Here is a 110,914-nt window from a genome sequence, read left to right as displayed (position 1 = left end):
CGGGCATCATCCCGGCGGGGCTGGAGATGATGGACAAGCCGATGACGGCAGCGGTCGAAGACTTCGTGCACGCGGGTTACGACCTCACCGCCGAAGCCATCTTGCTGTGCGAGAGCGACGGCACCGAGGAAGAAGTCGAGGAAGAGATCGGCCGGATGACGGCGGTGCTGCGCCATGCCGGCGCGACCGCCATTGCCGTGAGCCGCGACGAGGCCGAGCGGCTGCGATTCTGGAGCGGCCGCAAAAATGCGTTTCCGGCGTCGGGCCGCATCAGCCCCGATTACATGTGCATGGATTCGACGATTCCGCGCAAGCGGCTCGCCGACATCCTGCTTGCGATCCAGGAGATGGAAAAGAAGTACGGGCTGCGCTGCGCCAATGTGTTCCACGCGGGCGACGGCAACCTGCATCCCTTGATTCTGTTTGACGCCAACGACGCGGACCAGCTGCATCGCTGCGAGCTGTTTGGCGCGGACATCCTGGAGACCAGCGTCGCGATGGGCGGCACCGTGACGGGTGAGCACGGCGTGGGCGTGGAGAAACTGAACTCGATGTGCGTGCAGTTCAGCGGCGAGGAGCGCGAGCAGATGCTGGCGCTCAAGCGCGCGTTCGACCCCAAGGGCCTGCTCAATCCGGGCAAGGTAATCCCGACGCTCAACCGCTGCGCCGAGTACGGAAAGATGCTGGTGCGCGGCGGCCAGGTGTCGCACCCGGACCTGCCGCGGTTCTAGCGCGCAAGCGCTTGCGCGTTCGCTAGCTGGCTAGCGCGTGCACTGGACGTTGTTGACGAACGGGTCGCTGGCCTTTTCGTTCGTCTGCTTGTCTTCTTCCTTCTTCAAGAGGTTCACGAACAGCGGGACCTGATTTTCCGAATCCTTTTTTGCCTTCTGTGCGTTGTCCCGATTCTCTGCACCCACCAGGCTCACGATGTATTGGACGACGGGGTCCGGTACCGGATCGAGCGAAGGCGGATTGGGGTCTACCGGCGGTGAGGTTGGCTCTGGCGCAGGCGGAGGCGGAGCTGGCGGCAGCGTTGGTGCTGGCGTTGGTGCTGGCGTCGGCGCAGGCGTCGGAGCAGGCGTCGGTGCTGGCGTCGGTGCTGGCGTCGGAGCCGGTGTCGGAGACGGTGTCGGTGCCGGTGTCGGAGCCGGTGTCGGAGCCGGTGTCGGGGCCGGTGTCGGCGCAGGCGTCGGAGCCGGTGTCGGTGCTGGCGTCGGCGCAGGCGTCGGAGCCGGTGTCGGTGCTGGCGTCGGTGCAGGCGTCGGTGCTGGCGTCGGTGCAGGCGTTGGAGCCGGTGTCGGTGCAGGTGTCGGCGCAGGCGTCGGAGCCGGTGTCGGTGCTGGCGTCGGTGCTGGCGTCGGTGCTGGCGTCGGTGCTGGCGTCGGCGCAGGCGTCGGAGCCGGTGTCGGAGCCGGCGTCGGAGCCGGTGTCGGAGCCGGTGTCGGAGCCGGTGTCGGAGCCGGTGTCGGTGCTGGCGTCGGCGCAGGTGTCGGCGCAGGTGTCGGCGCAGGTGTCGGCGCAGGTGTTGGAGCCGGCGTCGGCGCTGGAACCGCCAGCACCAGCGCCGCATTCGGCGCACTCGAGAACGAAACATCGAACCCCGTCACCGTCGGTGCAGAGCCGCCGACGCTGGTGTCGCTGCGGATCACATCGAACTGGTCAGCCGGCGCCGGGGTGGCGAGTGAATTCACCACCACGTTGACGCCGCTTGCCAGCGTCACTGGCCCGGTGAACGCAACCACGTCATGGTTGTCGGGCGAGGCCAGGTCGATCAGCACCTGCGAGCCGGAGTTGATCACCGACGACGCAGCCGAAATCGAGAGCGTGCCGACCGAGCCGTCCGTGCCAGGCACCAGCTTGCCGCTGTTGTTGAACGCGCCAGAGCCGACGGCGAGCAGACCGGTGCCGGTAATGACACCTGCCGATGCATTGGTGAAGTTGCTGCCACCCGTATTGAGCGATGTGCCGTCAGCCAGGCTGATCGTGCCGTTGTTGGTGCCGAACACGCCGGATCCGAACGTCAGCGTTGCGCTGTCGACTTGCACGACACCGGTGTTCGTGAACGAGCCGACATTGACGGCGCTGCCTGGAGGCGCATCTGCGGCAATCTTCTTGACCAGGCCCGCATTGCTGATGGTGCCGAATCCGCCGGCAAAGCCCGCGCCGTCGCTGAGGTTGAGCTTGCCGCCGGAGGTGTTGTTCAGCGAGAAGCCGCTGGCCGTGGTGGTCAGGCCCAGGATGTTGACCGTGCCCTCGTTGACCATGGCGCGCGATGTCGTCACAGACTTCACGTCGGCAATAGCGCCGGTGGCGATGGTGGTGTTGCCCGGCCCGCTGGCCGAGCCGCTGTCCCATGCCAGGGTATTGCCGATGGTGAGATTGCCGGAGCCGGTCAGCACGCTGCCAGGCCCGAGATTCAGATGCGGAATCCCCAGGTTGCTCGCAACCGACAGCGTGCCGTTGGAGACATGGAACGTATCGTCCGACAGGACGCTGTTGTTGAGCGTCAGCGTGCCGCCCGAGGCAAAGATGCCGCTGGTGCCGCTGTTGAAGGTGGTCGATCCGGCACCCGAGATGCTCAGGGTGCCGTTCAGGTTGATGGCGCCGGTGGCCGTGATGCTGCGCGTACCGGTCAGCGAATTGATGCTGTTGCCGATAGCGACTGTGTCGCCAAAAAGCGAGATGCCCGTGCCTGTCAGCGGCTGGTTGGTTCTCAGCTCGCCGCCCGCGCTCAAGGTGAGTGTCTGGGTCCCGGTGCTCACCGGCGTGCCCAGGTTCAGGTCCTCGCTGGCCGTCATCAGGAAGCGCGAATTGGTCGCGAGGATGGCCGAGGCGAGAAGCGCGTTGCCGTCGTGGTTGATGAACACTTCGGTCGGGCCCGACAAGCCCGTGCCGGGAATGGTGAAGTCCGTGGTGCCGCTGGCCGTAGCGGAGGTCGTCAGCAGCGGATTGGTTGAGGTCCCGATGCGGCCCGTCGAGCCGTTTTGCAACATGATCTTGTCGGCACGCAGGAGGCCCGCATCCTGCAGGATCGTGAAGTTGTTGCCGGTCTTCAGTTCAATGGCGCCGCCGGGGCCAGGAGCGACCGTGCCGTTGATGCTGATGTTGGACGTTTCATTAATACGGATGAAGGACCCGCTGGCTGCCTGCGAAACGTCGCCGACCGTCAGCGCAATGAAGGGCGAGAGGTTGGACAAGGTGATGTGCCCGTCAGCCGCGCCCGACTTGGTCTGCTGCGCGCTGAAGCCCGCCAGCGCATTGCCGGTGTTGGACAGTTCGATGAATCCGCCGGCAAAGGCGCGCAGGTCCGGCCCGGCAATCCGGGCCGTCTGGGTGATGTTGCCATTGGTCGCCTGCAGCACCAAAATGCCGCCGCCATTGCTGGAGATGGGCGCATTGACTTCGACGTTGGTGTTGGCAATGAGGGAGAGCGTGCTGAAGCTGTCCCAGCTGAGCGGGCTCACGACCCGCAGGAAACCCGTGCCGGTTCCCGACAGGTTGTTGGTGAGCACCGTGACGTCGGAAGTCGCCAGCGCCGTCTGGAGGTTGGACACCCGCACCAGCGAATCCTGCACCGCTCCGGTGGGGGTGAAGCCGCTGGCTGTCTCGTTGTTACCCGACATGCCGGCTGCAGTAGCCGCCGCCTGATCGGCCGCGATGAAGATGTTGGTCGGGTCGAGCAGCCACAGGCCGCGGCTGCCGTTGTCGGCGCGCGTATCGACCGTGAGCCCCTCCACATCCAGCACATGGCCCGATGTTTCGATCTTGCCGCCGTTACCCGACGCCGAGCCGCCGCGGGCCGAGATATGACCCTGCGCGCTCGTCTTGCCGTCGGACCATGCGACCACCGTGCCGCCGTTGCCGCTGGTGCCCGCATCGGCGCGCAGAACGCTGCCCGCTTCCAGCGTCGTGGACTTCGAATTCGTGATGCTTGCATCGCCGCCTTGCCAGCCGCCACCGACCAGCACCGTGCCGCCGCCTTGCGCGCCACTGGCATCGACCACCGCGCCGGAACGCAGCGTGACGTCGTCGGCGGTGATGCGAACCGAACCGCCCGCATCGCCGCTGGTCGCGCGCACTTCGCCGCTCACGTCTGCGGACTTTGCAGCTTTCAGGACGACAGCGCCGCCTTCCACCGAAACGCCGGTGGCCTGCACCATGCCGCTGTGCTTGAGCTGCCCGGCGAAGATGCCGACGGCGTCGCCCTGCAGCGTGCCGAGGTTCACGGCCTCGTTGCCCGCCTGCACTTCAAAAACGATGCCTTCCAGGCCACGTCCGGTGAGCTCGACCTTCTGGCCCGCCGCCAGGATCGTCGCGCCGTTGGGTGCCTGTACCAGCGCCTGCGGGCCGACCGCGACTTGCGGCGCGATCAGCACGACGTCGCCGCTTCTGGCGATGATTTTGCCGTTGACGCTCAAGGCGCCACCGCCCAGGCCATCCGCGCCAAACAGCATGCGACCGGCCAGCGCATCGGCGTCTGTCATGCGCAGGGTGGAAGCGGTGAATCCGTTGGTGTCCACGACAGCGCCCGCCCCGACCGCGATGCCGGCCGGGTTGACCAGCACCAGCTTGCCGTTGGACGACAGCGTGCCGAATATCTGCGAAGGATTGTTGCCAAGGACGCGATTGATCGAGGTGCTGGTGGTCGACGGCTGGTCGAACCGCATGTAGGTGCCGGGTGCGACGCCCAGAGTCGCCCAGTTGATGACCGACTGGTTGGTGCCCGGGCCGTTTTGCGTTCGGATGATTTGCGAGGCGCCGCGCTGGATCAGGGTCGCCTGGCCCTGCACGACCTCCATGCCGGTGCCGCCTGCGTAAACGCCAAGGGGCAGTGCCGCCAGCGCCGTTGCAACCGCCACCACGATACCGGCGGGCCGGAACCCTGCGGCGGCGGGGGAAGCTGCCGGACGGCGGGCGCCGGACCGGTCACGGCCACTGGCCGAGGTACTGACAATGTGCGGAGTCGATGGCTTCACGGAAATATCTTTCCCGGGATGAGCGCCGGCAGTGGCAGCTTGGTCCCGTAGGTCGCAGGCGAAACGTTCGTATAGTCGCGTTCGACGGTAGCACAGCGTTACATGCGACGCAACGCCGAACACCTGTATTCGACCCCCCTGTGCACGGGTGTCTGTGCACAGGAAGACGCCCTATCCGGCAGATGTCACAGAGAAAGTGAGAAATCCCCACATGTCCGTCTTCATCAGCATTGCCTCTTACCGCGATCCGGTCCTGCCGTTCACCGTCTCGCGCGCCCTGGCCACGGCACGCCGGCCGGACGACCTGCACTTTGGCATCGTGGACCAGACGCCACCTGCGGCTCGCGCAGCACCGCTGGCCATGCGCGGCGAGGCGCGCCTGAGTTACGTGGCGATCGACTCGCAGTTCGCCAGGGGGCCCTGCTGGGCGCGCGCCATCGGCCAGTCGCTCTACGACAACGAAGACTGGTACTTCCAGATCGACTCGCACATGGACTTCGACGAGGGCTGGGACGAAAAGCTGATCACGCAGGCCCAGGCCCTCATGGCGCAAAAGCCCGGCCGCCCGGGCGTCGTGATCTCGTCGTATCCGAATCCTTTTGTTTTCGAAAACGGCCAACCGGTCAAGCGTCCCACCACGCAGAAGGTGCTGGCCCACGTCGTCAAGCCGGATTCGCAATTCGCGCCTGACCACCCGGTGCTCGGTTTCGAGGCGCATCCGCTCGACCAGGACATCGCCGTGCCCGGCATCCACCTGGGCGCGGGCTGCATGTTTGCCTCGGGTGCTTATGCACAGGCGTTTCCGTACGACCCCTGGTATTACTTCCACGGCGAGGAGCAGGCCCTGGCCGCAAGGCTCTACACCCACGGCTGGGATATTTTCCATATGCCGGGCCTGCCGGTTTACCACCTGTACAACACGCCGGGCTCCGGCGCGCCCGAGCGGCCCCTGCACTGGGACCCCAAGGAAGACGAGGCCCGCCAGCAGGCGTGGTGGAAGCTGGAAGAAAAGTCACGCGCGCGGCTGAAGGCCTTGCTCGCAGGCGAAGCACTGGGCGTGTATGGCCTGGGGCGTGAACGCACGATGGCCCAGTACGCGGCGTTCAGCGGAATCGACTATGCGGCCAGGACGATCGGCGTCGAGGCAAAGGCTCCGCAGCCGACACGTGGCTAGGAGAACAAGAAGAGACAGGAAGACAAGCGCGAAACCCGGGCGCTAGGCAGCGGGCGGCTTCATCAACTCCCGCGCAAGGCACAGGTCCGCCCACGCCTTGGCCTTGTCAGCCAGGTTGCCCAGCAGGTAGGTCGGGTGATAGGTCGCAACCACAGGCACACCCCCATACGCATGCACCCGCCCGCGAAGACGCCCGAGCGGCTCGTCGGTTTGCAGCACCGTTTCGACGGCGAAGCGGCCCATCACCAGGATCACCCTGGGCTTGAGCAGCAGCACCTGCCTGCGCAGCAAGGGTTCGCATTGGGCGAATTCCTCGGCCATGGGCCGTCGGCCACCCGGTGGGCGGCACTTGAGCACGTTCGCGATGAAGGCCTTGTTGTCGCGCGACACGCCGATCGAGCGCAGCATGTTGTCCAGCAACTGACCGGCAGGGCCACCAAACGATTCGCCCGAGCGGTCTTCGTTGTCATCGGGCGGCTCACCGATGACCATCACGTCCGGCTGCAGGTCACCGACGCCGAACACGGCGTTGCGCCGGCTCGCACCGAGGCCACAGGCGCGGCAGACAGCAACCGCTTCGGCCAGCGCATCCCATTCCAGCGATTCGACGCCGCGATCTTGCGCTGGCACAGGCGATGGCGCGCGGCGGCTGACTGGCTGCACCACAACTTCGGCCCTCACCAAAGCCGGTGGCGCGCGTTCGATCTCGATCGGTTCAACGGCTGCGGCTTGCGTGACCACCGCCGGCGCAGATTCGTCTTGGTGCCGATCGGGAAAGAAGTCAGGCAGCCCCATCTCGACCAGCATCGCACGCTGGCGGGCATCGAGTTGCAGCGTCATAGCTTCAGGCTCATCACCACGGCGTCTTCGCGCTTGCCCGCCTGCGCAGGGTAATAACTGCGACGCTCGCCGACCCGCCGATAACCGTGACGTTCGTAAATGCGCTGGGCGCGCACATTGCCCACGCGCACTTCCAGCCAAAGCCATTGCGCGCCCTGCCCGCGCGACCAGATGGCGAGTGCGTCGAGCATGACCTGGCCCCAGCCTTCACCCTGCCGCTCGGGTCGCACCGTGATGTTGAGCAGGTGCACTTCATCGACGCCCTTCATGGCGACGAAATAGCCGATCACCTGGTCCTTGGCGGTGAGCACTTGCGCCTCGTAGCCCGAACGCAAGGTGTCGGCGAAGTTGCCGGGCGACCAGGGGTGCTCGTAGGCCTCGCGCTCGATGGCCACGATCTCGCCCAGTCGCGCCTGGGTCATCGGCTCGAACTGCGCTTCGACGGATTTGAAGACGGCACTCATGGCGGGTTGTCCCGTAGTGCGCGCGCTGCCGCACGCTCATCTGTAGTTTGTGCCACTTTATCGCGGATGTAGAGCGGCATGGCGTGGGCGGCGTCCGTGGCCTGACCGGCGGCGATCAGGGCGGGGGCGACGCGCAACAACGCGGCAGCCGTGGGCAATGCGGCTATGCGCGCGGCCGCAGCAGGAAGCCGCTCGCCGTAGGCCGTGAAGGCATTGCCCGCCAGCGCCCATCCTTCAGGGACGACCACATCTTCCGGTCGCCGCAAGCGCACGGGTTCGTGTTCGCGCCACACCCCGTTTTCAAACGCATAAGCTGCGCAATAAACCTCATCCATGCGGGCATCGAGAAGCGCAACCACCCGCTCTACGCCAGCCAGGCTGCGCGCCTCTTCGGCCACCGCCAGCAAGGTATCGACGCCCAGCACCGGCACGCCCGAGCCGAACGAAAGACCCTGCGCGACGGAACACGCTGTGCGAAGGCCGGTGAACGAGCCCGGCCCGCGGCCGAAGACGATGGCGTCCAGCTCAGCCAGCGTCAGGCCCGCGTCACTCAACAGTTGCAGCACGGTGGGAATCAGCGTCGTGGACGACCTCGCGCCCCCTTGCCCATCCACACGAAGGATCTCACCGGCCGTGCGCTGGATGGCGACGGACAAGGTCTCGGTGCTGGTGTCGAAGGCGAGCAGGTTCAAAACGTTTTTTGGCGGGGTGGCGGGGCAGCCTTGCATTATCGAGGGCCGGGATAATGCCACTATGCTTTCTCGCCCTTTGGCCTTTTGCGTCGCCGTCGTCCTGTCCACCGCCCCGCTTCTGGCATGGGCGCAGGCCCTGCCCGCCGAAGTCGAGGCCGCGCTCGTGCGCGCAAAACTCCCGCGTGACGCCGTGACTTTTCTCGTGACCGAAGTCGATCCTCGCGCCCCGCCACGGCTGGCGCATCGCATCAGCTCACCGGTCAATCCGGCTTCAGTGGCGAAGCTCGCGACCACCTACGCGGCGCTCGAATTGCTGGGCCCCGCCTACACCTGGTCAACCCCGGTCTATGTCGATGGCACGGTGCGGGACGGCACGCTGCAGGGCAACCTGTACATCAAGGGCACGGGCGACCCCAAGCTGGTCGCCGAGCGCATCTGGCTGATGCTGCGGCGCGTCCAGGGGCTGGGCATCCGCGCGATCAGTGGCGACATCGTGCTCGACCAGAGCGCCTTCAGCCTGCTCGAACACAACCCGACCGCCTTCGACGGCGAGCCGCTGCGCGCGCACAACGTGGGTCCGGGCGCCCTGCTGCTGAATTACCGGGCCATGACCATCACCTTCACACCGCGCGATGGCAACGCGATGGTTCATGTGGAGCCTCCGCTTGCGGGGGTGCAAGCACCCGCTTCGGTGCCGCTCACGCGCGTGGAATGCGGCGACTGGCGCGGCGGCCTGCAGGCTGACTTCAACGATCCGTCGCGACTGCGTTTTGCTGGCGGCTTCCCGGCCAGTTGCGGCGAGCGGACCTGGCCGCTGGCGTATGCCGATCCGCGCTCGTATTCCGCGCGCACCCTCGCCGGCATCTGGCAGCAGACGGGCGGCACCTTGAGCGGGCAAGTGCGGGACGGCAAGGTGCCTGCCGGCCTCGCGCCTGCGTTCGAGGTGCAATCGCCGCCGCTGGCGGAAGTCATCCGCGACATCAACAAGTTCAGCAACAACGTGATGGCCCAGCAGGTGTTTCTCACGCTCAGCCTGCAGCGCCGCGGCCTGGGCACGATGTCGGGTTCGCGCGACGTGATGCGCCAGTGGTGGATCGAGCGATTCGGCGCAGAGCCGCCGGTGTTCGACAACGGCTCGGGCCTGTCGCGCGACGACCGCATCACCGCGCAGCAACTCGCGCAACTTCTGCAGGCAGCATGGGCATCACCCCTGATGCCCGACCTGATGTCGTCTTTGCCGCTGTCGGGCATCGACGGCACCATGCGTCGCGTTCGCGGGCGCGCGCTGGGACTTGCGCATTTGAAAACCGGGAGCCTGCGCGATGTGACCGGCGTGGCTGGCTATGTGCACGCCGCCAACGGCAAGCGCTATGTGCTGGTGGCCATCGCCAACCATGCGAATGCCGCAGCGGTTCGCCCGGCCATAGAAGCCCTCATCGAGTGGACCGCAGCGGGTCAGTGAGGAATCAGCTGAAATTCAGGCGAACCAGCTGATGCGGCCGGTGGCGATGTCGTGCATGGCGGCAACGATCTTCAGTTGCCCGCGTTCGACGCGTTGACGCAGAACATCGCTTCGCGCCAGCAGCATCGCCGCTGCGTCCTTCGCGTTCTGGTCTGCGACCGCTTGAACGAGTCGCTTGTTGGCCGAACTCTGCGGGCCATCGACGCGCACCTTGCCCACTGCCGGCCGGATGTTTGCCAGCATCGCCGTGAGGTGCCCAAGTCTCGCGTCATCGACGGCTCCCTTGACGGCGCCGCATTCGGTATGGCCCAGCACCACGATGAGTTTTGCGCCGGCGAGTTCGGTCGCGAACTCAAGACTGCCAATGATGTCGGTGTTGACGAAGTTGCCGGCAATCCGTGCGGCAAAGATGTCTCCGATCTGCTGGTCAAAGACGAGTTCGGGCGGGACGCGACTGTCGATGCAGCCGACGATTGCGGCAAAGGGAGATTGCGAGGTCGCTGTCGCGCGAACCTGCGCCATCAGATCGCAATTGATGGTCTTGCCATCGACAAAGCGCTCATTTCCTTCTCGCAGCATCGCAAGAGCCCGATCCGGCGTCACAGCAGATTGCCGCGCCTTGTCAAACGGGGCGCAGGCCTGCGTGTTCAGGGTATCGCCAGTGACGGGGGTTGCGCAGCCACCCAGGCAAGCCATCGCCCATGAGCCCCCCGCGACGAGGAACGAGCGCCTGTGACCGGGTTTGATGGTGTGGGCGTGGGTGTGGGCGGCATTTGCATCGGGCATGGTGCTGACATCCTGGTGAGCTTGTTGAACTGGTTGAGTCACCTTTGTCCGGTTTTGGTTCACGAAGTTGGTGAATACCCCGTGGGCCGTGTTGCCGGGCACGTCTAACATCATCCAGCCCAAAAGCGAACGACCGTTCTTTTTTTACCGGACTACCCATGAAATCCATCAAATCCATCAAACTGAAACTCGCAACGCTCACAGCAGCACTCGTCCTGGCCGGTTGCGGCGGAGGTGGCGGGGGCGGCATTGACTTCGCCTCCATGGTGTCCTTCGGCGACAGCCTGAGCGATGTGGGCACCTATCGCGTCGGCACCATCGCAGCGCTTGGCGGCGGCAAGTTCACCATCAACGGACCGCAAGCTCGCAACTGGACCGAACTGGTTGCTGCCCGCGCCGGCACGGCCGCTCCTTGCGCCGCGCAGACCGGCCTGTTGCCCAATATCCCGGGCTTCACCGGTGCGGCCGTCACCAACGTCCCCGCCTGCACCAACTACGCGCAAGGAAGCGCGCGGGTGAGCGGCGTCTTTTCGGTGAACTCGGCCACGCTACAGGCCGCTCCATTCAACCAGGTGAACCTCGGATTGATGGCAGTGCCGATCACGACGCAGTTGAGCACCCATCTCGCCAAGAACGGCGGCACCTACAACCCCAATGACCTGGTGACCGTGATGGGTGGCGGCAACGACGTCTTCATGAACCTCAATGGCGTCAGCGCTGCAGCGCTCGGCGGCGCAGGCGCCGTGGGCGGTGCCATCACAGCCGGCTGGGATGCTTCCGTGCAAGCAGCCGTCGCGGCTGGCGGTGCCGCCGCAGTCAATGCCGCCGCAACGGCAGCCGTGACCAGCATGGGCGCTGCGGGCGCGCAGCTCGCCGCACTGGTGAAGTCGCAGATCCTGGCCAAGGGGGCACGGTATGTCGTGGTGGTCAACCTGCCGGACGTCAGCCAGTCGCCCTTCGGCCTGTCGCAAAGCGCGACCACACGCGCACTCATCAGCCAGATGGTGACGACGTTCAATGCGCAACTCGCCTCAGGGCTGGCCGGCAGCGGCGTGCTGCAGGTGGACGCCTACACCCAGGGCCGCACGCAGACGGCGAACCCCGCCGCCTACGGCATCACCAACGTGACGACGCCCGCGTGCAGCGCCACCTCGCCGGCCAACCCGCTGGAAGGCTCGTCGCTCGCCTGCACGGCCGCAAGCCTGATCCCCGGCGACACCAGTGGCTACTCATATGCCGATACCGTGCACCCCACGCCGCTGGTCCACCAGCTGATCGCCAACCAGGTGACCGCGCAGATGCAGGCGGCCGGCTGGTTCTGACGCCCTGCGTCGCCCACAAAAAAGGCGCCCCACTCGGGGCGCCTTTTTCATGCCGGGTCGACTGCCTGACTGCCTACCAGCGCGCACGAATCCGCGAGAAAGCGTACTCGCCAAACTTGCGATGGCCCTGGGGCGTTGGATAAACCTTGTCTGCGAACAGGTAGGCTTCGTAGGAGACATTGGCCAGCGTGGTGGACGGCGTGCAAAGACCCGAGTTGATCTCGCCGGCGCCAATGCCGATGCCCGGTCCCGGGTCGATCGAGGTGCAGACGGCTGCGATCGAATTGGTCATGCCGTATGCCGTGGGCACGGCGGTCATCAGGTTGAAAAGAAACGCCGTGTCGACGTACAGAACGCTGTTACCCAGGTCCACGATGTTGATCAGCAGCTCTTCGTTGAAACGCGCGCTGGCATCAGCCAGCAGCGTGGCGTTCGACCCGGTCTGGCCCCAGGGGGTGCGGGCCAGGTCGTAAACACCCGACACCACGACGTGCGTTGAACCGGCCTGCACCAGCCTGCGCACCTGCGCGGCCAGGTCGCGCCCGGCCTGGCGGACATTGACCAGCATCTGGTCGCCGGTCTGCGCGCCGGAAGTCACCAGCGCCATCTCGGCAATGATGTCCGAGGTGCCGCCGTTGATGATGACCAGGTCGCGCTCGCCAAACCGGTTGGCCGTGATGTAGGCGTCGATCTGCTGCTTGATGGTGGGCGTTGCGGTGCTGCCGGCCGCATCAGGCGTTGCGACGACGCGTGCGTTCTTCTGCGCATAAAAGGTGCCGCCGGCGTTGGCTGCGACTGCCGGTGCGCCGTAAGCGGCGGCGATGCCCTGCGTCCAGATATTGGTGTTGCCGTCATTGACGGTGTACTTGGTGCCGGTCTGGCCGATATCGGACAGGCCGTCGCCGAATGCAAACACGCGGGACGCTTCGAGCTGCGACACGATAGAGCCGGACCCGCAGGCGGCCAGGGTCAGCAGCGAAACGGACGCCAGCGCCAAAGCGGCACGGCGCATCCAGGAAAAAGACATGAAGTTCTCCAATACGGGGTTGCGGGGTAGTTTAACTTTCGCCGCTTCGCCCGGGGGCCTGGTGTCGAGAGGCCCTAGGCCGAAGCCCTTTGCAGGCGGTCGCGCACGCCCTCCCACTCGGGCTCGTCGGGCGGTGTCTCCACCCAGATCAGCCGCACGCCGTGCGAATCGAAGTCGCGCAGCACCGCGAAGAGCTGGCGTGCGGTTTCCACAGCGTCGTCGGGCATGCGCCTGCGGATGACCTTGTCCGAGCGCGTCTGCAGGATGGCGCGTGAGTAGGTCGCGATGCCCGCCGCCTCGGCGCCCAGCAGATCGAGCGCGGTCTGCAACGACTTCGCGTCCATGAGCCGCACACGCGCAGTCGGGGCGTAATGCGATTCCAGCGTGCCCGAAGCGCGCGGGGTCGCATCGAGCTCATCGGCATTGCGCATGCGCTCACCGCAGGCCGCTTCGAGTTCGGCGCGGCCCAGCACGCCGGGCCGCAGCAACACCGGCACACCGCGTGTGCAATCAACGATGGTGGATTCGATGCCGACCTGGCAGGGGCCGCCGTCGAGCACGAGCAGGTCATCGCCGAACTCGGCTCGCACATGCCCAGCCGTAGTCGGGCTGACGCGTCCGAACTTGTTGGCGCTGGGGGCTGCGAGGCCGATGACCGCGGGGGTCGCCTGCGCGCACGCCACCAGAAGTGCATGCGCTACCGGATGAGCAGGGCAGCGCAGGCCGATGGAGTCATGTCCGCCGGCTGCGGCTGCGGCCACACCGATGCGTCGGTGCAGGATGAGGGTGAGTGGCCCGGGCCAGAATTTTTCGATGAGGCGCGAAGCAAACGCCGGGACTTGCGATGCAAAGTGCGCCACGCCGGATGCATCGGCCACATGCACGATCAAAGGGTGGTCGCTCGGACGCCCCTTGGCCGCGAAGATTTTGGCGACCGCATCCTCGCGGCCCGCATCGGCCCCCAGGCCGTAGACCGTCTCCGTCGGAAACGCCACGAGCTCGCCGGTGGCGAGCACTTGCGCGGCCTGCGCTATCGATTCGGCACTGTTGCCGGCCAGGATCATTGGCTTGCCGGCTTCAGAACGTTTCGATGCCGAGCAACGCGGCCGCATGCAGGGCGCTGGTGCGCACGTCGGCAGCGGTGGGGCCCGTGATGGTGAGGTGGCCCATCTTGCGACCCTTGCGCGCGCTCGTCTTGCCGTACAGATGCAGGTGCATGCCCGCAAGTGCCAGCACCTTGTCCCACGGCGGCGTCACTTCAGTTTCTCCGTGCAAAAACCACAGGTCGCCCAGCAGGTTGAGCATGATGGTGGGGCTGTGCTGGCGCGGCTGCACCAGTGGCAATCCGGTCATGGCCCTGACCTGCAGGTCGAACTGCGACACGTCGCATGCGTCGATGCTGTAGTGGCCGCTGTTGTGCGGGCGCGGCGCCATTTCATTGACGACCAGCGAACCATCACCCAGCAGGAAGAATTCGACACAAAGCACGCCGACGTAGTCGATGCCCTGCGCAATCGCACGCGCTGATGCAACAGCATCGCGCGCCTGTTGCTCCTGCAGGCTGCCATCGATGACCTGCGTCACAGCCAGGATGCCGCCTCGATGCAAATTGAGCTGCGGCGGGAAATTCACCATGGCGCCGTCGCGTCCGCGCGCAACGATGACCGAGCACTCTGCCACCAGCGGCATCAGCTTTTCCAGCACGCAGGCAACGCCGCCCAGGTCGTCCCAGCCCTGCTGCAACTGTGCACGGTCGGCCACCCGGACCTGCCCCTTGCCGTCGTAGCCCATGCGCGAGGTCTTGAGAACGCCGGGGAGCAGGTCGTCAGTGACGCTCGCCAGGTCTTCGGGCGATTCGATCGCTGCATAGGGGGCGCATGCCACGCCGCACTTGACGAAATGAGCTTTCTCCTTCGCGCGATCCTGCGCGATGGCGACAGCTTCGGCGCCGGGGGCAACGGGTCGCATCGACGCGAGCGTGGCGAGAGCATCGGCCGGCACGTTCTCGAATTCAGTGGTGATGGCTGCGCTGACATTGGCCAGCCGCTGCAGGCCGTCCATGTCCAGGTAGTCGGTGTGGATGTGGTGATGGCTCACCAGTCCCGCAGGGCTGGCCGCATCCGGGTCGAGCACGGCGGTGAAATACCCCATCTGCTGCGCAGCATGGACGAACATGCGGCCGAGCTGCCCGCCACCCATGACGCCGAGTGTCTCGCCGGGCAGGATCACTCCCGGGTTCGCTGCAGGTGCTGTCATGGCTGGGGCGGCAGCGTCATTGCGCGTGCCATCTCGGTTTGCCGTGCACGGTATGCGTCGAGCTTTGCACGCAGCGCAGGGTCTTCGTTGGCCAGCATGGCCACTGCGAAGAGCGCTGCATTGGCTGCGCCCGCATTGCCAATTGCAAATGTCGCAACGGGAATCCCCTTGGGCATCTGGACGATGCTGTGCAGGGAATCGACGCCTTGCAAGTGCTTGGTCGCGACCGGCACACCGAGCACCGGCACGGTTGTCTTGGCCGCAATCATGCCGGGCAGGTGGGCCGCGCCACCCGCACCTGCGATGATCGCCTTCAGGCCCGCGCCCGCTGCGGCTTGCGCATAGGCGAACATGTCATCGGGCATGCGATGCGCCGAGACCACCCGGGCTTCGTGGGTGATACCGAATTCCTGGAGAATCGCTACTGCGTGTTGCAGCGTATCCCAGTCACTGCTGGAACCCATCACCACGCCAACCTGTATAGAACCCATGAGCACCTCTAAAGGTTGAATTTTAAGGTTTGAGCCGGACATATCCATCCATGATCGACGTCACCATAGAAAACTTTGAAGCCGAGGTCATTGCCGCCTCGATGGCCCAGCCCGTGCTGGTGGACTTCTGGGCGCCCTGGTGCGGCCCGTGCAAGGTGATCGGCCCGATCCTTGAAAAGCTGGAGACCGACTACAAGGGCCGCTTCAAGCTCGTCAAGATCGACTCCGACCAGGAGCAGCAACTCGCGGGCGCGTTCGGCATCCGAAGCATTCCGACCTGCATCCTGCTCATCAACGGCCAGCCGGTCGATGGTTTTCAGGGCGCGATGCCCGAAGGCAAGGTCAAGGAGTTCCTGGACAAGCACCTGCCGCCGGCGGTCGAAGAGCCCGAAGAAGAGCCTGCGGTCGAGGACGAGAGCGCGCTCGATCCGCAGACCCAATTGCTCAAATTGCAGGAAGCCGTCGCCGCAGAGCCCGAAAACGACGATGCGCGCTTTGGCTACATCAAGGCGCTGCTGCTGGCCGGTCGCACCGATGACGCCAAGGTCGCGTTCGCGCCTGTCATTGCCAAGACGTCGCTGGTGCGCCGGTTTGATTCGCTGCAAAAGTGGATGGATGCGCTGGACGCAACGCATGGCTCAGCGACAGCGCAATTCGATTCCCGCATCGCTGCGAACAAGCGCGATTTCGAGGCCCGATACTCTCGTGCGCAGGTGCTGATCGCCAACCAGGAATGGACCAGCGCGATGGACGAGCTGCTCGAAATCCTGATGCGCGACAAGACCTGGAATGAAGACCTTGCCCGCAAGACCTACATCGCGGTGCTCGACATCATCGAGCCGCCCAAGCCCAAGGTCGCCGACGGCCAGATCCCGCCGGATGATCCGGTGGTTGCGACCTATCGCAGGCGACTTTCGAGCGTGGTGCTGTCCTGATGGCTGTCATGCCGGACTTGATCCGGCATCCACCGCGAAGCGGAAACTGCGCCTGATCAAAGATGGATTGCGGGTCAAGCCCGCAATGACAGCCGAGGGGAACTACGTCCGATATGAAGGCTGTCATGCCGGACTCGATCCGGCATCCACCGCGAAGCGGCTACAGCCTCAGCGAGTGAGCATGGTCACGCGCTCCGCAGGCGCATTGACCTTCAGCTCCACCAGCTCACCACCACGACGCATCTTCGGGTAGCTCACGGATTCGACGGCCAAGGTCGTGCCAGCGCTCAACGCGGGGACTGGCCCCTTCGCGCCCGGCGCATCCGGCCCCTGCGCCAGTTGCGCATCCCCATCGCATTTCGCAAGCAAGGCAGGCGCGGTTACGCGAACCTGCTTCACATTGGCCAGCGACTGCTTGTCCGATCCGGTGATGGCCTTGCCGTCCTGTGACAGCAATTGAACGCCTGCCATGCGAGGCGCCCACTTGCCCGTGTCCGACAGTCGGCCCGCGACGAGGCACGAGCTGTCCGATTGGGCAAAAGAAGAAGCGCCAGTGAGTGCGAGGCCCAGGGCCAGTGCGATGCGCAGCGTGGTCATGCTGTTCTCCGGTGTGATGAACCGGACCAGCATACCCCCCGCCGTTCAGGCCTTCAAGCGCTGCAGTGCCTCGCGGTACTTGGCAGCCGTCTTCTCGATCACCTCACGCGGCAGGCGCGGCGCGGGCGGCGTCTTGTCCCAGGGCTTGCCGTTGATGCGCACCTCTTCCAGCCAGTCACGCACGAACTGCTTGTCGTAACTCGGCGGATTGGCCCCGGCCGCATAGGCAGCTTCGTAACCCTCGACGGGCCAGTAGCGCGATGAATCGGGCGTGAGCACCTCATCCATCAGCACCAGCGTGCCGTTCTCATCCAGCCCGAACTCGAACTTGGTGTCGGCAATGATCATGCCCTTGGCCAGGGCGATGGCGGCGGCTTCTTTGTAGATCGCAATGCTCAGGTCGCGAATCTGCGCGGCCAGCTCGGGCCCGACGATGCCCACGACCTGCTCGAAGCTGATGTTCTCATCGTGCTCGCCCATCGCGGCCTTGGCGGCCGGCGTGAAGATCGCCTCGGGCAACTTGCCCGCGTTTTTCAGCCCCGGTGGAAGCTTCACGCCGCAGACGGCCTGCGATTCCTGGTATTCCTTCCAGCCGCTGCCGGCCAGGTAGCCGCGCACCACGGCTTCGACCGGAATCGGCTTGAGCCGCTTGACCAGCATCGAGCGCTGCGTGACCTGGGGAATTTCAGCCTCAGTGACCACGCTCTCGGGCGCCTCGCCGGTGAGATGGTTGGGGCAGATATGGCCGAGCTTGTCGAACCAGAAGAGCGCCATCTGCGTGAGCAGCTCGCCCTTGCCGGGAATCGGCTCGCCCATGATCACGTCGAAGGCTGAGAGCCGGTCACTGGCAACCATCAGGATGCGGTCGGTGCCGACGGCGTAGTTGTCGCGCACCTTGCCCCGGGCCAGGAGGGGCAGCGAGGTGAGCGCGGAGGTGTGGAGGGCTGAGGTCATGGATTGGAGAGGGTTTGCGGGATTGGCAAAGGCGCTGGGCCACACGAATTGTCCATCACTGCGCCTTCAACACGAACTGCAGGCGCGGGTCGATCCCTGCAAGGTGCTCAAAGTCACGATCCGCATGCAGCAATGGCTCGCCGGCCTCGATCGCGCTTGCCGCAATCAGGCAGTCATGGGGGCTGCGAATCGTGAGCCCCTGCCAGCGGCATCGGGCGTAGAGCATGGCAGCCTGACGCGCGAGTTCACGTGCATCGTCTGGCGACCACACAGGGACGACGTCGAGTTGCTGCTGCAATTGGATGAAATGGCGCGGGCTGCGCGCACCTTGCAGGAGCTCCTGATAAACAGCGTCGAGCATGCGCAACGGCTCCTGCCTTTGCAGAGCTCGTCGAAGCCGCAGGTGAGCGGGCGAGCCCGTGCCACGAAACAGTTCCACCCACGCCGAGGTATCTGCGATCACTTGCGGGCCGGTTTTTTGACACGCGCAGGCGCTGCAGGCTTGGCATAGACCGGCACAGGTTCGGCAACGTGCATTGCCCCCTGCGAGCCTGCCTGTGGGGCTCCATATCGCGGATGGGTGAATAGCGCCTTCGGATCGTAGTCAGCGGCCAGCACGTCGCTGCCTTCGAGCGCCAGCAACCCCGAGTAGTCGGGCTTGCGCACATAGGCCTTCAGCGCCGCCTCTACGGCAGCCTTCTTGGTGGTCACGCCTGCAAGGACCATCGCCTGCTCAACGAGGTCATCATCCAGGACGATGTTGGTTCGAGTGCTCATTCATACACCTTCGATGTGTATGAAAATTATGCCACTGCCGGGCCAAAAGAAAAGCCGCCCGAGGGCGGCTTGAATCGGTCGCGATCAGACGGCCGTGGAAGACATGGATTGCGGGTCGAGCCCGCAATGACAGGCTCCAGGATTGACAGCTCAGTTCACGACCTGTGCCAGCTCGCCTTTTTCATACTTCTGTGCCACGACCTGCATCGAATCGGTCTTGATCTTGGCGGCCTGGCCTTCGCAGCCGAATTCGATGTAGCGCTGCTTGCAGATCTGCTTGGCAGCTTCGCGCGCGGGCTTGAGCCACTCGCGGGCATCAAACTTCTCGGGGTTCTCGGCCAGGAACTTGCGCACCGCCGCCGTCATGGCCAGGCGGATGTCGGTGTCGATGTTGATCTTGCGCACGCCGTACTTGATGGCTTCCTGGATCTCTTCGACAGGCACGCCGTAGGTTTCTTTCATGCTCCCGCCGTACTGGCGGATCACGGCCAGCAGGTCTTGCGGCACTGAGGACGAGCCGTGCATCACCAGGTGCGTGTTGGGAATGCGGCGGTTGATTTCCTTGATGCGGTCGATCGCCAGGATGTCGCCGGTGGGCTTGCGCGTGAACTTGTACGCGCCGTGGCTGGTGCCGATCGCAATGGCCAGCGCGTCGAGCTGCGTGCGCTTGACGAAGTCTGCCGCCTGCTCGGGGTCGGTCAGCAGCTGCTCGCGCGTCATCGTCGCGTCGGTGCCGTGGCCGTCTTCCTTGTCGCCCTTCATGGTTTCCAGCGAGCCCAGGCAGCCGAGCTCGCCTTCTACCGTGACGCCGACCTTGTGCGCCATGTCCACGACCTTGCGCGTGACATCGACGTTGTAGTCGTAGCTCGCAATCGTCTTGCCGTCGCCTTCGAGCGAACCGTCCATCATGACCGAGGAGAAGCCCAGGTCGATCGCGCCGCGGCAGACATCGGGGTTCTGGCCGTGATCCTGGTGCATCACCAGCGGGATCGTGGGATAGGCCTCGATGGCGGCCAGGATCAGGTGCTTGATGAAGGGCTCGCCTGCGTACTTGCGTGCACCGGCCGAGGCTTGCAGGATCACCGGCGCGCCGGTTTCTTTTGCCGCTTCCATCACGGCCTGCACCTGCTCGAGGTTGTTGACATTGAAGGCAGGAATGCCATAGCCGTTTTCAGCGGCATGGTCCAGCAGTTGGCGCATGGAGACGAGAGGCATGGTTCGGGTCCAGGTGAGGTGATGCGGGAAAGAAGGCGGGGGAAGGCCTGAATTTTACAGGCGGCGCAGGTGCTTGAGCGGGGGCTTTCATTCGGCCGTTCAGGCACCATCTGGGGCTGCATGGCTCTTTTCACGCTTTACGGTCTGTCGGCCGCGCTTCACTATTACGTGTGGGCGCGCATCGCGGCCGACCTGCCTGGCGTCTGGGCCGCCCCGCTGTTCACCGCCCTGATCGTGGTGTCCGCGCTGCTGATGCCGATGGGCATGGCGGCCAAACGCCTGTTCAGCCAGCCGCTAGCTGACACGCTCGCGTGGGCGGGCCTGCTCGCAATGGGCCTGTTCTCATCGCTCTTCGTCTTCACTGCTGTTCGCGATGTGGTGCTGCTCGCGGGCTTTGCCGGCAGTTTCGCGGTCGCGTCGCTTGTCCCGACACAAGGTTTCCAGCAGCTCACCGCCTTGATGGTCGCGCTGCTGGGCATCGGCGTCACGATTGCGGGGTTCGTCAATGCGCGGCGGACCGCAGGCGTCGTCACGGTCGAGGTCAAGGTGGCCGGACTGCCGGCCGCTCTGGATGGCTTCACCATCGTGCAGATCAGCGATATCCACATCGGCCCGACGATTCGCGGCAAGCAGCTCGACCGCATCGTCGATGCCGTCAATTCACAAAACGCCGACGTGGTGGCAATCACTGGCGACCTGGTCGATGGATCGGTGCCCGAACTGCAGGACCACGTCGCGCCGCTGGGCCGCCTGCAATCGCGCACGGGCAGCTTCTTTGTCACTGGCAACCACGAGTACTACTCGGGCGTGCTGCCGTGGATGGCCGAGCTGCGCAGGCTGGGCATCCACGTTCTGCATAACGAGCATGTGACCATCGATCGGGACGGCGCGGCGCTGGTGCTCGCCGGCGTGACCGATTTCAACGCGGGGCATTTCGACGAGTCCCATCGCAGCGATCCTGCGGCTGCGCTTGCCGGCGCGCCCGGCCATGCCGCCGTGAAGATCCTGCTGGCCCACCAGCCCCGCAGTGCGCCCGCTGCGGCTGAGGCAGGATTCGACCTGCAGTTGTCCGGCCACACGCACGGCGGCCAGTTCTGGCCCTGGAATCACTTCGTGCGCTTTCAGCAGCCGTTCACTGCCGGGCTGCATCGCCTGGATGAGCTGCAGATCTATGTCAGTCGCGGAACGGGTTATTGGGGACCGCCCAAACGATTCGGCGCACCGTCAGAAATCACCACCTTGCGCCTGGTGCCTGCGTAGGACCCGGGCCTACACCGGCGCGGCGCGCTGTCCCACAAGGCGCCCTTGGTGGCCGGCTCAAAACTGGCCTGATGTTTCGCGCAGCATCCGTCTCATCCACGCTTTCCGGCGCTCGAGCCAACAACGTCAACTACCTGGGCGCAGCGCGCAGCCGACGCAAGTTCGAGCTGTACTACCCCGGTGGATTTCTTGACGAGACCTATCAGATTACCGAGCGATCCTTCAAGGAACGCGCGCATCTGCAATGGAATGAACAGCTGGGTCCGGTGGCGTTTCGCAAGCTGCTCGCGCGAGGTGAATTTCGCGAGATCGCCGACACAGCCGTGCGGATTGAATCGCACAGCAACCTGCTGTTTTCTTTCGAGCGCATGGCGCTCAGAGATGCGGTCAAGACAGCAGCAGGCGCGCGGCTGTTCGCAACCGAGCTTTACGCGTTTCTCTGGGGGCGAGGCTCGCCCCACCGGCGCTTTGACGACTGGGTGCAGGCCCTGTCGGATTTGCCGCGTCGCGAGGCACGGGTGGTCACCTGGCCGCTGGTCACGGTGTTCGGTTTTCTGGCGCGTCCCGACCGGCATCTTTTTCTGAAGCCCCGCGCGACGCGCAAGGCCGCGCACGACTACGGATTCGATTTCGACTACGCGGCGCAGCCGTCGTGGGAGGTTTACCGGTCGCTGTTGACGTTCGCTGCCATCTTGCGCCGCGACCTGGACAAGCGGCCCGGGTTCAAGGCGCGCGACATGATCGACGTGCAGTCGTTCATCTGGGTGCTGGGTTCGCCCGAATACGAGGCTTGAGATCGACTTATCGGGCGAACTGTTCGGAGCCCACGAGACCGATCTTCGTGAGGCCCGCTCTCTGGGCGCTCGACAACACGGCCGCCACCTGCTCGTACTTGGCGGCGCTGTTCGGACGCAAGTGAATCTCGGGCTGGTCTGGCCGTGCTGCTGCGCCCTGCAATCTCGTTTCCAGCTCGCCACGCCCGGCCAGGGCCTCACCGTTCCAGAGCAACGCGCCCTGCGGCGTGACGTCGATTTGCACGATCTCCGGATCGACCGTGGGCGGAGGCGCATTCAGCCCCGGCATTTCCAGCCGCACCGAATGCAACTGGATCGGAATCGTGATGATGAGCATGACCAGCAGCACCAGCAGCACATCGACCAGCGGCGTGGTGTTGATATCGACCATCATTTCGTGGTCGCCTTCGCCGGTGTCCAGCGGGATCATCGCGGCGGCTCCGACAAAAAGCCCACGCGCGAAATACCCGCCTGCTGCGCGGCATAAACCACCCGCCCGATCGCCTGGTAATCGGCACGGGCGTCGGCCCGGATGTGCAACTCGGGCTGCGGCTTTTCCTGCGCGACGCGGGCGAGTTCGCCGGCCAGCACCAGCGGATCGCGCACCGGTGTGTCGAACCAGTACACCACGCCCTGCGCATCGACGGTGATGATCACGTCCTGCGGCGCGGCCTCGCGCGCCTCGTTGGCTTCGCGCGGCAGGGTCACGCCGATGGAGCTGTTCACCACCGGAATCGTGATCAGGAAAATGATGAGCAGCACCAGCATCACATCCACCAGCGGCGTGGTGTTGATGGTCGCGAGCAGCGGCTCGTCGGCCTCTGGCATCTGGTGCGGGAAGCGGATGGCCATGTTGAACCGGTATCGGGCGCCTGGCGCCTAGCGCCGCGCGTTAGCCGCCATCAGCACGGTGTGCAGGTCCGAGCCGAAGGCGCGCACCGTGTCCATGCCGACCTTGTTGCGACGCACCAGCCAGTTGTAGCCCAGCACCGCAGGCACGGCGACGGCCAGGCCAATCGCCGTCATGATGAGCGCCTCGCCCACCGGGCCGGCCACCTTGTCAATCGACGCCTGGCCAGACGCGCCGATCTTCACCAGCGCGTTGTAGATACCCCAGACCGTGCCGAACAGGCCGACAAAGGGCGCAGTGGAACCGACGGTCGCCAGCACGGCGAGCCCTTCCTGCGTGCGGCTGTGGACAGTGGCGATGGCGCGCTCGATGCTTTGCGCGGTCCAGGTGTTGTGATCGACCTGCCCGATGAGTCCGTCGTGCTTGCGCGCGGCTTCGAGCGCCGATTCGGCGATGAAGCGAAACGGGCTTCCCACCTGCAACTGTTCCGCGCCCTGCCGCACCGTGTCTGCCTTCCAGAATTTCTGGTTGGCGACCTTGCCCTGCGTGCCCATCTTCGATTGCGCAATCAGCTTGCTGATCAGCACGTACCAGCTGCCCAGCGACATGATCGCCAGGATCAGCAGCGTGATGCGCGCCACCCAGTCGCCCTGCGACCAGACAGCCTGCAATCCATACGGATTGGCCACGTCGGCGGGCTTGATCGGCGGCAGCGCTGGCGTGAGGCCCGGCGCGGGTGAGAGGGTGGGTGAAACGGGGGGTGGAGCGATGACCGGCATCGAGGCCGTCGCCGATGCTGTTGGCGGGGTGCCAGGCGCGGTCTGCGCCTGCGCCGTCGCCAGCGATGCGGCCAATGCACAAGCCGCCGCGAGCATGCGGGTGTAGGTGAGTGGATAGGCGTGCATAGGAATCTGGACGGTGCGTAGGCGTGTGGATGCGTGGATGGGCAAAGCCACACGCATTGTGTCGTATCCGTCTGCACAGCCAGCGCCATTTGCACCGCGCCCATGTCCATAATCTCGCCCATGCACAAGCCATGGAAGCCCAGCGTCACTGTCGCCGCCATCATCGAAAGGGACGGCCGCTTCCTGATGATCGAAGAGGAGACCGCGCTCGGCCTGCGCCTGAACACGCCCGCCGGCCACCTCGACCCCGGCGAGACGCCCGAGCAGGGCTGCGCGCGCGAAGCGCTGGAAGAGTCGGCTTACGAGTTCAGGCCGACGGCCTTGCTGGGCATGTACCTCGCGCGCTCGCGCAAGAACTCCACCGGCGAGGACCAGACCTATTTGCGGCTGGCCTTTTGCGGCGAACTGGGTGCGCACCATCCGGAGCAGCCGCTGGACACCGGCATCGTGCGGACCTTGTGGATGACGCCGCAGGAAGTTCGCGCATCAGCGGACCGGCATCGCAGCCCGCTGGTGCTGCAGTGCATCGAGGACTATCTGGCGGGCGTGCGTCACCCGCTGTCGGTGATCTACACCCACCCCGATGTGCTGATCACGCCCGCTTAGGCTGGACGTTCATTTCGCGCACTTGCCGGCAAGCGCGCGGGCGATGAGGCCCGGCGCGGCGAGCAGGCCGCCGACCTGCTGCGGATCTCTTGGTGCGTGAAGGCAATCGTCCACCGATCCCGACTCCATGCCATCGGCCAGCGGATCTTTCGGCTTGCCCCGGCGCAACTGCTCGTTGGCCATGTCGCTGATGCTGCGCTGTCGCTGGATGCGGTACGGGCCGGGATGCAGCGGCAATGCGGGCGCGAGGTTCGGTGCGGGCGGCAATGCCGCTGCTGGCGCAGCCGCAGGCGGTGAAGCCGCCGGGCGACCCCAACCATCGGCAGCGGGCGCAGGGACCAGGATCGGCGTCGCCCGACCCGAACCCGGCGAACCGGGCGCAACAGGCACATCGACGACCGGACCTTGCAGGCGTTGCGTGGGCGCTGCGGGTGCCGGTGGGGCGGGCGGAGCAGGTGAGGCCGGTGGCGCAGGAACAGCGGCCGCCGGTGCGGGCGCTGCAGGAGCCGGTGCGGGCGGCGCGGGTGTGGCAGGCGCTGGCGCAGGTGGTGCGGGTACAGGCGGCGCCGGAGCGGGGGGTGCAGGCGTTGGCGGAACCGGAATCGGTGCTGGCGCTGGCGGCGCTGGAACCGGCAGGGGCACAGGTGCAGGCGCTGGCACTGGCACTGGCACTGGCACTGGCACTGGCACTGGCACTGGCACTGGAACGGGCGCGGGAGGGACAGGCACCGGCGGCGGCACTTCGACCGGTACTGGAACCGGCTCCGCCACCGGAGGCAACGGAGCCGGCGCAGGCGCAGGCGGAACCGGAATCACCGCAGGCGCACTCTCCACCACAGGCACGGGCAAAGGTTCAGGCACGACGGCAGCAGGCACCGGCGCGGGCACCGGCTTGGGCGCTTTCAGCGTCTCGGGCAATTGCGTCGTCGTTCTCAAAGGCACGCTCGACTCAAGATTGCGCGAAAAAATCAGGCTGTTGTCCGCCATGCTGGGACTCGTCTGCGACCGCATCGTGATCGCGCGGCTCGCGCTCGAGGGTGACGGGCTGATCGGCTGCACGTACTGGTACACCACATAGCGAATCTGCTGCTGCAGCGGCGTGTGCTGCAGCAGCAGCCACAGCAATCCGACATGCAGTGCAGTCGCTGTTGCCATGCCCGCAGGCGACAGGCGCTGCCGGGGGAATGGCGGGGATGTAGGCCGGTAGAGCATGTGGACAAAGTGGCGTGGGGATAATCGCACAAATGAACAGCAAGCCTCGCGTCGTCGTCGGGTTGAGCGGAGGCGTGGACTCCGCGGTCACCGCGCATCTGCTCAAGGCGCAGGGCTACGATGTCGTCGGCATCTTCATGAAGAACTGGGAAGACGACGATGACGACGAATACTGCTCGTCGAACCAGGACTTCATCGACGCGGCCAGCGTGGCCGATGTCATCGGCATAGAGATCGAGCACGTCAACTTCGCAGCCGAATACCGCGACCGCGTATTCGCCGAGTTCCTGCGCGAATACCAGGCGGGCCGCACGCCCAACCCCGACGTGCTGTGCAACGCCGAGATCAAGTTCAAGGCCTTCCTCGACCACGCGATGCGACTGGGCGCAGAAAAAATCGCGACGGGCCACTACGCGCGCGTGCGCGAACAGGGCGGCGCTTTCCAGTTGCTCAAGGGCCTGGACGAGACCAAGGACCAGAGCTACTTCCTGCATCGCCTTTCACAGGCGCAGCTTTCAAAGACGCTGTTCCCGGTGGGCGAATTGCGAAAGAGCGAAGTGCGGCGCATCGCGCAGGAAATCGGCCTGCCCAACGCCAAAAAGAAGGATTCGACAGGCATCTGCTTCATCGGCGAGCGGCCGTTTCGCGACTTCCTCAACCGCTACATCAGCAAGGAGCCCGGCCCCATCAAGGATGAGCGCGGCCGCACGATCGGCCGGCACCAGGGGCTGTCGTTCTACACGCTGGGGCAAAGGCAGGGGCTGGGCATCGGCGGCATCAAGGACAAGGGCGCTCAAAGGGGCGGCGGCGAACATGCGCCGTGGTTTGTTGCGCACAAGGACATGGCGCACAACATCCTGTGGGTGGTACAGGGGCACGATCACCCGTGGCTGCTGTCCAGCGCGCTGCAAGCAGACGATGCGAGCTGGGTTGCGGGCCACGCGCCTGCTGCAGGCACCTACGGCTCCAAGACGCGCTACCGGCAGGCCGATTCACCCTGCGTGCTGGCAGCGAACGCCAACGGTGCGTTCCACCTCGACTTTCCACAGCCGCAATGGGCGGTAACGCCAGGGCAATCAGCCGTGCTTTATGACGGCGAGGTGTGCCTGGGGGGCGGCGTGATTTCGTCGCGGAGCTGATCGGTACGGAGGACGATCAGAACGGAATATCGTCATCCATGTCGTCGAAACCACTCGGCGGCGCTTTTGCAGCCGGAGCACGCTGACCGCCACCTTGCGGTGCCGGCGGACGGCTTGCCGGCGCGCGGCGCTGCTCGTAGCCGCCGCCGTCATCGTCCCCCGAGGACGACGGTGAACCCATGCCCTGGCGTCCGCCCAGCATCTGCATGTTGTCGGCGCGAATCTCGGTGGTGAATTTTTCGATGCCGTCCTTGTCGGTCCACTTGCGCGTGCGCAGGCTGCCTTCGACGTAGACCTGCGAGCCCTTTTTCAGGTACTGGCCGACGATTTCGGCCAGGCGGCCGTTGAACACCACACGGTGCCACTCGGTCGCCTCCTTGGGTTCGCCGGTCTGCTTGTCCTTCCACTTGTCGGTGGTGGCGATGGTGACGTTGGCGACCTGGTCCCCGCTGGGGAAAGAACGCATTTCGGGGTCGCGGCCGAGGTTGCCGACGATGATGACCTTGTTGATGGATGCCATGAGCAAATCTCCTGATTCGTTGATTATGTGGCCTGCGCTTCGTCCGCCAATACCTGCTCTGCCGAGCGTCCCGGACGTGGCGCACGCATGGGCCAGGCCGTGACCAGCCAGACGAGCATCAGCACCGCGCTGACCGCAAAAAGGCCTTGCGTTCCAACGTGCTTGGCCAGCCAGCCGCCGACTGCGCCGCCGGCAAAAAATCCCAATGATTGAAGTGTGTTGTACACACCCAGGGCCGCGCCCCGCGCATGCGCCGGTGCTATGCGCGACGCCATGCTGGGCTGGCTCGCCTCCAGCACGTTGAAGGCGCAGAAGAAGACGAAGAGCAGCGCGCCGAGTGCGGGCAGTCCAGGACTGCTGGACAGCAGCGCCAGCCCGACCTGCACCAGCAGGATCACGCCCACCGACGCGAGAAACACCGCGCGAAGGTAGCCGCGCCGCTCCAGCGGAAACAGCACGGCGCCCATCACGAAGAATGAAGCCAGCACGGCGGGCAGATAAACGTGCCAGTGGTTGGCCTTGTCCAGCCCTGCCTGAACCAGCATGGCCGGAATCGCGACCCACATGGCGAGCTGCACGGCGTGCAGCACAAACACGCCCACATCCAGGCGCAGCAGCCCCGGATGGGTCAGCACTTCCTGCAGGCGCCCGCGCGGCGCGTTCTTGTGCAGCGATGGCTCTGCCGGCGTCCACCACAGCACGATGGCGATACAGCCCAGCGCGAGCGCACCGGTGATCGCAAACAGGCCATGCAGACCCACGACTGCCGCGAGCAGGGGCGCAGCGACCAGCGACACGGCAAACATCAGGCCGATGCTCGCGCCGACGATGGCCATGGCCTTGGTGCGGACCTCGTCACGCGTCTGGTCAGCCAGCAGGGCCGTCACGGCCGCCGAAACGGCCCCTGCGCCCTGCAAGGCCCTGCCGGCGATGAGCCAGCCCAGCGAGTCCGCCGCAGCCGCCAGGAAGCTGCCCGCAGCAAACACCACCAGCCCGATCACGATCACCCGCTTTCGCCCGAACCGGTCCGACGCCATGCCGAACGGAATCTGCAGCAGGCCCTGGGTCAAGCCGTAGATTCCCATCGCCAGACCCACCATCGCCGCATCGCCCCCGCCGGGATAGCGAGCGGCTTCCAGGGCGAACACGGGCAGCACGATGAACAGCCCCAGCATGCGCGCGGCAAACACTGCTGCCAGCGAACCGCTGGCGCGGCGCTCGACGGGGGTCATCCTGGAGGGGGTGGAGGCAGTGGACGGGGGCACAGGGACGGGAGATGGCGAAAAGCCTGCAATTGTCGTGGATGTCCGGAAATCGACCGCCGCCGCGGTTGCGGACCTCGCGGGCTCCCCCGCACAGGCTTGCCGTTCTATCATGTCAGGTTTCCCTAAGCGGACCCGGCATTGAACACTCCCACGGACGGCAAGTACCTCGGCCAGATCGCCGCCGCCCAGCGGATCAGCATCCGCGGCGCGCGCACGCACAACCTCAAGAACGTCGATCTCGACATCCCGCGCAACCAGCTGGTGGTGATCACGGGACTGTCGGGCTCGGGCAAATCGTCGCTGGCTTTCGACACGCTCTACGCCGAAGGGCAGCGGCGCTACGTCGAAAGCCTGTCGGCCTATGCTCGGCAGTTCCTGCAGCTCATGGACAAGCCCGACGTCGACATGATCGAAGGCCTGTCCCCCGCGATTTCCATCGAGCAGAAGGCGACCTCGCACAACCCGCGCTCCACCGTGGGCACGGTCACTGAAATCCACGACTACCTGCGCCTGCTGTATGCCCGCGCTGGAACACCCTACTGCCCTCAGCACGATGTCCCGCTGACGTCCCAGACCGTCTCGCAAATGGTCGATGCGGTGCTCGCACTGCCCGCCGATACGAAGCTGATGATCCTCGCGCCGGTTGCGCGTGAGCGCAAAGGCGAATTCCTCGATCTGTTTGCCGAGATGCAGGCCAGCGGCTACGTGCGATTTCGCGTCGGGGGCCAGCCGTACGAATTCGACCAGCTGCCCAAGCTCAAGAAGACCGAGAAGCACGACATCGACGTGGTGATCGACCGGCTCAAGGTGCGCCCCGAGATGCAGCAGCGCCTGGCCGAGAGTTTCGAGGCTGCGCTGCGTCTGGCCGATGGCCGCGCGATCGCCATGGAGATGGACACGGGCCATGAGCACTGGTTCAACGCCAAATTCGCCTGCCCCATCTGCAACTACTCGATCACCGAACTGGAGCCGCGCCTCTTCTCGTTCAATTCGCCGGTCGGTGCCTGCCCCTCTTGCGACGGCCTGGGCCACCGCGAGTTCTTCGATCCGGCGCGCGTGGTCGCGTTTCCCTCGCTGTCTCTGGCCAGCGGTGCCATCAAGGGATGGGACAGGCGCAACGGCTATTACTTCAGCCTGATCGAGAGCCTGGGCAAGCACTACAAGTTCAACGTCGATGCGCCGTTTGAAGAGCTTGATTTACCGGTGCAGAACGTGGTGCTCAACGGCTCGGGCGAAGAAGAGATCCGGTTCAGCTATGTGATGGATTCTGGAAATTTTGCGGGCAAGAAAGTTGCCAAGAAGCACCCGTTCGAAGGCATCGTGCCCAACATGGCGCGGCGTTATCGCGAGACCGATTCGGTCGCCGTGAGAGAAGAACTGGCGCGCTACAGGAGCATGCAGCCGTGCCCCGATTGCAACGGCACGCGCCTGCGCAGCGAAGCGCGTCACGTCAAGATCGGCGAAGGCGAACAGGCGCGCGCCATCTATCAGGTCAGCCACGCGACGCTGCGTGACAGCCTTGCGTATTTCACTGGCCTGAAGCTGCACGGCGCGAAGGCCGACATTGCCGAGAAGGTGGTGCGAGAAATCGGCCTGCGCCTGAAATTCCTGAACGACGTCGGGCTCAACTACCTCAGCCTGGACCGCAGCGCCGAAACCTTGTCCGGTGGCGAGGCGCAGCGCATCCGGCTCGCATCGCAGATCGGCTCGGGCCTGACAGGCGTCATGTACGTGCTCGACGAACCCAGTATCGGTCTGCACCAGCGCGACAACGATCGCCTCATCAGCACGCTGCGCCACCTGCGCGACATCGGCAATAGCGTCATCGTGGTCGAGCACGACGAAGACATGATCCACGCGGCCGACTACGTGATCGACATGGGGCCGGGTGCGGGCATCCACGGTGGCCGCGTGATGGCGCAGGGCACGTTTGAAGAAGTCAAGGCGACACCCGGATCGCTCACGGGGCAGTACCTCTCGGGCGCGAAGTCGATTGCTGTCCCTACGCGGCGCACGCCGTGGCTACCAGTGGTCACCGCCGAGCCGGTCGAGCGCAAGGCCTCTCGCTTTGCGCCCAGCGATGCGGCCTTGCGCAGGCGCGAACGCGAGGCGCACCACCTGGCCACACTCGGCGCGGTGCAGGAGATTCGCGTGATCGGCGCGAAGGGCAACAACCTGAAGGACGTGAACGTGTCGTTCCCGGTGGGGCTTTTCACTTGCGTGACCGGCGTGTCGGGCTCGGGCAAGTCGACCATCGTCAACGACACGCTCTACGCAGCCGTGGCGCGCACGCTCTATCGCGCGCACGAAGAACCTGCGCCGCACGACGCCGTCGAAGGCATCGAGCATTTCGACAAGGTCATCAACGTCGATCAGTCACCGATTGGCCGCACGCCGCGCAGCAACCCCGCAACGTACACGGGGCTGTTCACGCCCATCCGCGAATTGATGGCGGAGACGGCGACCGCAAAGGAGCGCGGATACGGACCGGGCCGCTTCTCGTTCAATGTGGCAGGCGGCCGATGCGAAGCCTGCCAGGGCGACGGCGTGGTCAAGGTCGAGATGCACTTCCTGCCCGACGTGTATGTGCCCTGTGATGTCTGCAAGGGCCAGCGCTACAACCGCGAGACGCTGGAAGTGCAATGGAAGGGCCGCAACATCGCGCAGGTGCTGGACATGACGGTCGAGGACGCCCATGCATTCCTCAAGGCGGTGCCCACGATCTCGCGCAAGCTGCAGACGCTGCTGGATGTGGGCCTGTCGTACATCAAGCTCGGCCAGGCGGCGACCACGCTGTCGGGCGGTGAGGCGCAGCGCGTGAAGCTCGCGCTGGAGCTTTCCAAACGCGACACCGGACGCACGCTCTACATCCTGGACGAGCCCACCACCGGATTGCATTTCGCGGACATCGACCTGCTGCTGAAGGTGCTGCACCAGCTGCGCGACGCGGGCAACACGATCGTGGTGATCGAGCACAACCTGGACGTCATCAAGACCGCCGACTGGATCATCGACATGGGACCTGAAGGCGGTGCGGGTGGCGGCGAAGTCGTGGGCGTCGGCACACCTGAAGACATTGCCGCCAACGAGGCGAGCCACACCGGGCGTTACCTGAAGCGACTGCTTCCCGATTGATCCTGACGCATTCGTGCACTAGCATCCGGCATTCTCGTTGCAGCCGCGACGGTCGCGGTTACACAACCCACCGGAGAGCACCATGGCCAATCCCTTCGTCCACGTCGAACTGAGCAGCAACGACCTGCCTGCAGCCAAGAGTTTTTACGCCAGCCTTTTTGACTGGAAGCTCGAAGAGATGCCCATGGGGCCAGGGATGACCTACACAACGATCGACGTTGGCCAGGGCACTGGCGGCGGCATGATGACGAACCCGGTTCCTGGAACTCCGTCGTTCTGGCTGGCGTATGTCGAGGTGGCGGACATCCATGCCGCGACAAAGAAAGCAGAGACGCTGGGCGGAAAGGTCATGCAGCCGGTGACGCCGGTGGCCGAGATGGGCTGGTTCAGCGTGATCGTCGACCCGTCGGGCGCGGCGCTGGGCCTGTGGCAGACAAAGACCGCCTGATCGCTACGCAACGACTGCGCGGCGCGTCAGTCGCGGCTATGCTGTCTGCCTCATGAAAAGACAATTCCTGAAATTGATTCTCGCCGGCGCGGTCACCGCGCTTGCGCAGGCGGCGTTTGCCTTCGACCTTCCCGCCAAGTTCGATCCGAAGCGCGACGCTGCTGCCGATGTGGCCGCGGCAACCGCCCTGGCAAAGAAGCAGGGCAAGCGCGTGATCGTCGATGTGGGCGGCGAGTGGTGCCCCTGGTGCCACATCCTGGACCGCTTCATCACGCGCAACGCCGATGTGAAGAAGCTGGTCGATGACCACTACGTCTGGCTCAAGGTGAACTTCTCGAAAGAAAACAAGAACGAGGCCGTGCTGTCACGCTGGCCCAAGGTGGACGGCTATCCGCACCTGTTCGTCCTCGACGGCGACGGCAAGCTGGTCCGCTCGCAGGAGACGGCGTCGCTCGAAGCGGAGAAGGATTACGACAAGGCGAAGGTGATTGCGTTTTTGACGCAGTATCGGGGCAAGTAGTTGCCGCCAACGAAGCCGGCAATTGGACGCCGCCATCGAAACCGGTGGGCAGTGAGGCTGTCATGCCGGACTTGATCCGGCATCCACCGCGAAGCGGCGACCGCGCTCGATCAGGCATGGATTGCGGATCAAGTCCGCAATGACAGCCGTATTGGCTGTCACGCCGTACGCGAACCGCCGAACAAAGTGCCGTTGCGCGCAGCGCTCTATCAGTGAATCTCCGGCTCGCCCCCATCCGCTTCAACCTTCTTTTCCGTCTCCAGAAAATCAAAGTCGCAGCCGGTATCGGCCTGCTGGATGTGCTTGAGGTACAGCACGCCGAAGCCGCGCGTGAACTTGGGAGCGGGCTGCTTCCACTGCGCCTTGCGCTGCGCCAGTTCTTCGTCGCTCACCTGCATGTCGATGCGGCGCGCATCCACATCCAGCGAAATCAGGTCGCCATCGCGCAGCAGCCCCAGCGGACCACCCACATGCGACTCGGGCGTGACGTGCAACACGCAGGCGCCATAGCTCGTGCCGCTCATGCGCGCATCGCTGATACGCAGCATGTCGCGCACGCCCTCTTTCAACAGCTTCTGCGGGATGGGCAACTGTCCCCATTCGGGCATGCCGGGCGCGCCTTGCGGGCCCGCGCTTTGCAGCACGATCACGCTGTCTTTGGTGACCTGCAGATCCGGTGAATCGATGCGCGCGGCCATGTCGTTGTAATCCTTGAACACGACAGCCGGGCCGGTGTGCTTGCGCAGGTGCGGTTCCATCGCAGCCGGCTTGATGACAGCGCCGCCGGGCGCGAGGTTGCCGGTGAGCACCGCCAGGCCATCGCTTTCCACCAGCGCCTTGCTGCGCGGGCGGATCACATCGTCGTTGAAGACCCTGGCGCCTTCGATGTTCGCGCCCAGGGTCGTACCGGTGCAGGTCAACTGGCCGAAGTCCATCAGATCGCCCAGCTGCGTGAGGAACGCGCGCAGGCCGCCGGCGTAATAGAAATCTTCCATCAGGTACTTGCCGCTCGGTCGCAAGTTGGCCAGCACCGGCGTGCGACGTGCCAGCGCATCGAAGCGCTGCAGGTCGAGCGCGACACCCGCGCGTCGTGCCAACGCAATCAGGTGCACCACCGAGTTGGTCGAGCCACCGAGCGCCAGCACCGCCGTCACTGCGTTGTCAAACGATTGCGCGGTGAGGATGTCCGAGGGCTTCAGGTCTTCCCACACCATGTCGACGATGCGCTTGCCCGTGAGCGTCGCCATCTGCGAGTGGCGCGAATCCGGCGCGGGGATGGACGACGCGCCGGGCAAGGTCAGCCCCAGCACCTCCATCGCCGAGCACATCGTGCTGGCCGTGCCCATCGTCATGCAATGACCGGCTGATCGCGCGATCCCGTCTTCAACCTCTTGCCAGTCGCCTTCGGTGATGTTGCCCGCGCGCAGTTCGGCCCAGTATTTCCAGGTGTCGGAGCCCGACCCCAGGTACTCGCCCTTGTAGTCGCCACGCAGCATCGGGCCTGCGGGCATGAAGATCGCCGGCAGGTCCATCGAGATCGCGCCCATCACCAGCGCAGGCGTGGTCTTGTCGCAGCCGCCCATCAGCACGCAGCCATCGGCCGGGTAGGAGCGCAGCAGCTCCTCGCATTCCATCGCCAGCAGGTTGCGGTACAGCATGGTGGTCGGCTTCTGGAAAGGCTCGGACAGCGAGATCGCCGGCATCTCCACCGGAAACCCGCCCGCTTGCCAGATGCCGCGCTTGACCTCTTCGACCCGCTGCTTGAAGTGCGAATGGCAGGGGTTGATGTCGCTCCAGGTGTTGATGATCGCGATCACCGGCTTGCCCGCGTAGTCGCTGCGGTGATAGCCCATCTGCGAGGTGCGCGAACGATGGCCGAACGAGCGCAGGTCTTTGACGCCGTACCAGCGGTGGCTTCGGAGTTCTTCGGGCTTCTTGCGTTCGGTCAAAACTTTTCTCCTGCGAATTTCTGCAAATCAGTTGCGGCCGCTGGCCAGCAGATCACGTGTCCTGATGGCTTCACGGCGCGCGGCATCGGCAAAGTCCTGTCCGCTCGATGCGTACAGCACCGCGCGCGATGAATTGACGACGATGGGCGCATCGGGGCGCCAGCCGGCCTTCACCGTGGCGATCGCATCGCCGCCCTGCGCGCCCACACCGGGGATGAGCAGCGGCAGCGTCGGCGCAATGGCGCGCACACGTTCGATCTCGGCCGGATAGGTCGCACCCACGACGAGCCCGAGCTGGCCGTTGGTGTTCCACGGCCCTTGCGCCAGGCGCGCGATGTGCTCGTACATCAGCGGCTCGCCCTCGACCGATGACAGGCGCTGGCTCTGGAAGTCATCGCCACCCGGATTGGATGTGCGGCACAGCAGGAAGGCGCCCTTGCCGGGGTATTCGAGATAAGGCTCGACCGAGTCGCGGCCCATGAAGGGCGAGAGCGTCACGCAGTCGGCGCCATAGCGCTCGAACACCTCACGCGCATATTGCTGCGCGGTGGAGCCGATGTCGCCGCGCTTGGCATCGAGGATGACTGGCACATGAGGCGCGACGGCACGCATGTGCGCCATCAGCCGCTCGAGCTGGTCTTCGGCGCGGTTGGCTGCGAAGTAGGCGATCTGGGGTTTGAAGGCGATGACGAGATCGGCGGTGGCATCGACGATGCGCGCGCAGAAGTCGAAGATCTTCGAGGCATCGCCCTTCATGTGGGCGGGAAAACGGGAAGGCTCGGGGTCCAGGCCCACACAGAGCATGGAGCCGCTTTGCTGCTCGGCCTGGCGCAGCATCTCGATGAAGGTCATGGCGTGGATTGTAAGAGCCATGTCTTCAACGGCCGCAGCCGCTTTGCGGTGGATACCGGGTCAAGCCCGGTATGACATCCAGACAGAGGCTGTCATTGCGGACTCGATCCGCAATCCAGGTATTGAGCGGCTCTCGCCGCTTCGCGGTGGATGCCGCACAATCACCCGCGCAATGCAAAGATTGACCTCACGCCAGATCGCAACCCTCGTTCTCCTCACGGTGGTGTGGGGCTTGAACTGGCCGGTGATGAAGCTGGGCGTGACGGGCTACCCGGCGCTGACCTTCCGCGCGCTATCCATCCTGCTGGGCATCCCGGTGCTGGGCCTGGCGCTCGTCGTGCTCAAGGTGCCGTTTCGCCTGCCGCGCAAATACTGGCTCGAGTTCTCGTGGCTCACCGTCACCAACATGATGATCTGGCACATCTGCATCATTTTGGCGGTGCGCAGTCTCTCCAGCGGACGCGCCGCCATCCTCGGCTACACGATGCCGATCTTTTCGGCGGTGATCGGCGCGCTGGTCTTTCACGCAATGCTCAGCCGCCGCGCATGGACCGGCGTTGCTGCGGCCGCGCTCGGCGTGTCGCTGCTCCTGTGGCATGAATTCACCGGGCTTGCAGGCAAACCAGGTGCCGTCGCGCTCGCCCTCTTTGCGGCCTGCGTGTGGGCGCTGGGCACGCAGCTTCTGCGCCGCTCGAAGATCGAGCTGCCCACGCTCACGCTGTCGTTCTGGATGACCGTGGCCGCAGGCCTCACGATGGGACTGCTGTCGCTCATCTTCGAGAGCGACCAGTGGCGCGTGCCAACAGGCCCTGTGGCCTGGGCGATCGGCTACAACGCGATCCTCATCTTCGGCTACGCCCACGCGGCATGGTTCTATCTCGCACGCGGCCTGCCACCGGTGGCATCGACATTGAGCGTGATGTTCATACCGGTGCTCGGCGTATTCAGCGGCGCCTTGTGGCTCGGTGAAATCCTGCACTGGCAAGACTGGGCTGCGGTCGTGTTGATGGTGGTAGCGATCGCATCGGTGCTGTGGCCCGCAAAACCCGCAGCATCAGCAAACGCCCTAAGCCGATAGCGCGAGTCACGCAATCCAATGGTTTCAAAAGGCCCCTCGCGGGGCCTTTTTTGCGTCTGGCGTACATGTTTTCGCCCATACCCCGATAGGCACTAGTCAGCGTGTCGACTAGGCATCCGCCCTAGCCCCCCGGTCGCATCAGCTTAGGTCGAACGCTGCTTTCACCTAAGGCTCGAAGTCCCCCGAACGGTCTCATGAACACATGCCTTCAAGGCGTGTTTTCAAGACCGATCAAGGGACCCTCATGTTGTTCGAAACCAGTGCCGCCACAGGACTTTTCTCCAGCCTCCTGAACAGCGAGCCCGCGCAACTCGCACTGCCCGCCTACACCTGCGGCTGCCCGGCTTGCGGCGACGCGATGCTCCCCGGCGAAGGCGGCTCCATCGGTGCCTTCGCTACCTCGCCCTACGACAACGCCTATCAGTTCGTGGGCAGCGCAGCGACCTACGGCATCGGCGGCAACGTCGATGCACTGATGTCCGGAAGCATGTGGTCCAGCCAGGACTCCAGCACCACGACGATCATCACGTATTCATTTGCCAACCCGTGGCAGTCGTCGTTCACCTATTCGCAGATGAGCAGTTCGCTTTCGAGCTTCTCGGAAGCCGACAAGGCCCTCACACGCCAGCTGCTGTCCACCATCGAGGCCGTCTGCAACGTCGACTTCGTCGAAGTGGCAGACAACGCTGCCGAGTGCGGCGTGCTGCGTTACGGCTACTCGGCCGAACCCAACCAGATGAGCTTTGCGGGCTACGCCTACTTTCCGTCTGCATCCGCCATCGGCGGCGATGTCTGGATCGGTGCCGACCAGGCCTCATCGACCTGGGACTTCTATCGCCCCAACCTGATCCTGCACGAAACACTCCACGCCCTGGGCCTGAAGCACCCGTTCGAGAGCGGCTCCGTGCTCAGCGCCGAGCAGAACATCATCCCCAACACCGTGATGAGCTATTCGACGGTGGCAGGCGGCTCTTCGGGCTACATGTCCAAGTACCCCAATGAGCCCATGCCGCTGGACATCGCCGCCTTGCAATATCTCTACGGCGCGTCTTCGAGCAACGCAGGCAACACGACATACGACCTGGCCGACGGCAGGTTCCAGCAGGGCTTTCATGCACTGTGGGACGCCGGCGGCACCGACACCCTCGACGGCAGCCACCTGGCCCGGTCCATCACCCTGGACATGGCCGACGGGTCTGTCAGCAACATCGGCACGGCGGTCACCGCATCGGCCCGGCCGGCCGCTGGCGGCAGCGTCACTGCCACCTACACCAACACGCTGTCGATTGCCAAGGGCGCCGTGATCGAGCACGCCGTGGGCACCAGCTACGCGGACACGATTTCCGGCAATGCAGCGGACAACACCATCTCCGGCGGCATGGGCAACGACCGGATCGAAGGCCGCGGCGGCAACGACTGGATCGAAGGCGGGGCGGGCCTGGACACCGCTGTCATCAATGCCTTGCGTGCGGGCTACACCATTGCCGCTTACGGCACAGGCAAGATGGTGTCCGGCGGCGCGACCGGCTCCGACATCCTGTCTGGCGTCGAGCGCCTGCAGTTCAACGATGCCAAGGTGGCTTTAGACGTCGATGGCAACGCAGGCCTGGCCGTCAAGTTGCTGGGCGCGGTGAACGGCGTGGCCGCATCCCACCATGCGGGCCTGATCGGCTCGGCGATGGCCTCGCTGGACGCGGGCACCAGCTTCGAGGGACTGGTCATGTCATCGATCAATGCAGCGCTGGGCGGCGGCGCATCCAACCACGCCGTCGCAACCCTGCTGGTCAACAACATCGCAGGCACGGTGATGCCTGCCGATTACATCCAGACCTGGGCGCAGTACATGGACAACGGCAGCTACACGCAAGCTGCGTTCGGCGTGGCTGCGGCCGAGTTCTGGCTCAACGTCGAGAACGTCAACATCGTCGGCCTGGCCTCGACCGGCATCGACTACATCTGAACGACGGTTGACGAATCGCGCAAACGCTCAGCGCTTGCCGACCGCCTGCTGGTAGAGGCCCTTGACGCGAGGCACGTTCTCGCGAAGCCGCTCGATGCGATCCGGGCCTGTGGGATGGGTCGATAGAAACGCGGGCGAGCCCTTGCCGCCCTTGGCCTTGCCCATCTTTTCCCACAGCGCGATGGATGCGTTGGGGTCGAACCCCGCGCGCGCCGCGAGTTCCAGGCCGACCAGGTCGGCGTCGATCTCGTCATTGCGGCTGAACTTGAGCGTGATGAGTTTGGTGCCGACATTGGCCGCGAGATCGCCGACCTGACCCAGGCCCAGCAACTGCGCACCGATCGACAGAATGGTGCCCGTGCCCTGGCTCTTGGCGATGCGGGCGCGCGCATGTTCACGCAGCGCATGCGCGATCTCGTGGCCCATCACCATGGCCACTTCGTCGTCGGTGAGCTTGAGCTGGCTCAGGATGCCAGTGAAGAAGGCGATCTTGCCGCCGGGCATGCAGAACGCGTTGATCTGCTGGCTGCCAATCAGGTTGACCTCCCAGCGCCAGTCCTTGGCGCGATCGTTCCACTTGCCGCTTTGCGCAACCAGTTTCGACGCAATCGCGCGCAGGCGTTGCAGTTGCGGATGGCCTTCCGGCGCGAGCGCATTCTGGGCACGGGCCTTTTCCATGAGCTGCGAATACTGCATGACGCCCGCCTGCTCGATCTTGTCTGCAGGCACCAGGCCCCGCAACCGCGACGCCTGCCCCACATCGACCTGCGCCATGGCCGGCGACGCGATCGCAGCGCCCATGGCGAGAAGAAACCCGCGGCGGGGCCACGGGCTGTGTGTTGATTGGTAGCATTGCTGGCACATGGAGGGCCATGATAAACAGCGAAAGCCACCCGCATGTCGGACAACACCAATACCCTGCCTCAGCCTCAACCTCAGACCCCGCCTCCGACCTGGGGCCAGACGCTCAAGGTCTATCTCGAACCCGCCACGCTGCGCATGCTGTTCCTGGGCTTCTCGGCGGGCTTGCCCTTGCTGCTGGTGCTGGGTACCCTGAGCTTCTGGCTGCGCGAGGCCGGCATCGACCGCACCACCATCGGATACCTGTCGTGGGTCGGGCTGGCCTACGCCTTCAAGTGGTGCTGGGCGCCGCTGGTGGACCGGATGCCGATTCCCATCCTGTCGCGCCTGCTGGGGCGGCGGCGCGCATGGCTGCTGTTCGCACAGTGCATCGTTGTCGCGGGCATCGTGGGCATGGCATTCACTGACCCCAAGGCATCGCTCGAAACGATCGTCTGGTGCGCATTGCTGGTGGCATTCGGCTCGGCCACGCAAGACATTGCGCTGGACGCATTTCGCATCGAGTCTGCCGATACGGACAAGCAGGCGGCCCTCGCCGCTGCCTACCAGACGGGCTATCGGCTGGCGATGATCTGGGCCGGTGCCGGCGTGCTGTGGATTGCCGCCCGCGCCGAAGTGGCCAACGTCGCCAACTACCAGCATGCCGCGTGGCAGACCGCTTATCTCGTGATGGCGGCGTCGATGCTTGTGGGCATGGCGACGGTTTTGCTCTCGCCCGAACCCTCGCACAAGGTGCTACCGCCCGCCCGCAACGCAGCTGCATGGCTGCGCGAGGTGCTGGTCGAGCCTTTCGCCGAATTCATTCGCCGCTACGGCTGGCACGCGGCGCTCATCCTGGGGCTGATCGCGGTGTACCGCATCAGCGACATCGTGATGGGCATCATGGCCAACCCGTTCTACGTGGACATGGGCTACACCAAGGACGAGGTCGCCGCCGTCACCAAGGTGTACGGCGTGATCATGACCCTGGTGGGCGCGTTCATCGGCGGAGCGTTGTCGATGCGCTTTGGCGTGATGCGGGTGCTGATGCTGGGCGCGATCCTGAGCGCCGCCAGCAACCTGCTGTTCGCCTGGCTGGGCACGCGCGGCCACGACCTGCATGGCCTGATCTTCGTGATCGCAGCCGACAACCTTTCCAGCGGCATTGCATCGGCGGCATTCATCGCCTACCTGTCGAGCCTGACCAACATCAAATACTCGGCAACGCAATACGCGCTTTTCAGCTCGATGATGCTGTTGCTGCCCAAGTGGCTCGCCGGTTTTTCAGGCAAGTTCGTCGATGCGTACGGCTACGTCAACTTCTTCACCGCAACAGCATTCCTGGGCGTGCCGGTGTTGCTGCTGGTATGGCTGGCGTCGCGCACGACGGTGACGGCACCGGCCAGGGACGCTTAGCTACTTGCCAGGCAAGCGAGTTCGGCGCGCTGCACCTTGCCCAGCGCGGTCTTGGGAAGCGCCGCTACAAAGAACCAACGCCGGGGCAATTTGAAGCGGGCCAGCTTTCCCTGCGTCCAGTCACGCAGCTCCTGCTCTGCAATCGTCTGGCCCGGCTTCGCCACCACGGCGACTGCGACGATTTCTCCCCAGGTCTCGTCGGGCAACGCAAAGGCCGCGCACTCGGCCACGCACGGATGCGAAGCGAGCAAGGCCTCGATCTGCGCAGGGTGGATGTTCTCACCGCCGGAGATGATGAGGTCCTTCAGGCGGCCGGCGATGGTGTAGCTGCCGTCGTCGGCGCGGTTTGCCAAGTCACCCGTGTGGAACCATCCATCACTGTCGCAGGCGCTCTGGTCGGGCCAATAGCGCTGGACCACATTCGGGCCGCGCACCCACAACTCGCCGACCCCTTTGCTCGCCTCGTGCAGCATCACGTCCACCCCCGGTGCAGGCCAGCCGCACGACCCCGCATGGCTCCTGGCGAACCGCGCAGGGAGAGCGATGGAAAACGGTCCGGTTTCCGTCGAGCCGTACACGTTGCACACCGCAACGCCCCGTGCGTGGAATGCATCGACCAGATCGCGCGGCAGCACGCTGGACCCGGCCCAGAGCGCCCGCAAGCCGGACAGGTCGGCGTCGTGCCAGTGCGGATGCTCGATCATCGCGCGCATGGTCGCAGGCACCTGCAAGGTCAGCGTCGGACGGTCACGCTCAAAGCAGGCGAGCGCGGCATCGGGCGTGAACCGGGAATGCAGGATGACTTTGGCCCCGGCGAACAGCGCAGGCAATGTCTGTATGCACAGGCCGCCGACGTGAAACAGCGGCAACATCGTCGCCACGACATCGCGCCGCGTGATCTCCTGCACCTGCGATGCGATCTGCATGTTCGCCAGCAGGTTGGCCTGGGTGTGAACGGCCGCCTTTGCGCGGCTGGTCGTGCCCGAGGTGTACACGAGCAGGACCGGCGAGGACGGCAGTCCCATCACCGGCGCTGCATGCCGCGTGTCGAACCGATGGAGTTCGTCCAAGCTCCGCGCCGCGATGCCGCAGTGCCCATCAAGCGCATGAGCCGCATCTGCAAATGCCGCGTCGTGCACCAGGAATCGTGGGGAGCAATCGTCGATGAGCGCTCGCCATTCAAGCGGCGCCAGGCGTGTGTTGAGCGGCAGCAAGATCGCGCCGATGCGCGCCAGTGCGAACAGCAGCGCGATCTGCGCTGGATGATTGGCGCCCAGCCACGCGATGCGGTCCCCGGCGCGAACGCCCCATTCGTGCCACAGACCCGCAGCCATCGCATCGCATTGACGCGCGAATTCGCGGCAGGTGATCGCGACGCCCTCATGAACGATCGCCACCGCATCGCCGTCAGCCTGTGCGCGTGCGAGCGGCACTTCGTGGAAAAACACATCGCTGGAGAGCTGGGCCATTTACCTAACTTTACCGCCGCTTCGTGTGGGTACGGGAGCAAGCGGACCAATATGCGATCACCAGCCCCGGCGCGAAAGACTCACGCCACCCAACCGAACTCATTACCATTCCTGCATGCAACAACTGCTGATGATCGAAGATGACACCCGCCTCGCACAGATGGTGGGCGAGTACCTCGAGCGTTCCGGGTTCGGGATCACACACGCTGCCGATGCCAAGGCGGGGCTGGCGCTGCTGCAGGACCCGCCCCCCGGTGCGACGCCCGACCTGGTGGTGCTGGACCTGATGCTGCCCGACCTCGATGGCCTTGAAGTGTGCCGCCGCGTGCGCGCACTTCCCGGGGCCATGGGCCAGATTCCCATCCTCATGCTGACTGCCAAGGGCGACCCGATGGACCGCATCGTCGGGCTGGAGCTGGGCGCAGACGACTACCTGCCCAAGCCGTTCGAGCCACGCGAGTTGCTCGCACGCATCCGCGCCATCCTGCGCCGTCGCGTGGAAGGGGTGCAACCCACCGCAAAGGTGATGCGCTTCGGCACGCTGGAGATCGACAAGGATGCGCGCACCGTGATCGTCGCAGGCAAGTCCGTCGAACTCACCTCTTACCAGTTCGACCTGCTCATCACGCTGGCCGAGCGCGCGGGCCGCGTGCTCACCCGCGACCAGATCATGGAAGCCGTGCGGGGCCGCGAGCTCGAAGCGTTTGATCGCTCCATCGACGTGCACATGGGCCGCATTCGCGCCGCCATCGAGGTCGACGCAAAGAACCCCAAGCGAATCCTCACCGTGCGCGGCGTGGGTTACGTCTTTGCCAAGCAGCAGGATTGAAGGACCGGGTCATTTCATGATTGCATGGCGCGCCCGTTTCCGGGTTCCCCTTTACCTGCGTCTGTGGCTGGCCGTGGTGGTTGCCGTCGGCGTGCTCACGATTGCCTTCGGCTACCTCTGGCGCATGAACGCCGAGCAGGCGCCCGAGCGCGAAGTGATCATCCGCAACGAGGCCGGCGATGTGATCGGCCAGGTCAGGGCGCGTGCGGCCTGGGTGCCGGGACAGGGCCTTGAATTCGACGTGAAGATGAACGACGGCACGACGCAGACCGTGCAGCTGCCCGCGCGCAAGCGCAATCCTGGCGAAGGCCCGCCCGGTCGTTCGTATTGGGCGCGCGGCCCCGGCGGCCTGCTGTGGATACTGGGCATCGTCGCACTCGCTGTGGCCATCAGCACCTACCCCATCATCCGCCGGCTGACGCAGCGGCTGGACGATCTGCGCCTGGGCGTGGAGCGCTGGGGCGCGGGCGACCTCACGACGCGCATCAAGGAAACCGGCACCGACGAACTCGCGTTTCTGGCCGAGCGTTTCAACCACGCGGCCGAGCGCGTCGAGCGGCTGCTGCAGGCCAACAAGTCCCTGCTCGCCAATGCATCGCATGAGCTGCGCTCGCCGCTCGCGCGCATCCGCATGGGGCTGGAACTGATGGACCCGCCCGCGTCGGCTGCGACACGCAGTGAGATTGAACGCAACATCGCCGAGCTCGACCAGCTCATCGACGAGATCCTGTTGGCCAGCCGGCTGGACGCGAGAGAAAGCGACATGGGCACGATCGAGTCGATCGACCTCACCGGACTGGTCGCCGAAGAATGCGCGCGCTCGGGTGCCGAGCTGGCCGCGACCGAAGACGGCAAGCCGCTGGTCGTGCAGGCGGTGTCCAAGCTGATGCGGCGAGCCGTGCGCAACCTGCTGGAGAACGCGCGGCGCTACAGCGACGGCCCGGTCACCGTTGAACTCAAGCGCCAGGGCCGCGACGCCGTCGTCCGTGTGAACGACCGCGGGCCCGGTGTGCCGCCCTCGGAACGCGAGCGCATCTTTGAACCCTTCTACAGGCTGCCTGGCGCCAGCGAGCGCTTTGGCGGCGTGGGCCTGGGGCTGGCACTGGTCAGCTCCATCGCACAGCGCCATCAGGGCTCGGTGCACTGCGAAGACCATGAAGGTGGCGGCGCATCGTTCGTTCTCCACATTCCTTGTGACCAGGTGTAAGGGGACCTGCACACTGGAGGTCTAAAGGCTTCAATTTTCAGGAACCTCCTTCATTTGAAGGATGCGGATACTGGCGCATCGATTTAAAGTTCGCGTCAACGCTGTCACGCAATTCATCCAGACCAGTTCCAAGTCTCCCAACGACGTCCTCTCGAGGACTTTGATACAGCCACCGCGAGGTGGCTGTTTTTTTGGTGCCGGGTGTTATTCAGCTGATGGCCCAAACCTCAGGCTGAGGCGCCAGAAAAGCCGTTCTTCGGGGTTGAAGGGCGGCTTTTTAGCTTGTGAGGTCCCTTCACTTCGATACCGTGACGACATGAGCTATCGAAGTGCCAGAACAAATCCCTCGGCGAGAGCGAACCCCGCCAGTCCTCAAGTACCTCCTCAACGAGCGCGCAGCCCTTCTGGGCGAGCTGGCGCGGATGGATACGGTCATCCCAGAGTTGGCCAGGCGAGCCGAAGCTGCGCAGCGCAAGGCCCGAATGCTCGGGAGGCAGCTCGCGACTGCGCAGGAGCGTCAAGCCGGCTACCGCCTATCAGTCCGCGCCCTGGACGTCACCCTCAAGCTCGCGAGCCCGACCGTGAACCCCGCAGCGGGAGGCGTCGTGGCGACCTGGGCCGGCAAGTATGGGGAGCGTGGCGCCTTTCGCCAATTTGTCCTCGGCATGCTCAAGTCCGCAGCGCCCCAGGAGCTTTCCTCGGCCGTTCTGTACGAGGCTGTCGTCGTCGAGTTTGGGTTGTACCTGCCGACGCGAAGCCAAAAGGAAACCATACGGAGAAACCTACGGCGGTTGCTCACCCAGGAGCATGCTCGCGTAGAGCGACTTCCCGGCCAATTGCCGTCGGGTGCGCTGCTGTGGCGTTGGCGCGGCGCTCCCACTCTATCTGCCTTGGCGGAGGAGGCCGCCCATGACCAGGCAGCGGACCCCGTCCGGCCTGAAGTGGGTGGCCAACGAGCTGGCAGCAACCGTGGGTGAGCTGGAGCGGATTGACGAGGAGCTCATCCGCCTGGCCGCGCGACGGTCGCACCTGGAGAAAGTCCGGAAGGCCCTGGTCGAGGTCGGCGCTCTGAGCCACGCCCCCGGCCTGGAAGGTCTCGTGTCCCCGGTGCGGGCCCAGGAGCAGTACGGAGGCCGCGGCGTCCTGCGCAACTGGCTCCGGCGTCTTCTCAAGGAAGCGGCGCCGGCGGCGGTCGACACTCCGACCATGGTCCGCCTGGCCGAGGAGACCTTCGACCTGCACTTTGCGTCCTACCGGGAGCGGGACCGGTTTCGCAAGAATGCGCTCACTCGGGCATTGCGCGCGATGCTGGACTTCGGGGAGGTCGAGCGCGTGCACGACACCAAGGCGGCCGCGGGCTCTGTCGGCGTGTGGCGGTGGAAGGCGGCTCCCAGCATGGATGTAGTTCGGCGCGCCGCGCGCCAGGCCGAGGCCCGCTGATGGCTCTCACCATGACCCGCACGCGCACCCAGACAGCGCTGACCTCCCTGTGCCGAATGATTGCAAACGTGCACGGCGAGCTGGAGTTCGTCGACTGGGCGCTGCGGTTCCGGAAGCAGGGGCGGAAAGTACTGGAAGCCAGGCGCCTGGCGCTGCTCGGACGGAGGGAGGCGCTGCACACGACGCTACGGGTGTTTGACCCGGAGCTTGACCCGGCCTCGATTGGCGCGATTCAGGAATGGCTGAAGCCGTATGGGCGGAAGTTCACGCTGCGCGCTGTAGGGAAGTACGTCAAGGTGCACCTATCACCGTGACGCAGCGGCGCTATTTCGACGCGCGGTAAACAGGCCCAAGGACCTGCTCGTCGAGGCTCATATGGGCGCCCAATCGTGGGCACGCCTTTCCAGTGGGATGGAACGGATTGGCAAGGTCTCCGCCAAAACGAACGTACGCGACCGACTCGCCTAGGAGTGCACCGTCAGTAGCTCGAATCACCCTCTCGTGCAACCGAGTGAAGCGGTATTGCCCCGTAATCGGAGTTCCCTCGCTCTCCTTCAGCACTTGCTCCTCAAGTTCAAGGTAGTAAGGGGCATTGGGACGGGACTTTCGCAGGGTCACTCTAAAGCTGGGGCTCGGCCGCTCGGCGCGCTCGTACACCCGTACACCACCGTCTTCTGCGCACCTGCGTAGTAGCTCGGCGTCCATTGACATCTGGGCGGGGGTGTGGGCGCAACCCGCCGTCAACAAGGTCGACGCGAGAGCTGCAATAAGAGAACGTGTTTTCAAGGCAGAATTCCAGGGAGTGAAGGCCGCCGCGGCGCGGGGCATGTGGCGTGTAGCGGACGCTGGCTACACAGGGCATGCAACCCCCCGCAGCACTCCTGGATAGTCGAGCCTTCTTCGCGCTTTTCGAAGCGCTTGCGGGCGTCGGCCTGGTCGTATGGCTGTTCGTCCTCGCCGTCGGCTACATCACGCCGACTACGGCACAACGAGTCCTGCGACTTCAACCCCTCGAAAGGTGGCTGCCAGCTGGAGCCCTGGGACTCAGTGCGGCTGGCTTGGCGTTTGCTCTCAATTGGGCCTGGACCACTGACAACCCCTTTCCGCCACTTGGCGGCCCGACCGATATGGTGCCCGGCCTCAGCCTACTGGTCGTGCTGGGAGCCCCAACCCTCATGCTGCCGCCGATGTTCGTTGTAGGCCGGCCCAAGGCCCACATCTGTTTCTTTCTCGCGGCCGGGGCATGCGCAGCAGTCGGGAGCTCGACAGCGTTAGCTGTGGCAGCCCTCACCATACCTACGGCGCTGGTCACAGGGATGCTGCGGCGCAAAGAGTGAAAGCTTCGCGACGCTCCCATGGTTCTCGGCAGCGAAAGAATGCAGGCTGCCAGGACGTGAGGTCCGCCGCGGCGCGGAGGCATGCAGCGGGTAGGGTAACTCTGCTCCGCTATACGAGCTATCAAGATTCTGGACCCTGACATGACCTCACGCTTTTATCGCCCCCTTGCCGCCATCTCCATGGCGATTGCATTGGCGGCCTGTTCGCAACCGACAGACATCGTATTTGGCAGTGACCCTCTGAAAACAATGAGTGAGAACGTTGAGCTCGTGCGCAAGCTCCCTGACCAAGACCGTGACTTGCTCGCACGCTACCTCATGGCTCGCGAGGCGTCGGCAGCTTTGGGCATGCCGAACATTGAGGGGGGCCCCGACAGGACGCCCCTGGTGGGAAAAACCGTCGGGGAAGCGATTGAGCTCGCCCGCTTGTGGGAAACCAAGCGCAAAGCGTTGGCGGAGGCTCGTGCCGTGCAGGAGGCGAAGGAGGCAGACCTGCGAAAGAGGGCCCAAGCGGAACGAAAGGCAATTCTCGACCAGCTGACCGAATCAGCGACGGTCACATTGCTGGAGAAGCGGGTAGTCGAACGGGACTTTCGAGAAGCTCGCCCCTTTGATTTGCTTGTGCTGAAGTTTGGCCTCGAGAACAAGTCGAAGCAGGCAATTGTCCAGCTTAAAGGTGTCGTGTATGTGACCGATGCGGTTGGCGATGAAGTCGGCAGCTTGCTGGTGGACTTTGACGACCGGCTCGAGCCTGGAAAGGTAGTGCAGACAGACCGCGGGTCAGCTTGGCACGTAACGAGAACGGGCCGAGACTACATTGAGCGCATTGCTGACGCGAATGGCAGCACCATTAAGAGTCGCTTCGAAATAGAGTCCATCGCCTTTGCCGATGGAACTGTTGTCCGTGCGCCCGAAGTGGACTAACTTAGGTGAGCGGGCCAACGTCGTCAGTGGCGTCGCGCTCTTCCAGCACTCCATGCCGGCGCTTCCACACGCCCCAGGCAGCAAACGCGGCTCCACTGAGCCCTGACCGCTCGCCCAACTGGTAGACCCGCCCGCTGCGGGTCTTCGCCCGCCGCGTAGCAGGGTCGAACACCTCCACCGGTGAGCTCACTTGCCCCTTACACCCCTCCAGCCGCCAGCCCACCAGGTGGCGCGTCCAAGGCCGCCCTGGACCGTCAAACGGCACCTCCATGACCATCCAGGCGTCCAGCGTCTTGGTGGGTTCCTGTTCGATGCGGTCGATGCGCCATGTCATGTGCGGTTCTCCTATCGCGGCGGCTTCGGCTTCCAGCCCTCTGGCCTGCCGCGACCCTTGGCCGGTGCATTGCCCTCGAGCAGCATCTCGTGGTCCCGGTGTACCCCCTGGTAGTAGCCACGCCACCACTTCGACAGGCCCACCGATAGCGCCACCCGCAGCAGATGCCTCAGCTTCTTGCCGGTTGAGAGCTTGCGGGTGTCCTGGCGCCAGGCCTGCTCGCACGAGTAGTCGTGCGTGTACTTGTTGCTCTGGTTCAGGTAGACGCCCTCGGCGCCACGTCGCATGCGAGCGTTCAAGCTCTCGGCCAGGTTGTTGCTGATGCCGCCCGGCCGGCTGTAGCTCTCGGAGTGATTGATGGTGTCGTGCTTGGCGAACAGCGTGCCAAATGATGCGTACGACGGGTCCTCGTCGGTCATGAAGGCCGATTCGGCGGAGGCGTGGCGCATGGCCATGGTCGTCACGGTGGCCCCGGACTCGGTCTTGGCGATTCCAATACGGGTCGACACCGCGCCCAAGCCAAGGCTCTGACCTCGCTGCACCATTGCGAGCACCAGGCGGCGGTCCACCGGCTGCTTGGAAGCCTTGCCCCACTTCGGCGGAGTGGGCGGGCCATGGGGCTCCTCGCCAGGCTTCGGCTTCAGCAGGAAGGACGGAATCTTTGGGGTCGGGCCACTTTTGCCACCGAGGGGCTTGCCGCGCTTTTCTCGGTACCGGCGGCCATTGATGTCCATGCCGTCCATCTCGTGCACGCCGGCCAGTAGGCCCACGTTGAATCCGCGCACGAGCCCTTCGCGCAGCTTCTGCACCAAGGTGAATGCCGTCCCATACGCGACGTTCCACTCGCGGCGCAGCTGCAGCGCCGGCAGCCCGGAAGCGCCATTGGCCCAGGTGAAGGCCATGCACAGAATCTTCTTCAGCGACAACTTGTGGTCAGCGAGCACCGTGCCGGACGTCACGGAGAACCGCTTGCCGCAGCACTTGCACTTCCAGCGCAGCTCCTTGACCGAGAAATAGTGGGTGTCCACGGTCCCGCAATGCGCACAGGGCATCTCGGTGGTCGAGCCCCAGGTCAGCTCCGCGAGCAGGAGCACCGCCTGCTTCTCGGACAGCTTGGCCAGGTCTTCCTGGCCGAAGTCGACCGCCTTCTTGCTCAGATGGAAGGCCGCCGTGCCCGTCCGCTTGCGAATTGGAAGCGGCTTAAAGGGGGAGGACGCGGGGGCGCTCATGGTCAACCTGCAGTGAGGAAGCGCACGTAGTCCGCGGCCAACGGCATTGCCTCCATCATCGCGGTGCCGGCCGGCGCGCGGAAGCGGTTGAAGCCCGTGCGCGCGGGCTCCGTCAGGTTTTCGATGTCGAAGCGCTCTACGCCGTCGACCCTGATGGCCGGCGGCAGGATGAGCGCGGGCCGGCGGCCCAGGGTGTCCTGGTTGAAGAGCGACCAGCAGATGGCGCGCAGCACCAGGTCCGAGGGGTTCAGGGTCTTCTCACCGTAGGCGAACGTGGCGCTGTGACGCCCAAGAATGTCTTCTTCAAGGTTGACGGTGTAGAAGCCGCGCTCCTTGCCGGTCTGCGTAATCGTGCCCGTCGCCAGTTCGAGGCCCTGGTTGTCCAGGGTGGCCTGCTGGATGGCCACGCACAGGCGAGTAGCGTATGCGCAGCGGCGGTCGACGCGCTTCACGGCTGGCGCCTGGTCGGCGCGGTACAGGGCTCGGGTCAGGGCGCGGGCTACCAAGTCCCACAGGCTGCCGGACCACCGCGGGTACTGCAGGACGAAGGTGTGGCTGTCCGGCTCGTCCTGCGGGGTTGCGTAGTTCAGCTCGCCGTGGCTTTTGGCGAGGAGCGCGCACTGGTAGTCGGCCATGTACGACTTCTTGGCGTAGGCGATGTCCAGCATGGCCAGTTGGTTGCCGGGGTTGCGTTCCTCGAGCACGCCGGTGTGGACGAAGACTTTGAGCATCAGCCAACCTCCACCGACCAGGTCTGGCCGTACTCGGCGCGGTCGAGGCGCTCGGTGCCGATGAGGGTCATCTTGCCGTCGGCAGCCCAGACCAGGCGGGCGTCCATCAGGCCAGGAAGAATGTCGTGCTCCGTGCCGCGAGTCATATCCAGGAGCCGCGCGCGCAGCACCTGCCGGCCCAGGGCGGGGTCGCGCTCCTCGAGCACGCGCAGCTCGCCAACCCGCGGAGGGAGCTTCTTCAAGTCGTCGCGGTTGAGGTTTCGCCCCTCGTGACGCATCGTTCTGACCTTGACTTTCATACTGTGTCCTTGACCTATTGCGTGTCTAAGAACGAGACGGGTTTAGATGCCCGCGTTTTAGACTGCTCCGGCTTCATGGGAGTGGCTCCGGCGCAGCGCTTGGGGCCTTGGCAGCCTGAATCGCCTCGAAGGTCTCCTGCGTCACGTTTCGCTGCTCGGTGACGGAGGCGATGCGCTTCCAGCGGCTCCAGACGTATTGCGCGTCCGCGGTCATACCTGGCCGGCCGTGGAGCCGGTACACCCGGCCGCTCTCCGTGAGGCAGCTGCCCGTCACAGGGTCGAACCGCTGCACCGCGGAGCAGACTTGCCCCTGACAGTCTTCGCGCGACCATCCGGCCAGGTGGCGCGTCCAGGGCTGGTCCGGGCCGTTCAGCGGAACTTCAAACGCCGCCCAGTCGCTGAGCGTGACGTCCGGTCTGTCCTCAATCGATTCAATGTTCCAAACAGGCATGGCTTCTCCTTGCGCCTGGTGCGGCCAGGCGGCTTTCAATGGTTTTGGGCAAAGCTGCGCCACCGGCCTCGGGGCGGAGACCGCGTTCAGCTGCTGGTGGGGGCCTTACGGCCTGGGGTAGGGGCTGCGGGTGGTCAGGCGGCGGACCTCCGGTAGGCGCGGCACTGGCCGACGACCACCCCAAGGATTTCGAGCTCGCCTTCAGGGACGATGTCCGCGAAGTCGGGATTGGCGGCCTGCAGGTAGAAGCGCCCGCCCGGCTGCTGGCGCAGATGCTTCACGGTCACCTGGCCATCGATGACGGCAACAACGATGTCGCCCACCCGTGTGGGGCAGTTCTTCTGCACAACCACAAGGTCGCCGTCGACTAGGGCCGCGTCCCGCATGGAGTCGCCCTTGACCCTGGCCAGGAATGTGCGGTTGGGGTCCGGGACGAGGTAGTCGTCCAACGTCAGGACCTCGAAGTCGTCATCGTCCTGGCGGGGCTGCGGCAGGCCTGCGCGCACGGCGCCAACAAACGGGCGGGCGAAGAAACGTTTGGTGGGTGCGATGCGGCCCTCGACGCGCTGGACGTATCCAGCTTCCTTGAGCCGGCCGACAAGGTCGAAGACGCTGGCGGTGGAGGACATGCCGACCACTTCGCAGAGCTTGGCCATGGACGGGAACGCGTGGTTGCGCTTCCAGTAGGTCCGGAGCTTCTCCAGGTGCTGCGTGTCGGTCTCGGCCATCTCGTTTTCTCCGGCGAATGTTTGTTCGTTGGAGATACTGTACGGGCATACAGCTACGGCGGCAACCGCTGGTCGGGACTGACCCCTTAACTAAATCAAGTACTTACACGCCGGAACCTAAATCGAGGAGACAGGCTTGACCCAGAATTCTTTAACACCGACACGCGGCGCCGCCCGCGCTACAGCTTGTGCCGTACTCGCGCTGAGCGCAGCTCTATCAGCCACTTCGGACCCGGCCTCCGCAGCTAGCCCCGCGGTGGAGTCGGCCCTGCGGGTATTCGGCATCGGTGACCCTGTGGACCTGTGGAGCTTCGTAATCGTGGCCACGCCTGGCCGGTGCGTCACGGAAATGCAGTACCTGTGGCCCGATATGGGACACATCTCTGGCAGGGGAGCAAACCCGCGCAAGAAATGCGGCGCAATCCCGGGCAGCGCTACCGTGAATTTTCCGATAACCGATGCGCCGTTGAGGGTTCTCTGGGTGGATGAACAAGGCGCCCGACATGACGTGTCGTTCGCCGTGAAGACTCTCCTCGCGGGCAGGACCCTGTACGGCGGAGACCTGACCCTGGAGTTCGTCGACACTCGTGCAAATCTCTACCTGAGCGAGCCCGACAGGTCGCGCTGCAGCGGGCGCATGTGCGCGAAGAGGGCGCCGGTCCTTCTCGACACCAAAGAGTGAGCGGGAATCCGCGGCGACTCCGCGAAACCTTGCCGCCCCCGTACCGAAGCCCGGCATACGCCGGGCTTTTTTACGCCTGTTGGAGCCAGGCCGGGCCTGAGGAGACGCGTATGGAAGAAAGGGCGGCGCCTTCGGATTTCCTGTGGGTAGGTGCCCGCGGCGCGCCCGCACCTCGACGTTTGTCCACTGCATGCGGTACCGGCCGCCGAACGCGCGGGTGCCGCGTCCTATCTTGATTTAGTGCGGGAATCGGTCCACCGAAGATGCACCACTTATCCACAGAAAACACTACCTGTAGTGTCTTGCATGGCAAACCGACCCCAGATATAGTGTTTGCAGGTCGGCAGCGACCTAAAATGAAAAAGCCCACCAGGACTTGGACCTCCTGATGGGCTTGGCAGGAAACCGATACCCGGCGAACCCTGCCCCTTGAACTCACGTTCTCAGCGGATGTGAGGATACCCCGAAGCTTCGGCCGATGGGTATCAGGGTTTTACGTACCGGGCGAATCAGCTGTCTCCAAGGAGGAAACATGGCAGCAAGCAAGAAGCCCGGTCAGAGCACCGGAAACAGTGGCGGCATCTACCAAGAGGTAGGGCCGAAGGGCGGCAAGCGCCCCAACTTCGCAACGGTGGCGGACAACAAGCCGCTACCGCCGACGACCACGCCTGGAGCTGGGTGGACACCTGTGAAGGTGACCCCCGGCAGCAAACGGTAGCAACCCGCGGGAGGTGCTTCGGCCCTCCCGTTTCACATCCAAAGGAACAACATGTTCATCCGAAAAAAGGTGCGTAGCCTCGAGGCACACCTAAAACCATTCGCCCCCTCCGACAGCTTCTACGTTGTGGTCACTGGCCTTGAAGGCCAGCTCTCCGACGTGGCCAAGGTGGGATTCTCCGTGCCGCCCGTGGCTGGGGAGCGCCTGCTGCCCTCCGGCGAGTTCGGCATCGCTAGCCGCCGAAATGCCGATGGCGAAGAAATCGTCCACAAGGACCAGCCCCTTGAGACCCACCACCGGCAACGGGAATGGACCTGGAAGGAGTTCCGCGGCCGCTACGACTACGAGGAGAAGTCCAAGATTGTGGAGGTGCCGTACAAGCGGTATCCCCGCTCCTGGAAGCAGCCGCACGGTGTGGAGTTGCAGGTGCGCACGGCGCCAAACGACGCGTTGGTCATCACGGCCGGCCCGTTCAAGGCGCGCGAGGTAGACCCGGAGCTGCTGCTGAACACGGTCCACATGTTCGTGGAGCTGTTCGGGGAGTGCCGGCTGGTCAAGGAAGACCTGGCCGAAACGGTGCAGGCGCCAGTCCGGCGTCTGAACTGGGAGGTGCTGCCGCCCGGCAAGTACCCGTGGTCGCGGGCTGAGCCGGCAGTGGACCGCGTCATCCGCAGCGTCTCCCCGGGCGACCAGGCCGTCCTCCGGGAGCGGGTCAAGACCATTACGGCATACGAGCCGGACTTCATCGCGGTCGGCCGCAACGGCTTCTCCCGCTACGTGGTCTATGGGTGGGACGAGCACCAGCTTTACGTGCTCGAGAGCACGGAGGTGAACAACGCCACCTATGTCCTCAAGAAGGGCTGGGAGGCTGTTTCGGCCATGACGAAGGCGCAGGTGCTCGACGAAGGCATGCACCACGCGCGTCTGGTGCACCGTGGCACGTGGTGGAAGGGCGTTGGCGACTTGATGCGCGCCGAAGGAATTCAGCTGCCAGGGGCTGGCAGGAAGCGCGCATAAGAATCTGCCCCGCAGTGCGGGGCACTTCTCCTCGAGGTTCTGGGACTGGGGCCGGGGCTTACCGGCCTAGAGCCTGAAGTTCGAGTAGCGCTTCGTCGGCGCCTATCGAAGTGACGACCACCAGGTAAGCTGCAATCGGTGCCGCGGAGCCCGGGCCCGAGCTGGCCTCCCACACCGCCGCCCCGGTCGGATGGCGGTCGCTCACGGAGCTAAGGTAAGGCAACTTGCCGGTGCATGCCTGCACAACGACGGGGGCAAGGGTCGTTCGTGGAAGGATGCCGCTTTGCTTGACCCAGTTCTCTACGCTAGCTCCGCGGATTCGCACGCGACAGGTGTGACCCGCCCACGCTTCAACCTTCAGGACTCCGCCAGCCACGGCTGGCGTGAGGGTGGCGTCTGGTGGCACCTCCGATGAACAGGCCGTCAGAGCGACGACCGATGCAAGGATGAGGTGCTGAAGCAGTATTGGCAGGTTCATCTCGCGTATAGGCCACGCTCGTGCCCCTCCTTAGCCAGCCATCGCGCTAGGCGAAGCCTGCAGCAGTCGAAAAACCTCCTTCTTCAGCGCCGTCGACCTCGCTTGCTTGCCACCAGCTCAACCGTCTGATAACGTATATCCGTTGGCTACATCTAAAACCACATCACTCCACATCACATGCCCCGTCCGCTCCGCAAAACAGCAGCCACGTCACTGAAGATGACGCCCGAGGTCCGTGACCTCTGGGAGCAGTGCGCCGCTGCAGAAAGCCGCAGCCTGACCAATCTCTTTGAAGTCATGGTGCGCGACCGGGCAAAGACTCTGAACCTCCAGCCCCGCACGACCCCCGCGCCGGCTCCTCGCAAGACTGCCACCAAGAACACCAAGAACTGAAAAGCATCCATGGCCCAGAACTTCTCCGAACTCGCCAACTTCCTCTGGTCCGTCGCCGACCTGCTCCGGGGCGACTACAAGCAATCCGACTACGGCAAGGTCATCCTGCCTTTCACGCTGCTGCGCCGGCTGGACTGCGTTCTCGAGGGAACGAAGAAGGACGTGTTGGCCGAGCATGCCAAGCGCAAGGAGAGCGGTGTCAACCTGGACCCGTTCCTGAAGCGCAAGAGCAAGGAAGCGTTCTACAACACCAGTGCCTTCACGCTGCCGGGCCTGCTGGCCGACCAGAAGCACATTCGCCAGAACCTGGTCGCCTACCTGGGCGAGTTCTCCGAAGACGCCCGCGACGTGTTCGAGCGCTTTAAGTTCACCGACCGGGTCGCCGAGCTCGAAGACAAGGACCTGCTGTTTCAGCTGGTGCAAAAGTTCGCCAACATCGACCTGCACCCGGACGTTGTTCCCAACGAAACCATGGGCCTGGTTTTCGAGGAGCTGATTCGAAAGTTCGCGGAGGCCTCCAACGAGACCGCCGGTGAGCACTTCACTCCTCGCGAAGTCATCCAGCTCATCGTCCATTGCCTGTTCGCCGGCGACGACGAGGCACTCTCGAAGCCTGGCGTCGTCCGGTCGATGTACGACCCCACCGCCGGTACCGGCGGCATCCTGTCAGTCGGTGAGGCCGTCGCCCGGTCCATCAACAGTTCCGCGGTTGTTCGCCTTTTTGGCCAGGAGTTGAACCCTGAGTCTTACGCCATTTGCAAAGCAGACATGCTCATCAAGGGGCAGGACCCCAAAAACATCGTGTGCGGCAACACCCTGTCTGCAGACGGTTTCCCCGGCGAAAAGTTCGACTATGGCGCGGCCAATCCTCCTTTTGGCGTGGACTGGAAGAAGGTATTGGATGCGGTCAAGTTGGAGCACGAGAAAAAGGGATTCGCCGGCCGCTTCGGCCCAGGGCTCCCCCGCATTTCTGACGGCTCCCTGCTGTTCCTGATGCACCTGATTTCCAAGATGCGCCCAGCAGCTGAGGGCGGCGGGCGCGTCGGCATTGTCCTCAACGGCTCGCCCCTGTTTACGGGTGACGCCGGCTCTGGCGAGTCTGAAATTCGGCGCTGGGTGCTCGAGAACGACATGCTCGACGCCATCATCGCGCTGCCGAACGACTTGTTCTACAACACGGGAATCGCCACCTACATCTGGATTCTGGATAACCACAAGAAGGCCGACCGCAGAGGCAAGGTCCAGCTGATTGATGCCACGCGCATGTATTCCAAGATGAAGAAGTCCCTTGGCAGCAAGCGCGTCCAAATTTCGGACGAGCAGATTGCCGAAATCGTGAAGGTGTACTCCACGTGCGCCAAGGATGCGACGTTCTCCCTGGAGTTCAAGGAGGCGGTGAAGAACGGCCATGGCGCCGCGCCGGCCGAGGCCGAGCCGCCTCGCATCGTGTCGAAGCTCTTTGACACCAAGTTCTTCGGGTACCGCAAGGTCACCGTAGACCGCCCCCTGGCCGATGGCAAGGAAGGCAAGTTCAAGAAAGGCGAGAAGCCGTACGACAAGGACCTGCGCGACACCGAAACCATCCCGCTCACCGAGTCCATTCCGGCCTACTTCAAGCGAGAGGTGCTGCCGCACGTGCCGGACGCCTGGGTGAACAAGGACGTCAAGGATGATGCGGACGGCCTGGTCGGGAAGGTCGGCTATGAAATCAACTTCAACCGGTACTTCTACGTCTACAAGGCGCCGCGCAAGCCCAAGGTGATTGCCGATGAGATTCTCGAAATGGAGAAGCGTTTTGTGGAGCTTATGAAGGGGGTGGTGGCTTGAGCCAAGGCAACTACTCGAACCTGCCCACTGGATGGCGGACTGTGCCACTCAAGCACGCGGTACAAATCAATCCGGAAGTGCTTCCGGACAGTACTCCGCCTGAAACAGTCTTGTCATACGTGGACATCGCCGCCTTGGAAAACGGCGTGGCGGAACTCGCACCCACAGAAGTCAACTTCGAATCCGCACCGAGTCGAGCGCGAAGAGTTTTGCGTTCTGGCGACACGATTTTGTCAACAGTCCGCACCTACCTCAAAGCGGTTGCTTCCTTCCCAGCGGTGAACACGAATCTCATTGCGTCCACAGGATTCGCCGTACTTAGACCGAATGGCCAGTTGAGCCCCCGGTTCGCTTACTGGGCGGCTCTTGCAGAGCCATTTATTGAAAACGTGGTGGCGAACTCAGATGGCGTGAGCTATCCCGCAATCAACCCAACTCTCCTGGGCACGCTTCCTTTGGCTGTTCCTCCTCCGAATGACCAGCATCGCATCGCCAACTTCCTTGACGACAAAACGGCGCGGATTGATGCGTTGATTGCAGAGAAAGAAGGGCTGATTGGGAAACTGCTGGAATACCTCTACAGCCACGCCTCGGCCCTGATGACGCAAGGTGCGAGTGCCGGCGTCAAGCTGCAGAAGACCAGCTTCCCGGAGTTGGGCAGCATTCCGACGCACTGGGAGGTAAAGCGCCTGAAGTTCCTTGGTGAAGTCAGGTCCGGTGTTGCGAAAGGCAAAGACATCGGCGAGAAATCCACCGTCGCGCTGCCATACCTGCGCGTGGCGAATGTGCAAGACGGCTACGTTGACCTGACCGAGGTGCACAGCATCGAAGTAGCAGAGGCCGAAGCGCAGCGCTACTTGCTGCGCGTTGGCGACGTCCTCATGAACGAAGGCGGCGACAACGACAAGCTCGGTCGCGGCACAGTTTGGCAGGGCCAAATCCACCCGTGCATTCACCAGAACCACGTGTTCGCCGTGCGCCTGAACGACTTGGACCTCGCTGAGTGGGTTGCACGGTTTACGTCCACGGACGCGGCCCGCAGCTATTTCTTCCTCCGGTCGAAGCAGAGCACCAACTTGGCTTCCATTAACCAGTCGAACGTGCGCGAGCTCCCAGTACCCATGCCGCCCGCGGCAGAGCGATGTGCCCTCCTGAAGCAAGTTCGTTCGGCTACATCTCGCGTGCAAGAACTGGTGCAACACGCACAGGAACACATTGAGCGCCTGCGCGAGTACCGCTCCTCCCTGATTTCAGCTGCGGTCACCGGTGAACTGGCCCTGGACGACCGCAAGACCAAAGGTGAGCAGCGCTTGCCGTCTTGAGGTCTAAAAGCACTTAACTACAAAAAGACTGAGGAGAGAGCCCTTGCACCACCTATTGAACATCCTGAACTACTTCGCTGAACTGCGCCACGACCGACACGACGACCCGCTGACCGCGGAATGGAAGTCGAAGCAGTTGCGCGTTTGGGTAGGCCTCTTGGTGCTGCTTGTCGGCTTCGGGCTGAGTGCCGCAGTAGCCAGCTTCCTCGACACCCTGGGTGGCAATGCCATCCTCGGCCCAATGTCAGTGCAATTGCGCCCCACGGTGGCATATCTGGTCACCGGCGGCCTTGGACTCGCCGGTCTCTTCACCTTGTATTCCTGGTGGTCGGTCATTCGCTTCGCGAAGAAACACGGGATTGAATGATGCCGACCACCTCCAACGTGCACACCGAGCGCGTCTTCGAGAACGAGCTGTGCGCCCAGCTCGAAGCCAATGGCTGGTCGGTCAAAACCCACCCGAAGCAGGCGGCGAGCTACTCCAAGGAGTACGCCATCCTGGCCGAAGACCTGCTCGCATTCGTGCAGGAGACCCAGCCCACCGAGTGGGCCAAGTTCAAGCGGTGGCACAACGGCCAGTCCGAAGCCATGTTTATCAAGCGCGTGGCCAAGCAGCTGGACACCCACGGTACGCTCCACCTTCTTCGCCATGGCTTCAAGGACGTGGACGCCAAGTTCTACCTGTGCCAGTTCAAGCCGGCCCACAAGAAGAATCGCAAGCTGCTGGACCTCTTCAAGAAGAACCGGCTGACTGCCGTGCGCCAGCTGCACTACAGCCTGCACAACGAGAAGAGCATTGACCTGGTGCTGTTCGTAAACGGTCTGCCCGTTGCCACCGGTGAGCTCAAAACGGACCTGACCCAGAACATTCAGGACGCCATCACGCAGTACAAGACCGACCGGCTGCCTAAAGACGCAAAATCCAAAGAGCTGGAGCCCCTGCTGCAGTTCAAGACCCGGGCGCTGGTTCATTTCGCTGTGTCCTGCGACATGGTATTCACGACAACCAAGCTGGCCGGCGAAGACACCCACTTCCTGCCCTTCAACATGGGCCGCCCCGACAGCATTGACATGCTGAGCGCCGGCGCGGGCAACCCGGCTGCGCCCTACGACAAGGGCTACTCCACCTACTACCTGTGGGAATACGTGTGGCGCCCGGAGGTTTGGCTGGAAGTCCTTGGCGAGTTCATGCATCTGGAAACCAAGGAAGTCGAGCTGCCCGGCGGCAAGAAAGCCACGAAGGAATCCATCATCTTCCCGCGCTTCCACCAGCTGGTTGTAGTGCAGGAGCTGATTCGCATGGCTGCCCTCGAAGGCCCAGGCAAGGACTACCTGGTCCAGCATTCCGCCGGCTCCGGCAAGTCAAACTCCATCGCCTGGACGGCGCACCGGCTCTCGAACCTCCACGACTCTGCGGACAAAAAGGTCTTTGACACCGTGGTGGTTGTCACCGACCGGCGCGTCCTGGACAAGCAGCTGCAGGACACCATCAGTCAGTTCGAGCACAAGGCCGGCGTGGTGCAGGTCATCAGCGAAAACAGCGCTCAGTTGGCAAAGGCCCTGAACGAGGGCGCGCCCATCGTAGTGACCACACTGCAGAAGTTCGGGTTCATCCTGGACCAGGTCGGCGCGCTCGGTCAACGCAACTTCGCCCTCATCGTGGACGAAGCGCACTCAAGTCAAAGCGGCGCCGCCGCGCGCAAGCTGCGGGAGGCGCTGACCAAGGGCAAGCCGAAACAGACGGCCGTTGTGGTCATTGACGGCGTGGAGGTACAGGTCCAAGCGGATGTCGAAATCGACCCAGAAGACCTGACCTCCGAGGACATGATTGCACTGGCCATTGAGGGCCGCAAGCGTCCCGAAAACGTCAGCTATTTTGCGTTTACAGCCACGCCGAAGTCCAAGACCCTGGAACTGTTCGGGCGCAAGGGCCCGGAAGGCACTCCGGTGCCATTCCACGTCTATTCGATGCGCCAAGCCATCGAGGAGGGGTTCATCCTGGACGTGCTCAAGCACTACACCAGCTACTCCACTTTCTACCAGCTGGGAGCCCTCGCCAACGAGAAGCTGGTGCCCCAGAAGCGCGCCAAGATGGCCCTGGCCCAGTTCGCCAAGCTGCATCCACACAACATCTCCCAGAAGGTCGTCGTCATCGTCGAGCACTTCCGCGAGCATGTCGCTGCCAAGATTGGTGGCCAGGCCAAGGCCATGGTGGTCACCGACAGTCGCAAGGCCGCCGTCCGCTACAAGCTGGCCATCGACAAATACATCAAGGACCAGCGTTACACCGACCTGCGTACGCTGGTCGCTTTCTCCGGCGCGGTGACTGACCCCGATTCAGGACCCGACGAATTCACTGAATCCAACATGAACCCCGGCATCAAGGGCCAGGAGCCCTCCGAGGCGTTCAAGCAGGACGAGTACCGTATCCTGCTGGTGGCCAACAAGTACCAGGTCGGCTTCGACCAGCCCCTGCTGCACACGATGTACGTCGACAAGCGCCTCTCCGGCGTGCTCGCCGTGCAGACCCTGTCCCGGCTGAACCGCATGTACCCGGGCAAGGAAGACACGTTCATTCTGGATTTCGTCAACCGGCCGGCAGAAATCCTCGAGAGCTTCCAGCCCTACTACCGCACGGCCCAGCTTGAGGAAGTCACCGACCCCAATATCGTCCACGAGTTGCTCACAAAGCTGAACAAGGTCGGCGTCTACTACTGGACCGAGGTGGAGAAGTTTTCGGAGGCATTCTTCAACCCCAAGGTCAAGAGCCAGGGGCCGCTGCACGCTGTCCTGAAGCCGGCCTTCGACCGATACCAAGCGCTGGAGGCCGATGAGCAGAAGGACCTCTTCCGCAAGGACCTTGGCTCCTTCCTGCGCCTGTACGAGTTCCTGTCGCAAATCATCCCCTACGACGACCCGGAGCTGGAGAAGCTGTTTGTGTTCGGCAAGTACCTGATGCCGCGCCTCGCCGCGGACATGAAGGACCGGAACAAGCTGGAGCTGGACTCCGACGTCAACCTGACGCACTACCGCCTGCAGAAGGTGGGCGAGCAACAGCTGGACCTGGCCTCGGGCGAAGTGGTAAAGCTGCCCGGCATAGGCGAGGCCGGGACCGGCGCCGCCCCGGAGGACGAGAGAAAGGCGCTGCGCGAGATTGTGGCCAAGATGAACGACCTGTTCTCGGGGCATATCACGGAGTCTGACTTCGTCGGCGCGGTAACCACATGGCAGGGGCACTTGGCCAAGAACGAGAAGCTGGCCGCCCAGGCTCGAAACAACAACGAAGAGCAGTTCGCGATGGGCGACTTCAAGGACGCCTTCACTGACATCGTCATCGAGGCACAGGACGCGCACAACAACATCGCTGACCAGTTGCTCAAAGACGAACGCATCTTCGGCGTGATGCAGAAGATGGTGGCGAGGATGGTTTGGAAGCAATTTCAGCAGCCGGGGGCGTCTCTCTAATGCAAAAAGAGTTACTAGACCGCCTCCGCTACGAATCGGAAGGGCCCGGGTTGGACTTCAAACGGCGGTACCACTTCCTGTCGAAAGACCCGAAGCAGAAGTCGGAGCTGCTGAAAGACATTCTGGCCATGGCCAACGCTTGGCGCCAAGGGGGGGGCCCGGCTTATATCCTGTTGGGTTTCCAGGAGTGCGCGGGCGGCCCGCCTCAGGTCGTTGGCCTAGACGAGCACCTCGACGACGCGCAAATTCAGCAGTTCATTGGCAGCAAAGTACGCCCAAACCTCACGTTCACGTATGAGGAGCTTGAGTACGAGGGGAAGCAAGTCGGGGTCATAACCGTCCCGAAGCAGTCGCGACCCTTCTGGGTTGAAAAAGAGTACGGAGTGGTGCGCCCCAATGTGGTCCTTGTGCGACGCGGGAGCTCCACAGGAGAAGCCGACCCTTTGGAAGTAATGCGCATGCGGGACGACGACCAGGGCCGCGCAGCCAGTAGCTGCGCAGCCTTCAGGCTTCTGGACCTGATGGGGCTACCGTTTAGTTCCGAGTACATCGAGAAACGCGTAGCTTTGGATTTCGGGGACATAAAGAAACTGCCTGACCATAAGGCCCCGCGCAATGCGTATCTGGTGGTCACAATGGTTAACAGTTCCTATTGGCGCGACTTCGCAACCTTCGCGCGCGAGCAGGCCGGTGCTGTTTTGGTTCGATTCGAATTGCAGAACTCATCTCCCTACGCGTTGAATCACGGCAAGTTGGAAGTCAAAGCGGAGGTCGAAGGCGTGGAAGTTCCCATGTTGCAGTACTTTAAGTTCGAAAAAAGGCCCAACCCAGACCACTTCCTTACCGGCGCGCACACGCTAATGCATCAGCAGCAGATTGCGAAGTGGGAGAAGGAACTCTCAATTGACCTAGTGAGTGGCCGCCCCATGGCCGTGTGGCGATTTGAAAAACTGCTGCCTAGCGAGCATCTCACGAGTGACCATGTACTGGCCTTCTTCCCGCCCAAGAGTGGCACCCTTAAGGTCGAGGCCCGTTTACTTGCGGCGGACCAAGCACCCGTCACCCTCCAGGCTGTCATTGAGGTTGAAGTTGAGCACCGGCGAGTGGACTTTCCCGGCCTGCAGCAGCTCGCCGCGGACACCGCGCTCAACGCCGCCGACGACTAGTCCGAGCTCGAGCACCGACAATCTAGCTGCACTGCGACGCCGCCGGGTTAGGCCCGCCCGGGGCAGGGCTCGCGGCCGGAGGGGCGGGGGTCCCCGCAGTTGCACCCCTCTAATTCTTCCAAAACAACTCTAGGCCGCGCCGGCAAAATGGCTGGGAACCCTTATCCGGCGCGGGTTCCAGCTCTTTTTGGGCCATCAGCTGATTAACACCCTTGGTGCCGGGTGTCCGATGGAGAAATGACTTCAGCTTGCCGGGTTGAGGCCGGGATGGGTCTCCTCGCCCCAGTGATACAGCAGCGCGCCGGAGGCGAACATCGCGGCAGCGACAAACCAGAAAGCGGTGACCAGGTTCCCGCCCAGGGTCGCCGCGATGCCCAGCCCCAGGCCGCCGATGCCGTAACCCAGGTCACGCCAGAAGCGATAGATGCCGATGGCCGAAGCCCGCCAGGCGGGATGGGCAATGTCTGCGACGGCGGCGCTCAGGTTCGGATAAAGCATGGCCATTCCCAGGCCGGCGACAGCGGCGGACGCACTCCACCAGGTGGACCCCGCGCCAAGCGGAAAGAGCAGGACGCCGACGCCGCATATCCACATTCCCCAGACATTGAGAACCTGACGACCGACGCGGTCGGACAGCTTGCCCGTGAAGAACTGGGCGCCCCCCCAGGTGAACCCATACACCCCGACGATCCAGCCGATGCCGGGCAGACCCACGCCCTGCTGGTGCAGGTACACCGGCCAGAAGACCCACACCAACGCGTCCACGAACTTTTCCACCAGGCCCGCCTGGCAGAGCGCGGCCATCCGGCGGTCGCGCCAGGTCATGAGGGCGAATATCTCGCGGGTGCCCGGCTCATTGCTGACGCCTGTCGGATACCGCGGGCGAACGGCGGTCTTGCCTGCGTTGGCCCCGGGCCTGGTCTCGGCACGCGCCCAGGGCAGCGTTTCCGCCACGGCCAGCCAGGCCAGCAGCGTAGCCAGACCGATGACAGCGCCGCCGAACCACAGGAGACCCGCTCGCGGGCCAAGGAGGGACGCTGCATAGCCAGTGATGACGGCGGCAAGGGCAACGCCCACGTACCCGGAGAACTCGTTCAGGCCTATGACAAGGCCCCTCTGGTCGGGCGTGGTGATGTCCAGCTTGGATGTTTGCGTCATCGACCAGGTCAGACCCTGATTCACACCGAGCAACACCGTCGCAGCAACAATCCAGCTCCACGAGGGTGCGAACCAGATGATCGGCGGGATGGGCAGCGCCACCAGCCAGCCCAGAAGCAACACCCGACGTCGGCCCATTCGCTCGGCCATCCGGCCCGCGACGAAGTTCATGGCGCCCTTCACGAACCCGAATGCCACCACGAAGGCGACCAGCAGCATGAAGGAGCCGCGCTGCAGCCCGAATTCGCTTTCGGCCAGCGCCGGCACCACGTTGCGCATCATTCCAATCGTCATGCCCACCAGAAGCACCTGCAGGAGCTGCTGCAGGACCTGCGCGAGGTTGGCGCGGATGCCCAATTGCATGGGCCGGGACGTCTTGTGGAATCTGTCGGGCGCCATATTCCGCGCAGGCCTAAACCGGGAACGGCTTGATGCCCGGGCCGGTAGCACTGGCGAGCGCCGGCGTACGTGCCACATTCATCAGCCACGACACCATCACGAAGTAGCCGATCAGCGTTGTGAGTTCGACCACACCCTGCTCGCCGAACTGCTCGCTGGCAACGCCATAGGTGCCGTCACTCACGCCGTGCGTGGCAAGCAATTCACGCGCAAGGTCCAGCGCGATCTCTTCGTCGGCAGGCAATTGCTTCGGGCGAGCGCCAACCCGCAGCGCGTCGAGCGTGGCCTGCGACACACCGGCCTTGAGCGCCAGCGGCTCATGCATCTGCCACTCGAACTGGTTGCTCACATGACGCGACGCCGCGCAGGTCACCAACTCGCGGATGCGGGCGTCGAGCACGCTTTCGAATCTGAGGTACTCGCCGAGCTTCGCCACGCGATCGAGCAATTGCGGGCTGCGCAAGAGCGGCAGGAAGGGTCCATAGACGCCCTTTCGCGGGCCGTCGATCAGCGCCTGGGCGGCACCGCGCTGCTCGTCATTGAGGGTGCTGGCTTCGGGCAGCGGCATGCGCTCTGCGCCCGATCCCTGGGTGTGCGATGAAGAGGGCTTGTCAGCGGGCATGTGGTTTCTCCTGAACGGCCAAAGACATTCGATGGGCTTCGCGCCAGAGCCACGCGGCGCACACCACGAGCGACAAGGCGGCGGCTTGCAGGGCCAGCGTGAGACCGGTCTCGCGAAAGCCGGGCAAGTGCAGCAGCAGCGACGAAAAAACCGGGCCGGCGATTTGGCCGATCGCGAACGCAGCCGTCATGCGCGACACCGCCGCAGTCGGGTCGCCCGTCGTGCGCGCGCGAATCTCCTGCACGCCCGCCAGTGTGACGACCATGAAGGTGCCGCCCACCAGCAGCGCCGACAACGCAATGGTCCAGCCGTTCAACCACACCGAGGGCAACAAGACACCCAAAGCCATCAACACGTTGGAAGCAGCCCAGATTTTCAGCCGCGAGACGCGAATCAGCAGCCATGCGCCCACAACAACCGAGAGCGCAGCCGTCACGCCGAACACCGGCCACGCCAACCCGAAGAGCCGCGGGTCTTCGACGACCGATCGCGCGAGCACCGGCAGGAACGTCGCGGGCAAGATGTAGCCGAAGCCGAGCATGCCGTAGCAGATGACAAGGCCCGTATTGCGGCTGGAAGGCGCCTGACCCACTTTCGGCAGTGTCGCTGCGACGGGTGCTGCAGCCCCCATTCGGGACAGCACCAGCATGACGGGCAGAACCAGCACCGCCGCCAGCGCCCCGAGCTGCAACCAGAGCGATCTCGCAGGGGCCGACAGGCTCGCCCCAGCCAGGCAATAGAGGCCCGCGCCCGCGATGCCCAGCCCCACCCCGGTGTAAACAAAGCTGCTCCACGCGGGCTTGCCGATGCGTGCCAGCGCGCCCAGACACCAGACAGCCGTGGCGATGAAGGCCCACGCGCTGCATACACCAGCGACGAAGCGCAGCGCTCCCCATATCCAGGCGGACACAGGCAGGGCCATCGCCGCCGTGAGCAGCACCGTGAGCACGAGAGCGACCATGCCCAGCCGCAGCGCGCTCCAGCGCAATCGCGGTGCGCTCACTGCGCCGGCAAGGTAGCCCGCATAGTTCGCCGCAGCGACCCAGCCGGCTGCCGCAATGTCGATCTGTCCTTCGCCGATCATCAGCGGCAGCATCGGCGTGAAGGCAAACCGGCCTATGCCCATGGCGACAGCCAGGGACAACGCACCGGCAAGCGCGATGGTCCAGGGCGCGGGTTGGTTCGGGCTCGGGGCAACTTTCGTCACAGCAGCGCGCGCACCCTCTCAGGCGAGACATCGACGAGACAGCGCGTGTGGCCCAGCGGACACTCGCGCTCGAAGCACGGAGCGCAATCGAGCGGCGGCTGGTACGACGCATCGTCCCTGAGCCAGATCACTTGCGCGTTGTCGTTCAAGGGGGGCGTGTGCAGCGGGCTGGACGAGCCGAAAACCGCCACTTGGCGCACGCCGAATGCGGCAGCCACATGCATCAGACCCGAGTCATTGCTGATGACAGCCCGGGCTGACGCAATGATCGCGAACGCATCGGCCAGCGATGTCTTGCCAGCCAGGTTAATGCACTGGCCCGTCCCCGCCGCGTGCGCGATTTCATCGCACAGCGCGGCCTCCTTGGCCGACCCGAGCAAGACGGCAGGCGCATCGAGCTGGCGTGCCAGTTCCGTGAAGTGGATGGCGGGCCAGCGTTTGGCTGGGCCGAACTCGGCGCCGGGCGCAAAGACGTAATAGCCGCGTGCTTCGAGCCCCGCATGGGTGAGCGCATGAGTGATCGCCTTCGCATCCAGCACGAGCCGGGGTCGGTCGGCTTCCAGGCCGTCCCGCTCGCCGCTCAGTGCCGAGTAGAACGCGACCATCGGCGGCTTGCTCTTTGGGTTCTTCAGGCGGTGCGTGAGCAAACCCACACGCGACTCGCCCAGGTAGCCGACCCGCTTGGGGATGCTCGCCAGAAACGGCAGCAAGGCGCTCTTGAGCGAATTCGGCAGGACATAGGCGGTGTCGAACCGCCCCTGCACCTGTTTGGCGATGGCGCGGCGCGCCTTGAATTGCAAGCCGCCATGCTGGAACGGAAATTCAATGACGTCGTGCACCTGAGGCATCGCGCGGTACACAGGGGCGACCCATGGCAAGGCGCCGACGGTGAGCGTTTCGCCGCGCTGGTGCAACCGGCGCAGCAGCGGCTCGGTCATCACGGCATCGCCTATCCATTGCGGGGCGATGATGAGGGATGCCGTCAAGAGGGTGTCATTGCGGAGCTGATCCGCAATCCATGCCTTCTGGCGCTGGCGCCGTAGCCGCTGCGCGGTGGATGCCGGATCGAGTCCGGCATGACAGCCATTCCGATGCCCGGACCTGTGCAGTCCGGCATGACAGCATTTTTAGTGCCCGCCACCGAAGTGCTCGCCCGCCTTCAGCCGGTAAACCGTGCCGCAATACGAGCATTTGCCTTCGCCGGTCGAAGCAACGTCCAGGTAAACGCGCGGATGCGTGTTCCAGACCTTCATGCCCGCGACAGGGCTTGGGCAATACACACCGCCATTGGCATTCAGGTCGGTCGCCAGCAGCTCGACGACTGCCTGCTTGTGTTCGGTGGTAGCCATGTTCAGACCTTGGTCAGCCAGTGGGCGTACTTGGGATTGCGGCCGTTCACGATGTCGAAGAACGCGGTCTGCACCTTCTCGGTGATCGGGCCGCGCGAACCCGCGCCCAGCTCGATGCGGTCGAGTTCGCGGATCGGCGTGACTTCTGCGGCGGTGCCGGTGAAGAACGCTTCGTCGCAGATATAGACCTCATCGCGCGTCAGGCGCTTCTGCACGACTTCCAGGCCCAGGTCCTTGGCAATGTGGAACACGGTGTTGCGCGTGATGCCGTTGAGCGCACCGGCGGACAGGTCGGGGGTGTAGATCACGCCGTCCTTGACCACGAAGATGTTCTCGCCTGCACCTTCGGACACGAAGCCTGATGCGTCCAGCAGCAGTGCTTCGTCGTAGCCGTCGTCCAGCGCTTCCATGTTGGCCAGGATGGAGTTGGTGTAGTTGCTCACCGCCTTGGCCTGCGTCATCGTGATGTTGACGTGGTGGCGGGTGTAGCTGGAGGTCTTGACGCGAATGCCGCGCTTCATGCCTTCTTCGCCGAGGTACGCGCCCCAGGCCCAGGCCGCGACCATCAGGTGAATCTGGTTGCCCCGGGGGCTAACACCCAGCTTTTGCGAACCGATCCAGGTCAGCGGGCGCAGGTAGCCGCTTTCGAGATTGTTGGCCTTGACCACCGCACGCTGCGCCTCATTGACCTCGTCCTTGGTGAACGGAATGCTCATGCGCAGGATCTTGGCGCTATTGAACAGGCGGTCGGTATGCTCCTGCAGGCGGAAAATCGCCGTACCGTCGTTGGTCTTGTAGGCGCGCAAGCCTTCGAATGCGCCGCAACCGTAGTGCAGGGTGTGGCTCAGGACGTGGATCTTGGCGTCGCGCCATTCCACCATCTCGCCATCCATCCAGATCTTGCCGTCGCGGTCGGCCATGCTGGGTACAACGCTCATATCAATCCTTCGGGTTCAGTCGAACTGCGGATTTTACGGCGCGTCACCTTCAGGGGTTCCAGGAGAACTTTCGGGCTGCTCTGGCGGGCGCACCAGCTCCCATTTGGCGAGCCGGCCATTCACGAATTCGCAGGTGACATGCGAATCGCCGTCGTCGGTCCAGCGAAACACCTCGGGCTGCGCGTCCGGCTGCGACAGCAGCTCGCCGAGCGAGCCGGTCATCGACATGACGTGCAGCAGGTTCACGCCCGGCTTGAGCTTGGTGTGGAGCATCACCGCGCTGCCGACGCGCCCCTTGGGCCTGTCAGCCGCCTTCTTGAGCACATGCATCAGCCGGTTGAAATGCAGCAGCGCCCAGGTCACCATGCCGGTGGCCACGATGGCCACACCGGCCCAACCGGCCGCGCGCCACGCGCCGGCCACCAGGATCACGCCCGCGATGGGATATGCAATTTGACGCCAGTTCATGGCGCGATTGTCACTGCTGCCAGTTGCAGGGCACCTGCGGCAAGTGCGTAGGGCCGGCCTTGATTCATCCCAGGCTCCGCACGACTTCCATCGCCTCCTCGATGCGCTCGACCGGATGGATCGTGAGCCCCTCGATGTCGCGGCTGCCTTTCTTGGGCGCGTTGGCCTTGGGCACGACTGCCACCGAGAACCCGAGTTTCGCGGCTTCGCGCAAGCGCTCCTGTCCGCGCGGCGCGGGTCGCACTTCCCCGGCGAGCCCCACTTCGCCAAAGGCAATGAATCCCTTGGGCAGTGCGCGCCCGCGCAGGCTCGATGTAATCGCCAGCATCACCGACAAGTCGGCAGCAGGCTCGGAAATTCGCACGCCACCGACGGCGTTGACGAATACGTCCTGGTCCATGCAGGCCACACCCGCGTGCCGATGAAGCACCGCCAGCAGCATCGCCAGGCGATCGCGATCCAGGCCGACCGACAGGCGGCGCGGACTCGGCCCGCCGCTATCGACCAGCGCCTGGATTTCAACCAGCATGGGCCGTGTGCCTTCCAGGGTCACCAGCACACAACTGCCGGGCACCGGTTCTGCATGCTGCGACAGAAAGATCGCGCTGGGGTTGGAGACGCCCTTCAATCCCTTTTCGGTCATCGCGAAAACGCCGATCTCGTTCACGGCGCCAAAGCGGTTCTTGATCGCGCGCACCAGACGAAAACTCGAATGCGTATCGCCCTCGAAATACAGCACCGTATCGACCATGTGCTCCAGCACGCGCGGCCCCGCGAGTGCGCCCTCTTTTGTGACGTGTCCCACGAGGACGATGCAGGTTCCACCGGCCTTGGCAGCGCGCGTCAGATGCGCTGCGCATTCACGCACCTGCGCAACCGAGCCGGGCGCGGACGTGAGCTGGTCGGAGTACACAGTCTGGATCGAGTCGATCACCGCGACCGCAGGCTTGGTCGATGCAATCGTCGCGAGAATTTTTTCGAGCTGGATCTCGGCCAGCACGCTGACCTGCGAACGGTCCAGCCCCAGCCTGCGTGATCGCAACGCGACTTGCGCCCCGCTCTCTTCGCCCGTCACATAGAGCGTTGGAACGCCTGCGCGCTGCAGGCCGTCTAGCGCCTGCAGCAGCAAGGTCGATTTGCCGATGCCCGGATCGCCGCCAATCAGCACCACGCCGCCTTCGACAATGCCGCCGCCCAGCACGCGGTCGAGTTCTGAAATGCCCGTGGGCGTGCGGTCGATCTCGCTGGCTTCGATGTCGGCCAGCACGGCGACTTCGGCGGTTTTGGCGAGTGATGCGAACCGGTTTTTTGCGACGGCGGAGGGTGTTTCAGCCGCCGTCTCAATCAGCGTGTTCCATGCCTCGCAGTGCGGGCACTTGCCCAGCCAGCGAGGGCTGGTGCCCCCGCATTCGGTGCATGAGTAGATTGTCTTTTCCTTGGCCATCGGCCAAGTGTAGGCGTGGGAGGTGCGCTCAGCGCTGCGCCGGGCCGCTCGCCATGGCCTGGAACCGCTGCATGTTGGCCTGGTCCACTTGCGCGATCTGCTCCGCAGGCGCAAGCGACACCCAATGCCCGATGTAGCTATTGAGGTACCCCACCAGCTGCTTCCCGTCAACAGGCTTCAAGTCCCGCTGCTGACGGCTCTGATCGAGGTTGAACTGCTCGATCGACCGATCGACCTGTTGGGCCAGCATCTGCAAGTGGACGCCACATGAGTTGGGTGTGTTGTCTTGCAAGCCATGCTCGCAAAGCAGCACTTGCGCCTGCCCCATCCCGGAGAGCGCGTGTTGCAACTGCTTTAGTGCGTGACCCGGTCGATGGTCCGTGACACTGTCAAAGAGGACGGCCTGGAATCCCGCAGGGTTCGCGGCGTCCTTGACCAGAAAGAGCGTGAGCCAGTGCCCGTCATTGTGGATAGGGATCAAGGCGGGCGTTCCGGTTTCCGCCACCTTGAGAGCATCCTGAATGAGCAATTCGTCGAAGTGCTCCGCGACCCCGTCCTGCGGCCCTGCGCCGAGATCAATGACGGCGCGACTCTCCAGGTTCTGCAGCGTGCGGCCAATGGCCTGGAACTCGTCATCGGCGACCATTCGCGCCCGGTTGACCAGGCTCCGCTCCTGAAAGTGGAATCTCTTGGCCTGCAGTTGCGCATCCAGCGCGAGATGCGCCTGATGCTCAAGGAGGTCCAGTGCCTTGATCCGTGCAGGTTCGGTTTTCGCTTGAACAAGCCTGTCCCGCTCGGCATGTGCCGCTCGACCGGCAAGGTACAAGACACAGGCGGGGGCCGTTTTGGGATTGCCCTGAAAACAGGCGATGGCCTTGTCGCCCAGTTCCTTGCGGACGGCTGCTGCCTCTTGTGAATTCAGTTCGGGCGCATTCGGCACGAGGCTGCCCGGATTGCCATAGGCGTTGATCAGCATCTGCCGGGCGCCTGCGGCCTGCTGCGCATTGCTGCCCGTGATCTGCTGGAACAGGCGCGCGATCGCTTGCGATCTGAGGGTTTTGGCTGCCTCGGCAGAACCCGCCGCAGCCACGGGGACTTCCCGCGGACGCTCATGCGGAGGTGGCCTCTTGATCTCTTCATCGATCGGTAGACGCTCGGCACGCGCCCAACCGCTGGGGATATCGATTGCGATGCCGTGGATGCCAGCAAGGTCCCGCAGGCGATCGACCACTTCATCGGGCAGGCCTGGCGGCAACTGGATTCGCTCGCCGGGCAGATCGATCACGAAATCTGCAATGAACTCGGCAGTTGCGTCGACATGCGCGCGGACTTCAGGCGACGCCTTGCTTCCAGATCCTTCAGCCCACTGCTGGATGCCGCTGCGCATGTCCACGTTGAATGCACTGGCATCGGCGCTCCTGGGCAGCGGCGGCGGGGGTTGCTTTTGCTCTGCCTTCCTGGGTGTCGGGCTGCGTGTATATCGGCTGAGCGGATTCATGGGTAACTCCTGGCATGCATTGGCGGCTAACTGGGGGGAAGCGGAACGTCCGCTCGATCAAACAGTCAGTAACAGGGCAGTGGGTTCAGTTCCACTGCGCATGCCTCAGGCCTCGTGCGACGCCATACGGACTCGATAGACAAGGCAAAGCGATTCATTTAACATATTAAATGAATCGCTTGCCCGAACCGATCCCTCCATGACAACGCCCTTCGTCCATCGCAACCTGCCGCGGCTACTTTTGCAGGCGCGCGAATCGGTAATGGCGCATACCCGCCCCAGCCTGCGCGAGCACGGCCTGTCAGACCAGCAATGGCGCGTGCTGCGCGTGCTCGGCGAACACGGCACCGTGGAGACAGGCCGCGTGGCACGAGAGGCCTTCATCCTGGGACCCAGCCTGACCGGCGTGCTGGCGCGCATGGAACGCGATGGGCTGGTGCAACGCGAGCGTGACCCTGCTGACCAGCGGCGCACCGTCGTCGAGGCCACGCCCCGGGGATTGAAGCTCGTTGAAAAACTGTCGCGCACGGTGGAGGCGCACTACGAGTGGATGGAACAGTCGCTGGGCAAGCGAAAGCTCGAGCAGCTGTATCAATTGCTTGATGAAGTCATCGAACTGGAGCAGCCATGAGCATTCCCCCGCTGCGCACTGTCTACGGCACGCTGCTGAATTTTCGCGGCGAGGCCGATGCGTGGGCCTCGAAGATGAACGAGCCGCCCTACAAGGCGCCACCCAGGGCACCTGTGCTGTACATCAAGCCCGCCAACACCTGGAGCGCCGACGGCGCGAACATTCCTGTGCCCGCGCGCGTCGCGCAAGTCGAGGTCGGCGCCACTATAGGCATGGTGATGAAAAGCGCGCATGAAGTCGCGGGCTATGTGCTGATGAACGACCTGGCGATCCCGCACGACAGCTACTTTCGCCCGCCGGTGAAGTACCGCTGCCTCGATGGTTTTCTGGGCATCGGCGCGCGCATCAGGCCGCGCAATGAAACCGGTGATCCATCCGTGTTCAGGCTGGAGGTACGCATCAACGGCGAGTTGAAGCAGACGGTGCGCTTTTCCGATCTGGTGCGCCCCGCAGAACAACTGCTGGCCGATGTGTCGGAGTTCATGAGCTTCGCGCCGGGCGATGTGTTGATGCTGGGTTGTGACATCGGCCGCCCTTTGGCGCGCGTGGGTGACACGATCGCCATCAGCATGCCGGCCCTGGGCACACTGACCAACACACTGATCGCGGAGGCCGCATGAAGCACGCGCGAATCATTCACGGCGGTGTGACCCAACGCGCGGTCGAGCAGGACGGCCAGTTGCTGCTTGCAGACGGCACGCGGGTCGCATTCGACGCGGTCACCTGGTTGCCGCCGCTGGAACCCACACCGCTGCCACGCACCATCCTCGCGCTGGGCCTGAACTATGCGGACCATGCGAAAGAGCTGGAGTTCAAGGCGCCCGAGGAGCCGCTGGTTTTCCTGAAAGGCGAGACGGCCCTCACAGGACATCGCCAGAAGACACCGCGTCCGGCCGGCGTGCAGTTCATGCACTACGAGTGCGAACTGACCATCGTCATCGGGCGCACGGCGCGCCATGTGAAGCGCAGTGATGCACACGACTTCATCGGCGGCTACACCGTCGCGAATGATTACGCGATCCGCGACTACCTGGAGAACTGGTATCGCCCCAACCTGCGCGTGAAAAACCGCGATCGCACCACACCGATAGGGCCGTGGTACGTGGACGCAGCCGACATCGCCGACCCGATGGCGCTCGCCCTGTCCACCACGGTGAACGGCAAGGTCACGCAATCGGGCAACACCAAAGACATGATCTTTGGCGTCCCCTTTCTCATCGAATACTTCTCCAGCTTCATGACGCTGCGGCCCGGCGACATCATCCTGACGGGCACGCCCGACGGGGTTGTCGATTGCAGGCCGGGCGATGTGATCGTGACCGAAATCGAGGGACTCGGCGCCCTCATGAACACCATCGAATAGACATGCGCATCGATCACCTTATCAACGGCAAGCCGGTTGCAGGCGCCGATTATTTCGAGACCATCAATCCGGCGACGCAGGAAGTGCTGGCTGAAGTTGCATCTGGCGGCGAGCAGGAAGTCAACGCCGCAGTGGCCGCCGCAAAAGATGCCTTTCCCAAATGGGCCGCAATGCCCGCGCCGCAGCGCGCGAAGCTGGTGCGCAAACTCGGCGACCTGATCGCGGCGCACGTTCCCGAAATCGCGCAGACCGAGACCAACGACTGCGGCCAGGTCATCGCGCAAACCGGCAAGCAGTTGATCCCGCGCGCTGCCGACAACTTCTACTACTTCTCCGAGATGTGTACCCGTGTCGACGGCCACACCTATCCCACCGAAACGCATCTGAACTACACGCTGTTCCATCCGGTCGGTGTGTGCGCGCTGGTGTCGCCGTGGAACGTGCCATTCATGACAGCGACATGGAAGGTCGCGCCGTGCATCGCGTTCGGCAACACCGCCGTGCTCAAGATGAGCGAGCTGTCGCCGATGAGCGCTGCGCGGCTGGGAGAGCTGGCAATGGAAGCGGGTATTCCGCCGGGTGTGTTGAACATCGTGCATGGCTACGGAAAGGAAGCGGGCGAGCCGCTGGTCAAGCACCCGGACGTGCGAGCAATTTCTTTCACCGGCTCCACCGCGACGGGCAATCGCATCGTCCGCGAAGCCGGCCTGAAGAAGTTCAGCATGGAGCTGGGTGGCAAATCACCGTTCGTGATTTTTGAGGACGCCGATCTCGATCGCGCGCTCGATGCGGCCATCTTCATGATTTTTTCCAACAACGGCGAGCGGTGCACGGCGGGCAGTCGCATCCTGGTGCAGCAGTCGATCTATGCGGACTTCGCGCAGAAGTTTGCAGCGCGGGCAAAGCGTCTGGCAGTGGGCGATCCGCTGGATGAAAAGACGGTGATCGGGCCGATGATTTCGCAGGCACATCTGGCCAAGGTGCGCAGCTACATCGAGCTGGGACCGAAGGAAGGCGCGACGCTGCTTTGCGGCGGGCTCGAAGCGCCGGTGGTGGCCGATCGCGTGAAGCGCGGCAACTATGTCATGCCCACTGTATTCGCCGACGTCGACAACCGCATGAAGATCGCGCAGGACGAAATCTTCGGGCCGGTCGCGTGCCTGATTCCGTTCAAGGATGAAGCTGATGCGATCCGGCTGGCCAACGATATCCAGTACGGACTGTCCAGCTATGTGTGGACCGAGAACATCGGCAAGGCGCATCGTGTTGCGGCGGCCGTGGAAGCAGGCATGTGTTTCGTGAACAGCCAGAATGTTCGCGATCTGCGCCAGCCGTTCGGCGGCACCAAGGCCTCGGGGACGGGGCGCGAAGGCGGCACCTGGAGCTACGAGGTGTTCCTGGAGCCCAAGAACATTGCGGTGTCGCTGGGCTCGCATCACATTCCGCATTGGGGGCTGGCATGACGCCAACTGTCATCAAGAGAGCTGTCATGCCGGACGTGATCCGGCATCCACCGCGCAGCGGTTGCGGCCGTCGAATGCATGGATTGCGGGTCAAGCCCGCAATGACAGCCTATCTTGCGCATCAGGAGGCTCGCCATGGGTAAGCTCGCACTGGCCGCCAAGATCACACACGTCCCTTCGATGTACCTGTCGGAGTTCCCTGGCCCCAACTTCGGTTGCCGCGACGCCGCCATCAACGGGCACAAGGAGATCGACAGGCGCTGCAGGGCACTCGGCGTGGACACCATCGTCGTGTTCGATGTGCACTGGCAGGTCAACAGCGAATATCACATCAACTGCGGCCCGAAGTTCGAAGGTGTGTACACCAGCAACGAGCTGCCGCACTTCATCAAGAACCTGCCCTACGCGTATCCGGGCAACCCGGCGCTCGGCCACATGATCGGCGACATGGCCAACGAGATGGGGGTCAAGAGCAGAGCGCATTCCGACACCACGCTCGAACTGCAATACGGCACGCTGGTGCCGATGCGCTACATGAATTCGGACCAGCACTACAAGGTGGTCTGCGTGAGCGGCTGGTGCGACTGGCATGACCTGAACGAGTCCGCGCGATTCGGCCTGGCCGTGCGCAAGGCGATAGAGGAGAAGTACGACGGCACTGTCGCGGTGTTCGCAAGCGGCTCGCTCTCGCATCACTTCGCCGACAACGGCCGCGCGCCCGAATTCATGCACAAGGTGTACGACCCCTTCCTGGAACAGGTCGATCACCGCGTCGTCGAACTCTGGAAGCAGGGCGACTGGAAGACCTTTATCGGGATGCTGCCGATGTATGCCGAAAAGTGCTGGGGTGAAGGCGACATGCACGACACGGCGATGCTGCTCGGCCTGCTGGGGTGGGATCGGTACGAAGCGCCTGCTGAAATCATCACACCGTATTTCGGAAGCTCGGGTACAGGCCAGATCAACGCGGTGTTTCCGGTGACGCCGCTTGACGTTGCTTGACGTTGCTTGACGCCGGAGGAAATTAATTGGAATCCGACCCCAATTCTGGTTGTCATTGCGGATCAAGTCCGCAATGACAGCCAATCACCAGGAATGCCATGCCACATCTCGTGATTCTGTACACGCCCAACGTCGATGCGATGACCGACATGAGCGCGCTCTGCCGGTCGCTGGCCGACGAGATGCTCACGCTGCGAGATGAAGACGACAAGCAGGTCTTCCCCACAGGCGGCACGCGTGTGCTGGCGTATCCGGCCGCGCACTACGCAGTGGCAGACGGCAAGGGCGATTACGCCTTTGTGTACCTGAACATCCGCATGGCCGTGGGGCGCAGTGATGCGGTGAAGAAGACAGCGGGCGATCGTTTGCTCGATGTGGTCAAGCAGCACTTCGCGCCCATCTTCAACAACCATCTGATCGGCATCACCTTGCAGATCGACGAGAGCCCGGGCCAGGTGTATGACGGCAAGCACAGCTCACTGCATCCACTTTTCAACCAATGACCTTCACATCCGAAACCATCGCCCAGCTCGCGCGTGAACTCGACGAGAGCGAGAAGTCGCGCGTCCAGGTGGAGCACTTTTCCAGGCGCTTTCCCGACATGACGGTGGAAGACGGTTACGCCGTCTCGCGGGCATGGGTTGCGATGAAGATCGCAGCGGGTCGCACCGCGCGCGGCCACAAGATCGGGCTTACTTCGCGCGCAATGCAGATCTCCAGCCAGATCGACGAACCCGACTACGGCACCTTGCTCGACGACATGTTCTTCGAAGCAGGCGATATCCCCGCGAGCCGGTTCATCGCGCCGCGCGTGGAAGTCGAACTGGCGTTTGTGCTCAAGCATCGTCTTGAAGGCAAGACGATCACAGTCGAACAAGTCCTCGCCGCCACCGACTACGTGCAACCCGCCATCGAGATCATCGACGCGCGCATCGAGCAGTTCGATCGCCACACGAAAAAGATGCGGCGCGTGCAGGACACCATCAGCGACAACGCGGCCAATGCAGGCATCGTGCTGGCCGGGCGCAAGGCTCATCCGCACGAGGTTGACCTGCCGTGGTGCGGCGCTATTCTTCGCCAGAATGGTGTCGTCGAAGAGACCGGCCTTGCAGCGGGCGTGCAGGGCCATCCTGCGATCGGCGTTGCATGGCTGGCGATGAAGCTGGCTGCATGGGGAGAGTTCCTGGAAGCCGGCGAGGTCGTGCTGGCAGGCTCATTCACAAGGCCCGTGGCCGCAAAGACCGGCGATGTTTTCGATGCGGATTACGGCCAGCTCGGCCGGTTCGAATTTCGTTTTGTTTGAGCACTTCAAGAAAGAGACAAGCCATGCACACACCCGTCAATCCCTTCAAGCAGGCCCTGCGCGAAAAGCGCACCCAGATCGGCCTGTGGGTCGGCCTGGCCGATCACTACGCCACCGAGATTTGCGCGGGCGCCGGTTTCGACTGGCTGCTGCTGGACGGCGAGCATTCGCCCAACGACATCCGCACCATCTTGCAACAGGCGCAGGTGATTGCGGGCTACCCGGATTCGCACGCCATCGCCCGCGTGCCGGTGGGCCACGGCAACATCGGCACCACGCTCATCAAGCAGTACCTTGACCTGGGCATCCAGACCCTGCTGGTGCCGATGGTTGATACGGCAGAGCAGGCCAGGGCGCTGGTGCAGGCGATGCGCTATCCGCCCGGCGGCATTCGCGGCATGGGCGGCTCGCGCGCATCGCGCTGGGGCCGGCTGCCCAACTACGCCAAGGAAGCCAACGACCAGGTCTGCCTGCTGGTGCAAGCCGAGTCGCGCGAGGCGCTGGCGAACCTGGACGCCATCGCGGCTGTCGAAGGCGTGGATGGCATCTTCATCGGTCCCGCCGATCTGTCGGCAGCACTGGGCCATGTGGGCGACCCCATGCATCCCGAAGTGCAGGCGGCCATCGAAGACGCGATGCACCGCATCAACAAGGCCGGCAAGGCGGCGGGCATCCTGACCCCGGCAGAGCCACTGGCGCATCAATACATCCAGATGGGCTTTACTTTCGTGGCCGTCGGGCTCGACTCCAACCTGCTCATGAAGTCGACGACCGGCCTGGCCGCCCGATTCAAGCTGGGCCCCGACGCGCCAGCGAGCAAGACCTACTGAAGGAGCACGCCAGATGAACGCAGTTCTCAAACCCGTTGCCGCAGCGATGCATCCCGATGAGTGGCAGGCGCGTGTGCAGCTCGCCGCTTGCTACCGCATCTTCGACATGCTCGGCTGGACCGAGATGATCTACAACCACATCACGATCCGCCTGCCGGACAGCGTGACCGGTGGACAAAAGCAGTTCCTCATCAATCCCTTCGGCCTGCACTACAGCGAAGTGACGGCGAGCAACCTGCTCAAGATCGACCTGAAGGGCAACAAGCTCGACGACAACCCGTGGCCGGTGAATCCAGCGGGCTTCACCGTGCATTCGGCGATCCATGAAGGCGTGGACAACGCGCATTGCGTGATGCACACGCACACCACCAACGGCCTCGCCGTCGCGTGTACTGCTACCGGCCTCGCGCAAAACAATTTCTATTCGGCGCAACTGCACGGACTTGTGGCCTATCACGACTTCGAGGGCATCACGGTGCATGCCGAGGAAACGCCTCGCCTGTTAAAGAGCATGGGCAACAAGCCGGCAGTCATCCTGCGCAACCATGGTCTGCTGACCTGGGGGCCGACCTTGCCGCTCGCGTTCGTTCGCCTGTGGACACTGCAGCGCGCCTGCGATGTGCAGGTCGCGCAGGCCGCGCTCGGCCCCGCCATTGCCGTCCCGGTTGCCGTTGCCGAGAAGACAGTCGCCGATTCGTTTCAGTGGGACGCGAAATTCGGCGCGGGCCAGGACGTGTTCGACGCGCTGGTGCGGCGCGTGGACCGGATCGACTCCTCTTACAAGAACTGAATCAACGCATGAAGAAGGTTTGTATTTACGGCGCCGGCGCGATCGGCGGATGGCTGGGCGTGCGGCTGGCGCAGGCCGGTTGCGAAGTCAGCGCGGTGGCGCGAGGCGCGACGCTGGAGGCGCTCCAGAAAAACGGCTTGCAACTCACCACGAACACGCCCGCGCAGACCGATCAGGTCGACGTGCGTGCCAGCGCGTCGCCTGCCGAGCTGGGTGTGCAGGACCTGGTCATCGTTGCCGTCAAGGCGCCGGCCATGGCCGAGGTCGCCCGAGCAATCGGCCCCTTGCTCGGCCCCGACACCATCGTGCTGACGGCGATGAACGGTGTGCCGTGGTGGTTTCTCGAAGGCTTCGGCGGCGAGCACGCAGGCAAGCGCCTGTCTTCGGTCGATGCCGATGGCAGCATCGGGGTGAACGTGCCGGTCAAACACATCATCGGTTGCGTGGTTCATGCCAGCTGCTCGCTGGACGGCCCCGGCCGCGTGCGCCAGCATTTCGGCAACAAGCTCATCATCGGCGAGCCTTCAGGCGAGAAGACGCCGCGTGTTCGCGAGCTGGCTGCCCTGCTCGAACGTGCCGGGCTGGAGGCGGTCTTGTCCGACCAGATCCAGAAAGACACCTGGTTCAAGCTGTGGGGCAACATGACGATGAATCCGATCAGCGCCATAACCGGGGCCACGACCGATCGCGTGCTCGAAGACGACCTGGTGCGTGCGTTCATCGGCAAGGTGATGCTGGAAGCCAAGGAGATCGGCGCGCGCGTGGGCATCGTCATCGACCAGGAGCCCGAGGACAGGCACCAGGTCACGCTCAAGCTGGGCGCCTTCAAGACATCGATGCTGCAGGACGTGGAGGCCGGCAAACCGGTCGAGCTCGATGCGTTGGTGACCGTCGTCCGGGAGCTGGGCCAGATCACCGGAGTGCCGACACCTTCCACCGACGCGCTGCTGGGTCTGGCGCGACTGCACGCACGCGTGCACGGCTTGTATTGATGGCGACCCGTTGATGGGAACGTCCCGCAAGGCGATCAGCGGCACTGCGTTCGCGACGCTGCTGTTGATCGCGCTGATGATGGGTGCCAACCACGTCGCGGCACGCATCGCGTTCAACAACGGCGTGGACGTGGCGACTGCGGTGGTGTTCCGCAGCGCCGTGACGGCCACCGTGATCGCCATCCTGCTGTCGCTGCAGCGCGTGCGCATCGCATTCACGGCGCGGCACAAGCGCATGCTGCCGCTGGTCGGTTTGCTCATCGGCGTGCAGAGCCTGTGCCTGTATTCAGCGGTGGCGCGTCTTCCAGTTGCGCTGGCGCTGCTCGCCTTCAATACCTATCCCCTGTGGACCGCGATCTGGTCCTTCCTGATCTACCGGCACAAGCCCGAACGGGCCTTGCTGATCGCCATGCCAATCATCCTGGCCGGGCTGGCGCTGGCACTCGATGTGTTCGGCGCTGCTTCGGGCCTGGGCGCTGCCGGGCAGTGGCTTCGGATCGGCGCGGGTGTCGGCTTCGCGCTGGCCGCCGCAGGCACCTTCGGCCTGGCGCTGGTCATCACGCAGCACGAAGCCGGTGACGTTGATGGCCGCGTGCGAACGGCCACGACGATGACGATTGCAGGCCTGGTCGCGCTCGCCACGGTGGGCGCGCAAGGCGGCTTCCACTTGCCCACGGCCCCCGCTGGCTGGGGCGGGCTGGCGGCACTCACTTTTCTCTACGGCACCGCCTTCACGATCATGTTTACGGTGCTGCCGCGCCTGGGTGTTGTCGGCAATTCAGCCATCATGAATGTGGAGCCGGTGTTCGCGCTGGTGCTCGCATGGCTGCTGCTGGGCCAGACCATTGCGCCGATACAGGTTGCGGGCGCGCTGGTCGTCGTTGCGGCCGTCATGGTGCTGGGGTTACGCAAAAGTTCCTAATTTTTAGTTGCGCGCGGGCCGGTGCAGTGATTCAATCCGCCAGTGGCCGCCCCGCTGGATCCTCCCCAACCCGCTCCGCCCAGCATGTTTGCTGCGCGGGCCAACCGCATCAACCTCGTCAATGCGTTGACGGTGGTGGTGCTGGTGGTGCTGGCCTGGTCCGCATGGCCCAGCGACGCCGCGCGGCTCCAGACGCGTGCGGCCGACTACGTCGAAGCCCTCAACCGTGGCGATGCAGCAGCCAGCTACCAGTTCCTTTCGCCCGCCGTCCGCAAGCAGATGTCGCTCGATGCCTGGGCCGCCCGCCCATCGCCGCGCCGCGAGATTGCGTCTGTGGTGGTGAACGACGCAGCCGATCAGGGCGTGGTCACGCTGTCCGACGCGACCACCCTGCGGCAAGTGCCCACGACCTGGGTCCGGGTCGACCGGGTCTGGTACCACGACCCGCAGGTCAAGTAATCAATCGACGACGACCGGCACGCGCTGCGCCAGCGCGCACATGAGTTCGTAGCCGACGGTGCCCGCTGAGCGTGCGACTTCGTCAATGCTCAGGATTTGCCCGTTGCCCGCGCGGCCCCACATCGTCACCGCGCTTCCCATGCCGGCCTGCGGCACCGGCGTGAGATCGACGGTGATCATGTCCATGCTCACCCGCCCGACGATTCGGGTGCGAACGCCATCGACCAGCACGGGCGTGCCAGTGGTGCAGTGGCGCGGGTAGCCATCGGCGTAGCCGCAGGCGACGATGCCGATGCGAAGCGGCTGGTCGGCGACGAAGCTCGATCCGTAGCCCACGGTGTGACCCACATCGAGCTGCTGCACGCCGATGACCCGCGTCGCAAGCGTCATGGTCGGCTGCAGGCCCCAGTGCGCGATGTCGTGATCGGGATAGTCGGGTGCGCTGCCGTACACCGCAATGCCCGGCCTGATCCAGTCGCCGCGCACGGCCGGCTCGGCGCCCATGCGAAGGCTTGCCGCGCTGTTGGCGACCGAGCGCTCACCCGGCAGGTCGTGCGTGACTGCATCGAACGCTTCGAGCTGATGCGCGATGCCACGCGCGCCGTCGGCATCGCTGAAATGCGTCATGAGCGAAATCTCGTCGACCTGCGGCAAGGCGTTGAGCCGGGTCCATGCGGCGCGGTAACGCGGCGGCGTGAAGCCCAGCCGATTCATGCCCGAATTCATCTTGAGGAACACGCGATGCGGCTCCTGCGTCTTGTGCGCGGCCAGCATATCGATCTGCTCATCGCAGTGAATGGTGTGCCACAGGCCCAGGCGCGAGCACAGCTCCAGGTCACGCGCTTCGAACACGCCTTCCAGCAATAGCACCGGGCCGCGCCAACCGAGCGAGCGCACGCGCTGCGCTTCGTCCAGGTCGAGCAGTGCGAAGCCATCGACGCCGCGCAATCCGTCGAACACGCGCTCGATGCCGTGACCGTACGCATTGGCCTTGACCACCCCCCAGACCCGTGCATCGGGGGCCGCATTTCGCATGCGGGCGAGGTTTTGCCGGAGTGCTTCAGTGTCGATGGTGGCCTGGATGGGACGGGGCATGGCGGGATTAAAGCACTGGGCAGCGTGATATAACGCCGAGTCAGTTGGAGACACTCGCATAAAACACTGCCCATCAGCTTGCCTGATGCGCTCACGAAGCAGGAATGAAGCGCGGTTTTTACACCCTCATGTCGGCGCAGTTTTTCTCGTCGCTGGCCGACCAGGCGCTGTTCGTCGCCGCGGTAGAGTTGATCAAGTCCGGTGGCGGCGCCGAATGGCAGCGCGCCGCACTGGTGCCGATCTTCGCGCTGTTCTACGTCATCCTCGCGCCATGGCTGGGCGCGTTCGCCGACGCTTACCCCAAGCGGACCGTCATGTTCGTGAGCAACGCGATCAAGGTCGCGGGGTGCCTGTTGATGCTGGTGGGCCTGCATCCCCTGGCCGCCTATGCCGTCGTCGGCCTGGGCGCCGCGGCCTACTCACCGGCCAAGTACGGCATCCTCACCGAGATGCTGCCCGCGTCGCAGCTGGTCAAGGCCAACGGCTGGATCGAAGGGCTCACCATCGCATCGATCATCCTGGGCATCTTGCTGGGCGGCCAGCTGGTGGGTCAGGTCATCGCCGGGCGCATGCTCGCGCTCGACTTCCCCATCATTGACACCGGCATCGACACACCGCCCGAAGCAGCCATCTTCGTGCTGATCTTCATCTACGCGCTGGCTGCATGGTTCAACACGCGCATTCCCCACACCGGCGTCGAAATGCGCCCGATGCCAAAGAATCCGCTGGAGCTGGTCCCCGATTTCTGGACCTGCAACTCGCGTTTGTGGCGTGACAAGCTCGGCCAAATTTCGCTGGCGACCACCACCTTGTTCTGGGGCGTGAGCGGCAACCTGCGCTACATCATCCTGGCCTGGAGCGCGGCGGCGCTGGGCTACAGCACGACGCAGGCCTCGTCGCTCGGCGGCGTGGTCGCCATCGGCACGGCGGTGGGCGCCATCATCGCGTCGATGCGCATGAAGCTGGACACGGCCACCAGCGTGATCCCGATGGGCATCCTGATGGGCCTGCTCATCATCGTGATGAATTTCATCAACAACGTCTGGGCGGCAGTGCCTTTTCTCATCCTGATGGGCGGGCTGGGCGGCTTCCTGGTGGTGCCGATGAACGCGCTGCTGCAGCACCGGGGCCACAACCTGATGGGCGCGGGCCGCTCGATCGCGGTGCAGAACTTCAACGAGCAGGCCTGCATCCTGTTCCTGGGCGCGTTCTACAGCCTTTCGACCGGAATGGGCATGTCCGCGTTCGGGGCCATCACCGGCTTCGGGCTGATCGTGGCCGGCGTGATGTGGGCGATTTCGCGCTGGCACAAGAGCAACACCATCAAGCACCGCGAAGAGCTGGACCACCTGCTTCGCATCGCGCGCCACGACAACTCGCATGGCTAGGGCCGGCTGAGCGTGTCCACCGGCTCCGGCGCCACACGCGCGCCCAATACCCTCGCGCCCGCTCTCGCACTCGTCATCAACGCCTTCGTCTGGGGGGTTTCGTGGTGGCCGTTTCGTTACCTCGAAACGCGCGGACTTCACCCGCTCTGGGCGACGGCGACGATCTACCTCGTCTCGCTGTGCCTGCTGCTGATGGTGCGACCCCATGCCGGCAAGGGCTTTGGCAAGCAACCCCTGCTGTGGTTGCTGATGGCCGCAGCCGGCTTCACCAACGTCGGCTTCAACTGGGCGGTGACGATGGGCGATGTGGTGCGCGTCGTGCTGCTGTTTTATTTGATGCCGGCCTGGACGGTGCTGCTGGCCTGGCCGATGCTGGGCGAGCGACCCACCGCTGTCGGGCTCGCGCGCATCGCGCTGGCGATGGCTGGTGTGGTGATCGTGCTCAAGGCCCCCGGCTCGCCCTGGCCCATCCCGGAAAGCGCCACCGACTGGCTCGCCATCGGCGGCGGCCTGAGTTTTGCGCTCACCAACATCCTGCTGCGCAAGATGAGCGATGTGGCGCCGCCGGCCCGCATCCTGGCGATGTTTGCAGGTGGCGCGATTGCCGCTTCGCTTGCAGGCCTTGTGGTGATGAGCTTGGGATTGATCGCCGCCCCGCCCTTGCCTCGCGCCGATTGGGCGCTGGTCGCCTTTGGACTGAGCCTGGGGTTTCTCGCGAGCAACATCGCCCTGCAGTACGGCGCGTCGCGCGTGAACGCGCACACCGCCGCGCTCATCATGCTGTCGGAGGTCGTGTTTGCAGCTGTCTCATCCGTGCTGCTGGGCGCAGCCGAGATGAACACCCGCACCTGGATTGGCGGCTCGCTCATCCTGGCTGCGGCGGTGTGGTCTGCGATGTCGCCATCGTCACCCAAGGCGCACTGACCCCACGGACCCCACTGGCGAAGCGATCAGCGCACAATCCGGGCGATGAGCACCATCTATGACTTCGAAGCACGCACCATCGACGGCCAGACCGTTCCACTCGACCAGTTCAAGGGCAAGGCGCTCCTGATCGTCAACACCGCGAGCGCATGCGGGTACACGCCTCAGTTCGGCGGCCTGGAAGAACTGCACAAGACCTACGGCGACAAGGGCCTGGTGGTGCTGGGCTTTCCCTGCAACCAGTTCGGCTCGCAAGACCCCGGCAGCAACGACGAGATTGCGCAGTTCTGCCAGCTCAATTTCGGCGTGAGCTTTCCGATGATGGCCAAGGTCGATGTCAACGGTGACAACGCCGACCCGCTGTTCAAGTTCCTGACCAAAGAAGCGCCTGGCCTGCTGGGCACGACAGGCATCAAGTGGAACTTCACCAAGTTTCTCGTGGGCAAGGATGGCGAAGTCATCAAACGTTTCGCGCCGGCCGACGCGCCTGCGGGGCTGGCCAAGGATATCGAAAAGGCGCTCGCGGGCTGATACTGAGCCAGGCGCAATCAGGTCGCCCAGCCCTGCTCTTTCGCCTGCGCATCCGTCAGGCGCGCCAGGTCGGCCAGCGTGCGGCCGGGCTCATCACGGAACTGCTCATCGAGCCGCCGTACGTAGGTGACCCGATCGACGCGGAAACTGCGAAAGTCGCTTCGCTGTTCACACCACGCGGCCAGCGTCCAGACCTTGCCCCAGTAAAAGCAACCCAACGGTCGTAGCGTTCGCTCGCTGGGTTTTTCGTTCAGGTCGCGATAGTTGATGAATATCTTGCGCCGCTCCTGCACGGCTTCACGCAAGGTCTGCAGCGTGCGCTGCGTGGCCGTCGGCACGCCACTGGGCGGCGCATACACCGCCAGCGCTTCAGCCGCAGCGCGCGCTTCCACCGGCAACACCGACATGATCTTGCCCAGTGCATCCTGCGCTCCTTCGGCCAATGCCGGATCGAGCCAGACCTGCGCCATGCGCACCGACGCGACCAGGGCCTTGGCCTCGTGCTGGGTGAACATCATGGGCGGCAGGTCGAACCCCGCGCCCAGCCGGTAACCCACACCCGCCTCGCCTTCCAGCGGCACGCCCTGGTGCTGCAGGTCGGCCACGTCGCGGTAGATGGTGCGTTCCGAGACTTCGAGCCGCTGCGCCAGGTAGGCGGCGGTGGTCAAACGCCGTCCGCGAACAAGCTGGATGATGTGAAAGAGGCGGTCGGCGCGGCGCATGGATGTCAGGAGCGACCGGTTGGGAAGTCGCTGGTTTCGAGTGGGAGGATACTTTGTTCTCCTCCTGCTGACACGGTGGTGTCAGGAGCCTGCCAGCGCCTCGTCCAGCACCTCGACCCAATGCCGCACGGGCGTCGCGGTGCCGCTTTGCAGGTGCGTGATGCACCCGACATTGGCCGAGATGATCGCTGCCGGCTGCATTTCGCCCAGATGGCCAAGCTTGCGGTCGCGCAGCTGGTGCGCGATCGCGGGCTGCAGGACCGAATAGGTCCCGGCCGAGCCGCAGCACAGGTGCGATTCGTTGGGCGCAACGCGTACGTCAAAGCCCAGGTCGCGCATGTGCACTTCAACGCCGCCGCGCAGTTTCTGGCCGTGCTGCAAGGTGCAAGGCGGGTGAAACGCCAGCACACCCGGCGCCGCGCCGATCTTGCCGCGAAGTGACGCTGCGATCTCGGGCAGCAACTCGCTCAGGTCTCGCGTGAGCTCGCTGATGCGAGCGGCCTTGTCGGCATAGCCGGCGTCATGGCGCAAGTGATGTGCGTATTCCTTGACGGTGACGCCGCAGCCCGACGCATTCATCACGATGGCTTCGACCTCGCCGCGTTCGACCAGCGGCCACCACGCGTCGATGTTCGCGCGCATCTGCGCGAGGCCGCCCTGCTGGTCATTCAGGTGAAACTTCACCGCGCCGCAGCAGCCCGCCTTGGGCGCGATCACGGCCTGGATGCCAACCGCATCAAGCACGCGCGCGGTGGCGCTGTTGATGTTGGGCATCATCGATGGTTGCACGCAGCCTTCGAGCATCAGCATCTTGCGCTCATGGGCACGCGCGGGCCATTTGCCAGCCGCTTTTGCGAGCGGCACCTTGTCTTTCAACGCCGATGGCAAGAGCGGCCGCATCGCCTGCCCGATCTTCATCGCAGGTCCGAACGCAGGGGACGTGAGGCCTTCTTTCAAGGTCCAGCGCAGCGCCGCAGAGCCCGCGCCGCGACCGACTTTTTCATCGACGATCTTGCGGCCGATATCGACGAGGTGCCCGTATTCGACACCGCTCGGACAGGTGGTCTCGCAATTGCGGCAGGTCAGGCACCGGTCCAGGTGCAGCTGCGTCTGTCGGGTGGGCGCTTCGCCTTCGAGCACCTGCTTGATGAGATAGATGCGGCCGCGCGGCCCATCGAGTTCATCGCCGAGCAACTGGTAGGTCGGGCAGGTCGCGGTGCAGAACCCGCAATGCACGCAGCGGCGCAGGATCGCCTCGGCCTCGCGGCCTTCGGCTGTGTCCTTGAACTCGTCGCTGAGGTGGGTTTGCATGGTTGGGGTGTTGACGTTCGTGACGGCTCAGGCGTGCGCGAACAGCCGTCCACGATTGAAGATGTGCTGGGGATCGAACTGCGTCTTCAATTCGCGATGGATGCGATCGAGCGCGGGGGCCAGCGGCTGGAAGCGCGGCACCGGGGTTGATGCATGGCCCGGCCGGAATAACGTTGCATGCCCGCCCGCCGCCGTGGCGATGTCGCGCAGGCGATTCGCATCACCCGGCAAGGCGCGCACCCAGCGCTGGCCGCCGTGCCACTCGACCAGGGGCGGCTCCGGCAGGTCGAGCACAGGCGCGGTCTGGGGCACGGAAAGCCGCCAGAGGTCGCGCTCACCGCGTTCCTCGAACCACGGCAGGTGCTGGTCCCTGCATAGAGTCCAGTCCGGCGCAACGGCAGCGTTGTCCTGCCGCTCACCACCCAGGGCCCGGCAGGCCGACTCGACCGCAGCGACCGCACCGCGCAATCGCAGGTACAGCGTGGTCGTCAATCCATCGTCCACCCAGCAGCTCGCGTTCAGCGGCAGCGGCTTGCCGCCCCATTCATTGAGTTTTTGCAGCGCCTCGCCCTGCGTCATCCCGAATTTGAGCGTGGCCTCGGCGGGCGCGCGAGGCAACACCTTCAGGCTCACCTCGGTGATGAGCCCCAGCGTACCCAGCGCCCCGGCCATGAGGCGTGAGACGTCGTAGCCCGCCACGTTCTTCATCACCTGGCCGCCGAAGACCAGAAACTCGCCGCGTCCATTGACCATCGACAGGCCCAGCACGAAGTCGCGCGCAGAACCGGCACTCGCCCGCGCCGGTCCGCTCAGGCCTGCTGCCACCATGCCGCCGACCGTGGCACCGCCCTCGAAATGAGGCGGCTCGAACGGCAGGCACTGGCCGCGTTCGGCCAGCACGGATTCGAGTTCTGCGAGCGGCGTGCCGGCCCGCACCGTGACCACCAGTTCGCTCGGCTCGTAGCTGGTGATGCCGGTGAGCGCGCGCGTATCGAGCAACTCGCCTTGCACGGTCTCGCCGTAGAAATCCTTGCTGCCGCCACCCCGGATGCGCAGGGGCGTGCCGTCCTGCGCAGCTGCGCGAATGCGTTCGATCACCGAGTCGAGGGCCATGTCCATTGCAGCGATGGTAAGCGTGGGCGGCGCTCGTTGAATTGAAGTTTTTGGGGTCAGTCGCTGACGAAATTGACGGGCAGGCCCGGCACATCGACTTGCGCGGCGATCACGCGGCCCGACAGCGGCAGCTGTTTCAGCTCGTCGTCAGGCCGCTTGTAGCTGGCGCTGGTGAGGTAGAGCGTCTTCAAATCGGGGCCGCCAAAGCAGGGCATCGTGGGGCAGCGCACGGGCAACGGGATCTCAGCCAGTTGTTCGCCTTTGGCAGAGAACTTCAAGAGGCGCTGGCCTTCGAACATCGCCACCCAGTAGTTGCCCTGGGCGTCCACGGCTGCGCCATCAGGACGGCCGCCGTAACCCGCATCGCCCGGCTTCCAGCCATCGGGCTTGCCCGCAACGCGTGCGAATTCGCGGTGATGGGTCATCGCGTTGGTGTGCCTGTCCCAGTCCCAGGCCTGCACCACATGCGAGGGCGTGTCGGCCCAGTACACGACCTTTGCGTCGGGTGACCAGGCGAGCCCGTTGGAAATGATGGCGTTCTGCGCCTTCAGCTCGATATGCGGTCCGGGAGGACGGCCCTCCTGCACACGCATGTCGATGCTGTACAGCTCGGCCTTGCGGGCATCGCGCGGCTCGTACATGGTGCCGGCCCAGAAGCGGCCCTCGGGGTCGGCCTTGCCGTCGTTGAATCTCGTGGTCGCGCTGTCATGCGCGAAACGGCTCACCAGCTGCAGCGCACCGCCCCAGCTTTGCGCGCGATAGATGCCGTCCCTCAGCGCAATCACCAGGGCGCCACTGCGCGCGGGTGCGATGCAACCGGGCTCGCTGGGCACGGCCCAGCTCTCCACAACGCCCGTTGCTGGATCCAGCCTGCGAATCTGGAACGCAGGAATGTCCACCCAGTACAGCCGCTGCTCCTGCGGGTGCCAGAACGGCGATTCGCCCAGTTGATCCGGCTCGTTCACGACAGCCGACCACTGCATCATGATGCGCGCTCCACGTCGATGGTCATCTGCGCCGAGAGCGTCTCGCCGGGTTGCAGGATTTCAACGCCCAGCGTGGCCGGGTCTGCGCCCGCGTCCACCAGGCTCATGGCGTTGTTCACATGGCTGACGGGCTCGATCGCCACGATGTCGCGCTGCGGCGTCGTGAAGATCACGACGCGCCTGAGCGTGGACGACACCCGCACCTTCAACGCGTCGTCCTGCAAGACTGCAACGCCGCTCCAGCCGTCGAAGCAGTGATCCACATCCAGCGTTGCGCAATCCTGGCTCAACCCCCGCGACGCTGAACGGGACGTGGGCAGCTTGTCCGGACCCATCTCCCAGCGTCCGGTCGCTTCGAACGAGACGCGGCTGTTCGCACGCTTGACGAAATACGGATGCCATCCGAGTCCCGCCGGTGCGGCAACGGCCGACTGGTTGGTCATGGCGAGCGTGAGCTCAATCGAATTGCCTGCAACGCGCATGGTTTGCGAGCAATCGAACGCAAACGGCCAGGCCTCGTCGGGCGCGTGCTCATAACTCATCATCACCAATCGCTCGTCGTGCTCCAGCACTTCCCAGGGACGCTGCCAGCCCACGCCATGGATCGCATGCGGCTCGGGCGCATTGTTCTGGATCAGCGGGTACAGCGTTCCTTGCCACTGCAGCGTGGCATGCGCGATGCGATTGGAAAACGGAACCAGCGGGTAGCACCCGGACTGTCTCGCCGAACGCAGGCCGCCCGGCGGCGGTGGCCGCAGCACAGGCACATCGCCCAGCCACAGCCCCGACATGCAGCCGCCCAGTTGCGGCTCGAGTTCACAGATCAGCTCACCGGCATTCAATCGGATCATGGCCGCATTGTGCAGCCTGCGCCCCGTTCCTGAGGGCGAAAAAAAGCCCGCGGAGCTTGCACTCGCGCGGGCTGAACATCCAAAGGAGAACTTGCAGTGATCTGTCGGTGGCTTAGCGGTTGTAGGCCGTCTCGCCGTGCGACGAGATGTCCAGGCCTTCGCGCTCTTCTTCCTCGGTCACGCGCAGGCCGATCACCAGATCGACCAGCTTGTAGGCGATGAAGGAAACCACTGCGGACCAGATCACCGTGGTCAGCACAGCCTGGAACTGGATCCAGACCTGGCCGCCGATCGAGTAGCTTTCGCCAGCCTTGTTGGCCACATAGTCGTACACGCCCGTGCCGCCCAGCGAAGGCGCTGCGAACACGCCGGTCAAGAGGGCACCCAGGATACCGCCCACGCCGTGGACGCCGAACACGTCCAGCGAGTCGTCAGCGCCCAGCATGCGCTTGAGGCCATTGACACCCCACAGGCAGACCAGGCCAGCCAGCAGGCCGATCACGATCGCGCCCATCGGGCCGACAAAGCCGCAAGCCGGGGTGATCGCCACCAGGCCGGCAACAGCGCCGGAAGCAGCGCCGAGCATGGAGCCCTTGCCCTTGGAGAGGGCTTCACCGGCGATCCAGGACAGCGTTGCGGCAGCGGTCGCGACCAGCGTGTTGACCAGGGCCAGTGCGGCGACGCCGTTGGCTTCGAGGTTGGAGCCGGCGTTGAAGCCGAACCAGCCCACCCACAGCAGCGATGCACCGACCATCGTGAGCGTCAGGCTGTGAGGCGTGAGCGACTCCTTGCCGTAGCCCACGCGCTTGCCAATCACATAGGCACCCACCAGACCGGCGATACCGGCGTTGATGTGAACCACGGTGCCGCCTGCGAAGTCGAGAGCGCCCTTGGCCCAGAGCCAGCCGGCTGCGGCAGTGACCTTCTCCAGCGAAGCTGCGTCAGTGATTGCATCCGGGCCGTCCCAGTACCAGACCATGTGGGCGATCGGCAAGTAGCTGAAGGTGAACCAGATGGCGCAAAACAGCAGCACTGCAGAGAACTTGATCCGCTCGGCGAAGGCACCGACGATCAGCGCGCAGGTGATGGCGGCGAACGTGGCCTGGAAGCCGACGAAGGTCAGTTCAGGAATCACGACACCCTTGCTGAAGGTGGCAGCAATGGAGTCCGGCGTGATGCCCTTGAGGAACAGCTTGTCGAGCGTGCCCATGAACGGATTGCCCGCCGTGAACGCGACGCTGTAGCCGTAGATGACCCACAGCACATAGATCATCGCGCTGACGACAAACACCTGCATCAGCACCGACAGCATGTTCTTGCTGCGCACGAGGCCGCCATAGAACAGGGCCAGGCCGGGGATGGTCATCAGGATCACGAGGATGGTGGCCACGGTCATCCAGGCGGTGTCGCCCTTGTTGGGAACCGGTACCGGCGCTGCGGCTGCGGCGGGTGCCGAAGCTGCGGGCGCGGCTGCAGCAGCTGCCGCTGGGGCAGGCGCTGCAGCGGAGGCTGCAGGTGCGGCTTCAGACGCAGCAGCCACGGGTGCCGAGGCCCCCGCGGCAGGCGCCTGCGCCAGGACGGCCGAGCCGCCCGCGAGAAGTCCCAGGCCCAGGGCGAGGGAAGCAAGAAGTTTTCTCATGTTTCGTCTCTGTAGTTTGTAGTGGGCTGGGTTACAGCGCTTCCTTGCCGGTTTCACCGGTGCGGATGCGCACAACCTGCTCAAGGTTGTAGACAAAAATCTTTCCGTCGCCGATCTTGCCGGTGCGCGCTGCCGCTTCCACCGCCTCGATCACACGTTCGACGAGGTCGTCGGAGACAGCTGCCTCGATCTTCACCTTGGGCAGGAAGTCAACGACGTATTCCGCGCCGCGGTACAGCTCGGTATGGCCCTTCTGGCGGCCGAAGCCCTTGACTTCGGTGACCGTGATGCCCTGCACGCCGATACCGGAGAGGGCTTCACGCACCTCGTCCAGCTTGAATGGCTTGATGATGGCCGTTACGAGTTTCATGGGTTTGCTCCTTGACTGACTTGGAGTAACTATCAGAAGTTGTACTTCACGCCCAGGACCAGCCCGGTCTTGCCGGTGTGCTTGCCCGAGGGAGTGAAATAGACGCCGGAGTCGGAGTCGGTGCCCACGATGGTGGCCGAGCCGATGAAGCCGTTGCCGAAGTCCTTGTTGATGGCCAGCGAGTAGTCGCTGTAGGAGCCAGGCTTGAAGTTCTTGATCTTCTGGTAGCCGGCGTGCGGCACGACCGACCAGCCATTGCCCAGGTCGAACAGCATGCTGGCGTCCAGGTAGTAGCTGCTCTTGCTGTTGGCGAAACCGAAGGTGTCGGTCAGCGAGTGCGAGTACTTCACGGTGAGCACGCTGGCCGTGGCGGCGATGTAGGCCTCGGTCGTGTTCGGGCTCACGGCCAGGTCATGGTTGAAGTACTGGTAGCGCAGCAGGCCGGCGTCGAAGGCGATGCCGGAGAACTCGAAGCGGTAGCCGCCGTAGAAGTCCATCTCGATCGGTGCGTCGCCGCCCGCGTCCTTGATCCACTTGATGCTGGAGCCCCAGGTGCCCAGGTAGAAACCGCTCTTGTGCGTCCAGTCGATGCCGGCTTGCACAGCGGGCTTCAGGCGCGACTGCGAGATGCCGCGATAGCGGTAGTCGGTGACCAGGCCGGCGTTGAAGGCCAGCGTGTAGTCGGGCTCTGGCGCCTTGGTTTGCGCGAAAGCGGCGCCCGAAAAGGCGAGAGCTGCCAGGACCAGTTTTTGGGCGATCTTGAGTTCCACTGAATTCTCCTGAGGATAGAAAAAGGTTACGAACTCATCCCTAAGCAGGAGGCGTGCCATTAAGTCACAGGAACCATTTCGCGGTACACGGCTCCCCGGGCCGCTGCGTTAGTCACACCGGAGGTGTCGCTGATTTCGCACTGCGTTGGTGCAAAACGGCGGCAACGGGAATCAGGGCGCGTTCGACGCACCGCAATAGGGAGAAACAAAATAATGAGCTTGTCTTTGGTGCAAAGCCGCGCGCTGGTGGCGCTGCAGGCTGCCGCAGTCACCGTTGAGGTGCACCTGGCCAACGGTTTGCCCAGCTTCACGCTAGTCGGTTTGGCCGATACCGAGGTGAAGGAGGCGCGGGAGCGGGTCCGCTGCGCCATCCAGAACAGCGCACTGGAGTTTCCGCATAACAAGCGCATCACGGTCAACCTGGCCCCGGCCGAGTTGCCCAAGGATTCGGGCCGCTTCGATTTGCCGATCGCCCTGGGCATCCTGGCTGCGAGCGGACAGGTCGATGCAGCCAAGCTAGCCGGTCATGAATTCGCGGGCGAACTGTCGTTGTCGGGTGAGTTGAGGCCGGTACGCGGGGCGCTCGCCATGAGCCTTGCGGTTCACGCCGGGGGCGGGACGGCGAAGATGGTGCTGCCGCCCGGCAGCGCAGAGGAGGCGGCTCTCGTGCCGCAGGCGCAGGTCTGGAGGGCACGGCACCTGATCGATGTCGTGGGGCAGTTTCTGCCGGGCGATGAACCCGCCGAACCGGGGGACGGCTGGAGCCGCGTTATCGCGCAGCCGGTGGTGGGGGCCGCGAGCTATCTCGACCTCTCGGATGTGAAGGGACAGGCTGCGGCCAAGCGCGCGCTGGAGATCGCTGCGGCTGGGGGTCACAGCATCCTTTTGCTCGGGCCTCCAGGTTCGGGCAAGTCGATGCTGGCGCACCGGTTTGCCGGCTTGCTGCCGGCGATGACGGTCGAGGAGGCCTTGCAGAGCGCGGCCATCGCCAGCCTCGCGGGTCAGTTCAAGCCCGAGCGCTGGGCACTGCGGCCGACCTGCAGTCCGCATCACACGGCCAGCGCGGTTGCGCTGGTGGGCGGCGGATCGCCACCCCGGCCCGGCGAGATTTCGCTGGCGCACAACGGCGTGCTCTTTCTGGACGAGTTGCCCGAGTTCGCACGCGGTGCGCTGGAGGCACTGCGCGAACCGCTGGAGACCGGCACCATCACCATTTCGCGCGCGGCCCGGCGCGCCGAGTTTCCGGCGCGGTTCCAGTTTGTCGGTGCGATGAACCCCTGCCCCTGCGGTTTCCGGGGATCGACGCAGAAGGCCTGCCGCTGCACGCCCGACCAGGTCGCGCGCTATCAGGGCAAGTTGAGCGGCCCGCTACTGGACCGGATCGACCTGCATGTGGAAGTGCCGGCCATTGCATCCGACCAGTTGCTGCAATCGGTCGCTGGCGAATCCACCGCGACGATTCGCCAGCGCTGCGAGCAAGCACGCGAGCGGGCTACGCGCCGGCAGGACAAGGCCAACTCTGCGCTGCAAGGAAAAGAGATCGACATGCATGCCGGGCTGGACGAGGCCGCGGCGAAATTCCTGAACGTGGCGTCGGCGCGGCTGGGCTGGAGTTCAAGGTCCACCCACCGCGTGATGAAGGTGGCGCGCACGATTGCGGATCTGGCGGGCGCGGCCGACACGCAAGTCGCGCATGTGGCCGAGGCGGTGCAGTATCGGCGCGCGCTGGCTGCGCAGGGTTGACCGCAGCACGTACGATAGCGGCATGAGCGAAACAGCCACCACCGCGCCGACCTATGACCGGCGGCTGGTGGGCTGGCTGTCGCTGGCGCAGCTCATCACATGGGGCAGCGTGTTCTACACATTCGCGCTGCTGCTCGAACCGGTGGAACGCGAACTGGGCATGAGCCGCGCGCAGTCGTCGCTGGCATTCAGCCTTGCCCTGTTTGCCGAAGGCATCGCCGCCTATCCCATCGGAAGGTGGATAGACCGGGGCCATGAGCGCGCCGTGATGACAGGCGCATCGCTGCTGGTGGGCGCATGCCTGGTCGCGCACAGCTTCATCGACAGCGTGGCCTTGTTCTATGCGGTGTGGATCGCGCTCGGCCTGGGGCTGGCCGGCACGCTCTACAGCCCGGTGTTCGCTGTCGTCACACGGCGCTTTCCGCATGACTTCCGGCGGGCGATCATCACCCTCACGTTTCTGGGTGGCCTGGCGAGCACGGTGTTCATTCCGCTGTCGCACTTTCTCATCGACGCCATGGGTTGGCGCCATGCGCTCTGGGTGCTGGCCGCACTTCACTTTTTCATTTGCGCGCCGCTGCACGCGATGCAACTGCGCGGTGCGCCCAAGAAGCCGGTGTCATCCGGCGCGACGCCATCGCATCCACCGTCGGTGTACCTGCGAAGCGCGCCTTTCCTGCTGCTGGGCGTGTTCGCCGTCGGCATGATGGGTGTCACCTCTGCGCTGCCGCCGCACATGATCAGCCTGCTGCGCGGCACCGGTCTTTCCGAAGCCTGGGTGATCGCGATTCCCGCGAGCATCGGCGTGCTGCAGGTGCTGGGTCGGCTGCTGCTGTACTTCTTTGAACACCACTTCGACCTGCACATGGCCAACCGGATCATCCCCATGCTGATCCCGCTGGGCCTGGGTGCGCTGATCGCGGGCGCGGGTCACCCCTGGGCCGCTGTGCTCTTCGTGGTGCTCTATGGCCTGGGCAACGGCATGATGACCATCGTCAAGGGGACGGCGATTGCGCAGTACGTCAATCGCGAACACGTGGCCTCGCTCAACGGTGCGCTGGGCGTGCCCATCGCCATCGCGCGCGCCCTCGCACCGCTCCTGATGGGCGTGCTCTGGAGCGCCGAGGCAGGTTACCGCTGGGGACTGTGGCTCATGCTGGGCGTGAGCGCCGCATCGGTGCTTGCGCTGGTGCTGGCACAACGGCGGTCGTTGATAGCGGCCTGACGCTTGCGCTCTTCTTCCATCGCGCGGGCGCACCCGGCGGCAAACAGCAGGACAGCCGACGAGAAGTAGATCCACATCAAGAGCACGACCAGTGAGCCTGCAGCGCCGTACGCCGAAACGACAGCGGCGGTGGAGAGATACGCAGTCAGCAACTGCTTGCCGATGGTGAACAGGATGGCGCCGACGAATGCGCCGATCACGATGAAACGCATCCGGGGCTTGGGCCCGGAGCTGATTCGCATCAGGGCAACAAACAGGCCCGCGCAAACCAGGAAGGCGATCAGTTCATTGACGACGCGCAGCAGGGTTTCCAGTGCCAGCATCCCGCCCGCCCAGCCGGAGAACAGGCCCAGCAGGGTGGAAATGACCAGCGACACCAGCAGCATGAAGCCGAAGGCCAGGATGTAGCCGACGCCTCGCAACCGCAGGGTCGCCGTGTGCCACCACTTCTGCCTGGCGCCGGCCTCTGTGCCGTGCAACCACAGACGCTGGAGTGCTTCCTGCAGTTCGCCGAACACCCCGGTTGCACCGAAGAGCAGCACGGCAAAACCGATCAGCGTGGCGACGATGCCTTCGGCAGGCTTCTTGGCGCTGGCCAGGGCGTCCTTGATGAGTGCGCCGCCCTGGTCACCGACCAAGGACGCGATCTGTGCGACCAGGCCGCGTTCGAGCACGTCCCGATCGAGCCACCAGCCCAGGATGCCAACCATGACGATGAGCAAGGGCGCCAGGCTCAGGATGCCGTAGAACGACATGGCCGCGCTCATCTGGGCACCACCTGCGTCCCTCCAGAGCTGGCCCGCGCGAATCAGCGGGCGTGCGGGCGTGGCGAGGTTGCGGATCCAGGCGGGAAGGTGGGAGGCGATGTCGGGCATGGTTGCACCATAAGTGCCGGTTGGGCTACCGCCCATAGGAAGAGCACGAGCGAAGAGGTAGGACTAGCGCCCCTGTTGTCGTGCCAGCAGCCTTGAATGCATGGATTGCGGATCAAGTCCGCAATGACAGCCGGACTTGTCATGCCGGACTCGATCCGGCATCCACCGCGCAGCGGCCCTTCCCCTCGAAGAGGTCAGAGATTCGGCGCGAGCAGCCGCTCCAGCAACTTCACATCCGCCCCGCGCCGCGCGGCCTGATCCTGCAACTGATCCTCGCCGATCTTTCCCACGCTGAAATACGTGCTGTCCGGGTGCGCCAGGTAGAAGCCGCTCACGCTGGCCGCCGGCGTCATCGCCAGGCTTTCGGTCAGGCCCATGTCCGCGTCCTGCGCCTGCAGCAATTCGAACAGTTCACGCTTGACGCTGTGGTCCGGGCACGCCGGATAGCCGGGCGCCGGACGAATACCGCGGTATTTCTCGGCGATCATTTCCTCGTTGCTGAGCCCCTCGCCCGCCGCGTAACCCCACAAGTCCGTGCGAACGCGGTGATGCAGCGCCTCGGCGAACGCCTCGGCCAGACGATCGGCCAGCGCCTTGAGCATGATCGCGGAATAGTCGTCATGGTCGGCCAGGAAGTACTGCTCCTTCTTGTCCACACCCAGCCCCGCCGTGACCGCAAACGCGCCCACATAGTCCGCAGCCACGCCCTTGGGCGCGACGAAATCGGCCAGGCAGCGACTCGGGCGCATCACGCCTTCAACCACATGCTTTTCGCTCTGCTGGCGCATGCCGTACCAGGTCATGGCCACGCGGCTGCGTGACTCGTCGGTGTATAGCTCGATGTCGTCGTCGTTGACTGTGTTGGCAGGCCACAGGCCCATCACCGCATTGGCCGTGAGCCAGCGGCCCTCGACCAGTCGCTGCAACATGCGCTTGCCGTCGGACAGCACCCGCTGCGCTTCGGCACCCACGATCTCGTCCTTCAGGATCGCCGGGAAGGCACCGGCCAGGTCCCAGGTCTGGAAGAACGGGCCCCAGTCGATGTACTTCGCCAGCTCAGCAAGATCAAAGTTCTTGAACACACGGCGGCCGATGAACTTGGGAACCGGCGGTGTGTAAGCTGACCAGTCGATCGGCGTCTTGTTGGCGCGCGCCCTGGCCAGCGGCCACAGCGGAACCTGCTTCTTGTTGGCGTGCTGGAAACGGACCTTGTCGTAGTCGGCGTTGACCTCGGCGATGTATTTGGCCGCCTGGTCCGACAGCAGACCTTGCGCCACGCTCACGCTGCGCGAAGCGTCGGGCACATAGACCACAGGCCCTTCGTAATGCGGCGCGATCTTCACGGCGGTGTGGACGCGGCTGGTTGTTGCGCCGCCGATCAACAACGGAATCTTGCGGATGCGAAAGTGATCGTCCTTCTGCATTTCGCTGGCGACGTACTGCATCTCTTCGAGCGAAGGCGTGATCAGCCCCGAGAGACCGACGATGTCCGCGCCTTCGACCTTGGCGCGCGCCAGGATCTCGTGGCAGGGCACCATCACACCCATGTTCACCACTTCAAAGTTGTTGCACTGGAGCACGACGGTGACGATGTTCTTGCCGATGTCGTGCACGTCGCCCTTCACCGTGGCGATGACGATCTTGCCCTTGGCCTTGACGTCTTCGCCCGCTTCGGCCTGAAGCCGCTTTTCTTCTTCGATGTAGGGGATGAGGTGGGCCACGGCCTGCTTCATCACGCGCGCGGACTTCACCACTTGCGGCAGGAACATCTTGCCCTGCCCGAACAGGTCGCCCACGATATTCATGCCGGCCATGAGCGGGCCTTCGATCACATGCAGCGGCCGGCCGCCCTTGGCGAGGATCTCCTGGTAGGCCTCTTCGGTGTCGGGGACGATGAAGTCGGTGATGCCGGCGACGAGCGCGTGAGACAGGCGCTGCTGCACGGTGCCGCCTCGCCATTCGTTCTTCTTGGTCTCGTCCTTTGCGCCGCTTTTTGCGGACTCTGCAATCTCGATGAGACGCTCGCCCGCATCGGGGCGTCGATTGAGCACCACGTCTTCGACGCGCTCGCGCAACTGAGGCTCCAGCTCGTCGTACACGCCGACCATGCCGGCGTTGACGATGCCCATGTCCATGCCCGCCTGGATCGCGTGATAGAGAAAGACCGTGTGGATCGCTTCGCGCACCGGGTCATTGCCGCGAAACGAGAAGCTCACGTTCGACACGCCGCCCGACACCTTGGCGCCCGGCAGGTTCGCCTTGATCCAGCGTGTCGCGTTGATGAAATCGACGGCGTAGTTGTTGTGCTCTTCGATGCCGGTGGCAATCGCAAAAATGTTGGGGTCGAAGATGATGTCTTCGGGCGGAAAGTCGATCTCGTCGACCAGCAGGCGGTAGGCGCGCTCGCAGATTTCGACCTTGCGCTCGTAGGTGTCGGCCTGGCCCCTTTCATCGAAGGCCATCACCACGGCGGCTGCACCGTAGCGCTTGACCAGGCGCGCCTGATGAAGGAAGGCATCCACGCCTTCCTTCATCGAAATCGAATTGACGATGCCCTTGCCCTGTATGCAGCGCAGGCCCGCTTCGATGACATCCCACTTGGACGAATCCACCATGATCGGGACACGCGCGATGTCGGGCTCGCTCGCAATCAGGTTCAGGAATCGCACCATGGCGGCCTTGCTGTCGAGCATGGCTTCGTCCATGTTGATGTCGATGACCTGCGCGCCGTTTTCGACCTGCTGGCGTGCCACCGCAAGTGCTTCCTCGAACTGGCCGTTGAGGATCATGCGGGCGAAGGCCTTGGAGCCGGTGACGTTGGTGCGTTCACCGACGTTGACGAACAGGGTGCCGCGATCGATGGATACCGGCTCGAGGCCGGACAACTTCATCGGGGGCACATGACGAGGAACTGCGTGGGAAGAAACCGCGGGGTCGGGGATGGCGCTCATGACTGTCTCACCTTGCTTGCAAACCGGCTGCGGCCGGCCATGACAAAAACCTGAAGGTGAGCGCGGTTAGGTATTTTCAAGCCTGGCCCTTAGGCAATCGGCCTAGGGGCTGCAGCGCTCCTTGAAATAGCATTCATTCTAAATGCACCACCACGACGCCATCCGCCATCCGCTGCCCGGTTTGCTGGGGCGATTGTTCGGTCGCAACCCTGCGCCGGACTTCGTGGAATCGCGCCAGGCCAGGGACCGGCGGCGCAAGATCGCCGGGTCGAATTCGGCCGAGCGCGCCGCCCAAATGCTGTGCGCGCCCAGTGCACTCATGCAGCTGAGCATGCAGGAGGCGCTGCGGGTGGTGTCATTCATGAAGCCCTGCCGCATTCCGCAGGGCCGGACGTTCATCCGCGAAGGCGATGCCCACAACACCGACTTCATGCTGCTCGTGCTGCACGGCGAAGTGACCGTGGAAAACATCGTGGTGAGCCGCAGCGAGCCCATCACGGCCACCGTGCTCGGCCCCGGCAGCATCATCGGCGAGATCGGGTTGCTCGACGGCGCGCCGCGTTCTGCATCCTGCATCGCGATGAACGACCTGCGCTGCGCCATGCTCACGCGAGAGGCGCTCAATGAACTGCTGGACGAAGACCCGCGCACGGCGGCCAAGCTGATGATGGCGATCTCGTTGCGGATTGCGCAGCGTATGCGCGACACGCAGGACAAGCTCAAGCTCTATTCGCAGCTGACCCAGGCGATGAACGAAGAGATCCATGAGCTGATGGAGCACGAGGCCTTGCACCACTAGATTGGGCTGGTCAGAGGTCCTGCGGATAAACTGCCCGGCGTGACCACATTCGCAGCACTCCTGGCCTATCTCGTCGTCCTGTCGATCATGATCGCGTTCATCTGCGCGGTCCGGGCCGCCCGCCTGAAGAACCGGTTCAAGCGTCTCGCACCATTAACGGGCCGAACGCTCGACGAAATCCTGAAACTGGTCGGCAAACCCGGCCACCGAAGCCGGACCGCGCCCAATCGCGAGATCCTGGAGTGGAAGCGGGTCGGATTCCATATCGCGCTGGCGTTCACCAACAACGTCTGCGATGGCGTCATCGAGGTTGAAGGTCAGGACTAGCTGGGGCAGAGAGGACAGCCACGTCGATCATCTCTGTTCGATGTGTGCCGAAGCTATGAAAAACCATGGTTGGCGCTTGCGGCACCGGAGTGCCAGAGTAAATGTCCCGGATCATCGACAGCGCCAACGCGGCGATGCCGAAACTACCCACGACGACCTGCGATGCGGGACAAGGCTCGCCGCTGCGCATCCGCACGATCACTTCACTCACGTTGTCAACGACTTCAGTGTCCATTGATCCGCTAAGGCGACCGAAGAACTTGCTGAATACTTTTGCGTACGAAGCGGTGCCGTCAAGCGGGTCCATGTCGGCTTGTAGCATCGTGCGCAGACTGGTTTTAGAGCCGGACGGGAAGTACCAGACCAGAGCGCCGAAGCCCACACTCAATGCCGTCACGATCGGTTTGTGCTGCGCCCGTGCTTCGTCATGAAGCCGCAAAATGGCCGGCAGATCAAGAAAATCGACTGTGTCTACGATGAGATCGGACTGCGCAACGACGGCTCTCGTGTTCTGTGCATCCAGATGCGCCTGAACGGTTGTCACTGATGCAGCGGGATTGATGGCCACAATCGCCGACTCCAAAGCCTTGACCTTTGGTTTTCCCACATCTGCGAAGCTGTAAAACTGCCGATTCAGATTGTGTGCATCGACGACATCGCCGTCGGCCAGGATGAATTTTTCGAAGCCCATCCGCGTCGCAGCCACCGCCACGGAGCTGCCAATGCCGCAGCCGGCAATGAGCAGGGTCGACTCGCGTATTGAAGCCTGGGTCGGCGCAGCAATGTAGCCACGATTGCGAACTGTGTGCGTGGCGTAGGAAAAATCGCTGCTCATGACATCCTCGGCTGGTGTTCTCTACAAGAGTAGGGACGAACGTGCGCTTCGACAGCGGGCCAAAGGTATTGGGTGATTAGAGGTCTCGACGAGACGAACGAACAAGTGCGCGGCTCGGGTGTGCATCGATAGGCTGAGTTCACCTTCAGTTCATTCGGAGCCGCCATGGAAACATTTGTCACTCGACCACACGCACTGGAAATTCGCAGAGCCGACGTCGACACGAACCTCTTTGACCAGATCCAGCGGCTTCGATATCAGGTGTATTGCGTCGAACGCAATTTCCTGGATGCAAGCCGCTACCCAGAAGGGCGCGAATCGGATGAATTCGACGACAGCTCCATCCACTACTGTGCAGTCGACACATCTGGGTGCATCACTGCCGCCGTGAGATTGGTGCTGCACGGCAATCATGGATTTCCCCTGCTGCGCTATTGCTCGCTCTATCCACAAGAGCTCGACGCAATTCGACGGGCACCGCTGCGTTCGGCAGAAGTCAGCCGCTTGGTTATGAGTCGCAATCGTGGCGATCACTCCGGCACCAAAGTGGCTTTGCAGCTTTACCGCGAACTCTTTCGAACGGCGAGGTTGCTCGGTGTTACGCAACTGATAGCGGCAAGCGAGAGGTCACTGGTCCGGCTGTTGAATCGAGACCACATCAACTCGCGGCAGATAGGTCCCGAATCGCAGTTTTCGGGAAGCGTCACCCCGTATGCAACACCTGTCAGCACCCTGGCAGGCGCCCCCAAACCGCTCTGTTCGATCGCGGCATGAAAAAATCCCCCGGAACCTTCCCGTTCCGGGGGATGCGAGTGGGTCGGGCAGAAGAAACTTGCAAATAAGCGCCCAACCGAAGAGACCCCAGCTTACAAGCACGACTCGTGCCCGAAAATCAGGAACTTCCCTTGATCGGGCCGCTTTGCTGCGTTGGCGCTGCTCTACAGCGGAAGATCGGCCTTCTTGAGCGTGCGCAGCACGAAGCTCGACTTGCTGTGGCGGATGCCGCGAATCTTGTAGAGCTTCTCGCGCAGCAAGCGCTCGTAATCACGCGTGTCTTTGACGGCCACGCGCAGCAGGTAGTCATAGTCGCCCGACACCAGGTAGGCCTCGATCACTTCCGGGATCGCCGCCAGGACCTCGCCGAACTTTTCCAGCGTGTTGTCCGAGTGGCTATCGAGCGTGACCTGCACCAGCACGGTGTCCGCCAGCCCCAGCGCCTGGGCGGACAGGCGCACCGTGTAGCCCTCGATCACGCCGCCGAGCTCCATCTTGCGGATGCGCTCCCAGCACGGCGAAGTGGACAGGCCGACGGCCTGCCCGATCTCCTGCAGGCTGGCGCGGGCATTGGCCTGCAGAACTGTCAATATTTTCCGGTCGATTGCGTCCATGTCGATGGATTATCTGCTTGATCCCATCAATTCAGGAAGTTTTGCTGTTTGGGTTGCAAACCACGGAAACTTCGGGAAGACTTTTGGACGCGTGACCGCCACACTTGGAGCATTCCAAGGGACCTACCGGTCAGGCGGAAAAACAAGTGGCTGGCGGGTTACCGCCCGCCAGCCAGCTTGATTGATCGAAAGAAGGTGCGGCGCCGGGCCAAAAGCCTCAGGCCGCTTCCTTGTAGAAGAACTCGCGCTGTCGCGAGCGTGCGGCCAGCGGTTGCACCGCCTCGCGAATGGCGCCGATGTGATCGGGCGTCGTGCCGCAGCAGCCGCCGACGATGTTGACCAGGCCCTCGGCCGCGAACTCGCGCAACAGGCGCGAAGTCACCTCGGGGGTTTCGTCGAATCCGGTTTCGCTCATCGGATTGGGCAGTCCCGCATTCGGGTAGCAGCTGATGAAGGTGTCAGGCGCAACACGCGCCAGCTCCTGGATATAGGGTCGCATCAACGCAGCGCCCAGCGCGCAATTCAGTCCGATGGCCAGCGGCTGCGCATGCCGCACGCTGTACCAGAACGCCGTCACGGTCTGGCCGCTCAGGATGCGGCCCGAGGCATCGGTCACGGTGCCGCTGATGATGATGGGCAGCCGCTCCCCGGTGTTGACGAAGTACTCGTCGATGGCAAACAGCGCCGCCTTGGCGTTGAGCGTGTCGAAAATCGTTTCCACCAGCAGGAGGTCAGAGCCGCCTTCGACCAGGCCTTCGACCTGCTCGTAGTACGCAGCGCGCAGCTTCTCGAAATCGACGTTGCGTGCGGCCGGGTCGTTGACATCGGGGCTGATGCTGGCGGTCTTGGGTGTGGGGCCGAGAGCGCCAGCCACGAATCGCGGCTTGTCTGGCGTGGAAAACTTGTCGGCAGCCGCCCGCGCGAGTTTGGCGGATGCCAGGTTCATCTCTTTGGCGAGGTAGCCCAGGTCGTAGTCGTCCTGCGCAATGCTGGTCGCACCGAAGGTGTTGGTTTCCAGGATGTCCGCGCCGCTGGCAAGGTACGCCTCGTGGATGTCGCGGATCACGTCGGGACGCGTCAGGCTCAGCAGGTCGCCGTTGTTGCGCAGGTCCTTGTGATGGTCCTTGAATCGGTCGCGAGCCCCTGCCGGGGTCGCGCTCGACATGCCTCGGTAGTCGGCCTCGGTGAGCTTGAAACGCTGGATCATCGTGCCCATCGCGCCGTCGAGGATGGCGATGCGTTGCTCCAGGATGTCGGCCAGCGCCTGGCCACGGGTGTACACGATGGGTTTCATGGTGAGGGCATTGTAGGAACAAAGTCCAGCACCCATGGAGTTGCGGACAATAGGCCCATCTTGTCTTCAACCGCCAACGCCCAACCCGCCGCGATCCTGCACGAAGTCTTCGGCTACGAACACTTCAGGGGTCCCCAGGCCGCCATCGTCGATCACGTCATTGCCGGGGGTGATGCACTTGTGCTGATGCCCACCGGCGGCGGCAAGTCGCTGTGCTACCAGATCCCTGCCATTGCGCGCCAGCGTGCCGGGCGCGGCGTGACCATCGTCGTGTCGCCGCTGATTGCGCTGATGCACGATCAGGTCGGCGCACTGCATGAAGCCGGCGTCGATGCGGCGTTTCTCAATTCGACGCTTTCGATGGAAGAAGCGAGCAACGTCGAAAAGCGCATGTTGCGCGGCGAAGTGACGCTCGTCTATGCCGCGCCTGAACGCGTGACGACGCCCCGGTTCCTGTCGCAGCTGCAGGCGATGCACGAGAAGGGCAGGCTTGCGCTGTTCGCTATCGACGAGGCGCATTGCGTGAGCCAGTGGGGTCACGACTTCCGGCCGGAATATCGCGCACTCACCGTGCTGCACGAGCGCTATCCCGATGTGCCGCGCATGGCGCTCACCGCCACCGCCGACGACATCACGCGCGCCGACATCGTCGAGCGATTGCAGCTCGGTCAAGCGCGCCAGTTCATCAGCAGCTTCGACCGGCCCAACATCCGCTACACCATCGTCGAGAAGAAGGAAGCGACCGCGCAGCTGCTGCGCTTCATCGAGCGCGAGCACGAAGGTGATGCAGGCATCGTCTATTGCCAGACGCGCAAGCGGGTCGAAGAGATTGCCGCCACACTGAGCGAACAGGGCATTCGCGCCCTGCCCTATCACGCGGGGCTCGACCCCGAAGTGCGGCAGGCAAACCAGGACCGCTTCCTGCGCGAAGAAGGCATCGTGATGTCGGCGACGATTGCGTTCGGCATGGGCATCGACAAGCCCGATGTGCGCTTTGTCGCGCACCTGGACATGCCCAAGAACATCGAGGGCTACTACCAGGAGACGGGGCGCGGCGGTCGCGACGGTTTGCCTGCCGATGCATGGATGGCGTACGGCCTGCAGGACGTGGTGAACCAGCGCCGCATGATCGACGAGAGCCCGGCAGGCGAAGAGTTCAAGCAGGTGATGCGCGGCAAGCTCGATGCGCTGCTGGCGCTGGCCGAGGCAACCGATTGCCGGCGCGTGCGGCTGCTGGGCTACTTCGGTGAGGCGAGCACGCCCTGCGGAAATTGCGACAACTGCATCGCCCCTCCCGCCGTCTGGGATGGCACCGATGCCGCGCGCAAGCTGCTGTCGACCATCTACCGGGTGCAGCAGCAAAGCGGCATCAGCTTCGGCGCGGGCCACATCATGGACATCCTGCGCGGCAAGGCAACCGAGAAGGTCAAGCAGTTCGGGCACGAGAGCCTGAGCACGTTCGGCATCGGCGCGGAGTTCAGCGAGGTGCAACTGCGCGGTGTGCTCAGGCAGCTGATTGCGACGGGTTCGCTGTCGGTGGACAGCGAGGCATTCAACACGCTGCGCCTGACCGAAGGATCGCGCGCGGTGCTCAAGGGCGAGATGGCAGTGCGATTGCGCGAGTCGGTTTCACAGCCGTCGGAATCACGTCGTCGCCGGACGACGGAGAAGGCGCGCGCACCGGTTGCCGCAGCGGGTCTCACGGTAGACGGAGCCAACCGGTTCGCGGCGCTCAAGTCCTGGCGCGCGGAAATTGCGCGTGAACACAACCTGCCCGCGTATGTGATCTTTCACGACGCGACGCTGGCCGCGATCGCCGCGATGTCGCCCCAGTCGCTGGGCGACCTGCAAGGGATCAGCGGGATTGGCGCGACGAAGCTGGAGAAGTATGGCCAGCACGTGCTGCGGGTGGTGGCGCAGGTCGGCTAGCTTGCGATGACTGTCATGCCGTACTTGACCCGGCATCCACCGCGCAGCGGGCAAGGCCGTCGAAGTCATGGATTGCGGATCGAGTCCGCAATGACAGCCCGATGACTGTCATGCCGGACCTGATCCGGCATCCACCGCGAAGCGGCTACTGCACGTAATCCAGCGGCAACGCCGTCGTGGACTTCAGGACCTCCATCGCAAAGCTCGAACTCACGTCCTGCAGGTCCACCGACTTGATCAGCCGCTTGTACACCGCGTCGTAGCCCGCAATATCCGGCACGACGATTTTCAGCAGGTAGTCGATGTCGCCGCTCATGCGGTAGATCTCCACGATCTCGGGGATGTCGCGCGTGCCTTGCATGAACTTCTTCATCCACGCATCGCTGTGCTGGCTGGTGCGCAGCGAAACGAATACCGTCACCGCCACGTTCAGCTTTGCGGCATCGCAAAGCACGACGTGGCCACGGATCACGCCGTCGTCCTGCAGCTTCTGCACGCGCCGCCAGCACGGCGTGGAAGACAGGCCGACCGCCTCGGCAAGCTCCGCGATCGGCGTGGCCCCATTCTTTTGCAGAATGGAAAGTATCTTCAAGTCTTTCTTGTCCATGAGAATAATTTTCTAGTTTCAAGGCAGTTTGAGCCACTATTTTGCAAGCCTTTTCTCCAGCCCCGTCCCTAGACTTCCATCCATGAACATCTTCACCAGACACCCCAAAAGCGTTGGCGAAAGCTACTGGCAGCACATGGGCACCGCCCTGTCGTTCGCGGGCAGCATGTTGCTTGGATCGGCAGCCGCGCTCGTGCACGCGGTCTTTCCATCGCTGTGCACCAACACTGCGAGCCGCACCATCGTGCGGCTTCACAAGCGGGTGATGGCAAGAAAGCGGACGGAGGTGATGACGCTACTGAACGAAACCCATGCTCCGCGCTTCGCGGACCTCGGGCTTGATGCGATGTTCCGCTTCCAGCTGTTCGAGGAATTCATCAACGCTGAACTCAGCCGCGAGGATGTCGACCTGGCGCTTCACAGCGGCAAAATCACCCGGGCAAAGCTGCTCCAGCCGCTTCAGGCGCGCACGGGCATCGGCGCTCAGTAGCGTCTCGTCTCCGCCCAGCGCTTCGGTCACGAACATCTTCTCGCGCTGCGCGGCGGTCAGCGGCATGAACTTGATCTTGAAGGTGAACCTGCGCAGCGCCGCCTGGTCGATGCGGTCCAGCAGGTTGGTGGTGCAAACAAAAATCCCCTTGTATCGCTCCATGCCCTGGAGCATCTCGTTGACTTCGGTTACTTCATAGGTGCGCTGCGCACCGCGCCTGTCCTGCAAAAAGCTGTCTGCCTCGTCGAGCAACAGCACCGCTTTTTCTGTCTCCGCCTCACGGAACATCGCAGCCATGTTCTGTTCGGTCTCACCGACAAACTTGCTCATGAGATCGCTCGCCTGCTTGATGAGCAAGGGCTTGTCCAGGCTCTTTGCGATGTGCTCGGCCAGCGCCGTCTTGCCGGTGCCGGGCGCTCCGTAGAAGCACAAGGTTCCGTGGCCGCGTGCGCGCAGCGCCTCCACGATGCGCGGAATCTCGAATCGCGTCTCCACGTTCAGCATGTCCAGGTCATAGGTCGTGACGCTAGGCCGCGCGCCCGCATCTTGCGGGCGGTTGCCCAACGCTTCATCGGAGTTGCGCAACTGCCGCTCGATCAGGCTCTCCATCGTTGCAGGCTCGTCACTCGCGAGGCCCGCGAATCGAACCGCCGTGCGGATCTGCGCCGGCGTGAGCCCCTTGCGGGCCGTGAGCTTGTCCACGAACGCATCGGAGACGTGCACACCTTCCAGCGTCTTGCGCACCAGCCCTTCGCGCGCGCCTGGCGGCGGCGATTTCAGTTCGAGGTGATAGGCGAAACGCCGCCGGAACGCCGGATCGATCTGCTCGATGCGGTTGGTGACCCAGATCGTGGGCACCGCATTCGATTCGAGGATCTGGTTGACCCATGCCTTGCCGCTCACGCTGCTGCTTTGCGGCATGGCGACCTGCTCGGCGCGCGCCATGATCTGCGCGGCCTCGCTGGAGATCGGAGGGAAGACATCTTCCACTTCGTCGAACAGCAACGCAGCCTGTGCGCTGCCCTTGAGGAACACCTGCGCGATCTGCAGCGAGCGATAGCGGTCGCGGCCCGATAGCGAGTTGCCGTCGCGGTCTGCATATTCCACTTCGAATAGTTCCAGGTTCGCCGCCTGCGCGACCACCTTGGCCAGTTCTGTCTTGCCGGTGCCGGGCGGCCCGTACAGCAGCACGTTGACGCCGGCCTCCTTGCGCGCGACCGCATTGCGCAACAGCGAGCACAGCACCTGCGCGTCTTCATCGACAAAACTGAAGTCGTTCAATGCGAGCGCACTCTTGGCGGACGGCCGCGTGAACACCGCCATCAATTCATTCTGGTCGCGGTATTCGCGCATCAGCACCGGCGGCAGTTTTTCGCTGACCTTCATCAGGTCGGCCAGGTCGGTGATGTTGTGCTCGGAGATCAGGTTTTCTACCAGGCCGATGCGTTCCAGCCGTGAGCCTGCGCGCAAGGCTTCGCCCACCTCGGTCGCATTCACACCGGCGATTTCCGCGATGGCCGCATAGGCTTCGGGGGCGTTGTTCACCTTGAATTCAACCAGGATGCTTCGCAGGTCGCGCTGGTAGCGCGCGAGCGTGCCGTACAGCAGCAGCGCGCGCTCGGCCTTGTTGAGTTGCAGCAGGCCCGAAAGCGCGTCGATGTTTTTCTCGACCAGGGTCGAATGCTTCTTCAGCGCATTGGTGAGCCAGTCGCCAGTGACCGAGAGCACCGACAGCAGATCCTTGGGTTGGTCCTTGGCGTATTCGTCCAGATAGAAAAAGAGCGTGCCCTCTTCATACGGGCCGCGCCAGACGCCGTGCCGGTCGAGAAACTCCTGCGTGTCCAGTTGCTCATGGTTGCGCCAGAACTCGTTGTCCTTGCACCGCCGCCCGAGAAACTCTCGCAGCCTTGCCAGGGCCGGTGCGGGCCAGACCAGATGCCGCCCTGCGAGCGACAACAGGCCGTTCAAGTCGCGCCGCACATTGAACTTGCCGCCCTGCTTGGCCGCGAGCGTCAACACAAAGTGCGAACACATCAGGTCCAGCACCGGCGCGCCCTTGAGGCCCGGTGAGGGGAGTAGCTGCAAATCGGCCGATCGCTTGACCATCCGGAAAGCCTCCAGCACCTGACGGCGCATGATGACGATAACGCGGCTTCATGCTACATGGAAGACGTGCATTGTGCGAAAACATGGCTTTCCCCGCTTTTTAGCGCGGACAATCACGGCCCATGATCGATCTGTCCCACGTCCGCGCCGCTGCCCAACGCCTGGAAGGCCAGGTGCTCGACACGCCCTGCGTGGAGTCACGCACGCTCTCGCAGATCACCGGCGCGCAGGTCTTCCTGAAGTTCGAGAACCTGCAGTTCACCGCATCGTTCAAGGAACGCGGGGCGTGCAACAAGCTGGTCCAGCTGAGCGATGCAGAAAAGGCGCGCGGCGTGATTGCGATGAGCGCCGGCAATCACGCGCAGGGCGTGGCATATCACGCGCAACGCCTGGGCATGAAGGCCACCATCGTGATGCCACGCTTCACGCCCGGCGTGAAGGTGGAGCGCACCCGCAGTTTCGGCCCCGAGGTCGTGCTGCATGGCGACACGCTGGACGAAGCGCGCTCGCATGCGCTTGAACTGGCCGCGCGCGACGACCTCACATTTGTGCACCCCTATGACGACGAGGCCATCGTCGCCGGCCAGGGAACCGTGGGCATCGAGATGCTGCGCGCGGTGCCCGAGCTGGACACGATCGTTGTCGCGGTGGGGGGTGGCGGCCTGATCGCAGGCATCGCGGTTGCGGTCAAGGCGCTCAAGCCGGGCATCGAGGTCATCGGCGTGCAGACACTGCGCTTTCCCAACATGTTCAACGCGGTCAAGCACGAGTCGTTTCCCCAGGGCGGCAGCACCATCGCCGAGGGCATTGCCGTGGGCACGCCCGGCAAGATCACGCAGGAGATCATCGAGAAGCTGGTGGACGACCTGGTGCTGGTCGATGAGGGCGACATCGAGCAATCCATCGTGATGCTGCTGGAGATCGAAAAGACGCTGGTCGAAGGCGCGGGGGCTGCGGGCCTTGCCGCGATGCTGAAATACCCCGAGCGGTTTCGCGGCAAGCGGGTGGGGCTGGTGCTGGGCGGGGGCAACATCGACCCCTTGC

Annotated in this window: 108 protein-coding genes, 1 pseudogene and 1 riboswitch (1 of these 110 cut by a window edge); of the genes and pseudogenes, 52 read left to right on the top strand and 57 right to left on the bottom strand. The window is 64.1% G+C overall.

Features of this window, described 5'->3' with window-relative positions; all coding sequences use genetic code 11:
• Window positions 1–731, top strand: a 731-nt coding sequence (locus tag AQ12_RS01755; protein WP_048438145.1) for an FAD-linked oxidase C-terminal domain-containing protein, incomplete at its 5' end; no start/stop codon positions are given.
• Between the two features lie 30 nt (window positions 732–761).
• Here the strand turns inward: AQ12_RS01755 and AQ12_RS21865 are convergent.
• Complete coding sequence (locus AQ12_RS21865) at window positions 762–4,976, bottom strand: filamentous hemagglutinin N-terminal domain-containing protein (RefSeq protein ID WP_152682631.1); 4,215 nt, start codon at window positions 4,974–4,976, stop codon at window positions 762–764.
• A gap of 211 nt (window positions 4,977–5,187) precedes the next feature.
• On the opposite strand from AQ12_RS21865, the gene AQ12_RS01745 reads away from it, so the two are divergent.
• Window positions 5,188–6,150, top strand: coding sequence for a GlcNAc-transferase family protein (locus tag AQ12_RS01745; RefSeq protein WP_048438103.1), 963 nt, complete (start codon window positions 5,188–5,190; stop codon window positions 6,148–6,150).
• A gap of 42 nt (window positions 6,151–6,192) precedes the next feature.
• Here the strand turns inward: AQ12_RS01745 and AQ12_RS01740 are convergent, their stop codons facing one another.
• From AQ12_RS01740 to tsaB, 3 genes are read right to left on the bottom strand one after another with little or no spacing between them, the layout of a single operon-like run.
• The gene (locus tag AQ12_RS01740) at window positions 6,193–6,990 is read right to left on the bottom strand and encodes a uracil-DNA glycosylase family protein (RefSeq protein WP_048438102.1); all 798 of its coding nucleotides are present in this window, start codon (window positions 6,988–6,990) and stop codon (window positions 6,193–6,195) included.
• On the bottom strand, window positions 6,987–7,454 hold the full coding sequence (gene rimI / locus AQ12_RS01735; RefSeq protein WP_048438101.1) for a ribosomal protein S18-alanine N-acetyltransferase: 468 nt from the start codon (window positions 7,452–7,454) through the stop codon (window positions 6,987–6,989). The genes AQ12_RS01740 and rimI overlap by 4 nt, the downstream gene beginning before the upstream one ends.
• A complete protein-coding gene (gene tsaB / locus AQ12_RS01730; protein ID WP_048438100.1) occupies window positions 7,451–8,146 on the bottom strand; it encodes a tRNA (adenosine(37)-N6)-threonylcarbamoyltransferase complex dimerization subunit type 1 TsaB in 696 nt (231 codons plus the stop codon). The genes rimI and tsaB overlap by 4 nt, the downstream gene beginning before the upstream one ends.
• A 61-nt stretch (window positions 8,147–8,207) precedes the next feature.
• Between tsaB and dacB the strand changes: the two genes are divergently transcribed.
• Window positions 8,208–9,608, top strand: a complete 1,401-nt coding sequence (gene dacB / locus AQ12_RS01725) for a D-alanyl-D-alanine carboxypeptidase/D-alanyl-D-alanine-endopeptidase (RefSeq protein ID WP_048438099.1) — start codon at window positions 8,208–8,210, stop codon at window positions 9,606–9,608.
• A gap of 15 nt (window positions 9,609–9,623) precedes the next feature.
• Here dacB and AQ12_RS01720 read toward each other — a convergent pair whose 3' ends face one another.
• Entirely contained in the window at window positions 9,624–10,394 is a 771-nt protein-coding gene (locus tag AQ12_RS01720) for a carbonic anhydrase family protein (RefSeq protein WP_082151356.1), read from the bottom strand.
• Between the two features lie 158 nt (window positions 10,395–10,552).
• On the opposite strand from AQ12_RS01720, the gene AQ12_RS01715 reads away from it, so the two are divergent.
• Window positions 10,553–11,716 carry an SGNH/GDSL hydrolase family protein gene (locus AQ12_RS01715; protein WP_053076504.1) on the top strand — a complete coding sequence of 388 codons (1,164 nt, stop codon included), beginning with the start codon at window positions 10,553–10,555 and terminating at the stop codon, window positions 11,714–11,716.
• Between the two features lie 73 nt (window positions 11,717–11,789).
• Here the strand turns inward: AQ12_RS01715 and AQ12_RS01710 are convergent, their stop codons facing one another.
• The 4 genes from AQ12_RS01710 to purE form a co-directional block, all read right to left on the bottom strand.
• Entirely contained in the window at window positions 11,790–12,743 is a 954-nt protein-coding gene (locus tag AQ12_RS01710) for an SGNH/GDSL hydrolase family protein (protein ID WP_048438098.1), read from the bottom strand.
• Between the two features lie 74 nt (window positions 12,744–12,817).
• A complete protein-coding gene (locus tag AQ12_RS01705; protein WP_048438097.1) occupies window positions 12,818–13,807 on the bottom strand; it encodes an L-threonylcarbamoyladenylate synthase in 990 nt (329 codons plus the stop codon).
• Between the two features lie 13 nt (window positions 13,808–13,820).
• Window positions 13,821–14,999, bottom strand: a complete 1,179-nt coding sequence (locus AQ12_RS01700; RefSeq protein WP_048438096.1) for a 5-(carboxyamino)imidazole ribonucleotide synthase — start codon at window positions 14,997–14,999, stop codon at window positions 13,821–13,823.
• Window positions 14,996–15,490 (bottom strand): 5-(carboxyamino)imidazole ribonucleotide mutase, encoded by a 495-nt coding sequence (purE, locus tag AQ12_RS01695; RefSeq protein WP_048438095.1) that lies wholly within the window; start codon window positions 15,488–15,490, stop codon window positions 14,996–14,998. The genes AQ12_RS01700 and purE overlap by 4 nt, the downstream gene beginning before the upstream one ends.
• 50 nt (window positions 15,491–15,540) lie before the next feature.
• On the opposite strand from purE, the gene trxA reads away from it, so the two are divergent.
• Window positions 15,541–16,425: a thioredoxin gene (gene trxA, locus AQ12_RS01690; protein WP_048438094.1), complete on the top strand. Its 885-nt coding sequence runs from the start codon at window positions 15,541–15,543 to the stop codon at window positions 16,423–16,425.
• A 168-nt stretch (window positions 16,426–16,593) separates the two neighbouring features.
• On the opposite strand, the gene AQ12_RS01685 is transcribed toward trxA, so the two are convergent.
• The 5 genes from AQ12_RS01685 to fba form a co-directional block, all read right to left on the bottom strand.
• Window positions 16,594–17,022: a hypothetical protein gene (locus tag AQ12_RS01685; RefSeq protein ID WP_152682630.1), complete on the bottom strand. Its 429-nt coding sequence runs from the start codon at window positions 17,020–17,022 to the stop codon at window positions 16,594–16,596.
• A gap of 45 nt (window positions 17,023–17,067) precedes the next feature.
• On the bottom strand, window positions 17,068–17,976 hold the full coding sequence (locus tag AQ12_RS01680) for a phosphoribosylaminoimidazolesuccinocarboxamide synthase (protein WP_048438092.1): 909 nt from the start codon (window positions 17,974–17,976) through the stop codon (window positions 17,068–17,070).
• Between the two features lie 55 nt (window positions 17,977–18,031).
• A complete protein-coding gene (locus AQ12_RS22360; RefSeq protein ID WP_048438091.1) occupies window positions 18,032–18,439 on the bottom strand; it encodes a PIN domain nuclease in 408 nt (135 codons plus the stop codon).
• On the bottom strand, window positions 18,436–18,753 hold the full coding sequence (locus AQ12_RS01670) for a type II toxin-antitoxin system VapB family antitoxin (protein WP_048438090.1): 318 nt from the start codon (window positions 18,751–18,753) through the stop codon (window positions 18,436–18,438). Before AQ12_RS01670 ends, AQ12_RS22360 begins: the two co-directional genes overlap by 4 nt.
• A gap of 150 nt (window positions 18,754–18,903) precedes the next feature.
• Window positions 18,904–19,968, bottom strand: coding sequence for a class II fructose-bisphosphate aldolase (gene fba / locus AQ12_RS01665; RefSeq protein ID WP_048438089.1), 1,065 nt, complete (start codon window positions 19,966–19,968; stop codon window positions 18,904–18,906).
• 120 nt (window positions 19,969–20,088) lie between these two features.
• Here fba and AQ12_RS01660 point away from each other — a divergent pair, with 120 nt between their 5' ends.
• Together AQ12_RS01660 and AQ12_RS01655 are read left to right on the top strand one after the other, a co-directional pair.
• Window positions 20,089–21,228 carry a metallophosphoesterase gene (locus AQ12_RS01660; protein WP_048438088.1) on the top strand — a complete coding sequence of 380 codons (1,140 nt, stop codon included), beginning with the start codon at window positions 20,089–20,091 and terminating at the stop codon, window positions 21,226–21,228.
• A 71-nt stretch (window positions 21,229–21,299) separates the two neighbouring features.
• On the top strand, window positions 21,300–22,022 hold the full coding sequence (locus tag AQ12_RS01655) for a hypothetical protein (RefSeq protein ID WP_048438087.1): 723 nt from the start codon (window positions 21,300–21,302) through the stop codon (window positions 22,020–22,022).
• A 7-nt stretch (window positions 22,023–22,029) separates the two neighbouring features.
• On the opposite strand, the gene AQ12_RS01650 is transcribed toward AQ12_RS01655, so the two are convergent.
• The 3 genes from AQ12_RS01650 to AQ12_RS01640 are packed head-to-tail and all read right to left on the bottom strand — an operon-like array spanning window position 22,030 to window position 23,777.
• Window positions 22,030–22,452, bottom strand: a complete 423-nt coding sequence (locus AQ12_RS01650; RefSeq protein ID WP_048438086.1) for a biopolymer transporter ExbD — start codon at window positions 22,450–22,452, stop codon at window positions 22,030–22,032.
• A complete protein-coding gene (locus AQ12_RS01645; RefSeq protein ID WP_048438085.1) occupies window positions 22,449–22,874 on the bottom strand; it encodes a biopolymer transporter ExbD in 426 nt (141 codons plus the stop codon). The genes AQ12_RS01650 and AQ12_RS01645 overlap by 4 nt, the downstream gene beginning before the upstream one ends.
• Before the next feature lie 27 nt (window positions 22,875–22,901).
• Window positions 22,902–23,777: a MotA/TolQ/ExbB proton channel family protein gene (locus tag AQ12_RS01640; RefSeq protein WP_048438084.1), complete on the bottom strand. Its 876-nt coding sequence runs from the start codon at window positions 23,775–23,777 to the stop codon at window positions 22,902–22,904.
• A gap of 120 nt (window positions 23,778–23,897) precedes the next feature.
• Here AQ12_RS01640 and AQ12_RS01635 point away from each other — a divergent pair, with 120 nt between their 5' ends.
• Window positions 23,898–24,383: an NUDIX hydrolase gene (locus tag AQ12_RS01635; protein WP_048438083.1), complete on the top strand. Its 486-nt coding sequence runs from the start codon at window positions 23,898–23,900 to the stop codon at window positions 24,381–24,383.
• Between the two features lie 9 nt (window positions 24,384–24,392).
• Here the strand turns inward: AQ12_RS01635 and AQ12_RS23455 are convergent, their stop codons facing one another.
• The gene (locus AQ12_RS23455; protein ID WP_053076502.1) at window positions 24,393–25,538 is read right to left on the bottom strand and encodes a hypothetical protein; all 1,146 of its coding nucleotides are present in this window, start codon (window positions 25,536–25,538) and stop codon (window positions 24,393–24,395) included.
• A gap of 89 nt (window positions 25,539–25,627) precedes the next feature.
• Here AQ12_RS23455 and mnmA point away from each other — a divergent pair, with 89 nt between their 5' ends.
• On the top strand, window positions 25,628–26,734 hold the full coding sequence (gene mnmA, locus AQ12_RS01625) for a tRNA 2-thiouridine(34) synthase MnmA (RefSeq protein WP_048438082.1): 1,107 nt from the start codon (window positions 25,628–25,630) through the stop codon (window positions 26,732–26,734).
• A 16-nt stretch (window positions 26,735–26,750) separates the two neighbouring features.
• On the opposite strand, the gene ssb is transcribed toward mnmA, so the two are convergent.
• On the bottom strand, window positions 26,751–27,254 hold the full coding sequence (gene ssb, locus AQ12_RS01620; RefSeq protein WP_048438081.1) for a single-stranded DNA-binding protein: 504 nt from the start codon (window positions 27,252–27,254) through the stop codon (window positions 26,751–26,753).
• A 23-nt stretch (window positions 27,255–27,277) separates the two neighbouring features.
• Window positions 27,278–28,486, bottom strand: coding sequence for an MFS transporter (locus AQ12_RS01615; protein ID WP_048438080.1), 1,209 nt, complete (start codon window positions 28,484–28,486; stop codon window positions 27,278–27,280).
• A gap of 171 nt (window positions 28,487–28,657) precedes the next feature.
• Here AQ12_RS01615 and uvrA point away from each other — a divergent pair, with 171 nt between their 5' ends.
• The 3 genes from uvrA to AQ12_RS01600 all read left to right on the top strand — a co-directional run bounded on the left by uvrA (window position 28,658) and on the right by AQ12_RS01600 (window position 32,622).
• A complete protein-coding gene (gene uvrA, locus AQ12_RS01610; RefSeq protein ID WP_048438079.1) occupies window positions 28,658–31,654 on the top strand; it encodes an excinuclease ABC subunit UvrA in 2,997 nt (998 codons plus the stop codon).
• Window positions 31,655–31,736: 82 nt separating this feature from the next.
• A complete protein-coding gene (locus tag AQ12_RS01605) occupies window positions 31,737–32,102 on the top strand; it encodes a VOC family protein (RefSeq protein WP_048438078.1) in 366 nt (121 codons plus the stop codon).
• Between the two features lie 52 nt (window positions 32,103–32,154).
• Complete coding sequence (locus AQ12_RS01600) at window positions 32,155–32,622, top strand: thioredoxin family protein (protein ID WP_048438077.1); 468 nt, start codon at window positions 32,155–32,157, stop codon at window positions 32,620–32,622.
• 209 nt (window positions 32,623–32,831) lie between these two features.
• On the opposite strand, the gene araD is transcribed toward AQ12_RS01600, so the two are convergent.
• Window positions 32,832–34,571, bottom strand: a complete 1,740-nt coding sequence (araD, locus tag AQ12_RS01595) for an L-arabinonate dehydratase (RefSeq protein ID WP_048438076.1) — start codon at window positions 34,569–34,571, stop codon at window positions 32,832–32,834.
• Between the two features lie 27 nt (window positions 34,572–34,598).
• A complete protein-coding gene (gene pyrF / locus AQ12_RS01590) occupies window positions 34,599–35,423 on the bottom strand; it encodes an orotidine-5'-phosphate decarboxylase (RefSeq protein ID WP_048438075.1) in 825 nt (274 codons plus the stop codon).
• Window positions 35,424–35,595: 172 nt separating this feature from the next.
• On the opposite strand from pyrF, the gene AQ12_RS01585 reads away from it, so the two are divergent.
• Both AQ12_RS01585 and AQ12_RS01580 read left to right on the top strand, forming a co-directional pair.
• A complete protein-coding gene (locus AQ12_RS01585) occupies window positions 35,596–36,501 on the top strand; it encodes a DMT family transporter (protein WP_048438074.1) in 906 nt (301 codons plus the stop codon).
• A 244-nt stretch (window positions 36,502–36,745) separates the two neighbouring features.
• Complete coding sequence (locus AQ12_RS01580; RefSeq protein ID WP_048438073.1) at window positions 36,746–38,461, top strand: M10 family metallopeptidase; 1,716 nt, start codon at window positions 36,746–36,748, stop codon at window positions 38,459–38,461.
• 27 nt (window positions 38,462–38,488) lie between these two features.
• Here AQ12_RS01580 and AQ12_RS01575 read toward each other — a convergent pair whose 3' ends face one another.
• Entirely contained in the window at window positions 38,489–39,325 is an 837-nt protein-coding gene (locus AQ12_RS01575) for a M48 family metallopeptidase (protein ID WP_048438072.1), read from the bottom strand.
• Window positions 39,326–39,358: 33 nt separating this feature from the next.
• On the opposite strand from AQ12_RS01575, the gene AQ12_RS01570 reads away from it, so the two are divergent.
• Entirely contained in the window at window positions 39,359–40,717 is a 1,359-nt protein-coding gene (locus tag AQ12_RS01570; RefSeq protein WP_048438071.1) for an MFS transporter, read from the top strand.
• Here AQ12_RS01570 and AQ12_RS01565 read toward each other — a convergent pair.
• A complete protein-coding gene (locus tag AQ12_RS01565) occupies window positions 40,714–42,186 on the bottom strand; it encodes a class I adenylate-forming enzyme family protein (protein WP_053076500.1) in 1,473 nt (490 codons plus the stop codon). The genes AQ12_RS01570 and AQ12_RS01565 overlap by 4 nt on opposite strands.
• A gap of 115 nt (window positions 42,187–42,301) precedes the next feature.
• Here AQ12_RS01565 and AQ12_RS01560 point away from each other — a divergent pair, with 115 nt between their 5' ends.
• Window positions 42,302–43,015, top strand: a complete 714-nt coding sequence (locus tag AQ12_RS01560; protein WP_048438070.1) for a response regulator — start codon at window positions 42,302–42,304, stop codon at window positions 43,013–43,015.
• Between the two features lie 16 nt (window positions 43,016–43,031).
• Window positions 43,032–44,222: an ATP-binding protein gene (locus AQ12_RS01555; protein ID WP_048438069.1), complete on the top strand. Its 1,191-nt coding sequence runs from the start codon at window positions 43,032–43,034 to the stop codon at window positions 44,220–44,222.
• A 227-nt stretch (window positions 44,223–44,449) separates the two neighbouring features.
• Here the strand turns inward: AQ12_RS01555 and AQ12_RS22605 are convergent, their stop codons facing one another.
• Entirely contained in the window at window positions 44,450–44,743 is a 294-nt protein-coding gene (locus AQ12_RS22605) for a hypothetical protein (protein ID WP_152682629.1), read from the bottom strand.
• 388 nt (window positions 44,744–45,131) lie between these two features.
• Here AQ12_RS22605 and AQ12_RS01545 point away from each other — a divergent pair, with 388 nt between their 5' ends.
• The 3 genes from AQ12_RS01545 (at window position 45,132) to AQ12_RS01525 (ending at window position 47,923) form a co-directional block, all read left to right on the top strand.
• On the top strand, window positions 45,132–45,662 hold the full coding sequence (locus AQ12_RS01545) for a hypothetical protein (protein ID WP_152682628.1): 531 nt from the start codon (window positions 45,132–45,134) through the stop codon (window positions 45,660–45,662).
• Window positions 45,662–45,976 (top strand): hypothetical protein, encoded by a 315-nt coding sequence (locus AQ12_RS01540; RefSeq protein WP_048438066.1) that lies wholly within the window; start codon window positions 45,662–45,664, stop codon window positions 45,974–45,976. Before AQ12_RS01545 ends, AQ12_RS01540 begins: the two co-directional genes overlap by 1 nt.
• Window positions 45,977–47,140: 1,164 nt before the next feature.
• Window positions 47,141–47,923, top strand: coding sequence for a hypothetical protein (locus AQ12_RS01525; RefSeq protein ID WP_048438063.1), 783 nt, complete (start codon window positions 47,141–47,143; stop codon window positions 47,921–47,923).
• A 1-nt stretch (window position 47,924) separates the two neighbouring features.
• Here AQ12_RS01525 and AQ12_RS01520 read toward each other — a convergent pair whose 3' ends face one another.
• The 6 genes from AQ12_RS01520 to AQ12_RS01495 all read right to left on the bottom strand — a co-directional run bounded on the left by AQ12_RS01520 (window position 47,925) and on the right by AQ12_RS01495 (window position 51,695).
• The gene (locus AQ12_RS01520; RefSeq protein ID WP_053076499.1) at window positions 47,925–48,257 is read right to left on the bottom strand and encodes a hypothetical protein; all 333 of its coding nucleotides are present in this window, start codon (window positions 48,255–48,257) and stop codon (window positions 47,925–47,927) included.
• A gap of 11 nt (window positions 48,258–48,268) precedes the next feature.
• Window positions 48,269–49,486 (bottom strand): transposase, encoded by a 1,218-nt coding sequence (locus AQ12_RS01515; protein ID WP_048438062.1) that lies wholly within the window; start codon window positions 49,484–49,486, stop codon window positions 48,269–48,271.
• Between the two features lie 2 nt (window positions 49,487–49,488).
• Window positions 49,489–50,217 carry a hypothetical protein gene (locus tag AQ12_RS01510; protein ID WP_048438061.1) on the bottom strand — a complete coding sequence of 243 codons (729 nt, stop codon included), beginning with the start codon at window positions 50,215–50,217 and terminating at the stop codon, window positions 49,489–49,491.
• Window positions 50,217–50,516 (bottom strand): hypothetical protein, encoded by a 300-nt coding sequence (locus AQ12_RS01505; protein ID WP_082151353.1) that lies wholly within the window; start codon window positions 50,514–50,516, stop codon window positions 50,217–50,219. The genes AQ12_RS01510 and AQ12_RS01505 overlap by 1 nt, the downstream gene beginning before the upstream one ends.
• A 73-nt stretch (window positions 50,517–50,589) precedes the next feature.
• Window positions 50,590–50,967 (bottom strand): hypothetical protein, encoded by a 378-nt coding sequence (locus AQ12_RS01500; RefSeq protein ID WP_053076498.1) that lies wholly within the window; start codon window positions 50,965–50,967, stop codon window positions 50,590–50,592.
• Window positions 50,968–51,101: 134 nt separating this feature from the next.
• A complete protein-coding gene (locus AQ12_RS01495) occupies window positions 51,102–51,695 on the bottom strand; it encodes a LexA family transcriptional regulator (RefSeq protein ID WP_048438059.1) in 594 nt (197 codons plus the stop codon).
• A gap of 136 nt (window positions 51,696–51,831) precedes the next feature.
• Between AQ12_RS01495 and AQ12_RS01490 the strand changes: the two genes are divergently transcribed.
• From AQ12_RS01490 to AQ12_RS01485, 3 genes are all read left to right on the top strand, one after another.
• Entirely contained in the window at window positions 51,832–52,377 is a 546-nt protein-coding gene (locus AQ12_RS01490; protein WP_152682627.1) for a hypothetical protein, read from the top strand.
• A gap of 532 nt (window positions 52,378–52,909) precedes the next feature.
• On the top strand, window positions 52,910–53,095 hold the full coding sequence (locus tag AQ12_RS22355; protein WP_082151352.1) for a hypothetical protein: 186 nt from the start codon (window positions 52,910–52,912) through the stop codon (window positions 53,093–53,095).
• A gap of 51 nt (window positions 53,096–53,146) precedes the next feature.
• Entirely contained in the window at window positions 53,147–54,112 is a 966-nt protein-coding gene (locus AQ12_RS01485; RefSeq protein WP_048438057.1) for a hypothetical protein, read from the top strand.
• A gap of 58 nt (window positions 54,113–54,170) precedes the next feature.
• Here AQ12_RS01485 and AQ12_RS01480 read toward each other — a convergent pair whose 3' ends face one another.
• Entirely contained in the window at window positions 54,171–54,590 is a 420-nt protein-coding gene (locus tag AQ12_RS01480; protein ID WP_048438056.1) for a hypothetical protein, read from the bottom strand.
• A gap of 177 nt (window positions 54,591–54,767) precedes the next feature.
• Between AQ12_RS01480 and AQ12_RS01475 the strand changes: the two genes are divergently transcribed.
• The 6 genes from AQ12_RS01475 to AQ12_RS01450 are packed head-to-tail and all read left to right on the top strand — an operon-like array spanning window position 54,768 to window position 62,763.
• A complete protein-coding gene (locus AQ12_RS01475) occupies window positions 54,768–54,983 on the top strand; it encodes a hypothetical protein (protein ID WP_048438055.1) in 216 nt (71 codons plus the stop codon).
• 9 nt (window positions 54,984–54,992) lie between these two features.
• Complete coding sequence (locus tag AQ12_RS01470; protein WP_048438054.1) at window positions 54,993–56,810, top strand: class I SAM-dependent DNA methyltransferase; 1,818 nt, start codon at window positions 54,993–54,995, stop codon at window positions 56,808–56,810.
• Entirely contained in the window at window positions 56,807–58,132 is a 1,326-nt protein-coding gene (locus tag AQ12_RS01465) for a restriction endonuclease subunit S (RefSeq protein WP_048438053.1), read from the top strand. The genes AQ12_RS01470 and AQ12_RS01465 overlap by 4 nt, the downstream gene beginning before the upstream one ends.
• Window positions 58,133–58,175: 43 nt before the next feature.
• On the top strand, window positions 58,176–58,499 hold the full coding sequence (locus AQ12_RS01460) for a hypothetical protein (protein WP_152682626.1): 324 nt from the start codon (window positions 58,176–58,178) through the stop codon (window positions 58,497–58,499).
• A complete protein-coding gene (locus AQ12_RS01455; RefSeq protein ID WP_238587619.1) occupies window positions 58,496–61,597 on the top strand; it encodes a type I restriction endonuclease subunit R in 3,102 nt (1,033 codons plus the stop codon). Before AQ12_RS01460 ends, AQ12_RS01455 begins: the two co-directional genes overlap by 4 nt.
• A 50-nt stretch (window positions 61,598–61,647) precedes the next feature.
• Window positions 61,648–62,763, top strand: coding sequence for a helix-turn-helix domain-containing protein (locus tag AQ12_RS01450; protein WP_161798968.1), 1,116 nt, complete (start codon window positions 61,648–61,650; stop codon window positions 62,761–62,763).
• Between the two features lie 243 nt (window positions 62,764–63,006).
• Here the strand turns inward: AQ12_RS01450 and AQ12_RS01445 are convergent, their stop codons facing one another.
• From AQ12_RS01445 to AQ12_RS01405, 9 genes are all read right to left on the bottom strand, one after another.
• Window positions 63,007–64,284, bottom strand: coding sequence for an MFS transporter (locus tag AQ12_RS01445; RefSeq protein ID WP_193387943.1), 1,278 nt, complete (start codon window positions 64,282–64,284; stop codon window positions 63,007–63,009).
• Between the two features lie 49 nt (window positions 64,285–64,333).
• The gene (locus AQ12_RS01440) at window positions 64,334–64,942 is read right to left on the bottom strand and encodes a carboxymuconolactone decarboxylase family protein (protein WP_048438048.1); all 609 of its coding nucleotides are present in this window, start codon (window positions 64,940–64,942) and stop codon (window positions 64,334–64,336) included.
• Entirely contained in the window at window positions 64,932–66,149 is a 1,218-nt protein-coding gene (locus tag AQ12_RS01435) for a YbfB/YjiJ family MFS transporter (RefSeq protein ID WP_048438047.1), read from the bottom strand. The genes AQ12_RS01440 and AQ12_RS01435 overlap by 11 nt, the downstream gene beginning before the upstream one ends.
• Window positions 66,146–67,135 (bottom strand): lipopolysaccharide heptosyltransferase II, encoded by a 990-nt coding sequence (gene waaF, locus AQ12_RS01430; RefSeq protein ID WP_082151351.1) that lies wholly within the window; start codon window positions 67,133–67,135, stop codon window positions 66,146–66,148. The genes AQ12_RS01435 and waaF overlap by 4 nt, the downstream gene beginning before the upstream one ends.
• Window positions 67,136–67,276: 141 nt before the next feature.
• Window positions 67,277–67,498 carry a zinc-finger domain-containing protein gene (locus AQ12_RS01425; protein ID WP_048438046.1) on the bottom strand — a complete coding sequence of 74 codons (222 nt, stop codon included), beginning with the start codon at window positions 67,496–67,498 and terminating at the stop codon, window positions 67,277–67,279.
• Between the two features lie 2 nt (window positions 67,499–67,500).
• Window positions 67,501–68,436, bottom strand: coding sequence for a branched-chain amino acid transaminase (locus tag AQ12_RS01420; RefSeq protein ID WP_048438045.1), 936 nt, complete (start codon window positions 68,434–68,436; stop codon window positions 67,501–67,503).
• A gap of 33 nt (window positions 68,437–68,469) precedes the next feature.
• The gene (locus AQ12_RS01415; RefSeq protein ID WP_048438044.1) at window positions 68,470–68,904 is read right to left on the bottom strand and encodes a hypothetical protein; all 435 of its coding nucleotides are present in this window, start codon (window positions 68,902–68,904) and stop codon (window positions 68,470–68,472) included.
• 64 nt (window positions 68,905–68,968) lie between these two features.
• Window positions 68,969–70,348 carry a DNA repair protein RadA gene (radA, locus tag AQ12_RS01410; RefSeq protein ID WP_048438043.1) on the bottom strand — a complete coding sequence of 460 codons (1,380 nt, stop codon included), beginning with the start codon at window positions 70,346–70,348 and terminating at the stop codon, window positions 68,969–68,971.
• Between the two features lie 28 nt (window positions 70,349–70,376).
• Complete coding sequence (locus tag AQ12_RS01405) at window positions 70,377–71,603, bottom strand: hypothetical protein (protein WP_152682625.1); 1,227 nt, start codon at window positions 71,601–71,603, stop codon at window positions 70,377–70,379.
• 442 nt (window positions 71,604–72,045) lie between these two features.
• On the opposite strand from AQ12_RS01405, the gene hpaR reads away from it, so the two are divergent.
• From hpaR to AQ12_RS01345, 12 genes are all read left to right on the top strand, one after another.
• The gene (gene hpaR, locus AQ12_RS01400; protein WP_048438041.1) at window positions 72,046–72,477 is read left to right on the top strand and encodes a homoprotocatechuate degradation operon regulator HpaR; all 432 of its coding nucleotides are present in this window, start codon (window positions 72,046–72,048) and stop codon (window positions 72,475–72,477) included.
• Window positions 72,474–73,097, top strand: coding sequence for a fumarylacetoacetate hydrolase family protein (locus AQ12_RS01395; RefSeq protein ID WP_048438040.1), 624 nt, complete (start codon window positions 72,474–72,476; stop codon window positions 73,095–73,097). Before hpaR ends, AQ12_RS01395 begins: the two co-directional genes overlap by 4 nt.
• On the top strand, window positions 73,094–73,840 hold the full coding sequence (locus tag AQ12_RS01390; protein WP_048438039.1) for a fumarylacetoacetate hydrolase family protein: 747 nt from the start codon (window positions 73,094–73,096) through the stop codon (window positions 73,838–73,840). The genes AQ12_RS01395 and AQ12_RS01390 overlap by 4 nt, the downstream gene beginning before the upstream one ends.
• Before the next feature lie 2 nt (window positions 73,841–73,842).
• Window positions 73,843–75,303, top strand: coding sequence for a 5-carboxymethyl-2-hydroxymuconate semialdehyde dehydrogenase (gene hpaE, locus AQ12_RS01385; RefSeq protein ID WP_048438038.1), 1,461 nt, complete (start codon window positions 73,843–73,845; stop codon window positions 75,301–75,303).
• Window positions 75,304–75,438: 135 nt separating this feature from the next.
• The gene (gene hpaD / locus AQ12_RS01380; RefSeq protein WP_048438037.1) at window positions 75,439–76,305 is read left to right on the top strand and encodes a 3,4-dihydroxyphenylacetate 2,3-dioxygenase; all 867 of its coding nucleotides are present in this window, start codon (window positions 75,439–75,441) and stop codon (window positions 76,303–76,305) included.
• A gap of 98 nt (window positions 76,306–76,403) precedes the next feature.
• A complete protein-coding gene (locus AQ12_RS01375) occupies window positions 76,404–76,808 on the top strand; it encodes a 5-carboxymethyl-2-hydroxymuconate Delta-isomerase (RefSeq protein WP_048438036.1) in 405 nt (134 codons plus the stop codon).
• Window positions 76,805–77,608: a 2-oxo-hept-4-ene-1,7-dioate hydratase gene (hpaH, locus tag AQ12_RS01370; protein ID WP_048438035.1), complete on the top strand. Its 804-nt coding sequence runs from the start codon at window positions 76,805–76,807 to the stop codon at window positions 77,606–77,608. The genes AQ12_RS01375 and hpaH overlap by 4 nt, the downstream gene beginning before the upstream one ends.
• A gap of 23 nt (window positions 77,609–77,631) precedes the next feature.
• Window positions 77,632–78,438 (top strand): aldolase/citrate lyase family protein, encoded by an 807-nt coding sequence (locus AQ12_RS01365; protein WP_048438034.1) that lies wholly within the window; start codon window positions 77,632–77,634, stop codon window positions 78,436–78,438.
• Window positions 78,439–78,451: 13 nt separating this feature from the next.
• Window positions 78,452–79,228, top strand: coding sequence for a class II aldolase/adducin family protein (locus AQ12_RS01360; protein WP_048438033.1), 777 nt, complete (start codon window positions 78,452–78,454; stop codon window positions 79,226–79,228).
• A gap of 8 nt (window positions 79,229–79,236) precedes the next feature.
• A complete protein-coding gene (locus tag AQ12_RS01355) occupies window positions 79,237–80,220 on the top strand; it encodes a 2-dehydropantoate 2-reductase (protein ID WP_048438032.1) in 984 nt (327 codons plus the stop codon).
• 13 nt (window positions 80,221–80,233) lie between these two features.
• Window positions 80,234–81,142, top strand: a complete 909-nt coding sequence (locus AQ12_RS01350; RefSeq protein WP_048438031.1) for an EamA family transporter — start codon at window positions 80,234–80,236, stop codon at window positions 81,140–81,142.
• Between the two features lie 42 nt (window positions 81,143–81,184).
• On the top strand, window positions 81,185–81,601 hold the full coding sequence (locus AQ12_RS01345) for a hypothetical protein (RefSeq protein WP_152682624.1): 417 nt from the start codon (window positions 81,185–81,187) through the stop codon (window positions 81,599–81,601).
• Here AQ12_RS01345 and alr read toward each other — a convergent pair whose 3' ends face one another.
• Window positions 81,602–82,696: an alanine racemase gene (alr, locus tag AQ12_RS01340; protein WP_048438029.1), complete on the bottom strand. Its 1,095-nt coding sequence runs from the start codon at window positions 82,694–82,696 to the stop codon at window positions 81,602–81,604. It lies immediately after the preceding gene.
• A gap of 104 nt (window positions 82,697–82,800) precedes the next feature.
• Between alr and lplT the strand changes: the two genes are divergently transcribed.
• From lplT to AQ12_RS01325, 3 genes are read left to right on the top strand one after another with little or no spacing between them, the layout of a single operon-like run.
• Entirely contained in the window at window positions 82,801–84,084 is a 1,284-nt protein-coding gene (lplT, locus tag AQ12_RS01335) for a lysophospholipid transporter LplT (protein ID WP_048438028.1), read from the top strand.
• Window positions 84,085–84,096: 12 nt separating this feature from the next.
• Window positions 84,097–85,008, top strand: coding sequence for a DMT family transporter (locus tag AQ12_RS01330; protein ID WP_048438027.1), 912 nt, complete (start codon window positions 84,097–84,099; stop codon window positions 85,006–85,008).
• A gap of 45 nt (window positions 85,009–85,053) precedes the next feature.
• Window positions 85,054–85,539: a glutathione peroxidase gene (locus AQ12_RS01325; RefSeq protein ID WP_048438026.1), complete on the top strand. Its 486-nt coding sequence runs from the start codon at window positions 85,054–85,056 to the stop codon at window positions 85,537–85,539.
• Window positions 85,540–85,556: 17 nt separating this feature from the next.
• On the opposite strand, the gene AQ12_RS01320 is transcribed toward AQ12_RS01325, so the two are convergent.
• From AQ12_RS01320 to AQ12_RS01285, 8 genes are all read right to left on the bottom strand, one after another.
• Window positions 85,557–86,261 carry a YafY family protein gene (locus AQ12_RS01320; RefSeq protein WP_048438025.1) on the bottom strand — a complete coding sequence of 235 codons (705 nt, stop codon included), beginning with the start codon at window positions 86,259–86,261 and terminating at the stop codon, window positions 85,557–85,559.
• 81 nt (window positions 86,262–86,342) lie between these two features.
• On the bottom strand, window positions 86,343–87,572 hold the full coding sequence (gene glcF / locus AQ12_RS01315; RefSeq protein WP_048438024.1) for a glycolate oxidase subunit GlcF: 1,230 nt from the start codon (window positions 87,570–87,572) through the stop codon (window positions 86,343–86,345).
• 27 nt (window positions 87,573–87,599) lie between these two features.
• Window positions 87,600–88,691 carry a glycolate oxidase subunit GlcE gene (gene glcE / locus AQ12_RS01310; protein WP_048438023.1) on the bottom strand — a complete coding sequence of 364 codons (1,092 nt, stop codon included), beginning with the start codon at window positions 88,689–88,691 and terminating at the stop codon, window positions 87,600–87,602.
• A gap of 50 nt (window positions 88,692–88,741) precedes the next feature.
• Window positions 88,742–89,668 (bottom strand): SMP-30/gluconolactonase/LRE family protein, encoded by a 927-nt coding sequence (locus AQ12_RS01305; RefSeq protein ID WP_048438136.1) that lies wholly within the window; start codon window positions 89,666–89,668, stop codon window positions 88,742–88,744.
• A complete protein-coding gene (locus tag AQ12_RS01300) occupies window positions 89,668–90,522 on the bottom strand; it encodes an aldose 1-epimerase (RefSeq protein ID WP_048438022.1) in 855 nt (284 codons plus the stop codon). The genes AQ12_RS01305 and AQ12_RS01300 overlap by 1 nt, the downstream gene beginning before the upstream one ends.
• A gap of 112 nt (window positions 90,523–90,634) precedes the next feature.
• Complete coding sequence (locus AQ12_RS01295; protein ID WP_082151350.1) at window positions 90,635–92,161, bottom strand: ammonium transporter; 1,527 nt, start codon at window positions 92,159–92,161, stop codon at window positions 90,635–90,637.
• A gap of 31 nt (window positions 92,162–92,192) precedes the next feature.
• Entirely contained in the window at window positions 92,193–92,531 is a 339-nt protein-coding gene (gene glnK, locus AQ12_RS01290) for a P-II family nitrogen regulator (RefSeq protein WP_048438021.1), read from the bottom strand.
• 32 nt (window positions 92,532–92,563) lie between these two features.
• Window positions 92,564–93,301 carry a TorF family putative porin gene (locus AQ12_RS01285; RefSeq protein WP_048438020.1) on the bottom strand — a complete coding sequence of 246 codons (738 nt, stop codon included), beginning with the start codon at window positions 93,299–93,301 and terminating at the stop codon, window positions 92,564–92,566.
• Between the two features lie 213 nt (window positions 93,302–93,514).
• Between AQ12_RS01285 and AQ12_RS01280 the strand changes: the two genes are divergently transcribed.
• Window positions 93,515–95,044: a YifB family Mg chelatase-like AAA ATPase gene (locus AQ12_RS01280; RefSeq protein ID WP_048438019.1), complete on the top strand. Its 1,530-nt coding sequence runs from the start codon at window positions 93,515–93,517 to the stop codon at window positions 95,042–95,044.
• A 22-nt stretch (window positions 95,045–95,066) separates the two neighbouring features.
• Entirely contained in the window at window positions 95,067–96,269 is a 1,203-nt protein-coding gene (locus AQ12_RS01275) for an MFS transporter (protein WP_048438134.1), read from the top strand.
• On the opposite strand, the gene AQ12_RS01270 is transcribed toward AQ12_RS01275, so the two are convergent.
• Window positions 96,176–97,144: a YihY/virulence factor BrkB family protein gene (locus tag AQ12_RS01270; RefSeq protein ID WP_082151348.1), complete on the bottom strand. Its 969-nt coding sequence runs from the start codon at window positions 97,142–97,144 to the stop codon at window positions 96,176–96,178. The genes AQ12_RS01275 and AQ12_RS01270 overlap by 94 nt on opposite strands.
• Before the next feature lie 194 nt (window positions 97,145–97,338).
• Window positions 97,339–100,095 carry a methionine synthase gene (gene metH, locus AQ12_RS01265; protein ID WP_082151347.1) on the bottom strand — a complete coding sequence of 919 codons (2,757 nt, stop codon included), beginning with the start codon at window positions 100,093–100,095 and terminating at the stop codon, window positions 97,339–97,341.
• A 51-nt stretch (window positions 100,096–100,146) separates the two neighbouring features.
• A riboswitch (S-adenosyl-L-homocysteine riboswitch) is annotated at window positions 100,147–100,224 on the bottom strand.
• A 13-nt stretch (window positions 100,225–100,237) separates the two neighbouring features.
• Here metH and AQ12_RS01260 point away from each other — a divergent pair.
• Window positions 100,238–100,894 (top strand): cyclic nucleotide-binding domain-containing protein, encoded by a 657-nt coding sequence (locus tag AQ12_RS01260; protein ID WP_082151346.1) that lies wholly within the window; start codon window positions 100,238–100,240, stop codon window positions 100,892–100,894.
• 39 nt (window positions 100,895–100,933) lie between these two features.
• Window positions 100,934–101,221 carry a hypothetical protein gene (locus AQ12_RS01255; RefSeq protein WP_048438018.1) on the top strand — a complete coding sequence of 96 codons (288 nt, stop codon included), beginning with the start codon at window positions 100,934–100,936 and terminating at the stop codon, window positions 101,219–101,221.
• Here AQ12_RS01255 and AQ12_RS01250 read toward each other — a convergent pair.
• Entirely contained in the window at window positions 101,196–102,056 is an 861-nt protein-coding gene (locus AQ12_RS01250) for a ThiF family adenylyltransferase (protein ID WP_048438017.1), read from the bottom strand. The genes AQ12_RS01255 and AQ12_RS01250 overlap by 26 nt on opposite strands.
• A gap of 165 nt (window positions 102,057–102,221) precedes the next feature.
• On the opposite strand from AQ12_RS01250, the gene AQ12_RS01245 reads away from it, so the two are divergent.
• Window positions 102,222–102,830: a GNAT family N-acyltransferase gene (locus AQ12_RS01245; RefSeq protein ID WP_048438016.1), complete on the top strand. Its 609-nt coding sequence runs from the start codon at window positions 102,222–102,224 to the stop codon at window positions 102,828–102,830.
• 164 nt (window positions 102,831–102,994) lie between these two features.
• Here AQ12_RS01245 and AQ12_RS01240 read toward each other — a convergent pair whose 3' ends face one another.
• A complete protein-coding gene (locus AQ12_RS01240) occupies window positions 102,995–103,444 on the bottom strand; it encodes an Lrp/AsnC family transcriptional regulator (protein WP_048438015.1) in 450 nt (149 codons plus the stop codon).
• Window positions 103,445–103,661: 217 nt separating this feature from the next.
• Window positions 103,662–104,738, bottom strand: coding sequence for a homocysteine S-methyltransferase family protein (locus AQ12_RS01235; RefSeq protein ID WP_048438014.1), 1,077 nt, complete (start codon window positions 104,736–104,738; stop codon window positions 103,662–103,664).
• 60 nt (window positions 104,739–104,798) lie between these two features.
• On the opposite strand from AQ12_RS01235, the gene recQ reads away from it, so the two are divergent.
• Window positions 104,799–106,667: a DNA helicase RecQ gene (recQ, locus tag AQ12_RS01230; protein ID WP_048438013.1), complete on the top strand. Its 1,869-nt coding sequence runs from the start codon at window positions 104,799–104,801 to the stop codon at window positions 106,665–106,667.
• Window positions 106,668–106,812: 145 nt separating this feature from the next.
• Here the strand turns inward: recQ and AQ12_RS01225 are convergent, their stop codons facing one another.
• A complete protein-coding gene (locus AQ12_RS01225; RefSeq protein WP_048438012.1) occupies window positions 106,813–107,274 on the bottom strand; it encodes an Lrp/AsnC family transcriptional regulator in 462 nt (153 codons plus the stop codon).
• 82 nt (window positions 107,275–107,356) lie between these two features.
• Here AQ12_RS01225 and AQ12_RS23390 point away from each other — a divergent pair.
• Window positions 107,357–107,536, top strand: a pseudogene (locus AQ12_RS23390) (DUF6356 family protein); the annotation flags it as partial.
• Between the two features lie 33 nt (window positions 107,537–107,569).
• Here AQ12_RS23390 and AQ12_RS01220 read toward each other — a convergent pair.
• A complete protein-coding gene (locus AQ12_RS01220) occupies window positions 107,570–109,870 on the bottom strand; it encodes an ATP-binding protein (RefSeq protein ID WP_048438130.1) in 2,301 nt (766 codons plus the stop codon).
• Window positions 109,871–109,992: 122 nt separating this feature from the next.
• Between AQ12_RS01220 and AQ12_RS01215 the strand changes: the two genes are divergently transcribed.
• Window positions 109,993–110,914, top strand: partial view of a threonine ammonia-lyase gene (locus tag AQ12_RS01215; protein WP_048438011.1) — the 5' portion only. It continues 278 nt past the right edge of the window; the window shows 922 of its 1,200 coding nt (coding positions 1–922); the start codon lies at window positions 109,993–109,995; its stop codon lies off the right edge, out of view.

The sequence above is a fragment of the Caenimonas sp. SL110 genome, assembly GCF_001044395.1.
Lineage (GTDB): Bacteria > Pseudomonadota > Gammaproteobacteria > Burkholderiales > Burkholderiaceae_C > Ramlibacter.
The sequence above is the reverse complement of the archived record's forward strand: the minus strand, read 5'-3'. Positions and strand labels throughout refer to the sequence as shown.

What these genes read in the sequence shown, in the direction of transcription:
- AQ12_RS01670 (WP_048438090.1), bottom strand. Translation starts at nt 18,753, where the DNA reads ATGAGCACTCGAACCAACATCGTCCTGGATGATGACCTCGTTGAGCAG.
- AQ12_RS01270 (WP_082151348.1), bottom strand. Translation starts at nt 97,144, where the DNA reads ATGCCCGACATCGCCTCCCACCTTCCCGCCTGGATCCGCAACCTCGCC.
- AQ12_RS01700 (WP_048438096.1), bottom strand. Translation starts at nt 14,999, where the DNA reads ATGACAGCACCTGCAGCGAACCCGGGAGTGATCCTGCCCGGCGAGACA.
- AQ12_RS01350 (WP_048438031.1), top strand. Translation starts at nt 80,234, where the DNA reads ATGGGAACGTCCCGCAAGGCGATCAGCGGCACTGCGTTCGCGACGCTG.
- AQ12_RS01615 (WP_048438080.1), bottom strand. Translation starts at nt 28,486, where the DNA reads ATGACCCCCGTCGAGCGCCGCGCCAGCGGTTCGCTGGCAGCAGTGTTT.
- AQ12_RS01715 (WP_053076504.1), top strand. Translation starts at nt 10,553, where the DNA reads ATGAAATCCATCAAATCCATCAAACTGAAACTCGCAACGCTCACAGCA.
- AQ12_RS01560 (WP_048438070.1), top strand. Translation starts at nt 42,302, where the DNA reads ATGCAACAACTGCTGATGATCGAAGATGACACCCGCCTCGCACAGATG.
- rimI (WP_048438101.1), bottom strand. Translation starts at nt 7,454, where the DNA reads ATGAGTGCCGTCTTCAAATCCGTCGAAGCGCAGTTCGAGCCGATGACC.
- AQ12_RS01325 (WP_048438026.1), top strand. Translation starts at nt 85,054, where the DNA reads ATGAGCACCATCTATGACTTCGAAGCACGCACCATCGACGGCCAGACC.
- AQ12_RS01220 (WP_048438130.1), bottom strand. Translation starts at nt 109,870, where the DNA reads ATGGTCAAGCGATCGGCCGATTTGCAGCTACTCCCCTCACCGGGCCTC.
- AQ12_RS01685 (WP_152682630.1), bottom strand. Translation starts at nt 17,022, where the DNA reads ATGACCACGCTGCGCATCGCACTGGCCCTGGGCCTCGCACTCACTGGC.
- AQ12_RS01520 (WP_053076499.1), bottom strand. Translation starts at nt 48,257, where the DNA reads ATGACATGGCGCATCGACCGCATCGAACAGGAACCCACCAAGACGCTG.
- AQ12_RS01440 (WP_048438048.1), bottom strand. Translation starts at nt 64,942, where the DNA reads ATGCCCGCTGACAAGCCCTCTTCATCGCACACCCAGGGATCGGGCGCA.
- AQ12_RS01495 (WP_048438059.1), bottom strand. Translation starts at nt 51,695, where the DNA reads ATGGCCGAGACCGACACGCAGCACCTGGAGAAGCTCCGGACCTACTGG.
- hpaR (WP_048438041.1), top strand. Translation starts at nt 72,046, where the DNA reads ATGACAACGCCCTTCGTCCATCGCAACCTGCCGCGGCTACTTTTGCAG.
- AQ12_RS01575 (WP_048438072.1), bottom strand. Translation starts at nt 39,325, where the DNA reads ATGTGCCAGCAATGCTACCAATCAACACACAGCCCGTGGCCCCGCCGC.
- glcF (WP_048438024.1), bottom strand. Translation starts at nt 87,572, where the DNA reads ATGCAAACCCACCTCAGCGACGAGTTCAAGGACACAGCCGAAGGCCGC.
- AQ12_RS01425 (WP_048438046.1), bottom strand. Translation starts at nt 67,498, where the DNA reads ATGGCTACCACCGAACACAAGCAGGCAGTCGTCGAGCTGCTGGCGACC.
- AQ12_RS01390 (WP_048438039.1), top strand. Translation starts at nt 73,094, where the DNA reads ATGAAGCACGCGCGAATCATTCACGGCGGTGTGACCCAACGCGCGGTC.
- AQ12_RS01500 (WP_053076498.1), bottom strand. Translation starts at nt 50,967, where the DNA reads ATGCCTGTTTGGAACATTGAATCGATTGAGGACAGACCGGACGTCACG.
- trxA (WP_048438094.1), top strand. Translation starts at nt 15,541, where the DNA reads ATGATCGACGTCACCATAGAAAACTTTGAAGCCGAGGTCATTGCCGCC.
- AQ12_RS01710 (WP_048438098.1), bottom strand. Translation starts at nt 12,743, where the DNA reads ATGTCTTTTTCCTGGATGCGCCGTGCCGCTTTGGCGCTGGCGTCCGTT.
- AQ12_RS01680 (WP_048438092.1), bottom strand. Translation starts at nt 17,976, where the DNA reads ATGACCTCAGCCCTCCACACCTCCGCGCTCACCTCGCTGCCCCTCCTG.
- AQ12_RS01660 (WP_048438088.1), top strand. Translation starts at nt 20,089, where the DNA reads ATGGCTCTTTTCACGCTTTACGGTCTGTCGGCCGCGCTTCACTATTAC.
- AQ12_RS01305 (WP_048438136.1), bottom strand. Translation starts at nt 89,668, where the DNA reads ATGCAGTGGTCGGCTGTCGTGAACGAGCCGGATCAACTGGGCGAATCG.
- AQ12_RS01585 (WP_048438074.1), top strand. Translation starts at nt 35,596, where the DNA reads ATGCAAAGATTGACCTCACGCCAGATCGCAACCCTCGTTCTCCTCACG.
- AQ12_RS01245 (WP_048438016.1), top strand. Translation starts at nt 102,222, where the DNA reads ATGGAAACATTTGTCACTCGACCACACGCACTGGAAATTCGCAGAGCC.
- purE (WP_048438095.1), bottom strand. Translation starts at nt 15,490, where the DNA reads ATGGGTTCTATACAGGTTGGCGTGGTGATGGGTTCCAGCAGTGACTGG.
- AQ12_RS01645 (WP_048438085.1), bottom strand. Translation starts at nt 22,874, where the DNA reads ATGGCCATCCGCTTCCCGCACCAGATGCCAGAGGCCGACGAGCCGCTG.
- alr (WP_048438029.1), bottom strand. Translation starts at nt 82,696, where the DNA reads ATGCCCCGTCCCATCCAGGCCACCATCGACACTGAAGCACTCCGGCAA.
- AQ12_RS01475 (WP_048438055.1), top strand. Translation starts at nt 54,768, where the DNA reads ATGCCCCGTCCGCTCCGCAAAACAGCAGCCACGTCACTGAAGATGACG.
- AQ12_RS01540 (WP_048438066.1), top strand. Translation starts at nt 45,662, where the DNA reads ATGGCTCTCACCATGACCCGCACGCGCACCCAGACAGCGCTGACCTCC.
- AQ12_RS22355 (WP_082151352.1), top strand. Translation starts at nt 52,910, where the DNA reads ATGGCAGCAAGCAAGAAGCCCGGTCAGAGCACCGGAAACAGTGGCGGC.
- AQ12_RS01280 (WP_048438019.1), top strand. Translation starts at nt 93,515, where the DNA reads ATGAGCTTGTCTTTGGTGCAAAGCCGCGCGCTGGTGGCGCTGCAGGCT.
- mnmA (WP_048438082.1), top strand. Translation starts at nt 25,628, where the DNA reads ATGAACAGCAAGCCTCGCGTCGTCGTCGGGTTGAGCGGAGGCGTGGAC.
- AQ12_RS01640 (WP_048438084.1), bottom strand. Translation starts at nt 23,777, where the DNA reads ATGCACGCCTATCCACTCACCTACACCCGCATGCTCGCGGCGGCTTGT.
- AQ12_RS01510 (WP_048438061.1), bottom strand. Translation starts at nt 50,217, where the DNA reads ATGCTCAAAGTCTTCGTCCACACCGGCGTGCTCGAGGAACGCAACCCC.
- AQ12_RS01445 (WP_193387943.1), bottom strand. Translation starts at nt 64,284, where the DNA reads ATGCAATTGGGCATCCGCGCCAACCTCGCGCAGGTCCTGCAGCAGCTC.
- metH (WP_082151347.1), bottom strand. Translation starts at nt 100,095, where the DNA reads ATGAGCGCCATCCCCGACCCCGCGGTTTCTTCCCACGCAGTTCCTCGT.
- dacB (WP_048438099.1), top strand. Translation starts at nt 8,208, where the DNA reads ATGCTTTCTCGCCCTTTGGCCTTTTGCGTCGCCGTCGTCCTGTCCACC.
- glcE (WP_048438023.1), bottom strand. Translation starts at nt 88,691, where the DNA reads ATGGACATGGCCCTCGACTCGGTGATCGAACGCATTCGCGCAGCTGCG.
- AQ12_RS01355 (WP_048438032.1), top strand. Translation starts at nt 79,237, where the DNA reads ATGAAGAAGGTTTGTATTTACGGCGCCGGCGCGATCGGCGGATGGCTG.
- AQ12_RS01525 (WP_048438063.1), top strand. Translation starts at nt 47,141, where the DNA reads ATGACCTCACGCTTTTATCGCCCCCTTGCCGCCATCTCCATGGCGATT.
- AQ12_RS01300 (WP_048438022.1), bottom strand. Translation starts at nt 90,522, where the DNA reads ATGATCCGATTGAATGCCGGTGAGCTGATCTGTGAACTCGAGCCGCAA.
- AQ12_RS01240 (WP_048438015.1), bottom strand. Translation starts at nt 103,444, where the DNA reads ATGGACGCAATCGACCGGAAAATATTGACAGTTCTGCAGGCCAATGCC.
- AQ12_RS01250 (WP_048438017.1), bottom strand. Translation starts at nt 102,056, where the DNA reads ATGAGCAGCGATTTTTCCTACGCCACGCACACAGTTCGCAATCGTGGC.
- AQ12_RS01485 (WP_048438057.1), top strand. Translation starts at nt 53,147, where the DNA reads ATGTTCATCCGAAAAAAGGTGCGTAGCCTCGAGGCACACCTAAAACCA.
- AQ12_RS01635 (WP_048438083.1), top strand. Translation starts at nt 23,898, where the DNA reads ATGCACAAGCCATGGAAGCCCAGCGTCACTGTCGCCGCCATCATCGAA.
- AQ12_RS01395 (WP_048438040.1), top strand. Translation starts at nt 72,474, where the DNA reads ATGAGCATTCCCCCGCTGCGCACTGTCTACGGCACGCTGCTGAATTTT.
- AQ12_RS01260 (WP_082151346.1), top strand. Translation starts at nt 100,238, where the DNA reads ATGCACCACCACGACGCCATCCGCCATCCGCTGCCCGGTTTGCTGGGG.
- hpaH (WP_048438035.1), top strand. Translation starts at nt 76,805, where the DNA reads ATGACCTTCACATCCGAAACCATCGCCCAGCTCGCGCGTGAACTCGAC.
- AQ12_RS01705 (WP_048438097.1), bottom strand. Translation starts at nt 13,807, where the DNA reads ATGATCCTGGCCGGCAACAGTGCCGAATCGATAGCGCAGGCCGCGCAA.
- AQ12_RS01740 (WP_048438102.1), bottom strand. Translation starts at nt 6,990, where the DNA reads ATGACGCTGCAACTCGATGCCCGCCAGCGTGCGATGCTGGTCGAGATG.
- AQ12_RS01295 (WP_082151350.1), bottom strand. Translation starts at nt 92,161, where the DNA reads ATGAGAAAACTTCTTGCTTCCCTCGCCCTGGGCCTGGGACTTCTCGCG.
- AQ12_RS01505 (WP_082151353.1), bottom strand. Translation starts at nt 50,516, where the DNA reads ATGAAAGTCAAGGTCAGAACGATGCGTCACGAGGGGCGAAACCTCAAC.
- AQ12_RS01745 (WP_048438103.1), top strand. Translation starts at nt 5,188, where the DNA reads ATGTCCGTCTTCATCAGCATTGCCTCTTACCGCGATCCGGTCCTGCCG.
- AQ12_RS01600 (WP_048438077.1), top strand. Translation starts at nt 32,155, where the DNA reads ATGAAAAGACAATTCCTGAAATTGATTCTCGCCGGCGCGGTCACCGCG.
- AQ12_RS23455 (WP_053076502.1), bottom strand. Translation starts at nt 25,538, where the DNA reads ATGGCAACAGCGACTGCACTGCATGTCGGATTGCTGTGGCTGCTGCTG.
- glnK (WP_048438021.1), bottom strand. Translation starts at nt 92,531, where the DNA reads ATGAAACTCGTAACGGCCATCATCAAGCCATTCAAGCTGGACGAGGTG.
- ssb (WP_048438081.1), bottom strand. Translation starts at nt 27,254, where the DNA reads ATGGCATCCATCAACAAGGTCATCATCGTCGGCAACCTCGGCCGCGAC.
- AQ12_RS01565 (WP_053076500.1), bottom strand. Translation starts at nt 42,186, where the DNA reads ATGGCCCAGCTCTCCAGCGATGTGTTTTTCCACGAAGTGCCGCTCGCA.
- pyrF (WP_048438075.1), bottom strand. Translation starts at nt 35,423, where the DNA reads ATGACCTTCATCGAGATGCTGCGCCAGGCCGAGCAGCAAAGCGGCTCC.
- AQ12_RS01650 (WP_048438086.1), bottom strand. Translation starts at nt 22,452, where the DNA reads ATGATCCCGCTGGACACCGGCGAAGGCGACCACGAAATGATGGTCGAT.
- AQ12_RS01545 (WP_152682628.1), top strand. Translation starts at nt 45,132, where the DNA reads ATGACCAGGCAGCGGACCCCGTCCGGCCTGAAGTGGGTGGCCAACGAG.
- AQ12_RS01275 (WP_048438134.1), top strand. Translation starts at nt 95,067, where the DNA reads ATGAGCGAAACAGCCACCACCGCGCCGACCTATGACCGGCGGCTGGTG.
- AQ12_RS01365 (WP_048438034.1), top strand. Translation starts at nt 77,632, where the DNA reads ATGCACACACCCGTCAATCCCTTCAAGCAGGCCCTGCGCGAAAAGCGC.
- AQ12_RS01320 (WP_048438025.1), bottom strand. Translation starts at nt 86,261, where the DNA reads ATGCGCCGCGCCGACCGCCTCTTTCACATCATCCAGCTTGTTCGCGGA.
- hpaD (WP_048438037.1), top strand. Translation starts at nt 75,439, where the DNA reads ATGGGTAAGCTCGCACTGGCCGCCAAGATCACACACGTCCCTTCGATG.
- AQ12_RS01420 (WP_048438045.1), bottom strand. Translation starts at nt 68,436, where the DNA reads ATGAGCGTTGTACCCAGCATGGCCGACCGCGACGGCAAGATCTGGATG.
- AQ12_RS01480 (WP_048438056.1), bottom strand. Translation starts at nt 54,590, where the DNA reads ATGAACCTGCCAATACTGCTTCAGCACCTCATCCTTGCATCGGTCGTC.
- AQ12_RS01570 (WP_048438071.1), top strand. Translation starts at nt 39,359, where the DNA reads ATGTCGGACAACACCAATACCCTGCCTCAGCCTCAACCTCAGACCCCG.
- AQ12_RS01360 (WP_048438033.1), top strand. Translation starts at nt 78,452, where the DNA reads ATGAACGCAGTTCTCAAACCCGTTGCCGCAGCGATGCATCCCGATGAG.
- AQ12_RS01515 (WP_048438062.1), bottom strand. Translation starts at nt 49,486, where the DNA reads ATGAGCGCCCCCGCGTCCTCCCCCTTTAAGCCGCTTCCAATTCGCAAG.
- AQ12_RS01415 (WP_048438044.1), bottom strand. Translation starts at nt 68,904, where the DNA reads ATGAACTGGCGTCAAATTGCATATCCCATCGCGGGCGTGATCCTGGTG.
- AQ12_RS01235 (WP_048438014.1), bottom strand. Translation starts at nt 104,738, where the DNA reads ATGAAACCCATCGTGTACACCCGTGGCCAGGCGCTGGCCGACATCCTG.
- AQ12_RS01720 (WP_082151356.1), bottom strand. Translation starts at nt 10,394, where the DNA reads ATGCCCGATGCAAATGCCGCCCACACCCACGCCCACACCATCAAACCC.
- AQ12_RS01605 (WP_048438078.1), top strand. Translation starts at nt 31,737, where the DNA reads ATGGCCAATCCCTTCGTCCACGTCGAACTGAGCAGCAACGACCTGCCT.
- AQ12_RS01655 (WP_048438087.1), top strand. Translation starts at nt 21,300, where the DNA reads ATGTTTCGCGCAGCATCCGTCTCATCCACGCTTTCCGGCGCTCGAGCC.
- AQ12_RS01455 (WP_238587619.1), top strand. Translation starts at nt 58,496, where the DNA reads ATGATGCCGACCACCTCCAACGTGCACACCGAGCGCGTCTTCGAGAAC.
- AQ12_RS01580 (WP_048438073.1), top strand. Translation starts at nt 36,746, where the DNA reads ATGTTGTTCGAAACCAGTGCCGCCACAGGACTTTTCTCCAGCCTCCTG.
- fba (WP_048438089.1), bottom strand. Translation starts at nt 19,968, where the DNA reads ATGCCTCTCGTCTCCATGCGCCAACTGCTGGACCATGCCGCTGAAAAC.
- AQ12_RS01375 (WP_048438036.1), top strand. Translation starts at nt 76,404, where the DNA reads ATGCCACATCTCGTGATTCTGTACACGCCCAACGTCGATGCGATGACC.
- lplT (WP_048438028.1), top strand. Translation starts at nt 82,801, where the DNA reads ATGAAGCGCGGTTTTTACACCCTCATGTCGGCGCAGTTTTTCTCGTCG.
- AQ12_RS01225 (WP_048438012.1), bottom strand. Translation starts at nt 107,274, where the DNA reads ATGGACAAGAAAGACTTGAAGATACTTTCCATTCTGCAAAAGAATGGG.
- radA (WP_048438043.1), bottom strand. Translation starts at nt 70,348, where the DNA reads ATGGCCAAGGAAAAGACAATCTACTCATGCACCGAATGCGGGGGCACC.
- AQ12_RS01470 (WP_048438054.1), top strand. Translation starts at nt 54,993, where the DNA reads ATGGCCCAGAACTTCTCCGAACTCGCCAACTTCCTCTGGTCCGTCGCC.
- AQ12_RS01555 (WP_048438069.1), top strand. Translation starts at nt 43,032, where the DNA reads ATGATTGCATGGCGCGCCCGTTTCCGGGTTCCCCTTTACCTGCGTCTG.
- hpaE (WP_048438038.1), top strand. Translation starts at nt 73,843, where the DNA reads ATGCGCATCGATCACCTTATCAACGGCAAGCCGGTTGCAGGCGCCGAT.